Origin of the sequence: Rheinheimera soli, from assembly GCF_031457405.1 — a bacterium.
Classification (GTDB): domain Bacteria; phylum Pseudomonadota; class Gammaproteobacteria; order Enterobacterales; family Alteromonadaceae; genus Pararheinheimera; species Pararheinheimera soli_A.
The window spans coordinates 57,672-173,014 of the sequence record NZ_JAVDWR010000002.1 but is presented as its reverse complement, the minus strand read 5'-3'; the positions used below and the strand labels follow the sequence as shown (position 1 = coordinate 173,014).

Annotated in this window: 100 protein-coding genes and 2 tRNA genes (2 of these 102 cut by a window edge); 53 read left to right on the top strand and 49 right to left on the bottom strand. The window is 46.9% G+C overall.

Annotated features, from left to right (window positions below):
* Positions 1-586: the 5' portion of a GNAT family N-acetyltransferase gene (locus J2W69_RS05510; RefSeq protein WP_310275398.1), read on the bottom strand. 581 nt of this gene lie to the left of the window's left edge; 586 of the gene's 1,167 nt are visible here — the first part of the coding sequence; it begins with the start codon at positions 584-586; its stop codon lies off the left edge, out of view.
* Between the two features lie 37 nt (positions 587-623).
* Positions 624-1,736 carry a response regulator gene (locus J2W69_RS05505; protein WP_310275396.1) on the bottom strand — a complete coding sequence of 371 codons (1,113 nt, stop codon included), beginning with the start codon at positions 1,734-1,736 and terminating at the stop codon, positions 624-626.
* Between the two features lie 195 nt (positions 1,737-1,931).
* On the opposite strand from J2W69_RS05505, the gene J2W69_RS05500 reads away from it, so the two are divergent.
* Complete coding sequence (locus J2W69_RS05500; RefSeq protein WP_310275394.1) at positions 1,932-7,496, top strand: response regulator; 5,565 nt, start codon at positions 1,932-1,934, stop codon at positions 7,494-7,496.
* Here J2W69_RS05500 and J2W69_RS05495 read toward each other — a convergent pair.
* The 3 genes from J2W69_RS05495 to J2W69_RS05485 all read right to left on the bottom strand — a co-directional run bounded on the left by J2W69_RS05495 (position 7,493) and on the right by J2W69_RS05485 (position 10,345).
* A complete protein-coding gene (locus J2W69_RS05495; RefSeq protein ID WP_310275392.1) occupies positions 7,493-8,842 on the bottom strand; it encodes a ribonuclease J in 1,350 nt (449 codons plus the stop codon). The genes J2W69_RS05500 and J2W69_RS05495 overlap by 4 nt on opposite strands.
* A 109-nt stretch (positions 8,843-8,951) precedes the next feature.
* Entirely contained in the window at positions 8,952-9,443 is a 492-nt protein-coding gene (locus tag J2W69_RS05490) for an Mpo1 family 2-hydroxy fatty acid dioxygenase (RefSeq protein ID WP_310275390.1), read from the bottom strand.
* A 212-nt stretch (positions 9,444-9,655) separates the two neighbouring features.
* Positions 9,656-10,345, bottom strand: a complete 690-nt coding sequence (locus J2W69_RS05485; protein WP_310275388.1) for a Crp/Fnr family transcriptional regulator — start codon at positions 10,343-10,345, stop codon at positions 9,656-9,658.
* Positions 10,346-10,369: 24 nt separating this feature from the next.
* On the opposite strand from J2W69_RS05485, the gene J2W69_RS05480 reads away from it, so the two are divergent.
* The 3 genes from J2W69_RS05480 (at position 10,370) to J2W69_RS05470 (ending at position 14,972) form a co-directional block, all read left to right on the top strand.
* Positions 10,370-10,522 carry a hypothetical protein gene (locus J2W69_RS05480; protein WP_310275386.1) on the top strand — a complete coding sequence of 51 codons (153 nt, stop codon included), beginning with the start codon at positions 10,370-10,372 and terminating at the stop codon, positions 10,520-10,522.
* A 346-nt stretch (positions 10,523-10,868) separates the two neighbouring features.
* Complete coding sequence (locus J2W69_RS05475) at positions 10,869-13,325, top strand: TonB-dependent receptor (protein ID WP_310275384.1); 2,457 nt, start codon at positions 10,869-10,871, stop codon at positions 13,323-13,325.
* Between the two features lie 66 nt (positions 13,326-13,391).
* A complete protein-coding gene (locus J2W69_RS05470) occupies positions 13,392-14,972 on the top strand; it encodes a tetratricopeptide repeat-containing sulfotransferase family protein (RefSeq protein ID WP_310275382.1) in 1,581 nt (526 codons plus the stop codon).
* Positions 14,973-15,015: 43 nt separating this feature from the next.
* Here the strand turns inward: J2W69_RS05470 and J2W69_RS05465 are convergent, their stop codons facing one another.
* Complete coding sequence (locus tag J2W69_RS05465; protein ID WP_310275380.1) at positions 15,016-15,471, bottom strand: DUF4826 family protein; 456 nt, start codon at positions 15,469-15,471, stop codon at positions 15,016-15,018.
* Positions 15,472-15,577: 106 nt separating this feature from the next.
* Here J2W69_RS05465 and J2W69_RS05460 point away from each other — a divergent pair, with 106 nt between their 5' ends.
* Positions 15,578-16,246 (top strand): RluA family pseudouridine synthase, encoded by a 669-nt coding sequence (locus J2W69_RS05460; RefSeq protein WP_310275377.1) that lies wholly within the window; start codon positions 15,578-15,580, stop codon positions 16,244-16,246.
* A 66-nt stretch (positions 16,247-16,312) separates the two neighbouring features.
* Here the strand turns inward: J2W69_RS05460 and J2W69_RS05455 are convergent, their stop codons facing one another.
* Together J2W69_RS05455 and J2W69_RS05450 are read right to left on the bottom strand one after the other, a co-directional pair.
* Positions 16,313-16,618 (bottom strand): helix-turn-helix domain-containing protein, encoded by a 306-nt coding sequence (locus J2W69_RS05455; RefSeq protein ID WP_310275375.1) that lies wholly within the window; start codon positions 16,616-16,618, stop codon positions 16,313-16,315.
* A gap of 4 nt (positions 16,619-16,622) precedes the next feature.
* The gene (locus tag J2W69_RS05450; protein WP_310275371.1) at positions 16,623-17,030 is read right to left on the bottom strand and encodes a hypothetical protein; all 408 of its coding nucleotides are present in this window, start codon (positions 17,028-17,030) and stop codon (positions 16,623-16,625) included.
* Between the two features lie 273 nt (positions 17,031-17,303).
* Here J2W69_RS05450 and J2W69_RS05445 point away from each other — a divergent pair, with 273 nt between their 5' ends.
* Complete coding sequence (locus tag J2W69_RS05445) at positions 17,304-18,932, top strand: methyl-accepting chemotaxis protein (RefSeq protein ID WP_310275369.1); 1,629 nt, start codon at positions 17,304-17,306, stop codon at positions 18,930-18,932.
* A 75-nt stretch (positions 18,933-19,007) separates the two neighbouring features.
* On the opposite strand, the gene J2W69_RS05440 is transcribed toward J2W69_RS05445, so the two are convergent.
* Positions 19,008-19,595 carry a TetR/AcrR family transcriptional regulator gene (locus tag J2W69_RS05440; protein ID WP_310275367.1) on the bottom strand — a complete coding sequence of 196 codons (588 nt, stop codon included), beginning with the start codon at positions 19,593-19,595 and terminating at the stop codon, positions 19,008-19,010.
* A gap of 144 nt (positions 19,596-19,739) precedes the next feature.
* On the opposite strand from J2W69_RS05440, the gene J2W69_RS05435 reads away from it, so the two are divergent.
* Positions 19,740-20,132, top strand: a complete 393-nt coding sequence (locus J2W69_RS05435; protein WP_310275365.1) for a RidA family protein — start codon at positions 19,740-19,742, stop codon at positions 20,130-20,132.
* A 29-nt stretch (positions 20,133-20,161) separates the two neighbouring features.
* Here J2W69_RS05435 and J2W69_RS05430 read toward each other — a convergent pair whose 3' ends face one another.
* The 3 genes from J2W69_RS05430 to J2W69_RS05420 all read right to left on the bottom strand — a co-directional run bounded on the left by J2W69_RS05430 (position 20,162) and on the right by J2W69_RS05420 (position 22,547).
* A complete protein-coding gene (locus tag J2W69_RS05430) occupies positions 20,162-21,142 on the bottom strand; it encodes a PA2778 family cysteine peptidase (RefSeq protein ID WP_310275362.1) in 981 nt (326 codons plus the stop codon).
* Positions 21,143-21,147: 5 nt separating this feature from the next.
* The gene (locus tag J2W69_RS05425; RefSeq protein WP_310275360.1) at positions 21,148-21,525 is read right to left on the bottom strand and encodes a PA2779 family protein; all 378 of its coding nucleotides are present in this window, start codon (positions 21,523-21,525) and stop codon (positions 21,148-21,150) included.
* Positions 21,526-21,701: 176 nt separating this feature from the next.
* Positions 21,702-22,547 carry a restriction endonuclease gene (locus J2W69_RS05420; RefSeq protein ID WP_310275358.1) on the bottom strand — a complete coding sequence of 282 codons (846 nt, stop codon included), beginning with the start codon at positions 22,545-22,547 and terminating at the stop codon, positions 21,702-21,704.
* Between the two features lie 254 nt (positions 22,548-22,801).
* Between J2W69_RS05420 and J2W69_RS05415 the strand changes: the two genes are divergently transcribed.
* Positions 22,802-24,286: a serine hydrolase domain-containing protein gene (locus tag J2W69_RS05415; protein WP_310275355.1), complete on the top strand. Its 1,485-nt coding sequence runs from the start codon at positions 22,802-22,804 to the stop codon at positions 24,284-24,286.
* A gap of 127 nt (positions 24,287-24,413) precedes the next feature.
* On the opposite strand, the gene J2W69_RS05410 is transcribed toward J2W69_RS05415, so the two are convergent.
* The 3 genes from J2W69_RS05410 to J2W69_RS05400 form a co-directional block, all read right to left on the bottom strand.
* Entirely contained in the window at positions 24,414-24,677 is a 264-nt protein-coding gene (locus J2W69_RS05410) for a DnaJ domain-containing protein (RefSeq protein WP_310275353.1), read from the bottom strand.
* 388 nt (positions 24,678-25,065) lie between these two features.
* Positions 25,066-25,611, bottom strand: a complete 546-nt coding sequence (locus tag J2W69_RS05405) for a DUF4411 family protein (RefSeq protein WP_310275351.1) — start codon at positions 25,609-25,611, stop codon at positions 25,066-25,068.
* Positions 25,551-26,654: an XRE family transcriptional regulator gene (locus J2W69_RS05400; RefSeq protein WP_310275349.1), complete on the bottom strand. Its 1,104-nt coding sequence runs from the start codon at positions 26,652-26,654 to the stop codon at positions 25,551-25,553. Before J2W69_RS05400 ends, J2W69_RS05405 begins: the two co-directional genes overlap by 61 nt.
* A gap of 517 nt (positions 26,655-27,171) precedes the next feature.
* Here J2W69_RS05400 and J2W69_RS05395 point away from each other — a divergent pair.
* From J2W69_RS05395 to J2W69_RS05375, 5 genes are read left to right on the top strand one after another with little or no spacing between them, the layout of a single operon-like run.
* Positions 27,172-29,970 (top strand): type I restriction endonuclease subunit R, encoded by a 2,799-nt coding sequence (locus tag J2W69_RS05395; RefSeq protein WP_310275347.1) that lies wholly within the window; start codon positions 27,172-27,174, stop codon positions 29,968-29,970.
* Positions 29,971-29,983: 13 nt separating this feature from the next.
* Complete coding sequence (locus J2W69_RS05390; protein WP_310275345.1) at positions 29,984-31,648, top strand: type I restriction-modification system subunit M; 1,665 nt, start codon at positions 29,984-29,986, stop codon at positions 31,646-31,648.
* Complete coding sequence (locus J2W69_RS05385; RefSeq protein WP_310275343.1) at positions 31,645-33,582, top strand: restriction endonuclease subunit S; 1,938 nt, start codon at positions 31,645-31,647, stop codon at positions 33,580-33,582. Before J2W69_RS05390 ends, J2W69_RS05385 begins: the two co-directional genes overlap by 4 nt.
* Positions 33,579-35,363 carry a restriction system-associated AAA family ATPase gene (locus tag J2W69_RS05380; protein ID WP_310275341.1) on the top strand — a complete coding sequence of 595 codons (1,785 nt, stop codon included), beginning with the start codon at positions 33,579-33,581 and terminating at the stop codon, positions 35,361-35,363. Before J2W69_RS05385 ends, J2W69_RS05380 begins: the two co-directional genes overlap by 4 nt.
* Before the next feature lie 41 nt (positions 35,364-35,404).
* A complete protein-coding gene (locus J2W69_RS05375) occupies positions 35,405-36,442 on the top strand; it encodes an HNH endonuclease (RefSeq protein ID WP_310275339.1) in 1,038 nt (345 codons plus the stop codon).
* A gap of 163 nt (positions 36,443-36,605) precedes the next feature.
* Here J2W69_RS05375 and J2W69_RS05370 read toward each other — a convergent pair.
* Positions 36,606-36,692, bottom strand: a tRNA-Leu gene (locus J2W69_RS05370).
* A 331-nt stretch (positions 36,693-37,023) separates the two neighbouring features.
* On the opposite strand from J2W69_RS05370, the gene J2W69_RS05365 reads away from it, so the two are divergent.
* On the top strand, positions 37,024-37,521 hold the full coding sequence (locus tag J2W69_RS05365) for an RDD family protein (protein ID WP_310275337.1): 498 nt from the start codon (positions 37,024-37,026) through the stop codon (positions 37,519-37,521).
* Between the two features lie 71 nt (positions 37,522-37,592).
* Here J2W69_RS05365 and lptG read toward each other — a convergent pair whose 3' ends face one another.
* Positions 37,593-38,657: an LPS export ABC transporter permease LptG gene (lptG, locus tag J2W69_RS05360; RefSeq protein WP_310275335.1), complete on the bottom strand. Its 1,065-nt coding sequence runs from the start codon at positions 38,655-38,657 to the stop codon at positions 37,593-37,595.
* Positions 38,650-39,759 (bottom strand): LPS export ABC transporter permease LptF, encoded by a 1,110-nt coding sequence (lptF, locus tag J2W69_RS05355; protein ID WP_310275332.1) that lies wholly within the window; start codon positions 39,757-39,759, stop codon positions 38,650-38,652. The genes lptG and lptF overlap by 8 nt, the downstream gene beginning before the upstream one ends.
* 203 nt (positions 39,760-39,962) lie before the next feature.
* Here lptF and pepA point away from each other — a divergent pair, with 203 nt between their 5' ends.
* From pepA to J2W69_RS05340, 3 genes are read left to right on the top strand one after another with little or no spacing between them, the layout of a single operon-like run.
* Positions 39,963-41,468 (top strand): leucyl aminopeptidase, encoded by a 1,506-nt coding sequence (gene pepA, locus J2W69_RS05350; protein ID WP_008897651.1) that lies wholly within the window; start codon positions 39,963-39,965, stop codon positions 41,466-41,468.
* A gap of 2 nt (positions 41,469-41,470) precedes the next feature.
* Entirely contained in the window at positions 41,471-41,920 is a 450-nt protein-coding gene (locus J2W69_RS05345; RefSeq protein ID WP_310275329.1) for a DNA polymerase III subunit chi, read from the top strand.
* Positions 41,921-41,961: 41 nt separating this feature from the next.
* Positions 41,962-44,826: a valine--tRNA ligase gene (locus tag J2W69_RS05340; protein ID WP_310275328.1), complete on the top strand. Its 2,865-nt coding sequence runs from the start codon at positions 41,962-41,964 to the stop codon at positions 44,824-44,826.
* A 53-nt stretch (positions 44,827-44,879) separates the two neighbouring features.
* Here J2W69_RS05340 and J2W69_RS05335 read toward each other — a convergent pair whose 3' ends face one another.
* The 3 genes from J2W69_RS05335 to J2W69_RS05325 form a co-directional block, all read right to left on the bottom strand.
* Positions 44,880-46,130, bottom strand: a complete 1,251-nt coding sequence (locus tag J2W69_RS05335; RefSeq protein ID WP_310275326.1) for a serine hydrolase domain-containing protein — start codon at positions 46,128-46,130, stop codon at positions 44,880-44,882.
* Positions 46,131-46,254: 124 nt separating this feature from the next.
* Complete coding sequence (locus tag J2W69_RS05330; RefSeq protein ID WP_310275324.1) at positions 46,255-47,805, bottom strand: M56 family metallopeptidase; 1,551 nt, start codon at positions 47,803-47,805, stop codon at positions 46,255-46,257.
* Between the two features lie 2 nt (positions 47,806-47,807).
* Positions 47,808-48,206, bottom strand: coding sequence for a BlaI/MecI/CopY family transcriptional regulator (locus J2W69_RS05325; RefSeq protein WP_310275322.1), 399 nt, complete (start codon positions 48,204-48,206; stop codon positions 47,808-47,810).
* 255 nt (positions 48,207-48,461) lie between these two features.
* Here J2W69_RS05325 and J2W69_RS05320 point away from each other — a divergent pair, with 255 nt between their 5' ends.
* From J2W69_RS05320 to cysW, 8 genes are all read left to right on the top strand, one after another.
* Positions 48,462-48,863 (top strand): hypothetical protein, encoded by a 402-nt coding sequence (locus J2W69_RS05320; protein ID WP_310275320.1) that lies wholly within the window; start codon positions 48,462-48,464, stop codon positions 48,861-48,863.
* A 322-nt stretch (positions 48,864-49,185) separates the two neighbouring features.
* Positions 49,186-50,616: a Na+/H+ antiporter NhaC family protein gene (locus J2W69_RS05315; protein WP_310275318.1), complete on the top strand. Its 1,431-nt coding sequence runs from the start codon at positions 49,186-49,188 to the stop codon at positions 50,614-50,616.
* A gap of 695 nt (positions 50,617-51,311) precedes the next feature.
* Positions 51,312-52,373 (top strand): isopenicillin N synthase family dioxygenase, encoded by a 1,062-nt coding sequence (locus J2W69_RS05310; protein ID WP_310275316.1) that lies wholly within the window; start codon positions 51,312-51,314, stop codon positions 52,371-52,373.
* A 43-nt stretch (positions 52,374-52,416) separates the two neighbouring features.
* On the top strand, positions 52,417-53,580 hold the full coding sequence (locus J2W69_RS05305) for a trans-sulfuration enzyme family protein (protein WP_310275314.1): 1,164 nt from the start codon (positions 52,417-52,419) through the stop codon (positions 53,578-53,580).
* Positions 53,581-53,896: 316 nt separating this feature from the next.
* Positions 53,897-56,305, top strand: a complete 2,409-nt coding sequence (locus J2W69_RS05300; RefSeq protein ID WP_310275312.1) for a TonB-dependent receptor — start codon at positions 53,897-53,899, stop codon at positions 56,303-56,305.
* Positions 56,306-56,401: 96 nt separating this feature from the next.
* Positions 56,402-57,400, top strand: a complete 999-nt coding sequence (locus J2W69_RS05295; protein ID WP_310275310.1) for a sulfate ABC transporter substrate-binding protein — start codon at positions 56,402-56,404, stop codon at positions 57,398-57,400.
* A 204-nt stretch (positions 57,401-57,604) separates the two neighbouring features.
* The gene (cysT, locus tag J2W69_RS05290) at positions 57,605-58,447 is read left to right on the top strand and encodes a sulfate ABC transporter permease subunit CysT (protein ID WP_233080919.1); all 843 of its coding nucleotides are present in this window, start codon (positions 57,605-57,607) and stop codon (positions 58,445-58,447) included.
* A complete protein-coding gene (gene cysW, locus J2W69_RS05285) occupies positions 58,444-59,331 on the top strand; it encodes a sulfate ABC transporter permease subunit CysW (RefSeq protein WP_310275307.1) in 888 nt (295 codons plus the stop codon). Before cysT ends, cysW begins: the two co-directional genes overlap by 4 nt.
* A gap of 88 nt (positions 59,332-59,419) precedes the next feature.
* Here the strand turns inward: cysW and J2W69_RS05280 are convergent, their stop codons facing one another.
* Together J2W69_RS05280 and relB are read right to left on the bottom strand one after the other, a co-directional pair.
* On the bottom strand, positions 59,420-59,707 hold the full coding sequence (locus tag J2W69_RS05280) for a type II toxin-antitoxin system RelE family toxin (protein ID WP_310275305.1): 288 nt from the start codon (positions 59,705-59,707) through the stop codon (positions 59,420-59,422).
* Positions 59,707-59,946, bottom strand: coding sequence for a type II toxin-antitoxin system antitoxin RelB (relB, locus tag J2W69_RS05275; protein ID WP_310275302.1), 240 nt, complete (start codon positions 59,944-59,946; stop codon positions 59,707-59,709). Before relB ends, J2W69_RS05280 begins: the two co-directional genes overlap by 1 nt.
* A gap of 182 nt (positions 59,947-60,128) precedes the next feature.
* Here relB and J2W69_RS05270 point away from each other — a divergent pair, with 182 nt between their 5' ends.
* Positions 60,129-60,287, top strand: coding sequence for a hypothetical protein (locus J2W69_RS05270; protein WP_310275300.1), 159 nt, complete (start codon positions 60,129-60,131; stop codon positions 60,285-60,287).
* A gap of 18 nt (positions 60,288-60,305) precedes the next feature.
* Here J2W69_RS05270 and J2W69_RS05265 read toward each other — a convergent pair whose 3' ends face one another.
* Positions 60,306-61,595 carry a dicarboxylate/amino acid:cation symporter gene (locus J2W69_RS05265; protein WP_310275299.1) on the bottom strand — a complete coding sequence of 430 codons (1,290 nt, stop codon included), beginning with the start codon at positions 61,593-61,595 and terminating at the stop codon, positions 60,306-60,308.
* A 214-nt stretch (positions 61,596-61,809) separates the two neighbouring features.
* Here J2W69_RS05265 and J2W69_RS05260 point away from each other — a divergent pair, with 214 nt between their 5' ends.
* From J2W69_RS05260 to J2W69_RS05250, 3 genes are all read left to right on the top strand, one after another.
* A complete protein-coding gene (locus J2W69_RS05260; protein ID WP_310275297.1) occupies positions 61,810-64,212 on the top strand; it encodes a TonB-dependent receptor plug domain-containing protein in 2,403 nt (800 codons plus the stop codon).
* Between the two features lie 160 nt (positions 64,213-64,372).
* Positions 64,373-64,498, top strand: coding sequence for a hypothetical protein (locus J2W69_RS05255; RefSeq protein WP_310275295.1), 126 nt, complete (start codon positions 64,373-64,375; stop codon positions 64,496-64,498).
* Positions 64,499-64,525: 27 nt separating this feature from the next.
* Positions 64,526-65,302, top strand: coding sequence for an isocitrate lyase/PEP mutase family protein (locus tag J2W69_RS05250; protein ID WP_310275293.1), 777 nt, complete (start codon positions 64,526-64,528; stop codon positions 65,300-65,302).
* On the opposite strand, the gene J2W69_RS05245 is transcribed toward J2W69_RS05250, so the two are convergent.
* From J2W69_RS05245 to nudF, 11 genes are all read right to left on the bottom strand, one after another.
* The gene (locus J2W69_RS05245; protein ID WP_310275291.1) at positions 65,299-66,363 is read right to left on the bottom strand and encodes a sulfate/molybdate ABC transporter ATP-binding protein; all 1,065 of its coding nucleotides are present in this window, start codon (positions 66,361-66,363) and stop codon (positions 65,299-65,301) included. The genes J2W69_RS05250 and J2W69_RS05245 overlap by 4 nt on opposite strands.
* Positions 66,364-66,635: 272 nt before the next feature.
* A complete protein-coding gene (locus J2W69_RS05240; protein WP_082335728.1) occupies positions 66,636-66,797 on the bottom strand; it encodes a YezD family protein in 162 nt (53 codons plus the stop codon).
* A gap of 197 nt (positions 66,798-66,994) precedes the next feature.
* Positions 66,995-67,399 (bottom strand): ribonuclease E inhibitor RraB, encoded by a 405-nt coding sequence (rraB, locus tag J2W69_RS05235; RefSeq protein WP_310275285.1) that lies wholly within the window; start codon positions 67,397-67,399, stop codon positions 66,995-66,997.
* Positions 67,400-67,403: 4 nt separating this feature from the next.
* Positions 67,404-68,144 carry a 1-acylglycerol-3-phosphate O-acyltransferase gene (locus J2W69_RS05230; RefSeq protein ID WP_310275283.1) on the bottom strand — a complete coding sequence of 247 codons (741 nt, stop codon included), beginning with the start codon at positions 68,142-68,144 and terminating at the stop codon, positions 67,404-67,406.
* Between the two features lie 74 nt (positions 68,145-68,218).
* Positions 68,219-70,489, bottom strand: coding sequence for a DNA topoisomerase IV subunit A (gene parC / locus J2W69_RS05225; protein ID WP_310275281.1), 2,271 nt, complete (start codon positions 70,487-70,489; stop codon positions 68,219-68,221).
* 12 nt (positions 70,490-70,501) lie between these two features.
* Entirely contained in the window at positions 70,502-71,953 is a 1,452-nt protein-coding gene (locus tag J2W69_RS05220; protein ID WP_310275277.1) for a tetratricopeptide repeat protein, read from the bottom strand.
* 28 nt (positions 71,954-71,981) lie between these two features.
* On the bottom strand, positions 71,982-73,877 hold the full coding sequence (gene parE, locus J2W69_RS05215) for a DNA topoisomerase IV subunit B (RefSeq protein ID WP_008897669.1): 1,896 nt from the start codon (positions 73,875-73,877) through the stop codon (positions 71,982-71,984).
* Between the two features lie 114 nt (positions 73,878-73,991).
* Entirely contained in the window at positions 73,992-74,561 is a 570-nt protein-coding gene (locus J2W69_RS05210) for a YqiA/YcfP family alpha/beta fold hydrolase (RefSeq protein ID WP_310275273.1), read from the bottom strand.
* A complete protein-coding gene (locus J2W69_RS05205) occupies positions 74,562-75,338 on the bottom strand; it encodes a metallophosphoesterase (protein ID WP_310275271.1) in 777 nt (258 codons plus the stop codon).
* A complete protein-coding gene (locus J2W69_RS05200; RefSeq protein WP_310275269.1) occupies positions 75,338-75,781 on the bottom strand; it encodes a DUF1249 domain-containing protein in 444 nt (147 codons plus the stop codon). The genes J2W69_RS05205 and J2W69_RS05200 overlap by 1 nt, the downstream gene beginning before the upstream one ends.
* Before the next feature lie 34 nt (positions 75,782-75,815).
* Positions 75,816-76,457: an ADP-ribose diphosphatase gene (gene nudF, locus J2W69_RS05195; protein WP_310275763.1), complete on the bottom strand. Its 642-nt coding sequence runs from the start codon at positions 76,455-76,457 to the stop codon at positions 75,816-75,818.
* A gap of 116 nt (positions 76,458-76,573) precedes the next feature.
* On the opposite strand from nudF, the gene tolC reads away from it, so the two are divergent.
* From tolC to J2W69_RS05180, 3 genes are all read left to right on the top strand, one after another.
* Positions 76,574-77,920 carry an outer membrane channel protein TolC gene (gene tolC, locus J2W69_RS05190; RefSeq protein WP_310275266.1) on the top strand — a complete coding sequence of 449 codons (1,347 nt, stop codon included), beginning with the start codon at positions 76,574-76,576 and terminating at the stop codon, positions 77,918-77,920.
* Positions 77,921-78,028: 108 nt separating this feature from the next.
* The gene (gene lpxL, locus J2W69_RS05185; RefSeq protein WP_310275263.1) at positions 78,029-78,952 is read left to right on the top strand and encodes an LpxL/LpxP family Kdo(2)-lipid IV(A) lauroyl/palmitoleoyl acyltransferase; all 924 of its coding nucleotides are present in this window, start codon (positions 78,029-78,031) and stop codon (positions 78,950-78,952) included.
* A 91-nt stretch (positions 78,953-79,043) separates the two neighbouring features.
* A complete protein-coding gene (locus tag J2W69_RS05180) occupies positions 79,044-79,652 on the top strand; it encodes a TcpQ domain-containing protein (protein WP_310275261.1) in 609 nt (202 codons plus the stop codon).
* A gap of 52 nt (positions 79,653-79,704) precedes the next feature.
* Here J2W69_RS05180 and glnE read toward each other — a convergent pair whose 3' ends face one another.
* Both glnE and J2W69_RS05170 read right to left on the bottom strand, forming a co-directional pair.
* Positions 79,705-82,530 (bottom strand): bifunctional [glutamate--ammonia ligase]-adenylyl-L-tyrosine phosphorylase/[glutamate--ammonia-ligase] adenylyltransferase, encoded by a 2,826-nt coding sequence (gene glnE, locus J2W69_RS05175; protein WP_310275259.1) that lies wholly within the window; start codon positions 82,528-82,530, stop codon positions 79,705-79,707.
* A 7-nt stretch (positions 82,531-82,537) separates the two neighbouring features.
* The gene (locus J2W69_RS05170; protein WP_310275257.1) at positions 82,538-83,413 is read right to left on the bottom strand and encodes a CYTH domain-containing protein; all 876 of its coding nucleotides are present in this window, start codon (positions 83,411-83,413) and stop codon (positions 82,538-82,540) included.
* A 125-nt stretch (positions 83,414-83,538) separates the two neighbouring features.
* On the opposite strand from J2W69_RS05170, the gene J2W69_RS05165 reads away from it, so the two are divergent.
* From J2W69_RS05165 to brnA, 5 genes are all read left to right on the top strand, one after another.
* A complete protein-coding gene (locus tag J2W69_RS05165) occupies positions 83,539-84,162 on the top strand; it encodes a TIGR04211 family SH3 domain-containing protein (protein ID WP_310275255.1) in 624 nt (207 codons plus the stop codon).
* Between the two features lie 343 nt (positions 84,163-84,505).
* Complete coding sequence (locus J2W69_RS05160) at positions 84,506-85,549, top strand: hypothetical protein (RefSeq protein WP_310275253.1); 1,044 nt, start codon at positions 84,506-84,508, stop codon at positions 85,547-85,549.
* A 718-nt stretch (positions 85,550-86,267) separates the two neighbouring features.
* A complete protein-coding gene (parS, locus tag J2W69_RS05155) occupies positions 86,268-86,726 on the top strand; it encodes a type II RES/Xre toxin-antitoxin system antitoxin (RefSeq protein WP_310275250.1) in 459 nt (152 codons plus the stop codon).
* Positions 86,726-87,205, top strand: a complete 480-nt coding sequence (locus J2W69_RS05150; RefSeq protein ID WP_310275248.1) for an RES family NAD+ phosphorylase — start codon at positions 86,726-86,728, stop codon at positions 87,203-87,205. The genes parS and J2W69_RS05150 overlap by 1 nt, the downstream gene beginning before the upstream one ends.
* A 137-nt stretch (positions 87,206-87,342) precedes the next feature.
* Positions 87,343-87,585, top strand: coding sequence for a type II toxin-antitoxin system BrnA family antitoxin (gene brnA, locus J2W69_RS05145; protein WP_310275247.1), 243 nt, complete (start codon positions 87,343-87,345; stop codon positions 87,583-87,585).
* A gap of 101 nt (positions 87,586-87,686) precedes the next feature.
* Here the strand turns inward: brnA and J2W69_RS05140 are convergent, their stop codons facing one another.
* Complete coding sequence (locus J2W69_RS05140) at positions 87,687-88,196, bottom strand: winged helix-turn-helix transcriptional regulator (RefSeq protein ID WP_008899786.1); 510 nt, start codon at positions 88,194-88,196, stop codon at positions 87,687-87,689.
* A gap of 134 nt (positions 88,197-88,330) precedes the next feature.
* On the opposite strand from J2W69_RS05140, the gene putA reads away from it, so the two are divergent.
* On the top strand, positions 88,331-92,104 hold the full coding sequence (putA, locus tag J2W69_RS05135) for a bifunctional proline dehydrogenase/L-glutamate gamma-semialdehyde dehydrogenase PutA (protein ID WP_310275242.1): 3,774 nt from the start codon (positions 88,331-88,333) through the stop codon (positions 92,102-92,104).
* Positions 92,105-92,242: 138 nt separating this feature from the next.
* Complete coding sequence (locus J2W69_RS05130; protein ID WP_310275239.1) at positions 92,243-93,454, top strand: cyclic di-GMP phosphodiesterase; 1,212 nt, start codon at positions 92,243-92,245, stop codon at positions 93,452-93,454.
* Positions 93,455-93,465: 11 nt separating this feature from the next.
* Here J2W69_RS05130 and J2W69_RS05125 read toward each other — a convergent pair whose 3' ends face one another.
* Together J2W69_RS05125 and J2W69_RS05120 are read right to left on the bottom strand one after the other, a co-directional pair.
* Positions 93,466-94,284 carry a general secretion pathway protein GspB gene (locus J2W69_RS05125; RefSeq protein WP_310275237.1) on the bottom strand — a complete coding sequence of 273 codons (819 nt, stop codon included), beginning with the start codon at positions 94,282-94,284 and terminating at the stop codon, positions 93,466-93,468.
* A gap of 22 nt (positions 94,285-94,306) precedes the next feature.
* Positions 94,307-95,215, bottom strand: coding sequence for an ExeA family protein (locus J2W69_RS05120; RefSeq protein WP_008899782.1), 909 nt, complete (start codon positions 95,213-95,215; stop codon positions 94,307-94,309).
* A gap of 113 nt (positions 95,216-95,328) precedes the next feature.
* Between J2W69_RS05120 and J2W69_RS05115 the strand changes: the two genes are divergently transcribed.
* Positions 95,329-96,573 carry a multifunctional CCA addition/repair protein gene (locus tag J2W69_RS05115; RefSeq protein ID WP_310275235.1) on the top strand — a complete coding sequence of 415 codons (1,245 nt, stop codon included), beginning with the start codon at positions 95,329-95,331 and terminating at the stop codon, positions 96,571-96,573.
* Here the strand turns inward: J2W69_RS05115 and folK are convergent.
* The gene (gene folK, locus J2W69_RS05110; protein WP_310275233.1) at positions 96,536-97,045 is read right to left on the bottom strand and encodes a 2-amino-4-hydroxy-6-hydroxymethyldihydropteridine diphosphokinase; all 510 of its coding nucleotides are present in this window, start codon (positions 97,043-97,045) and stop codon (positions 96,536-96,538) included. The genes J2W69_RS05115 and folK overlap by 38 nt on opposite strands.
* Positions 97,045-97,398, bottom strand: a complete 354-nt coding sequence (gene folB / locus J2W69_RS05105; protein WP_310275231.1) for a dihydroneopterin aldolase — start codon at positions 97,396-97,398, stop codon at positions 97,045-97,047. Before folB ends, folK begins: the two co-directional genes overlap by 1 nt.
* Positions 97,399-97,534: 136 nt before the next feature.
* Between folB and plsY the strand changes: the two genes are divergently transcribed.
* Entirely contained in the window at positions 97,535-98,158 is a 624-nt protein-coding gene (plsY, locus tag J2W69_RS05100; RefSeq protein ID WP_310275229.1) for a glycerol-3-phosphate 1-O-acyltransferase PlsY, read from the top strand.
* A 17-nt stretch (positions 98,159-98,175) separates the two neighbouring features.
* On the opposite strand, the gene tsaD is transcribed toward plsY, so the two are convergent.
* Complete coding sequence (gene tsaD, locus J2W69_RS05095; protein ID WP_310275227.1) at positions 98,176-99,189, bottom strand: tRNA (adenosine(37)-N6)-threonylcarbamoyltransferase complex transferase subunit TsaD; 1,014 nt, start codon at positions 99,187-99,189, stop codon at positions 98,176-98,178.
* Positions 99,190-99,358: 169 nt separating this feature from the next.
* On the opposite strand from tsaD, the gene rpsU reads away from it, so the two are divergent.
* The 4 genes from rpsU to rpoD all read left to right on the top strand — a co-directional run bounded on the left by rpsU (position 99,359) and on the right by rpoD (position 103,789).
* Positions 99,359-99,574 (top strand): 30S ribosomal protein S21, encoded by a 216-nt coding sequence (gene rpsU, locus J2W69_RS05090; RefSeq protein ID WP_008899776.1) that lies wholly within the window; start codon positions 99,359-99,361, stop codon positions 99,572-99,574.
* A 16-nt stretch (positions 99,575-99,590) separates the two neighbouring features.
* Positions 99,591-100,034: a GatB/YqeY domain-containing protein gene (locus tag J2W69_RS05085; RefSeq protein WP_008899775.1), complete on the top strand. Its 444-nt coding sequence runs from the start codon at positions 99,591-99,593 to the stop codon at positions 100,032-100,034.
* A gap of 76 nt (positions 100,035-100,110) precedes the next feature.
* Entirely contained in the window at positions 100,111-101,835 is a 1,725-nt protein-coding gene (gene dnaG, locus J2W69_RS05080) for a DNA primase (protein ID WP_310275222.1), read from the top strand.
* A gap of 103 nt (positions 101,836-101,938) precedes the next feature.
* The gene (gene rpoD / locus J2W69_RS05075; protein ID WP_310275220.1) at positions 101,939-103,789 is read left to right on the top strand and encodes an RNA polymerase sigma factor RpoD; all 1,851 of its coding nucleotides are present in this window, start codon (positions 101,939-101,941) and stop codon (positions 103,787-103,789) included.
* A gap of 223 nt (positions 103,790-104,012) precedes the next feature.
* Here the strand turns inward: rpoD and J2W69_RS05070 are convergent, their stop codons facing one another.
* Positions 104,013-104,348 (bottom strand): hypothetical protein, encoded by a 336-nt coding sequence (locus J2W69_RS05070; RefSeq protein ID WP_310275219.1) that lies wholly within the window; start codon positions 104,346-104,348, stop codon positions 104,013-104,015.
* A 377-nt stretch (positions 104,349-104,725) separates the two neighbouring features.
* Here J2W69_RS05070 and J2W69_RS05065 point away from each other — a divergent pair.
* Positions 104,726-104,802, top strand: a tRNA-Ile gene (locus tag J2W69_RS05065).
* A gap of 276 nt (positions 104,803-105,078) precedes the next feature.
* Here J2W69_RS05065 and J2W69_RS05060 read toward each other — a convergent pair.
* Together J2W69_RS05060 and J2W69_RS05055 are read right to left on the bottom strand one after the other, a co-directional pair.
* The gene (locus tag J2W69_RS05060) at positions 105,079-106,404 is read right to left on the bottom strand and encodes a 5-methyltetrahydrofolate--homocysteine methyltransferase (protein ID WP_310275217.1); all 1,326 of its coding nucleotides are present in this window, start codon (positions 106,402-106,404) and stop codon (positions 105,079-105,081) included.
* Between the two features lie 73 nt (positions 106,405-106,477).
* Positions 106,478-108,898 carry a TonB-dependent receptor gene (locus J2W69_RS05055; protein ID WP_310275215.1) on the bottom strand — a complete coding sequence of 807 codons (2,421 nt, stop codon included), beginning with the start codon at positions 108,896-108,898 and terminating at the stop codon, positions 106,478-106,480.
* 118 nt (positions 108,899-109,016) lie between these two features.
* Here J2W69_RS05055 and J2W69_RS05050 point away from each other — a divergent pair, with 118 nt between their 5' ends.
* Genes J2W69_RS05050 through J2W69_RS05025 form a run of 6 tightly spaced genes read left to right on the top strand, consistent with a single transcriptional unit; the run spans position 109,017 to position 113,248 of the window.
* Positions 109,017-109,388 carry a MerC domain-containing protein gene (locus J2W69_RS05050; protein ID WP_310275212.1) on the top strand — a complete coding sequence of 124 codons (372 nt, stop codon included), beginning with the start codon at positions 109,017-109,019 and terminating at the stop codon, positions 109,386-109,388.
* A gap of 2 nt (positions 109,389-109,390) precedes the next feature.
* Positions 109,391-110,599, top strand: a complete 1,209-nt coding sequence (gene zigA / locus J2W69_RS05045) for a zinc metallochaperone GTPase ZigA (RefSeq protein ID WP_310275209.1) — start codon at positions 109,391-109,393, stop codon at positions 110,597-110,599.
* Entirely contained in the window at positions 110,599-111,183 is a 585-nt protein-coding gene (locus J2W69_RS05040) for a DUF1826 domain-containing protein (RefSeq protein WP_310275207.1), read from the top strand. Before zigA ends, J2W69_RS05040 begins: the two co-directional genes overlap by 1 nt.
* Positions 111,184-111,203: 20 nt before the next feature.
* Positions 111,204-111,758 carry a ZrgA family zinc uptake protein gene (locus J2W69_RS05035; protein ID WP_310275205.1) on the top strand — a complete coding sequence of 185 codons (555 nt, stop codon included), beginning with the start codon at positions 111,204-111,206 and terminating at the stop codon, positions 111,756-111,758.
* A 3-nt stretch (positions 111,759-111,761) separates the two neighbouring features.
* Positions 111,762-112,190, top strand: coding sequence for a Fur family transcriptional regulator (locus J2W69_RS05030; RefSeq protein ID WP_310275203.1), 429 nt, complete (start codon positions 111,762-111,764; stop codon positions 112,188-112,190).
* A complete protein-coding gene (locus J2W69_RS05025) occupies positions 112,187-113,248 on the top strand; it encodes a CobW family GTP-binding protein (protein ID WP_310275201.1) in 1,062 nt (353 codons plus the stop codon). The genes J2W69_RS05030 and J2W69_RS05025 overlap by 4 nt, the downstream gene beginning before the upstream one ends.
* A 75-nt stretch (positions 113,249-113,323) precedes the next feature.
* Here the strand turns inward: J2W69_RS05025 and J2W69_RS05020 are convergent, their stop codons facing one another.
* The 3 genes from J2W69_RS05020 to J2W69_RS05010 are packed head-to-tail and all read right to left on the bottom strand — an operon-like array spanning position 113,324 to position 115,007.
* Entirely contained in the window at positions 113,324-113,812 is a 489-nt protein-coding gene (locus J2W69_RS05020) for a CC0125/CC1285 family lipoprotein (protein WP_310275199.1), read from the bottom strand.
* 2 nt (positions 113,813-113,814) lie between these two features.
* The gene (locus tag J2W69_RS05015; protein WP_310275197.1) at positions 113,815-114,522 is read right to left on the bottom strand and encodes a hypothetical protein; all 708 of its coding nucleotides are present in this window, start codon (positions 114,520-114,522) and stop codon (positions 113,815-113,817) included.
* Positions 114,519-115,007, bottom strand: a complete 489-nt coding sequence (locus J2W69_RS05010; protein ID WP_310275195.1) for an RNA polymerase sigma factor — start codon at positions 115,005-115,007, stop codon at positions 114,519-114,521. Before J2W69_RS05010 ends, J2W69_RS05015 begins: the two co-directional genes overlap by 4 nt.
* 126 nt (positions 115,008-115,133) lie before the next feature.
* Here J2W69_RS05010 and J2W69_RS05005 point away from each other — a divergent pair, with 126 nt between their 5' ends.
* Positions 115,134-115,343 carry the 5' end (the start) of a S8 family serine peptidase gene (locus J2W69_RS05005; protein WP_310275193.1) on the top strand. It continues 1,134 nt past the right edge of the window, so 210 of the gene's 1,344 nt are visible here — the first part of the coding sequence; its start codon is at positions 115,134-115,136; the stop codon falls past the right edge of the window.

The window sequence follows — 115,343 nt, the reverse complement described above, 5'->3', positions numbered from 1 at the left end:
TACGTTTGCGGGCTGTCAGTACAGCCAGAAAATCGTCAAAGCATGAGTAGTTTTTATTGCTCCATAAAAACTGCACATCAAAACGTTCGATAAAACCGGCGTCCCGAAAAGCCTGTTGATCCTCTGTTTCGGCATAAAGGCATTGCAAATGACTGAGTGGCAAAACCTGCTGCAGTTCTGTCACTCCTTGTGCCAGCCACTGCAACAGCTCTGCTTTATCAATACCAGCAGCTACCCCCAAACGGGGTCCTTCGGCAGGAGTAAAGGGAATAGCCAGCAGCAACTTGGGGTAATAATCCAGACCGTAGTTCTGATAAGCTTCGGCAAAAGACCAGTCAAACAGGTATTCGCCATAAGAATGCAACTTAATATAAGCAGGCACTGCAGCTATTAATTGATCGTTTTGCCAGACTACAAAATGCCGCACCAGCCAGCCGGTGTTTTTGCCTGCATTGCTGCCCACACTGCCACCTTGCTCCAGCGCCAGTAAAAACTCATAACGGCAAAACGGATAATCAGCAGGAAATAAGCCATTCCAGTCTGCTGCTGTCACTTCAGCCAGTGAAGACAGCCATTCAAAACGCATAAAACTCCACAGCAATAAAGCTCATGATCAGGTTCATTTAATCTTGTTTCGTCAGTACCAACAACTGCTCAACCTGCTGGGTTAAATCTGAGCAGGACACACGAATGGATGAAGTATTAATACGTACTGTGGCTGGGTCATCAGCACCTTGCTCCAAAGCCTTCAATGTCATCTGCAGATCCGACAAGGCCCCTTTAACTTTGTGCTGCAAAATTTGCTCGACATCATTTTTTAAGCGGAAACTGTCCTGCAGCGTATCAATCTGGTTGCGCATTTCTTTGGCACTTTGGATCAAAGCCGCATGAGTTTTGACTCTGGCTTTTACCACGGGCGGATTCACGGGTTTGGTAATGTAATCCACAGCCCCTAATTCAAAACCCCGTACTATATCCATGGTTTGATCCAAAGCTGTTAAAAAAATCACCGTAATATGCTGAGTTTGTGGATCGGCTTTTAAACGTTTACAGACCTCAAAACCATTCATTTCCGGCATCATCACATCCAGTAAGACCAGATCAGGCTGAGGTTCTGCCGCACAAATTTTTAATGCTTTTTCACCACTGGTGGCAGCCCCAACTTTGTAGTCTTTGCGCAAAATGTCGCTGATCACCTGAATATTATCCACCACATCATCCACCACCAAAATACGCAGCGGTTGTTGTTGCAGTGGTTCTTCTTTGGAGGACCCGGCAGCTTTTTTCTGGGCAGCAGAACGGGCAGGCCCTTCAATGGCACGCAACACCCTTTCACTCAAGATCTTGGCTGAAAAAGGCTTGACCACATACTCAGACACACCAGACTTAATGGCCTGGATCACCGCAGCTTGTTCGATGATGGACGAGAGCATAATAAAAGGGGTGCGGCTGTGCTTTTTATCCGCACGCATTTTGGCCAGCAACTCCATGCCATCCATTTTTGGCATTTGCCACTCAGATAACACTAAATCAACCTGCTTGAGCAGCATCATACTCAAGGCATGTTCGCCATTGCCTGCCTGCAACACCTGACCAAAGCCCATGTCCCGCAGCATAGTAACCACGGTTTCACGCACAATGTCTGTGGCGTCAACCACCAGTACTGTCATTTCAGAGTATGGTTTGCGCACAGCTTCTGCTGCTTCTGTCGTTGTATCCATAGCTTTGACTGTCATAGTGTTGCACTCCGGCTTCATCTGCTGTTTTTCAGGTTACTTTCTTTTTTAATGAATGGGAATCATTCTGTCCGACAAAAGCGCAGCTATATACTTGGGTATAAACTCAGCTGCCCAACTTGACGAATAGTTGCGGATGGCTGACAGTTGAGCCAGAGCCAGTATCCACATAAATTGTTTATCCGGAGAGTCTGATTGAATCCATTGTATCTGCTGGGCATAAGGCTGCTGGCATCTGTTATCCCTGCGCTGCTGATGTTCACAGTAGCAGCCACACAACAAAAAATTGAAAAACTGTCGGTGTACAGCAGGCTGGCCAATCCACAAATTTACAGTGTGGCTAACGATCATCAGGGCTTCTTATGGTTTGGCACAACAGACGGACTGAAACGTTATGATGGTTATCAGTTTGTTTCCTTTCAGCATGAGCCAGACCAGCCAGGTTCTCTGTCGAATAATAATGTAGGGGTGATGCTGCACGATTCGAAAAGCCGGCTTTGGGTGGGCACCTGGGGTGGCGGGCTGAATTTATACCTGCCTGAAAGTCAGACCTTCCGCCATTTCCGCCATGACCCGGAGTCGCCAAATTCATTAGGCGCAGACAGAGTGCAGTCCCTGTTTGAAACTAAATCCGGCGATATATGGGTGGGCACCAATGGCGGTGGTTTAAATTTATATCAGCCACAAAGCGACACTTTTAAAAGTTACACCCATGATCCTGCTAATCCGCAGAGTATTGGCAACAACAGGATCTGGGGCTTAGCAGAAGACAGTAAACAGAATTTATGGGTTGCCACTACCGATGGTTTGTATCGATTTGACGCTGAGCAACAGCAATTCCATAAATATGGCGTAGCCGAAGGCTCTTTGGATCACCCTGAAGTACGCTCTATTTTTATCGACCCCCAGGATCAGCTCTGGGTCTCTACCCGTTTGAGTTTTGGCCGCTTTGAGCCAGACAATAACAGCTATCAGCGGTATGCATTACCGGATGGCGAGCTGCCCAGCGTCAACAGTATGACAGCTCAGGGTGACTTACTTATTCTGGCCACTCTGGCCGGGGTCTATCATTTTAATACCAAAGAAAAAAGCTTTTATCCGGCCGCATTAAATGGCGATTGGTCTTTGCTCGGCAGCCATGACGTGCGCCAGGTGCTGCTCGATTCCACAGGACTGTTATGGGCAGCCACCCGTTATGCTGGTGTGGTGAAAGTATTTCCACGTCTGCCCGCTTTTGAAGGCTGGAACAACTACTTAAGCCACAGGCCGCTGTCCGGTTTGTATTCTCAGGTGCAAAGTATGATCGCAAAGCCTGATGGTGGTTTATGGCTGGGCACAGGCAAAGGTTTGGTTGCTTTTGATGGTCAACAGCAATTCAGCCCTTTAACTTCAGACAGCTTTCCAGGTCAGTTCACCCGCTTTCGCATCAAAACTATGGCCTATGACAGTAAAGACCAGCTTTATATCAATACAGATTCAGGCCTGTATAAACTGGAGCCGCAACAACTGCAAATCCAACAGCTGTCTATGGACTGGATGAAATTAGCCGGGGATGGCATAGAATCCCTGGCAGTGGATAAAGACGATCAACTCTGGCTGGTGTTGTCTTCCACTCATCATCTGGTGCGCTGGGATCCCAAAACCAATAGCACAGACTACTTTTTAAAAGACGTAGACCCTGTGTTTAGTTTTGTTGATCAGCAAAATGAAATCTGGGTTGCCACGCTGGGAGACGGCACTTATCGCATTTCGGCCGATCGTACACAGATTTCCCATTTTTTACCTGCCACCAGCCAGAGTCTGAGCAATACCAATCTGAGTACAGCCAGCGTGTTAGCCATAGTGCAAGCCGATGCCGACAGCTTGTGGTTTGCTACCAGTCAGGGGGTAGACCTCTATTCGAAAAAAACCGGTAAAGTCACTCACTTTAAACATGTGATCGAAGGTGAAGTCATTTCAGTGCAATCCATGGCGCTGGACACCAATGGTATGTTGTGGCTGGCGACCTCTCATGGCGTGTCCCGGCTGGATCCGGACACTGGCATATTTAATTATTTCACCACCAATGATGGCCTGAACAGCAATGGCTTTTTACCTCGATCAGCCACTCAAACCCCGGATGGCCGGATCTTTTTTGGCAGCGTTGAAGGCATTACAGCAGTGCACCCATCGCAAGTTCTGGTTAATGAAGTTCCACCTCCCGTAGTGATTACGTCAGTCAGAATTGATGGGAAACAACAGCCTTTTCCGTTGCCTGAATTACTGGAAGTTGCAGCTGATTTTAAAAATTTAAGCATTGATTTTGCAGCTCTGGATTTTCAGGCCACGGAAGACAACAGGTATCAAACCCGATTAATGGGGTATGACGATCAGTGGAGCAACAGAACGCCCGAACATAAGGTTAACTATGGCCGCCTGCCGCCTGGTGACTATCAATTTGAAGTGGTCGGCAGTAATAACCACGGTGTCTGGAACCCAAGTCCACAACGACTGAAATTGAAGATATTACCGCCCTGGTATCAAACCACTGTGTTTTTAGTAGCAGCCCCGCTGACACTGGCTTTATTGATCTTTTTTTGGCTCAGAGCCAGAACCCAGGCCCAGCAAAAACGCGAGCAACATTTAACCGAACAAGTCAGTAGACGCACTCAGGATATTTTATTACTGGGTGAGCTGGGCAAAGACATAGCCGCCACTTTTGAGCTGGAGCAAGTAGCACAAAAAATTTATAACCACCTGACCACAGTACTCAACACCGACACTGTGGCTTTGGCTTTGTACGATCAGCAGCGCTCGGAGCTGAATTATCTGTTTGCCATGCGAAAAGGCGAACGACTTGACCCTGTCTCAGTGCAGTTGAATAATCCACGCCGCCCCAGTTGCTACTGCATTGAACAGCGCCAGGAGTTTATTATCTCTACCCCATCGGACTGGGCGCGTTATGGCCTGTCTCCCCAGCATTGCCTGAATGGTCCACAAACCCAGACAGTGATTTGTGAACCCTTGATAGCAGGCGATCAACTGCTGGGAATTCTGAGCATTCAAAGTGATCAAAACGACGCTTTTAGTGAAGCACAAATTAATATGCTGCGTATTATTGCCAGCCATGCAGCAGTGTCTGTGTCCAACGCTTTATCCTTCCAGCAACTGTCTGAAACCCGCCAACGTTTTGAGATGGCAATGATAGGAGCCAATGCTGGTTCATGGGAGCTGAATAACCAAACCGGAGAGCTTATTACCAATGAAATCTGGGCCACTATGCTGGGTTATACCCCGGACGAACTGCTGGCCTTGTATGGCAACACTATAGATCAGCTTAGCCAGTTGGTGCATCCGGATGATTTAGCCAGAACCCAGGCTGCCTTTGTACACCATATCAAAGGCTTCAGTGATGTGTACCGGGTGCAGATGCGGATGAAAAGCCGCAGCGGTCAGTGGAAATGGATGCTGAGTGTGGGGAAAGCTATTCAACACAAGGTATTTGGTATTTTATTGGATGTCAGCGAATCCAAGGCGATGGAAAGTGCGTTGCTGGAAGCCAAAGAAAAAGCCGAACAGGCGACCAAAGCCAAGTCCGACTTTTTATCCAATATGTCGCATGAAATCCGTACTCCTATGAATGCCATTATTGGCATGAGTCATCTGGCACTGGACACAGAATTAGCGCCCAAACAGCGCAATTACATCGAAAAAGTACACCGCAGTGCTGAAGTCTTGCTCGGTATTATTAATGACATTCTGGACTTCAGCAAAATTGAAGCAGGTAAACTGGATATAGAACAAACCGAGTTTCAGCTCGATGCCGTGCTGGAACAACTGGTGGATATGGTTGGGCTGAAAGCGGCTGAAAAACACATAGAATTGCATTTTTCCATAGCCCCTGATGTACCCACTGTATTGCGTGGCGACCCACTGCGTTTAGGCCAAATTTTGACAAATCTGGGCAATAACGCGGTGAAGTTTACCGAACAGGCCGGTGAAATCACGGTTTCAGTGCATTGTGAACAACAAGAAGCCAACGAAGTGCTGCTGCATTTTGCCGTCAAAGACAGCGGTATTGGTATGACTGCAGAACAACAAGCCAAATTATTTCAGTCATTCAGCCAGGCCGACAGTTCCACCACCCGCAAATACGGCGGCACAGGCTTAGGTTTAGCTATTTGTAAAACCTTAACCGAACTGATGCAGGGTGAGATTTGGGTTGAAAGCACTGAAGGTAAGGGCAGCACTTTTCATTTTACCGCACGCTTAGGCGTAGTCACGCAACCACAGACTGAAACCGGGTTACCAGCCACACTGGCAGGGCTGAAAGTTGTTGTGGCCGACGACAACGACACAGCTCGGGATATTTTAGCCGGGCTGCTGCGCCATCAGGGTTTTGAGGTCACCACCACAGACAGCGGCGAACAAGCGCTGCTTTTAGTGCGCGAAGCCGACCAGTTGCAGCCTTTCCAGTTACTTTGTATCGACTGGAATATGCCGGGTTTAGATGGTTTAGCCACTATTGCGAAGCTGCAGCAACTGCCTTTGCTTTCTCCGCCGCACGTTATGCTGGTGACAGCCTATGGTACTGATGAAGCCAGACAAGCAGCTGCTCATCTGAGCATTGACAGTTATCTGGCGAAACCTTTTAGTCGTGACAGCCTGCTGCAGGCTGTGTTGCATTCTTTTGGTCACAGCAGTCAGATCAGCAACAAAGCAACTGGGGTAATAGCTAAAGTTCAGGCCGCTATCAGGCAGTTGCAGGGGGCGCGTATTTTACTGGCTGAAGACAATGCACTGAATCAGGAGCTCGCTATGGAGCTACTGACAAGCAATGGGCTTGTTGTCACCCTGGCTGAAAACGGCCAACAGGCATTGGATTTATTACAGCAGCAACACTTTGATGCAGTGCTGATGGATTGTCAGATGCCAGTGATGGATGGTTATGCTGCCACAGCTGTGATTCGCCAGCTCGGGCAATTCAGCCAGTTGCCTATTATCGCCATGACCGCCAATGTGATGACCGCAGATATTGAAAAATCGCTGGATGCTGGTATGAATGCTCATATTGCCAAACCTATTAACGTCAATGAGATGTTTTTGGTGATGGCAAAATGGATCAAGGTTGCTGATCCGCAGCCTGAAGTGATGCCCACGTCTGAAGATGCAGACCAACTTCAACTGCCTGAATTAGCAGGTATAGACACAGAAGCCGGGCTTGCAGTCAGCCAGCACAAGCAGGCTTTGTATCTGAAGTTATTAAAACGTTTTGCCGATTCAAATCAGGATTTCAGCCAGCAGTTTCAACAAGCCCTGCAGGACACAGACCCGGAAGCCGCCAGCCGCTGTGCTCATAGCTTAAGAGGTTCAGCCGGAAATATAGGTGCTAAGGCAGTGCAGTTTGCGGCACAAGCTTTAGAGATGGCCTGCCGTGAGCATGCCGATATTGCAGCGCCTTTACTGCGGCTTGAGCAGGAACTGGCAGTGGTATTAACTGCGTTGAAACAACTCAACACAGACCTAAACCAAAACGTCACAGCAGAACAAGCTGCAGATCCTGCAGAAGTCCAAAACTTAGTACAGCAGTTGACGGCTTTAATAGCAGACAATGACACTGAAGCCGTGGACAAAGCTGAGCAACTGCAGCAGTTACTCAGCAGCACAGAATATAAAACAGTGGTTGCTGCTTTACTCAAGCATATCAATAACTACGATTTTGATGAAGCAGCAGCCAGCTTAAGCCTGTTAAGCCAGCAGATGGAGGCCAAACTATCTTAGCGCAGCAAAGCAATACGGCCGGTTTTGACCACTTGTTTATAGACACGAGGCTCTGGTGAGAGCACATACAAGTCGCCATTCAAACCAGTGAGTTGGATTGGCACTCCGGCTTGATGTGCGACCTGAGCATTAGCTTCTATATGAGCGGCTTCGCCATGCACAGGCACGGCGATTTGCGGTTTTACCCAGCTGTACAATAACTCCAGCTCGCCACGGCACGGGTGACCTGAAACGTGGATGGGTAAATCTGTGTCGTGGCTTTGCAGGGTTTGGATGTCACGTTGCCGGAATTGCTGCACCAGCTTTTCGATAAAGGCTTCATTGCCCGGAATAATAATGGAGCTGAAGATGACTAAATCACCGGCTTCCAGTGTTAGTTCGCGCTGCATATCTGCGGCTAAACGGCTTAAGGTCGCTTTAGGTTCACCCTGACTGCCGGTGGCGACCACTAATACTTCTTCTTTGGGTAAATAACCTAAATCATTGGCGTCTATCAAATGAATGTCGTCTGGCCAATGCCCTGTAGCTCGTGCAGCACCCACCATATTTTGTAAAGAACGGCCCAAAAGCGCCATATAACGACCGGTTTTATTGGCTACCCGGCCAAGAGCTATTAAGCGCCCGACATTGCTGCTAAAACCACTGACCACCACCCTGCCCGCAGCCTGACTTATCACCTGCAACAAAGCCTCATAACAGTCGCTTTCCGACACTGAAAAACCATCACGCAATGCATTAGTGGAATCACAGACCATAGCTGTGACATTTTCTTGTGCTAAACGCTGAAAGACGCGGGGTTTAAAGGCTTTGCCTGTCATAGGTGTTGCATCTATTTTCCAGTCTGCTGTGTGAAACACAGAACCAGCTGGCGTGCGGATCATCAGACAATGGGGTTCAGGGATGGAATGGGTAATAGCCAAAAACTGTACGGCAAAAGGCCCTATATGTTTGGTGTCGCCGGTTTTCACTTCAATGATAGGTACTTTATCCAAAAGCCCAACTTCACCAAGTTTACGGCGCAGAATTTCTGCCGTAAAAGCTGTGGCATACACAGGGCATTTAAAACGAGGCCAGAGTGCAGGCAAAGCCCCTATATGATCTTCATGAGCATGGGTGATAATAATGCCAGCCAGCTTTTCCGGTTGCCTGGCAATAAAAGCCGGATCGGCAGCCACTACATCTGCTTTGCTTAAACTGTTGGGCTGCAACGGACTATTAAAAGTGACACCACAATCCACCATCAGCCACACACCGGCATGACCATATAAATTCAGGTTCATGCCAATTTCGCCTGTGCCACCTAAAGGTAAAAACCACAAATCAGCACGGCCCGGTATTAAATCCACAATTACAACTTCCTGCGCTTTGCACAACCACTATTCACAATACCTTTAGTGTAAGCCTATTGGTCAAGGCGTCCTAGCAATAATGCCGTTCTGCTCCGGATCGCCGGATTTAATGCACAGGCCCTGCTTTTTGATCAATTTGCTGCTGCAGTGATTTGGCAAACCCAAGCAAAAACAGCACTTCCGCCATCACAAATAAAGGCCCTATCAATAAACCCACCATATCATCGACAAAAGCCGGTTTTTTGCCCTCGAAATAATGCCCGATAAATTGCAGCACCCAGCCAAAGACAAACACAGCCACAGAAGCACCCAGCCAGGCCGTTGTGCTGTCCATTGCCACCAGTTGCAACGCTATCAGATAACAGCCCGCACTAAAGCCCAGCATCACCAGCCCCATACTGAGACTTAAGCGAAAATAAAATAACAAAGAGCCAACAAGTAACAGATGAGTGGCGGTAATGCCGGCAAACAACTCAAAAGACAATAAGCTAAATAAGGCGATCACAATCAGCGGTATACCGGCAAAGTGGGTGTAAATATTACGTTGATCTCTGTGGTAATGGGCGTACTGAATTAAATGCTCAGACAATGTTTTCATCCGGTTCTCCTTAGCAAAAAGACACTCTAAAGGAGAACCTTAACTAAGCTCTGTCAGATAACCGACAATCAGGCCACTTTAATTCGATGGCATCTCTGCGGCTTGTTTTAACAACGTCAAATCCAGTATTTCAACTTGAGCATAGTTAATGATTCGGGAGCTCCGCCGCTTGTTTTAATAGCTTCAAATCTAATACTTCAATTTGAGCATAGTTAATGATTCGGGAGCTCCGCCGCTTGTTTTAATAGCTTCAAATCTAATACTTCAATTTGAGCATAACTGGTACGGATCACTCCAGTCGCCACCAGCTGTTGCAATAGCTGATTAATAGTCTGGCGTGATAACGACAATAATTGGCCCAGTTGCTCCTGCTGAACCGGGATCAGGTACCTTTCGTCCTGCTGATGCAAACGGCACAACATCAATAAACGTCGGGCCAGCCGGACTGAAGCAGGTAACAAACTTATATCTTCCAGCGCCTGAAACACCAGCCGCACTTTTTCAGTCAGTAACTGACCAAAGCGTTGCCACCAAAGCGGATCCTGCAGCACCAACTGCTGCAAAGCGGCACTATTCAGCTGCAACACCTGACAAGGTACGCTGGCGGTAGCATCATGGGTGCGGGCTTTACGATCAAACAAGGCAATTTCACCTATCCAGTCACCGGCTTCCACTATGGTCAGCAATGCTTCGCGGCCTGATTGATGTACGCCAGCAATCAGCAAAGCGCCGGATAACAGCACATAAATGCCGTCAAACTCATCACCGCGACTAAATAAACGCTGGTCAGCCTCAAGTTGCACCAGTCTGGCCTGAGCTAACAACTGCTGCTGTTGGCTGGCTGACAAAGCCGCAAACCAGTGGCTGTGCTGTCGAAGCGGTATCGCAAAATGGTCGGACATAAATTAACCTGAACCAATCAAACTGTGCACAAGGTAGGAGATCCGGATAAAATCAGCAAGTACAGCAGCGCCAGATCCAGGAAAGCAGATGAACAGAATGTGCTTAATCAGCAGGATTATCAGGCCGCTCATGTGATGCATCTTCGTCAGCATTTGCAGCAAATTCAAAGTTTATAAATCACTCAGCACGCTGTGTTGTAGCGATAAAAACAACAAAAAGACAGGTTCTGTTGATGAACAAAAATACTTCACTTATCGGATAAAAATAAATCATCCATACAGATTTTGCATAAATATGATTTTAATGCAGTTCAAATTTTATAGCCCATTCAGCCAAATCTCAGCAACACCATAAGAATAAAGAGCTACAGCAAAAGTTAAGCAAAAACAGACAAATGAATTTAATTTGTTAATTGTTGAATATAAATTCAGCATGCGGTTTAAAGGCCTATTGTTTTCTGATTTTTTATGTGTTTCTATCGGATGAAACGCCAAAAAAATACGACCAATAGAGGTAATTTCCATGCAGTTTAAGCCCAGCCTGTTATCGCTGACCATTGCATCTGTTTTAGCAGCACCCACCCTCGCTGTAAAAGCTGAAGCATTGGCAGTAGAAGAGCAACAAATTGAGGTGATTAATGTCACCGCAACCCGCCGTAGCGGAACAGTGCAGGACGCACCTCTGAATATTACCGCTCTGGATAATGATGTGATTGCCCAGCAAAACATTAGTGAGCTGGCAGATATCGCCCGCTGGGTGCCGGGTTTAACCATTACCGATCAGGGCGGCCGTGAAGCGTCCCCTATTATTGTGCGTGGTTTAAATACCAACTCTTCAGGCCCGGGTTCTGACGGTGGCACAGTCTCTACTTATATTGGTGAACTGCCTGCAGCTGTGGATCTGAAACTGGTTGATGTAGAACGGGTTGAAGTATTAATTGGCCCCCAGGGGACTCTGTATGGCGCTGGTACTTTGGGTGGTGCTATACGTTACATTCTGAATAAACCAGAAACTGACGTAGCCAGCGCCAGCGTTTTTGGTGATTTATCCTCCACAAACGAAAGTGACAGCTTAGGTAAACAAGGTGGCTTTATTGTCAATTTTCCACTGATTAACGACACCTTAGCTTTACGTGCTTCACTGAACTATCTGAACGATCCGGGTTATATAGATTACAACTATATGGTGCGTGAACCAGGGGTATCACTGACCGATCCGGATTGGAGTAACAGTGCTGAAGTCGCAGCAAACACCTACCGTAAAGCCGATGCCAACGGAGAACAAACCACCACTGGCCGTATAGCTCTACGCTGGACGCCAAACGACTGGTTAGACAGCACATTAAATTACTACTTCCAGAACGAAAAAATTGAAGGCCGTGGTATTACCCACTACGACGCCTTAGGTGAAGCAAACCCGTTAAAACCTTTGATTGGCAAATACGAATCAGCTTACCGTTACGAAGAACCAAACGACATTGATAACTCGCTGTTAAGTCTGGAAGTGACTGCCGATTTAGGTTTTGCTGAGCTGGTTTCTGCCACAGGTTTAGCCAAAACTGAAGAGCATGGTCAACGTGATCAAACCGACTTATTAATCCGCCTGAATTATGGTTATGAAGAGTTTCCTGCCTTCTCCGCTTTTACCCGCGAAGATCAGGAAAAAGAAGTCTTCACTCAGGAACTGCGCTTAGTCTCCACAGGTGACAGCGACTGGAACTGGATTGTTGGCGCATTTTATAACCAGTCCGACTTTGAAGGCTACAGCAGAGAATTCACCCCCGGTTTTGATCAATATGCACTGACCGAGTGGGAAACCGGCGGTAACCCACGTCCTGACGCTTTGGAATATATTTCTGTCGACGACACCACTGTCACTGAAAAAGCAATTTTTGGTGAACTGGGTTATCAGATGACAGAACAACTGGCTTTTACTATAGGTGCTCGTTTTTATGACTACGATGTGAAATCCAGATCCGCCATCGACTTGCCTCTGTACAATTCAGTGTTCGACGGCGCTCCCTCTGATGCTATTACGCTGGACTTTAAAGACGCCAACGCGGAAGACAGCGGTAACCTGCTGAAATTTAATACCAACTATAAATTCACTCCGGATGTGATGGGTTATTTTACCGTCAGTGAAGGGTTCCGTATTGGCGGCTCGAACGGCGTAGCGCCATGTCCGGTGCCGCTGCCAGAAGATCGCCAGATTGTCTGTGCCCTGCCGGATGAACGTATTTTTACTCCGGATATGACCACCAACTACGAGCTGGGTTTTAAAACCACCTGGTTTAAAAACAAACTGCACTTTAATGCAGCTGTATTTAATGTCGATTGGGAAGATGCTCAGGTTTCAGGTGCGACCGTCAATGGCCAGCAGCCTATTATCACCAACGCGGCGTCCGCCAACGCTAAAGGGGTGGAAATTTCAGCACGGGCCATTTTACCCAATGGTATCAGTACCTATGCCACTTATGCTTACACCAGAGCAGAGCTGACCAGCGATGCGCCTTTCCTGTTTGCGGTTGTGGACGATCAGGGTACGGACATACAAAACTTTTATGATGGTAAAGACGGTGACAGACTGCCGGGCTCACCTGAAAATCAGTTCTCTTTGGGCCTGAACTACGAAACTGAAGTTTTGAACGGAAAACAGCTGGATCTGACCTACGGTTTAACCTACCAAAGTGATGTGATTTCCAAAGTGGGTTTAAGAGCTGATGGTGAAACCTTACCAGGCTACGCTTTGAGTAACATAGCAGCCAAACTGGCAGACGACCGTTGGTCAGTGACTTTCTATGTCGACAATCTGTTTGATAAATATGCCTTCACTTCAGTACGCCGTGATAAAGGCGATACCGGCCTGGCAACCTTTCCGGACAGGAACGTGAACGACCCGGCACTGCAACGCAACTACGGTCATTTCATTCTGACGCCAATGACAGTGGGCATGAAGTTTAACTATCAGTTTGAGATTTAAGCTCAGTTGAGGTAAAACTGTTTTTTCTGAAGGGCACTGACAGTGCCCTTATTTTTCCGGACCAGTATGACTCAACAACTCGCTCCAGCCTTAGCTAAACATCACCAGCACGCCCTGCAGTTAATCCAGCAACGCCGCTTTAAAGAGGCCCATGCCTGCTTAGCCCAGTTACTCGAACATCAGCCAGATCATGCAGATAGCTACTTTTTATTGGGCGTGATTAATCTGGAATATGGCCAGGTGCAGAAGTCTGTGCTTTTAATGGAAAAAGCCGTCAGCCTGCATGCAAAAGATGAGTATCTGGCCCATTTGGCCAAAGGCTACAGCCTGACAGGCGCCTTAGAAAAAGCCAAAGCCATAGCTGAAGCTTTACCTGCAGAGCAGATTAAGCAGGCTTTAACTTTGGATACCTTAGGCGTGGCGTTAAGCCGGGTAGGTTTGCATCAACTGGCCCTGAGTTATTTTCAACGTGCTGTCACTGTGCAACAAAACAAAGCCAGCTATTTTTACAACCTTGGCGTGTCATTGAAGTTTATGGGTGACTTTCCTGCTGCCAGGGCAGCTTTTGAGCAGGCTTTACAACTCGAACCCAACTATTATCAGGCTCATTACGCCATGAGTGATTTGGCCATGACCCCGGACCCCGAGGCCCGGATCACTGAATTACAAAAGGTCAAAACCAGACTGGAGTCGCCCGACGCTTTATTGCATATAGGCCATGCTTTGGCCAAAGAATATGAGGCGATACACAACTACCAGGCCGCCATGGCGGAGCTGGGTCAGGCCAAACAATACAAATCTCAGACTCTGAACTATCAGGTGGAGCAGGATTTAGCTTTGTTTGCCGCAGCCACACAACATTCGGCCAGCCCTGTGCTCAGTACCTCAGGCTGTCCAAGCTCAGAGCCGATTTTTATTCTTGGCATGCCCCGTTCAGGCACCACCTTAGTGGAACGTATTTTAAGCAGCCACAGCGACGTATTATCCGCAGGTGAATTACAGGATTTTGGTATAGCGGTCAAAGAACTGACAGCAACAACCAGCGCTAAAGTAGTGGATGTAGAGACTTTAAACGCCGCTTATGTCCTGGATTTTAACGCTTTAGGCGAACGTTATCTCAAGCGCAGCAGAGTGGTGACAGGCAGCAAACCACGTTTTATCGACAAACTGCCGTTTAACTTCTTTTATATCGATTTAATACGCCGTGCCCTGCCCAATGCCAAAATCATCTGCATGATGCGTCACCCGATGGACACTTGCCTTGGCAACTACAGAGCGCTGTTTTCCCTTGGCAGCCCCTATTACCGTTATGCTTTTGATTTAAAAAACACCGCACGTTTTTATGCCGCTTTCCACCAACTGGCTTTGTTCTGGCAACAGCAAAATCTGCCGAATTTCCGACTGCAAAGTTATGAACAACTGGTGCAAAACCCAGAGCAACAGATAGCTGAATTACTTAAGTTTTGTGATCTGGATTGGCAACCAGCATGTTTACAGAGTGAACTGAATCAGGCGCCTGTATCTACGGCCTCTAAAGTTCAGGTGCGTGAGCCGGTCAATACAAAATCAGTAGGACGCTGGCACAAGTATCAGCCTATGCTGGAGCCTTTGCTGCAGCAACTGAAAGCGGCGGGTATAGAACTGTAGGGCCTGTTGTCTTAACCTGTCAATTCGGCCCACAGCTTAATGCTTAATCCTGCTCCCACATATCCTCATCACTGGCCCAGAGTTTTAACAGCTCTGCTTGTCTTGCTAACTGAGCTGCTTGCTGGGATAAATCACCACTTAGCGCAGGGCTGCCAGTCCAGGCTGTGCCTTTGGCGGCAGCAGCGGCCAAAGCGGCCCATTTCTTAGCAAAAGCGGCTAAGGCTTCACGAGGTTCGGCGCACTCTTCTGCAGCTATAAAATCAAAAGCCACAGGCTGTGGTTGCTTGCCAGTGCTGTCACCCGCCAGAATCCAATGGCCCACAAAACCTGGATCTGCTGGATCTTCTACAGCCCATAAACCTACATAAGGTGCGGCATACCATTCGGGCCAATCGCAAATCACACCATGCGGAATATGTTGTGTTTTGACATAAGCTTCAATAGCGGCAAACTGCGCGTCACACCAGGCCCAATCTTCTGCTTCATCTAAATCCATCATCAAAGGCCCTTGCTGGCTGAAAACGGCTATTTTCCCCAAGTTAAAGCAAGGCAGCAAGCTTTGATTTCAAGTACACTTTGCGTCTTATTTAATTTTGGCACTGAAGATGACGGTCATAGATCACTTTGTAGCCCCTGTCTGTCATCAGCAGATTGAAGTGTTGTATCAGGACGAACATATTCTGCTGATTAACAAACCCAGCGGCTTGTTAAGTTTGTCCGGCAAAAACCCGCTGAATCTGGATTCTGTGCATCACCGTTTAGCTAACATATACCCGCAGATCACGCTGATCCACCGCTTAGATTTGGGGACTTCGGGCATTATGCTGCTGGCGCTTGATAAAACCAGCAACGCGCATTTAAGCCAGCAGTTTCAGTCCCGCACTGTGGTAAAGCGTTATCAAAGCATGCTGGCTGGTCATATCGAACAAGACACTGGTGTGATTGAAGCGCCGATCAGCAAAGACAAAGCTTTGTTTCCACGATTGAAGTTATGTTTTGAACAAGGCCAACACGCCATCAGCCATTATCAGGTGCTGGAACGTCTGACCCATCCAAACCGCAGCCTGGTGTTGTTTACGCCGGAAACAGGCCGTACTCATCAATTGCGTATCCATAGCCAGTTTATCGGCCACCCTATTTTGGGTTGTGATTTGTACGGTACAGAGCAAACGCAAGACATGGCACCACGTTTATTACTACATGCCTCTGAACTGGAATTTGAGCATCCCGCTACAGGACAACGCATGAAAGTAACCTGCCCTTGTCCGTTTTGAGTAAAAACCAACAATAAAGGCATAGCAGCCAAAGCAACTATGCCTTTTTGCAGCCATAAGCACTGATTAACGCAGCAAACTCAGCAAAAATGCACCACAAAGCACTCCAGCCAGAAAAGTCACAGCCAGCAACCAAAGTGGCACAGGTTTTTTGCTGGCATCAATCACTGTAAGTTCTTGCTCTGCCAACAGTGACTCTCTGTTCACCTCAAAGGCAGCAGCCAAAGCTTTACTGGTTTCCAGCGATGCGATGCCGTGTACTTCTACCCGCTGAATAGTGCGTAAGCTTACAGCGCAAATGTCTGCTAAGTGCTGCTGGGTCCAGCCTTTTTCTGTTCGCAGTTGACGAATAAAAACGAAGTTAAGCTGCATACCATCATCCTTTAAACAGTGACGCCAGGCTATAACCTACAGCAGCACCCGCCATACCAAACACAAAGATGGTCAACAACATCTTCCACCAGGACTGCTGAGCTCGTAGCTGTTTCCCCTGCTGCATAATACGCTTCAGATCCCACAGATCACTGTCTTTCATTTCGCCATTGACCCAAAATTCAATCACCACAGAGCTCAATAAAATACCGCTAACACGGAGCCTGATTTCAATGTTCTGTCCTTTCAGTTCAAAGGCATGCACTGACTTAAAACGCCAGCTTAGCTTTTTCGAGATCAGCTCATCATTGACAAAAACCTGTTCCTGCCCGGTCAAAAAAGACGACTCTACACGTATACAATCTTCGCCAAGATCAAAAAAACTTACCGCACGATCAGCTTGAATATTCATAGGAGTTCTCCGCTCATAAAGTTCAGGCTCAGTACAACATAAGAGCCCAACAGCTCAGACGACCTTGCTATGACAGTCCTGCTTTTGTCAGCTGACATTAATATGACAGTTATTAAAAATCAATGAGTTAAAGCTGATTATTTAAAACAGGGGCCGCCGGCATAAACAGATTATTGATAAATTCTGCATGTTGTGAACTAAAGCCACAGTTCTTCGTATATAGATCGCTACTGTCAATAAACCAGAACAGTAATAATAAATAAGGTGTGACAGATGAATGTTATAAATCGCTTGTATTCAGGTTTCGCTGCGCTGTTGTTGATCATGCTTGGCGTTACACTTTTTGGTCTTTTCAAAATCAGCATAGCTGACCAGAATTTAACTCAGTTGTCCGAGCAAACCGCTGTAGAGCAACGTCAGGCCATTAACTTTCGCGGTAGTGTGCATGACAGAGCCATTTCAATTCGTGACGCAGTTTTAGTAAACGATGTCAACGCATCCCTGAGCCACCAAAATGACATAGTCCGCTTAAATGAGTTTTACCAACAATCAGCCGCTACCTTGGACAGCATGTATGCCAAGGTAAAACACAGCCCTGAGGAAGAAAACTTATTACGCCAAATCAAGGATATTGAAAGCTCAACTTTAGGCGTTACCAAAAATATTCTGGATATGATTAACAGCGGGCGCCAGCAAGAAGCCACAGACTACTTACTAACCACAGTGTCTCCTGCTTACAGCGAGTGGCTGAAACGTATTAATAATCTAATCGACTTTCAGGAGGACGCCATACAACATCAGGTTGCTTCAGCTCGTGAACAAACCAACAGCTTTCAATGGATTATGCTTTTAGTGACCGCCATCGCCATAGTGATTGGCTGTGTCGTAGCTGTCAGTACAGTGAACAGGTTAAAAAGAATGGTGGGCGGTGAACCTGAATATGCTGCTTTTGTCATTAAGGAAATAGCCTCCGGCGATCTGACAGTTCAAGTGAGGTTCCACACCCCTGAGAGTATATTAAGTGCGGTGAAAGATTTAACAGAGCATATGTCAGGCATTACCAAAAACTCGATAGGGGCAGCCAACGAACTACTTTCTGCTTCCAAAGATTTGTTGCTGACAGCGCAATACAACGAGGATTTGATCAGCCAGCAAAAACTTGCCACCGAACAAGGGGCGACTGCGATCAATCAAATGTCATCCACTGTGGCTGAAGTAGCCAACCATACCAGTGATGCAGCAGGTCTGGCCCAAACTGCCATCAATGAATTCAAAGCAGGTCAGGCTGAAGTCAGTAAAACCCAGTCCAGTATCAATGCGCTGGCGGATAAGGTCAGTGAAGCATCAGAGGTGATCAATCATCTGTCCGAAGATAGTCGTCAGATAGGTTCTGTACTGGAAGTGATACAGGGCATAGCTGAGCAAACCAATTTACTGGCATTAAACGCAGCTATTGAAGCAGCACGAGCCGGCGAACAAGGCCGTGGTTTTGCTGTGGTTGCAGATGAGGTGCGGAATCTGGCAGGCCGGACTCAGCAGTCCACCCGTCAAATTCAGGCTGTTATTGAAAAAATGCAGAGCAGCTCTTTAAAAGCAGTAGCGGTGATGAATGAAGGTAAAGCTCAGGCAGAAACCAGCGTTGAACAGGCCCAATGTGCGGGCGATTCGCTAAATGCTATTAATTTGTCGGTGACAAAAATAAGCGACATGAACACTCAAATTGCAACTGCGGCAGAAGAGCAATCTGTGGTGGCATCCGAAATCAACCGCAACTTTAGCCAAATTACTCATTCAGCTGTGCTGGCTGAGGAGCAGGCCAGTAAAATCACTATTGCAAGTCAGCAGCTTGAGAAGCTGGCTAAAACTTTAGAACAAAACGTAAAGCAGTTTAAAACGGCTTAATTCCGCTGTATTTGTATGCTGACACTGGTCAACAGCCAGCACTGCGATCCATTCAGAGGAGGGTTTCCTCCTCTGTCAGTTCTTCACCAGGAAACCTGAAGCCAATAAATTAAATGCTTCCAGCGTTTTGGGCAGCATGGCCTGAGGGTCAGAGCTTGACGCTAGCCAAAGCGCTGCATTTAAAGCTGCACCATTTAGCAACATAGCAGCAGCTTCAGGATCTACCGGCTTTACAGTGCCATTTTTAATCAGTTGCTCAATGGTGTTTCTGGTCGATTGCAGGCATTTATTCTGGCTCGGCCATTGCGACGGGTCGCCCAGCACAGAAGGGCCATCCAGCAATACAATACGCTGCACTTCTGGGTCCAATGCCTTTTCTATATAGGCAGCGCCTTCAGCCAACAAACCTTGCCAGGCATCCCCTGCTTTGGCGCCGACAGACTTCGCATAGTCAGCCATTTCAGAGTCTATCTGATCGACAACAGCAGCAAGCAAACCACGTTTATCGCCAAAGTTATGATAAAGCGCACCCCGGGTTAAACCCGCCTCAGCCGTTAAAGTATCCATAGAAGCCGCAGCATAACCATGTTCAGCAAAGGCCCGCCGTGCAGCTGCAATCAGCTTATCGCGGTTTTCAGCCATCTTTGTTAATCGGGTACTCATTCCTTACTCCTTTCACATACGCGCCGTATTTCAATTGACATACGAGGCGTATGCCAGATATTCTACATACGCCTCGTATGTTAAACCAATTCAACATGCAGGACCACTCAAACCAATCTTCCCTTTTGCAAAGAGAGTTATAACATGACAAAAAGAGAACCTGTTTTCCCCGCCAACAGACACGCACTTTATGAAGAGCATGGTTATTCCGCAGCTATTCGTTCAGGCGATTTGCTGTTTGTCTCAGGCCAGGTTGGCAGCCATGCTGACGGCAGCCCTGAAGCTGATTTTGAACTTCAGGTGGAGTTAGCTTTTGAGAATCTCAAAGCAACTCTGGCTGCTGCAGGTTGCACCTTTGACGATATAGTCGATGTCACCACCTTTCATACCGATCCTGAACATCAGTTCGGCACCATTATGAAAGTGAAACAAAAGATCTTTGGCGCCCCACCTTATCCAAACTGGACAGCAGTGGGAGTCACCTGGTTAGCAGGCTTTGACTTTGAGATTAAAGTAATAGCACGAATTCCAGGCTGATAAAGCTTAGGAGTTCAAACAGCCAGCAACTAGCTGGCTGTTTGCAGCTGGCATTGGGAGATAGTATTTGAACCCGAAGCGCCAGACGCGCGGATTTGTTTTTGGCTATCCAGCAGATTGCTGTCATTCGGAGAGATGTTCAATGCGGCTTCAATTAGTGTGGTTGCTTTAGCATGGCAACCTTGTTCACTCAGCAGCACCGCATAATTGTTCAGATAAGATATTTCCTGCTCCGCATAAGGCAGTCCTTTTTCAAACCACTGGGCAGCAACTAAAGGCTCGGATGAGAAATAATGATTACCCAGTAAAAAGTAAGGTAACCAATAGTCAGGCCATTGGGCTGTCGCCGTTTTAAGCGCAGTTATGCCGCCGTTCATTTGCTGAGTATTAAGTAAATCCTGACTGGCTTTGGTGTAAATAAAGGGCTCAAGCTGTGGACTGCTTTTGTCCGCAGGTAACATAGCTAACAGCCAGTAGTTGCCCCGTGCCCAGGTGCGCTCAAAGGTAGAAAAGTTCAGGCGGTGTGATTCGGTCACACCGGTATGCAAAATCACTTCTTTGCTTTGCAGGTCGTACCCTATCACCACGGCGTAATGCCACTGTGGCAGCCATGCCAGAGAGTTGTTTTGCAGCACTATGACCGGAATATTTTCAGCCACCAGACTTAACAGCTGAGCCATGCTACCGCGCTGCGCGTAGGCGAGCAGACCCAATTGCCGTGTTGCAGAGGTCATTTCAATTTGCAGAGTGCCTTGCAAACCCGGAATAAAAGTAGTTGGCGCTATAGTGGCAGGATCTTTTTCAAGCCCATAAAAACCAGCAACTTCAGATAAAGTAGTTGGGCCGCAAAAATACTCTTGCTGTGGATAAAATGGCACGTGCGGGATCAGATGCTGAGAAGCGATAGCAGGAGGCTCTGCCAGTAGCAGCTTGGTTTGTGGCGGCATTTGACAGCCGGTCAGTAAAATCAACAAGCCCGCCACAAGGCAGGCCTGTCGCATTAAATACATAAAACTCAAGAATTGATTGGGCGTATAAAAGGGTAAACGTCTGTTACACCCAATAAATCCAACAGCGCTATCACTACTAATACAGTCACGATAGCACCCACAACACCACCTGCTGGCATTTCATTCATCTGACTATTCAGCGCATTAAGCTCTTCATGAGTCATGTGGGCGATACGTAACTTTGCATCAGCAGGACTTACGCCCAGCTCGATGAGTTTATTCTGCACTTCGGCACTGTCGACGTAAGACAATACCTGTTGCTTGTTGAAGTTGAACTGTTGATTAGCCATGACCTGCTCTGAGCTGAATACAGCAGCCGTTGCCTGACTCATACCCAAGATCAGAATAGAGCTTACGATGCTGGCTTTTAAAAATTTATTCATCTTTATTTATCCTTAATCTGTTGTTTTTATAGGAAAAACCGTTTTAGATAAATCTCAGAGAGCTAACCATTTAACATTCATCTAGCTTGCAGAGTAAAGCATACATCAGGGATGCGCAACAAAGCGTTTGGCAGTGCTATAGATGGTAGAAAAGATATGCGCCCAGGGTTTGCATTTTAAGCCCGGATTTGTGCATTAAACTGCGTTTCTGCTGCGGTATCTCTTACTCCTTTACAACCAGGATAACGACTACAGCCATAAAAGAAATTGCCGGTATTCGGGCCTTTTCTGGCTTTTCGCAGCAGCATATCGTTGCCGCATAAAGGACAGCGGATATCAGCTTTCAGCTCAGAGCAGGGTTCTTTATTGCGAATGGAGTTGACCAATAAGCGGCCATCCACCAACACAATAGATTTGCCTTCTGCAAAACGTTTGGCATCTGGGGTAAATTCACCGCTGGTGACCACTATGGCGCCGGATGCCCCTTCGGCCATCATGACACCGTACAGCTCACGCACCACAGTGACAGGAACCTTGCTGGCTTTCCATAATTTGCACTGCACCAGATAGGTTTCAGCACCGTCTTTAACCCGTAAATCCACGCCACCATCTGCGCCAAAGCTGGTTTCGGCCACGCTATAGCCCAATTCCCTGAAGTACTGACCTACCAGCAACTCAAAGTCGTGCCAGGACAAGGTACTGAATGGATCGGACGATTCCGTGTTTCTTGCGCTCGCTAAAAGTTTGACTCTTTTGCGCCTTGCAAAAAATGATGCAACGGAGCCTGCAAGTAAAAAGAACGGAAAAACAAAGCGGCCATAAAAGCCAAAGGTCTGCAGAGCCTGATACTTCACGCCTGACAGTAACTGTTCTGCATTCGTTGCAACAGGAATAGGCTGCGCCGCAAGCGAATCGAGGTACCAGAACACAACGGCAGCCAGAGTGACACCTACCCACCAGGGCAAAGCAGCGGTCATATTAAATAAGTCTTCCAGCAAGCTGGTTTTCTTTCTGCGGGCCATCAGCACTCCATGCTTAGCAATTACAACATCACTGTTCGCTCACTTCAACTTAAGCGACTAAAAAGAAAAATACGGGTACAGACTAAAGCCATAGGTCACTAAGTGCAAGTGGACAGATCATCTTTGGGTATACCTGTTTGTGAAACTATTGGTAACAGCTTCGTCATTGCAACTGCAGCTGCTTTTCAATAATCTGAGGTAAATTAATTTGTTAGAGCCACCTTCCTGGCAGCTAACTCAAGGACGACCACTTCATGCCTGGACCACAGTTACTACATAAAACCCTGATGTTAGTTGCAGCATGCAGTGTCTATACAGCTGCAGCCTTTGCAGCCAGTTCAGACTCAACTGCGCTAAATGAGAAAATTTCCCGAGTTGAACAAGGGCTTTCCACTTCAGTGGTTGTTAAAGGTGCATCAGCTCAAAAAATGCGGCTTGCAGATCGGATGCACTATCACCAGGTGCCTGCGGTAAGCATTGCGGTGGTGAACAATGGCCAAATTGAGTGGGCGCGCGCTTATGGGGTTAATGTTACAGGAAACACTGAGCACACCACGCCAAGCACCTTATTTCAAACCGCGTCCATCAGCAAAGCCGTCAGCGCCATGGCAGCATTACATCTGGTGGAACAAGGAAAACTTCAGCTGGATGGCGATGTAAATAACCAACTGAAAAGCTGGAAGCTGCCCGACAATGAATTCACCAAAGAGCGCAAAGTGAGCCTGCGGCAGTTGCTGAACCACAGTGGTGGCGTCAATGTGCATGGTTTTCATGGCTATGAGATGACACAAACTGTACCCAGCCTGTTGGCAGTGCTAAAGGGGGAAACCCCTGCCAATACGGAGCCAGTGCGGGTTGAAGCCATACCAGGCACAAAGTGGAGCTATTCTGGTGGTGGTTACAGCATCATCCAGTTGATGATGATGGAAGCAAGCCAACAGGATTTCCCGCAGCTATTACAAGATATCGTATTCACCCCTTTAAATATGCAGCACAGTCGCTTCGCACCAAGCCTGCCAAAGCAAGAGCGTAACAATGCGGCCGCAGGACATAACGGCAGCGGTGCAACCATTTCAGGCTTGTGGCATCAAAACCCTGAGCTGGCAGCTGCTGGCCTGTGGAGCACGTCTTCGGATTTAGCAAAAATCATTATTGAAGTGCAAAAGTCGGAGGCTGGTACTTCAGACAAAATACTCTCCAGCCCAATGACCAAAACCATGTTAACCCGCGGCTTAGGTGAAACCGGCCTTGGTTTTTTTGTTGAACAACAGCCAGACAGAACCAGCTTTAGCCACAGTGGCGGCAATGACGGTTTCCGCACCTTGTTATTCGGATATACCAAAACCGGCCAGGGCGCGGTAGTACTGACCAACAGCGACAATGGCACAGCGTTAATTCAAGAGATATTTGCCAGTATTGCCACCGAATACAATTGGCCCGATTTTAAGGTGATAGAAAAATCAACCATAGCGCCGGATGCCACACTAAACCAAAAGTTAGCAGGCGAGTACCTGCTGTTAGATAAACCCGCTTCTATCATCGCCGAAGGCAACAGCCTGTATCTGCAAAGCAATTTACTCAGCAGCAATCGCCTCGAACTGCACCGCGAAGCGAACTCAAGCTTCTTCCTGACAGTCTCAGATGCCACAGTCCGTTTTGAAACTGATGCTAAAAATCAGCTGATTGGTTTTTCTCTGATTAAGGGGGTGAATACTTATCCGGCGACAAAAGTCCGATAACGCCAGATCAGCCTAGTCAACAGGTGCCAGCTTGGAGCTGGTACCTTAACCACAGACCTCAAGCACAGCTTAGTCAGAATACGATATAGTTTAGACACCAAGCGACATTGGATGAACGCAGTCAACATTAACGCCCGCTCGTGTTTGCCCGGACTAACCGTATAAAACCATGGCGGCGCGCCGCACAATATGCATCATATTTGGCTCGTTTCTCAGTGCTGTGTAAGACAGCATAGGCTTCAGCTACACGTTTAAACATCTCTGCGGTATTTGGCAGTTTACTGACATCAGGGTGATACTTTCGCCCAAGTTTGCGATAGGCCGTTTTAATAGCTTTGGCGTCCGTTGTTGGCACAACGCCAAGCACACTGTAATAATCAATAAATTCCATTGCGTGATCCATCCTATCGGAAAATTTCCAGCAATGACCCTAGCAGCACCCTATAGTGCCTCTCTGTGCGCTGACGAGCTAAGTGGGGAATAGCAAAAGAAAAATTGCAGATTACTGCTAGCAGTTGCAAATCAGAGAAGCTAAAAGCTGCAGTAAAAAGACAGGCCGAGGTCTTTTTAACTGACATACGCCTCATTACCCGCCGAAAAAGGCAAAAATAGGTATAACTTGAGTCGGCGATAGCGGTAATGAACAAACAGGATCAGATAAATTTAAACAGATAAACACATCTGGCAGATATTATTTGCAGGAAAAAATTTGGTGCCTGGGGTCGGACTCAATACACATGGCATTACTTGAACTGAAAAAAGGACCTAGATTGACAAACTCAGATGAGTCCAAACCTCGCCTTTGTAAGGCGCAAAAACTCAAACGTATTAATACATTTAACCCCAAACTGCTTGCAGATGTTTGGAACTTTTACTTTCTTCGTCGCTTCACTGACCAAGCTTTCGTGGGTTACCACAACAGCCCCGGTAGACATAGCTTTGGCTATTAACCACGGGTCCGCTTTGGCCAGAAAGTTATCCCGGTTTGCAGGGTTGAAATTCTGAGTCATCACATAGTCGATGATTTGAACAAATGCAGTTTGGGTTGCATCATCATCGTTGGCAATAAACTGGCCATTCCTGGCCTTAACCCATGTTGCCAATTCGTCATTGCCGTCTTTCAGCTCACGACCAATCATATCAATACTGCCAGCTACGCCAGCCGCAAACTGTTGGTCAAGCCAGGACCAATAGGCAGGGCAAAAATCCATGCTGTAGTACGTGTTTTTGGCTTCGATATAAGTGTTAGCGTCCAGCAGATAAATTACAACCCAAGCTCCTGTGCGAACTTTGTGATACTGGCAGGTTTCATTCCTAACATCCAACCCGCATCACGCAACAACAACTTGCCATTCAATGCTTCACTGACCACAGCTTTAGAAAACAACTGGCTAATTTGTGCTTTTTTGGTTTTAAAGTAGCCTGAACCACTGCCGCTCGCTTCACGCTCTTTAAAAGCGTCAATTTGCGCCTTAATAAAAGCTCCGTATTCCCCTTGGCTGATCAGCCCAAGAGTTAGTGCTTTTCGTGCCAACGCCCAGGGACTGACATGGAAATGAGCTTCAAGAGCAGGCAGGTTTTGCTGCCAGTTATCAAAGTCACTGTGCCACAGCGCCTGGAATTCATCTGTAGGTCCTAATAACTCTGCCGCCACTGCATTACAGAAGCGTTCTTCTGCCCGATGATTGTTCGCATCACCATCAGAGATCCCGGTTTGGCCTATCCAGATATGGCATAACTCGTGGATTAAGGTAAAGAGTCTGGCGCCAGGTGCATCAGCATGATTAACGAAGATAATGGGCGCAAACTCATCGCACATTGCAAAACCACGAAATTCTTCGACACTAAATGGTCTGCTGTGGTGGCCAAGGCTGGACTGTCTCATGACCAAAATGCCTAGTGCTTCAATGCGCTGTACCAGATCACGATAATAATCTGTCCAGTTACCCCGTTTTGGGTGAGGCGGAATATTCAGCTTAGTGCGCATATCCGCCACTACGGCAGCCACGCCCTGTTCAAGGCGAAAACTACCTACAACATCTATGGGTTGCAACAACTGATTGCGTGCATAGTCACGGTACCAGTCCTGACATTCCAGCATGTTCTTGAGTAAATCAATTAGCTCAGCACTCGGACGCTTTAGCTCTGCAGAATCAACAGTTCGTAAATCCGGGATAGGCAGGTTTTCAACTGGCGGTTGGCTCAGAAACAGAAAACCAAAAGGCACATGGGCTTTATCTGCAAAGGCCATGGCCTGAACGAAGGTTATTTCCCGCTCTCCAGCTTCCCATTCACTGACTTTCTGTTCAGTCACGTTGAGCTTGCGCGCCCATGTCAGCATAGCTTTGTTGATTTTTGCGTTACTCATAGGTTATTTCTACTGTCCTGTAAGACTCTCGGTAAAGGCGAATCGGGCTCTGGCATTCGTTCACATCATACGATAAACATAGTGTGCATGACACTTGCTTTAATTCCCAGCGGTAAACGAGAGAATATCGTCTAATAGGACTAAATCATCAACATCTATCAGAATGTGGGAGGAGAGCGTTGTCAGTTATTGGCAACTACTTCGCAATCTTTGAGTTCCAAATCAAACTAGACTGAGTTGGATTTTCATCGTCAACCTAGTATTAATTCGGTAGACTTAAAGCTCTTTAAATTAAGTTCCAAATTTGGCTAACTAAAAAGCAACTCAGCTCGAGATAGCTTGATATTTTCGTTTGCTTGATTTTTTAAATATCAGAATATCGAAATTTAGCTTTCTGAGTTCAGAAAACAAACTCATATTAAAATAGCTAACTTTAGTTAATCACGACTGTATAAAAGTAGGTCGAAGTAAGCTTTCAGTGCGGATAAAGATGATTTGAAACGGAGTGCTGCATCTAATGACTAAAACCGAGGCAAAAACCAGGTCTGAACTTATAGATTTGCAACTCGCCTTAGCGGGTTGGAACGTCAAAGATCACACTCAGGTTGTGGAAGAGTTTGATATCATTACTGCACTACCAAACGGTATAGATGAACCGAGAACCCCATACGAAGGTCATCAATTTAGTGACTATGTTTTATTAGGCAAAGACGGGAAGCCGTTGGCTGTAGTCGAAGCTAAACGAACAAGCAAAGATGCTGCTCTTGGTCGGGAACAAGCAAAGCAATATTGTTACAACATTCAAAAACAGATTGGCGGTGAATTGCCATTTTGTTTTTACACCAATGGCCATCAGCTTTACTTCTGGGATTTGGAAAACGCACCGCCGCGCAAGATTGTTGGTTTTCCAACGCGCGATGATTTAGAACGTTTTACCTATATCCGCCGCAACCGCAAACCATTAACGCAGGAGTTAATCAACACCGCTATTGCCGGGCGTGATTACCAAATCCGCGCCATTCGCTCAGTCTTGGAAGGAATTGAAAAAAAGCAACGGGAATTCTTATTGGTTATGGCCACCGGTACTGGCAAAACCCGTACCTGTATCGCCCTAGCAGATGCGCTAATGCGCGCCGGTCATGCTGAAAAAGTTTTGTTTCTGGTAGATCGTATAGCGCTGCGTGAACAAGCCTTGGCGGCTTTTAAAGAGCACATGCCAAATGAGCCTCGTTGGCCGAATGTGGGTGAGAAGCTGATTGCTAAAGACAGACGGATCTATGTCGCTACCTATCCAACCATGCTAAATATTATTCGTGACGATACTCAGCACCTTTCGCCGCATTTTTTTGATTTTATCGTGGTCGATGAAAGCCACCGCTCCATCTACAACACCTTTGGTGAGGTGCTCGCTTACTTCAAAACCATCACTATGGGTTTAACAGCAACACCCACGGATATCATCGATCACAACACCTTTGAACTGTTTCATTGTGAAGATGGCATTCCCACCTTCGCTTACACCTACGAAGAAGCAGTAAACAATGTTCCACCTTATCTGTGTAATTTTCAGGTAATGAAAATTCAAACCAAATTCCAGATGGAAGGCATTAGCAAGCGTACTATTTCGCTGGAAGACCAGAAAAAGCTGATATTGCAAGGCAAGGAAGTTGAAGATATCAACTTCGAAGGTACTCAGCTGGAAAAGCAAGTGGTCAACAAGGGAACCAATACCCTGATCGTACGCGAGTTTATGGAAGAAGCCATAAAGGATGGCAACGGTGTACTGCCCGGTAAAACTATTTTCTTTTGCGCCACCAAAGCCCACGCTCGTCGTATTGAAGAAATTTTTGACAAACTGTACCCGCAGTACCACGGTGAACTGGCCAAAGTACTGGTATCTGACGATCCGCGCGTTTACGGCAAAGGCGGCCTGCTCGACCAGTTTACTAATAACGACATGCCCCGTATTGCTATTAGCGTGGATATGCTTGACACCGGCATCGACGTGCGCGAAATCGTCAATCTCGTATTTGCAAAACCGGTTTATTCCTACACCAAATTCTGGCAGATGGTTGGCCGCGGCACGCGTTTACTGGAAACCAATAAACCCAAACCCTGGTGCTTGGAAAAAGACGTCTTCCTGATTATCGACTGCTGGGATAACTTTGAATACTTCAAGCTCAATCCCAAAGGCAAAGAACTAAAACCCCAGTTAGCGCTGCCGGTTAAGTTAGTTGGTTTGCGACTGGACAAAATAGAAGCTGCAAATGATACCGGCCATGCCGATATCGCTGCGAGTGAAGTGGCCAAGCTGCACCTCCAAATTGTCGCCCTGCCACAAAATTCTGTGGTCATTAAAGAGGCGGCAGCCTTACTTGCCCGCCTTGAAGATAACAACTTTTGGCTTACGCTCAACCACGACAAACTGGAATTTCTGCGGGCAGAAATTAAACCGTTATTTCGTACAGTGTCTGAAGCTGATTTTAAAGCCATGCGGTTTGAGCGCGATGTGCTGGAATACTCACTAGCAATATTGCGGGAAGAAAAGCCACAAGCCGAAATCCTGAAAGAAGGCATCGTTGAACAAATCAGTGAACTGCCGCTGTCCGTGCCCTTTGTAAAACTCGAAGAAGAACTCATTCGCGCTGCACAAACAACCACATTTTGGAACAAAGCAAATGAAGGCAGCTTTGATGAGCTAATCAATAAGATCGGCCCATTAATGAAATTTCGGGACAAAAATCCCGGGCAAGAGCAAACGTATCTCGATTTAATGGACGAGCTGCATAAAAAGGAATGGGTAGAGTTTGGCCCGCAAAATGAGGCGGTAAGTGTTACGCGCTACCGTGAGATGGTCGAAAATTTAATTACTGAACTGACAGAACACAACCCGGTACTTAAAAAGATAAAAAATGGTCAGATGGTTAGTGCAGAAGAGGCCAATGAGTTAGCCGAACTGCTACACGAAGAACATCCTAATATCACGGAAGATCTGCTTCGTCAGGTTTATAAAAATCGCAAAGCGCGTTTTATTCAGTTTATGCGGCACATTCTTGGTATTGAGGTGCTAAAAAGCTTTCCCGATGAAGTCAGTAGTGCCTTTGAACAATTCATTCGCAGCCATACCACGCTAAATAGCCGGCAATTGGAGTTTTTAAACCTGCTGAAAAACTTCATTATCGAACGTGAAAAGCTGGAAAAGAAAGACTTAATCAACGCACCTTTTACTGTGCTTCATCCACAGGGCATTCGCGGCGTATTCAACCCGACAGAAATAAACGAAATTCTACAGCTGGCCCAAGCGCTGGCTGCCTAACCTAGGTAAAACCATGTTACAGAACAATCCTGAATTAAAAAGTAAGATTGATCAGCTATGGAATAAATTTTGGAGCGGTGGTATCAGCAACCCGCTCACGGCTATTGAGCAGATCACTTACCTGTTATTTATGAAGCGGCTGGACGAGCTGGACTTAAAACGCCAGGCCGATGCCGAATGGACAGAAGAAAAATATACATCAAAATTTGAGGGTAATTGGATTCCACCTGAAGAGCGTAACCGGCCGGAAGGCGAACAACGTCCAATACCAAAATCTGAGCTGCGTTGGAGTTTTTTCAAGCGAATGAATGCAACAGATCGATTGCCTCATGTTGCAAATAAGGTTTTTCCGTTTCTAAAAGATTTAAATGGAGCAGAATCCAACTTTACGCATCATATGCGTAACGCAGTGTTCATCATTCCCAAAGAGTCTTTGCTAGTAGAAGCGATGGGGACGATTGACGAAATCTTTGATGTGATGGAAAAAGACTCGAAAGAAAAAGGCCAGGCTTTTCAGGATATTCAGGGCGATGTCTATGAATACTTACTTTCAGAAATCGCCACCGCCGGCAAAAACGGTCAGTTCCGCACTCCGCGCCATATCATCAAACTGGTAGCAGATTTAGTGCAACCACAGCTTGGTCATAAAATTTCTGACCCAGCTTGTGGCTCCGGCGGCTTTTTGCTTGGTGCCTATCAATACATTGTGACTGAATTAGCCAAAAAAGCGGGAACCACTGATATCAAACCCGATGAAGACGGTTTTATCCGCACTTCAGTTGCCGCAACGCTTACCGACAAAGCCCAGGCTATTTTAAGTGCGTCGCTGTGGGGTTACGACATCGACAGCACCATGGTGCGCTTAGGGCTGATGAACCTGATGATGCATGGCATCGACGAGCCTAATATCGATTACAAAGATACGCTAAGCAAAAGCTACAACCAGGAAGCCGAATACGACATCATCATGGCCAACCCACCTTTTACTGGCAGTATCGACAAAGGTGACGTCAATGAAAACTTGCAGCTTGCCACTACAAAAACGGAATTACTCTTTGTTGAAAACATCTATCGCTTATTAAAAAAAGGTGGTACAGCTGCTGTGATTGTGCCGCAAGGCGTGTTGTTTGGTGCCGGCAAGGCTTTTAAGGATTTGCGCAAACTACTGGTAGAACGTTGCGATTTAAAAGCCGTGGTCACCTTGCCCACTGGCGTATTTAAACCCTATGCCGGAGTTAGCACCGCCATTTTGCTATTTACTAAAGTCTGGGGGCCGAAAGATAAGGTCGATAAACCGGCCACAGAACACGTTTGGTTTTACGAAATGGCTGCAGATGGCTATTCGTTGGATGATAGGCGTAGCAAGCAAGAGGGCTATGGCGATCTGCAAGATATCATTGCCAAATATCACTCTCGTAATGCCGAGAAAGACACTGACCGCACGGCTAAATCTTTTATGGTGCCATACAGCGAGATAGTGAATGAAAAGAATGACTCTGACCTGTCACTAAGTCGCTACAAAAAAGATGTATTTGAAGAGGTACATTACGACGCACCGAGCGTAATTCTAGAGCGGCTGATTCAAGCTGAAATAGGCGATGTGGATTATGCGGAGCTGGCGAAAGTGCAGAGTGGCATTGTGCGGGAGTTGCTGGAATTGAAGGGTATGATGGTATGAAGTTCACCAACCTTGGTAGCATTACAGATATTCGAACCGGCAAGCTTGATGTAAATGCTGGTTCCGAAGATGGCCAGTATCCATTTTTTACTTGTGCCGCAAAACCATACAAAATTAATGACTTCGCTTTTGACACAGAAGCTGTTCTCATCGCCGGGAATGGTGACTTAAATGTTAAGTACTACCAGGGTAAATTTAACGCCTATCAACGCACCTATGTAATTCAAAACAAAGACAAAACCGTTTTATCGATGAAATATCTTTATTATTTTATCGAAACGTATATGGAACGACTTAGAAGAGGCGCCATAGGTGGAATTATCAAGTACATCAAATTGGGGCATTTAACAGAGGCTGAAATCCCCCTCCCGCCTCTCAACGACCAAATCCGTATTGCCCATTTGCTCGGCAAAGTTGAATGGCTGATCGCCCAGCGCAAACAACACCTGCAACAACTCGACGACCTGCTCAAAAGCGTGTTTTTGGAGATGTTTGGTGATCCGATCATAAACCCGCATAAATTCCCTGTTAGAAAGTTGTCAGAGTTCTATATCAACCCTAAAGATGGAACAAAATGTGGTCCATTCGGGAGTGCGTTAAAGAAAGACGAATTTGTAGATTCAGGTATTCCGGTGTGGAACATGGATAACATTGCTCCTAGTGCCTTTATGGTATTGCCGTTCCGAATGTGGATAACAAAAGAAAAATTCAAAGAGCTTGCCTCGTATTCGGTAGAGAATGGAGACATCATTATTTCTCGCGCGGGTACGGTTGGCAAAATGTGTGTGGCGCGAACGGAGGGTAAGCCAGCGATCATCAGCACTAACCTTATTAGGTTGCGACTCGGTAGTGAGCTACGACCGCTGCATTTTGTATCGCTGATGACATACTGCAAAGGCCGCGTAGGCCGCTTAAAAACAGGTCCAGATGGTTCGTTCACCCATATGAATACAGGCATTTTGGACAAACTTGAGTTTCCATATCCCCCAACTGAACTTCAAGATCAATTCGCCATCATCGCGCAAAAAGTCGAAGTGCTTAAATCCCGCTACCAGCAAAGCCTGGATGATCTGAAATCACTCTACGGTACACTGAGCCAAAAAGCCTTTAAAGGTGAGCTAGATTTATCGAGGCTCCCTCTGCCAGAGAGTAAAGATCGAACTAATAAAGTTGCTGACATTTCTGCTGATTCAATGCAGGCACTCAAATCCAGTGAGCGGGTAATCAGCAAACTCAATAAGTTTAATAGCCAGCATACCGTGTTTCTGAAAGCGCTCAATAATATGCCTGCGCTAAAAATAGCTAACTCACCTGTGTTTAAGGCAGCAAGAGAATTGTCTGAGCAGGCAGCCCTTTGGCGCACGCCTCTGGATCAATTCAGAAATATGAGTGCTGTGGCCAGGGCGGCGACGACTATTGCGACGGCAAGCAATACACCCGAAGTAAAAAATGCTGCTTTAATAGCTCAACAGATTGCCAACACAATCCCTACGATGGACATTGCTTGGCTGAAAGACCAACAAGCCATAATAAATGCCGCGGTGGGCCCATTCTCTGAAATGCGACACGCAATAGCGGCACTGCAGCTACCTGATCCAGAGAGGCGATTGACGGAATCTGAAAGTGTAGTGTCAGCTATGCAAGCTGCTGTGCCCCCAGTCAACGCTTCTCTTCTGGCTTTAGCTATTCAACAAGACGATAGCGAAAATGAGCCCAGATACATCTTCACTCGTGACGACATTTTACAAGCATTGTTTGGGGACCAACCACTTCCTGTTATCGACTTAATGAGCAAACTCGCTGAGCAAGAAGTGGTAACGCCAGAAGGATATAGCCGTATAAAAACGCTGTTATTCTCTTTACTGGCCGAGGAGCAAATACAGCAACAATTCAATGATGAAGCAAATACCATCGAATTCAGGACGCGTGCATGAAGCTTATTCGCCTGAAAATCACTGATCCGGCCGGCTTTCGTAGTTTGCCCTGTGGTTTTGAGCATCACTTTCGTACTAAACGGACACTACAAGAGGAACTGACGAGCGCAGAAAGTTTTGCGCCATTCGTCTGTGCAGGGCCAAACGGTAGTGGCAAATCAAACCTGTTGGAAGTGTTAAGCGCAATTTTTTATCAATTGGAAATTTGGCGTGTAAGGCGCAGTTTTTTACCGGAAATACTGCAGAACATCGGCGAACATTTATCACCAGCATCTTTTGAACTTGATTATCTAATCCGTGTACCTAAGGAATACAGCCTTTCGGATAGCCCCAGATGGGCAAAGGTAAGCGTTTGGAAAAACGAAGGTGAGACGGTTCGATTTTTGTGGGAGAACCAGGGCGATTTTAATACCGATATTAATGAAGTATTTGGCAGTGGCTACGCCGATATAATTCTCCCCCAATACGTTCTTGGCTATTCCTCCGGCGAAAATGAAATATTAAGCCTACCGTTTTTTAAAATGCGCTTTATCCAGTTTGATGAATACTGGAAATCCCTTACACAGCAGCTGCCTTACCCAGGTTACCCAGAAACTCGCATGGCATATCTGGATAACAGTTTTAGCCAAGCAATTTTGCTGTGTAATTTATTATTTCAACCTGACGAAATCTTAAAACCGTTCCGTGAGGATGTTGGCATTGAGGCACTGAAAGAGTTTCGTATCATTTTGCGGCGCAGTATTACCATTGATGCTAACCAGCTCGCAGCATTTGCCAGTGAAAACGAAAGTGAACAAGAAACACTTGAAGGTATTCTAAAAAATAATCCTGCGCTCAGCGCCTACGAGGATGAACAAGGGACGACCGGTTACCGTTTAAATATTTTGCAGCTGTTAGAGGGGGATAGCGCTTCATCAAAAATAGTCAGTGCGCTCAAACGCTGTGCCACTCTGTGCTACGAAGATGACAAAAACGACACGCTGCTCTTAGATTACTGGGTAAATGAGGCAACCAAACAGGCGTTCCGTGAAAACTTTAGCAACGACCCACTTACATTGTTTCAAGCGTTTCAGGTGTTATTAATCCTTAACCTATACACGGTTACCGAGTTACTTAAAACAGATTTGTACCAGAGCAATAGCCATTATGTAAGTGAAACTATTCCTGTATTGGCGTCAGATAAGCGCATTATGCGTTTTAAAAATTTTTACTTTACAAAACAGGGTGCAAATAAGCCGATGTTGCTAAAAGAGCTATCGGATGGTGAACACCAATTACTCCATAGCCTCGGCTTGTGCCTGCTATTTCGCAATACCAACAGTCTGTTTTTGTTGGACGAGCCGGAAACCCACTTTAACCCTGACTGGCGCGCCAACTTTATCAGCCGGTTGCGACAGTGTTTCCCGAAAGATGGCGACACCAGCCAGGAGATGCTGTTAACCACCCATACGCCGTTTTTAATTTCTGATAGTAAGAAAGACAAAGTATTGGTGTTCGAAAAACAAGGCGGTAACGTCACAATTGAAACACCTAAATACAATACGTTGGGTGCTTCGATAAATCTGATCACAATGGAAACTTTCAAAAAAAACGAAACCATTGGTGAATATGCAAAAAGTATCCTGCAAGATTTACTGTCTAGCGAATTTCCTGAAAAAGATCCACGTCAGCTGGCGCAGAAAATTATTGATACTTTAGGGGATTCCATTGAGCGTTCGCTTGCTATTCAAGAAGTTTTAGCTCGCAGGGATAAAGCTCATATCGAAAGTAAGAACGACTGATGCTATTTCCCTACACTCGAATACCTCACAAGATGCGCCATATGCATGGTTTTGTTGCATACATTTTTGCCAAGGTGTGGTGTAAGGCTGCTTCTGCTGAATACAGCTTGGAGCTTTTCAAAGGCATGCCAAAACTGTATTTAATTATGGAAGAGCTAGACCGGCAAGACAAAGCAGGCAAAGAGGATGGTGCAGGCGCAATTTTCTACAAATACGTGAATGCTATTTTTAACGATTTCAAAGCGCTTCAACCCCCTGAACTAAAAGCGCTAAAAAAGCAGTTTATGGCAAATAATAATATACAAGCGTTATGTGAAGGGCACGTCAGCCCTGCGCGTTATTCTTCTTTGGCTCAAACAGAGCTAAATGAAAAAATTAGGGGCTTTTTTTCCAAATTATATAGTGGCGGCTTTTTCAACTTGAAGATTGTAAAGGATACGATTGGGACGGACTTAGAGGGACATTACAAAGATTTTGCAAGAAAAAATGACCTGCCCTGTTGCCCATTCTGCGGGTTACAACCGATGGATAACGAGTATGATCCTACTCGGGAAGCATACGATCACTATTTGCCAGCAAGCGTTTACCCATTTAACTCTGTAAACTTAAAAAACCTCGCTCCAGCTTGCCACAAGTGCAACTCACAAAATAAAGGCGCAAAAGACCCGTTAATAGATGAAGCCGGCAATCCTCGAAGAGCATTTTTTCCATATTCTAAAAGCAGTTACAACATAGAAATCTCACTTCAGTTTATATCGTACTCACAACTGCCAAAGGAAACATCCGAAGTTAATGTTGATCTAAAGTGTCAAGGCTATGAGCAAGAACTTGATACTTGGAACCACCTTTACAGAATAAAAGAGCGATTATCAGCTAAGTGCTGTTCAACAGCTATTAGCAAGGCTTGGATGAATCGAATAAAAATCGAATGTCGAAATTACGGTCGTCTGCCTAGCGAAGCCTTAGCAGCAGAACTTGCAACATGTGCAGAGTCTCCTTGGACAGAAGCTGCGTTTTTAAAATCGGCATTTCTTATGGAGGCAGATAGAAAAGGTCTGTTAGGTGTTGAAGTTACATAAACAAGCATGCACACCAACGAAAGTGTTATGAGAAAAAACAGAGAATTTACGAGGTCAGCTTAATCTAGCGGTACTGCATTCGAAGAAGTAAAACTGGTGAATTCATAACATCATTCAGTATTTGAAAACACCATAATGTAATACTATGAAAATTAAGAAATATTGGTGCCTAGGGTCGGACTCGAACCGACACGGAGTTTCCCCCGGCGGATTTTGAATCCGCTGCGTCTACCGATTTCGCCACCCAGGCATATAGAAGGGGCATTTCTAAAACTTTACAAGACTTTACAAGCTCGGTTTACTTATACAATCTTTTTATCTACTTACTAATCAACCACTTAAGCCTAAATTCTTCGTTGACGCCTTGCGTTTTGAATCCGCTGCGTCTACCGATTTCGCCACCCAGGCATTGAGGGTCGTACTGAAGTAAACGCTTGCATTATACAAAGCGAATGGCGCGGCGCAAGCAAAAGTTTCAGTTGGCTGTCTGGTTGCGTGTTTTTGCAGCAGTTTCGGAAAAACTAAGCTGCGTGATACACTTAGCGCAATTCTTAAGGACCGACAAAAATCAGGACACACTGATGTATCACGAATCTCCAAAGGCGGGTTTGTTCCGCCGTTTAGCGGCCATTGTTTATGACGTGCTGATTTTAGCGGCGCTTTGGATGCTGGCTATGGGTCTGGCGCTGTTGCTTGTAACTATTCTGGATAAGCTGGGTCTGGTTTCGCTGGCGGCTTATCAGGATCAGGCTGATTTTATTCAGAAACATTCCATTTGGTTCCAGCTGTATTCGCTGTTGGTGTTTGTCTGGTTTTATGTTTATTTCTGGGTGAAAGCTGGTCAAACCCTCGGCATGCGGGCCTGGCGTATTTTGCTGATACAACCCGATGGCTCTCCTATTACGCTAAAACAAGGGCTGCTGCGTTTAGTGGTGTCTTTGTTGGGTGTGGGGAATTTCTGGTTGTGGATCCGCTGGGGCAAGGGTTTGGCGCTGCAGGATCAAATCACTGACACCATAGTGGTGAAGCTGACCAAAGATGAAAGCAAAGAGCTGAATGTGCATCGTAAAGCAGCCTAAAGCTGCAGATAGCAAAAAAGGCAGAAATCAATTCTGCCTTTTTTATTGCTGCCACTGTAGCAACGGCGTCGCTATTTCTTCTGCAATAAATACATCGCCAGCCCGATAAACAGCAGCGACGGCAAGACTGCACCTAAAACGGGGGGAAGCTGATACACCAAAGCCACAGGCCCAAACACCTGATCGCTCATATAGAAGACAAAACCTGTCAGAATACCCATCAGAATACGGGCCGCCATGGTGACGCTGCGCAGAGGTCCAAAAATAAAGGATAAAGCCACCAGCAACATAGCAATAATGGTTAAAGGCTGAGTGGCCTTGCGCCAGAACGCCAATTCAAACTTGCTGCTGTCTTGCTGGTTGCTGTCCAGATAGTCGATGTAATCTGTTAAGCCTTTGAGCGATAACAGCTCAGGTTTAATAGACACCACGCCCAACTTATCCGGCGTTAAGGTTGAACGCCAACGCTGTTCCTGCCATTGATGTTTCTCTACTCTGTCGTCACGAAAATTTAATCGGCTCACGTCAGATAAACGCCAGGCATTGCTGATAAAAACTGCGGTTTTGGCGCTGACTATAGCCTTTAATTTTAAATCGGTGTCAAACTCGTAAATGGTTAAATCAGTTAAATTACCAAAGTCGTCTACCTGCTTGATATTGATAAAATGATCGCCATCTTTGGCCCAGACGCCCTGCCTTGCCGAAATTAAATCACCGCCTGAAATCGCTTTAGTCCGCAGTTCACGGGCAGTTTTTTCCGCCACTGGTGCGCCAAACTCAGCCACCAGCATCACAATTAGCATCATCAGTAACGAGGTTTTCATCACTGAACCTATGATATTAAGCCGCGACAAACCCGCAGCCTGCATTACCACTAATTCGCTGTTGCTGGCCAGCATACCAAGCCCAACTAAACCGCCTATTAAAGCAGCCATAGGGAAAAACAAAATCAAATCGCCAGGTACGCTGAACAAGGTAAATAAACCAGCGGATAACATGTCGTAATCACCACGGCCAACTAAACGTAACTGATCAATAAACCTGAACATGCCGGATAAAATCATCAGTACAGTCACAGTCATCAGCACTGTGGTTAATATGGTGCGCCCAATATACAGGTCGAGGATCTTAAACATGAGAGGCGCGCCCTGTCAGTAATGCTTTCAGTTTTTGACCCGCAGCACGGTGTTTCACCAACAGCACAATACCGAAGGTCAGGCCCAGCGCATGGATCCACCACATACCCAATTGTTCAGGAATTTTGCCGTCCTCTATAGCTGAGCGGCTGGCAATCAGCAAAATGTAATACAGCAGGTATAAAGCCAAGGCTGGTAATAAGCGGCCAAACTTGCCCTGCCGTGGGTTTACTTTACTCAGCGGCACTGCAATCAACATTAAAATAGGAATAGAAAGTGGTATAGCAATACGCCAGTGCCATTCAGCAGCTGCCTCAGGCCCTGTTTGGTTGCGAAGTTCGGCCGTAGGTAAACTGGATAACTTACGGCGTTTTTGTTCCACTTGTTGTTCGCGAATTTGAATTTGATATTGACCAAATTCCACCACTTCATAACCAGGAGAACGGGTTTCACCTGCATAACGGCGGCCATTGTTTAACTCCAGCAACTGAGCGCCGCTGGCATCTTCTTTCACGTAACCAGACTGAGCATACACAATAGAGGTTTGACCGCCTGGCTCTGAAGAGGTCTGGGCTAAGAACACCCTTTCCAGCTCTCCACCGTCACGGCTGATGTCATGCACAAAAACCACGGCTTTTTCATTGGAGGTTTGCTGGAAACGTCCTGGAATTAAACTGCTAAGGCCTGAATCGGCTTCGGCCTGTTCTAAAATCTGGTATTCACGTTCTGTCGACCAGGGGCTTAAATACAAAGTGACAAAACCTGCCCCCAACGCCACCACTACAGATAACATCAGGGTTAAGCGGGTGACATACCATTCGCTGATGCCAGTGGCATGTAATACCGTCATTTCGCTGTCAGCGTAAATGCGGCCATAAGCTATTAACACGCCCAAAAATGCGCTTAAAGGAATAATGATCACCGCCAGTTGTGGCAGTTTTAATGCCAGAACAGTCAGCACCAACTGACCCGGAATATCACCGTCTGATGCGTCTGCCAGAATTTTCACAAAGCGCTGGCTCATGATAATAGTGATCAGGATCAGGAAGACCGCTAATTGGGATTTAAACACTTCACCAATCAGATAACGAAAAACAATCAAAAATGCCCCCTAAAACCTGTCTTTTTGCTGGAACCCTGACGATTTTTAAGTAAACTGGATGTTTACAGCAATTATTATTGACTAAAGTGGCGATAAATCCGAGCTTTTTTGTAAAGCCGGACAAAATATCATCACACAGAAGACCACTGTACCACCGAACTAACTTGGTATAGTGGCCGAAAGTCTTAGAATCAGGAGTGAGCATGGAGTTCAGCGTAAAAAGCGGTAGTCCGGAAAAACAACGAAGTGCATGTATCGTTGTCGGCGTTTATGAGCCGCGCCGCTTGTCAGCGGTTGCCGAACAGCTGGATAAAATCAGCGAAGGCTACATCAGCAATTTATTACGCCGGGGCGATTTAGAAGGCAAACCCGGCCAGATGTTGTTATTGCACCATGTACCGAACGTACTGAGTGAACGTGTCCTGTTGGTGGGTTGTGGTAAAGAGCGTGAACTGGACGAACGTCAGTACCGCCAAATCATCTCCAAAACCATCAGCACTTTAAATGAAACCGGCTCAATGGAAGCTGTGTGTTTCTTATCTGAGCTGCATGTAAAAGGCCGCGACACCTACTGGAAAGTACGCCATGCGGTGGAAACCACCCAGGATTGTTTGTACGTATTCGACAAGCTGAAAAGCCGTAAAGACGAGACCCGTCGCCCGCTGCGTAAAATTGTTTTTAACGTACCAACCCGTCGCGATTTAACCATAGGCGAAAAAGCCGTTGAACATGGTTTGGCTGTAGCTGCTGGTATCAAGGTGTGTAAAGACGTGTCGAATATGCCGCCCAACATCTGTACTCCGGCTTATCTGGCCGATCAGGCAGTGGCTTTGGCGCAACACGATAAAGTATCAGTGGAAGTGCTGGGCATAGCTGAAATGACGGCTTTGGGTATGCACTCTTATGTGGCTGTGGGCCGTGGCTCGGAAAATGAAGCCAAGATGGCAGTGATTAAATACAACGGCGCTATGGATAACAGCGCGCCTGTGGTGCTGGTCGGCAAAGGGTTAACCTTTGATACAGGCGGTATCAGCATCAAGCCAAGCGATGCGATGGACGAAATGAAATACGACATGTGTGGCGCAGCTTCAGTGCTGGGAACTATGCATGCTGTGGTCAGTTTAGGTTTGCCTATTAATATGGTGGCTGTGCTGGCCGGCGCAGAAAACATGCCGGATGGCCGCGCTTATCGCCCAGGTGATATTTTAACTACTATGTCGGGCCAGACGGTTGAAGTGTTAAACACAGACGCTGAAGGCCGTTTAGTGCTCTGTGACGCTTTGACTTATGTTGAGCGTTTTGACCCGGATGTGGTGATTGACGTCGCGACATTAACAGGTGCTTGTGTCATTGCTTTGGGTAAGCACGCTTCAGGTTTATTAAGTAACCATAACCCGCTGGCGCATGAAATTTTAAATGCCTCGGATCAAAGTGGTGACAGAGCATGGCGTTTACCTTTGTGGGATGACTATCAGGATCAACTGGAAAGCCCCTTTGCGGATTTCAGTAACTTAGGTGGCCGTGCCGCCGGTACTATCACCGCAGCTTGTTTTCTGTCGCGCTTCACCCGTAAATACAACTGGGCGCATTTGGATATTGCCGGTACTGCATGGCGCAGTGGTGGCAAAGACAAAGGTGCAACAGGCCGTCCTGTGGCTATGTTGACCCAGTTTTTAATTAACCGTGTCGGAACCGACATCGAGGGATAACAGTGCCTCAGGTCAGTTTTTATCTGCTGCCGGAAACGGTAGCAGACACTGGATCTCAGCTGGCGTCGGAGCCAGCTTTTTTTCATGTTGCTGCAAAACTCTGCGCCGATTTTTATCAGGCCGGACAGCGGGTTTTTGTGTTCTGCCAAAATCAGGCGGACGCCGAACTGCTGGATGAGGTAATATGGCGCTTTGATCCAGAGCGATTTGTGCCACACAATCTGGCGGGCGAAGGCCCTGCACGAGGCGCTCCGGTGGAAATCAGCTGGCTGCCTCCAGGCAACGCGAGGCCGGTTTTAATTAACCTGTCGGCAACAGTGCCGCCTTTTAGTCAGCGTTTTCAACACATTATCGAATTTGTTCCAGCCGAAGAACAGCTTAAGGTTCAGGCGCGGGAACGATTTAAATTTTATCGCCAGTCGGGGTTAACCCCGCAAACAGTGCAGCTCTGATGGCCGGCCTGCGTTTTTAGTGAGAGTTTCAGGTAACGAAGATGGAAAAGACATTTAACCCGAGTCAAGTTGAACAAGCCATGTATCAGGCATGGGAAAGCAAAGGCTATTTCAAGCCAAGTGGTGATAACAGCAATGGTGCGTATTGCATCATGATCCCACCACCAAACGTGACCGGTAGCCTGCATATGGGCCATGCCTTCCAGCAAACGATAATGGATGCCTTAACCCGATACAAACGTATGCTGGGCAAAAACACCTTATGGCAAGTAGGTACTGACCACGCTGGTATAGCGACGCAAATGGTAGTGGAGCGTAAACTGGCAGCCGAAGGCAAACCAGATCGCCACGCCATGGGCCGCGAAGCTTTTATTGAAAAAGTGTGGGAATGGAAAGCCGAATCAGGTGGCACCATCACCGAACAAATGCGCCGTTTAGGCAACTCAGTCGACTGGGACAAAGAGCGTTTCACTATGGACGCCGGCCTGTCGAATGCAGTGCAGGAAGTGTTTGTGCGCCTGTATCAGGACGATTTGATTTACCGTGGCAAACGCCTGGTGAACTGGGATCCGAAGCTGCATACGGCTATTTCTGATTTAGAAGTAGAAAACAAAGAACAAAAAGGCCACCTGTGGAACTTACGTTACCCTCTGGCAGATGGTGTCACTACGGCTGATGGAAAAAACTACATAGTGGTTGCCACCACCCGTCCTGAAACTATGTTGGGCGATACTGGTGTTGCAGTGAACCCGGACGATGAGCGCTACCAATCCCTGATTGGTAAAGAAGTGCTTCTGCCGCTGGTGAACCGCCGTATTCCAATTCTGGCCGACGAGCATGCCGATAAAGACAAAGGCACAGGCTGCGTAAAAATCACGCCAGCTCATGACTTTAACGACTACGAAGTAGGTAAACGTCATCAGTTGCCCATGATCAACGTGATGACAGCGGATGCCACTATCCGCACTGAAGGCGAATGTTTCTTTACCAATGGTGAAGCAAACCCGGCGCACAACTCTGAAATTCCTGCTGAATTCCAGGGGTTGGATCGTTATGTGGCCCGTAAAGCCATAGTGGCGGCTTTTGATGCAGCAGGCCTTTTAGACAAAGTGGAAGATCACAATAACACCCTGCCGTACGGCGACCGTTCTGGTGTGGTGATTGAGCCTTTATTAACTGACCAGTGGTATGTGCGTGTCGCGCCTATGGCCAAAACCGCCATTGAAGCTGTGGAAAACGGCGACATTCAGTTTGTGCCTAAGCAGTATGAAAACATGTACTACAGCTGGATGCGTGACATTCAGGACTGGTGTATCAGCCGTCAGCTGTGGTGGGGTCACCGTATTCCAGCCTGGTACGACGAAGCAGGTAAAGTGTATGTCGGCCGTGATGAAGCTGAAGTGCGTGCTAAACACGCTTTAGCCGATGATGTGAAATTACGTCAGGACAACGATGTACTGGACACCTGGTTCAGCTCAGCGCTGTGGACTTTCTCTACTTTAGGCTGGCCGGATAATACGGAAGAGTTAAAAACCTTCCACCCGACCGACGTATTAGTTACTGGTTTTGACATTATATTCTTCTGGGTTGCCCGGATGATTATGATGACGATGCATTTTGTTAAAGACGAAAATGGCAAGCCTCAGGTGCCGTTTAAGACTGTGTATGTGACTGGTCTTATTCGTGATGAAAACGGCGACAAGATGTCAAAATCCAAGGGCAACGTGATTGACCCGTTGGATATGATTGACGGCATCAGTCTGGACGACCTGTTGGTGAAACGCACCAGCAATATGATGCAACCACAGCTGGCCGAAAAAATTGGCAACCAGACCAAAAAGCAATTCCCTGAAGGTATTGAAGCCAGCGGTACAGATGCTCTACGTTTCACTTTAGCTGCTTTGGCTTCAACAGGCCGTGATATCAGCTGGGATATGAAACGTTTAGACGGTTACCGTAACTTCTGTAACAAGCTGTGGAACGCCAGCCGTTACGTTACCATGATGACCGAAGAAAAAGATTGCGGTCTTGCTGGTGGCGAGATGGAGCTGTCATTAGCCGATCACTGGATCATCAGCCAATATCAGCAAACTATTACTCAATTCCGTGGTTATTTAGACAGCTACCGTTTTGATATGGCGGCCAATACGCTGTATGAATTCACCTGGAACCAGTTCTGTGACTGGTACTTAGAGCTGACCAAACCTGTATTGTTTAAAGGCACCGAAGCCCAGCAACGTGGTACCCGTCATACCTTACTGACAGTGCTGGAATCTTTGCTGCGTTTAATGCACCCCATCATGCCATTTATCACTGAAGAAATTTGGCAGCTGGTGGCTCCTATGGTGCGTAAAGATCTGAACCCTGACGACAGCATTATGCTGCAGGCTTACCCGGACTTTAATCAGGCGCTGGTGAATGAAACAGCTACTGCCGATCTGGAATGGGTGAAGAGCTTTATAGTTGCTATCCGTAATGTACGGGGTGAAATGGATATAGCACCAAGCAAGCCATTGTCTGTATTAGTGCGTAACCTGACCACAGACGACAGCCGTCGCTTACAAAGCAATATGGCCTTCCTGCAGAATATGGCGAAGTTAGAAGCCATTACTGTACTGGCCGATGGCGAAACAGCACCAGCTTGCGCCGCTCAGTTGCTGGGCAAGATGGATATTCTGATCCCTATGGCAGGTTTGATCGACAAAGAAGCCGAACTGGCCCGTATTGCCAGGCAAATGGAAAAAGCGCAGCAGGAACATGACCGCGTGGCCGGCAAACTGGCGAACCAAGGTTTTGTGGCGAAAGCGCCTGAAGCAGTACTGGCGAAAGAGCGTGAAAAACTAGCTGAAGCTTTAGAAGCTATTACCAAGTTAAAAGCCCAGCAGGAACAAATCGCTGCGATTTAACTGTCTGTTCTATTGAACGTCGAAAGGCGACCTGCGGGTCGCCTTTTTATTGCTTAAAGTGCCGGTGTTTCGTTTAACCATTCCGGTGCTATCTGCTGTAAAAAAGGGCGGGTGATTAAAGCAGCCTGTTTAGCAAAATCGCAGTAGTTTTCTTTGACTGTATTGGTATTCATCGCCACCACCAGCTGTAGCTCCGGATAAATAACTAACCAGCTTTGGGCGCCGCTGGACACACCACCATGATGCACAAAACTGACGCTACGGCTCAGCGGATTCTCTTTGTCACAAAACAAATGTTTTTGCGAAAAATTGCGCCAACCCAAGGCATAAGACTGCTCGTTTACTTCGCCATTGATTAACTTTTGTGGTGTCCAGAACTGCTGCTGTACTGCCGCCGGAATAAAGTCAGGGTTAAACCAGGCTGAGCCTAAAACGGCTAAATCGACTGAACTGGCTGCCAGGCCACCTCCGGCCCACTTCTGGCTTAAATTCACCTCTCTGTGTTTTTTGGCATACCCATCGCGGGTCAGATAAAAACTAACCTGATGGGGCGATGGCAGTTCAGCAGCAGCCAGAGAGGACAAGCCCAATGGCTGACTGACTTGCGCATCCAGATACTGTAAAAACGGTGTTTTGGCTGCACTTTGCAGCACAGCACTGGCCAGATTGACGTCAAAGGAGCTGTAATGAAAATTGGTGCCTGCCGGATACAGCAGTTTGCTTTCGTCAAACAAGCTCAAAGCGTCATGCACATCATGAAACTCAGCTTGCTTTACTAAAGTTTGTACCGCACCAATCCAGTCGGTGTTTTCTTTATAGCCAGGCAAACCCGCTGTGTGTGACATCAATTGCCGTACAGTTAAATCCTGCCACTGCGAATTGGGCAGATCGGTTTTATAGCGGCTGATTGGCGCATCCAACTCTATAACGCCGGCTGCCATGGCTCTGGCCAAGGCTGTGGCGGTCACCGCCTTTGATGTACTGCCAATACGAAACTGACTTTCGATGCTGACTGGCTTTTGGCTTTCCAGATCGGCATAACCCGCAGCTCCGGCCCATAACAACTGACCACGCCAGGCCACTGCCGCTGTTAAAGCCGGAAACTGACCTTGCTGCTGACTTTGCTTCAGTGCTGCCATGGCTTGCGCTGCAGAGACCTCAAATTCAGCCTGGTAGACTTTGCTTTGCGCAGGTTTCTCTGCGGGTAACCCAGCCGATAAATCAGTCCAGCCAGACAACTGATCCCATGCCACCACAGCCCCAGCCAGCAGCACCACTACCGTAGTTATTAGTCTTTTTTTCATTGGTTTTGTCCTTTTCATGTTGTTGTTTTCCATGGTTTTTTGGCAAAGCTTCGCCCGCAGGCTGAAAAGCCCGAACCCGAAGTTCACAAAATGTTAAATTCTAAACAGGAGAAGCAGTTTTGCTTTAGGGTGTAGCCCCCTGCTGTAACAGATAAGCCCTGACTTCGGCAGTAGAGGCCCTGCTGAGTGGCGACCGTAGTTCACTGCCATCCATGACCGTAGCTTCCACTTTCAGATTAACCCTGGCACCTTGCTGAACCAAATACTGCACCATCGCCAAATCGCCGATATAACTGGCATTAATCAGTGGTGTTTCATCCGCCAGCACTATGGCATTCACATTAGCCCCGGCCTGAACCAGCCTTTGAGCTAACTCCAGATTTCCAAGTTGGGCAGCAATAATCAGCGGGTTGCCATCCCGCCTGCTGCTCAAATTCACATCAGCACCAGCAGCAAGTAGCAATTCCACCATAGCTTTGTCACCTGCTCGCACGGCCAACATTAAAGCAGTGCCCTCACCCGGCATAGCTGCGTTTAACGGATAACCCAAAGTAAGCAATTGACGCACTTCGGCTAAATCCCGCTGCCGCACTTTTTGTAGTAATTGTTGCAGTTGCGTCAGTTCAGTCAGGCTAACCTGAGCATATTCCGCAGGCAATTGTGCAACCTGAACGCGCTGGGCCAGAACTAAGCTAGCGGCTACAGACAAAAACAATGCAATCACCAAAGCACAACACTGCGGGGTGATTTTTCCTGCAGAGCCTTGCAACACACAACGGATCCGCTGTGCTAACAAAGGTTGTTGCTGCCATGGCATGGCCAGTATTGCTGGCTGACCTCTGCTGCTGTTCGTTTTACTGCAATCCGCTTTGCTGCAATCCAACAAGGTTTGGGCATAACGATGTGGCTGCGTTAATTGCGCCGTTACAGCAGCATCACAACTTAATTCACGGTATTTATTAAGTTGCCGACAGATTAAGCCCCAGACCGGGCTCCACCAGCACAACACTGCACATAATTGTTGCAGATAAAAAGCCACCAGATCGCCTCGATGCCAATGCATACGCTCATGTGCAATCACATACTGCAATTGCTCTGCCGATAAATGCTGCAGCCATAAAGCAGGAAGAATAATACGGGGTTGACGCAGCCCCACCAGCATAGCGCTATCAATAGCAGAGTGCTGATACAGTGCTGGCTTATGGTGAGCTGATTCTGGCAAGCTCAGGGGCTGAGCCTCTAACCATAACTTGCGGCTCGCTCTGTAACTTTGGCTGAATCGCCCTATTTGCCAGCAACAGCCCAAAGGCACAAGCAATAACCACCAGGCTGGAGGGACAAATAAATAAAACAGCTGTGGCGCCAAAGCCCAGCGTTGAGTTAAAGCCGGTTGTGTCTCAGCAAGGGTTGTGGCTTCAGCTACATGAAGCTGTTGCTGTAAAACAGAGAGCTCAGCGTTAAACCATTGCTGCGGTGCAATCTGTTCAGCGCCGTCACTTAATACAACAACAGGTAATACAAACAACAGCACCGCCAATGCAGTCCACAAGCGCAACATCCAGTGCGGCGCAGGCCGCCATGAGCTTCGGCCAAGCCAATACAGCCATGGCACTGTCACCAGGGCCAACAGCAGATGTAAAACCAGATAAAACAACAACCAGCTAAATTCCAGCATGATCAGTCTCCCTGTGTAGCCTTGACTGAGTGAGCATTAATTTGCGCCTGCAACTCATCAGCAAGCTCTGGCGTTAAATCTTGCTGCTCTATCAGATGTTGTGCCAGCAAAGCCGGAGAGCCGCCAAAGAAACGCTGCAGCAGTGTACTCAAAGCCTGACTGCGGGCTTCCTGCTGCACTGTAGTCGCCTGATAAATAAAAGCTTTGCCCTGTTTTTCACAATCGACATGGCCTTTATCAAACAGAATGCGACACAAGGTTTGTACCGTGGTGTAAGCCACAGCAGAATCTTTGTTTAGCTCTGCTGTTATGTCTTTGACTGAACTCGGGCCATGTTGCCACAACACCTGCATGATTTTTTGCTCTGCGCTTGTAAGCTCGACGGATTTTGTTCTGGCCATGTTTGCTACCCAATAAAAAACAATCTACTAAAGAATTAGTTTTAATCTAGCCGAGCAGCTTTCATACTGCAACTAATTCTTTAGTTTTTGTAGTTCTCTTTACAAATGGCGGCCGTTTAATCTTCAGTCCATCGCAAAATTATGTAAAGTTCTGGTAAAAAACTTGGACTAGAGCTCAATCTGCTATACCATCCGCGCCGCCTGCAGCAACGAGGTTGCAGGTTCCCTGATTAATTCTCAAATGGAAGAGACAAGATGAAATTAAAGTTAAGCGCCTTATTCGTTGCCTTAGTAGTGACTGCAGTTCCAGCCCATGCTGATTGGTTAAACGCCGTGAAAGATGGTGTAGGCAGCACGCTGAAAGAAACCAAAGAAAGCGCCAAAACTGCAGCTTTAAATACTTCAGTGCGTACGGCTTTAGGTTTAACTGAAGGTAAATCAACTCAGGCCGCTATTGCTGAAAAACTGGGTGAGCCAGCCAGCAAAACGGAAAAAGACGGTAAAACCTTGTGGTTATACGACGTGACTGCGCTGTCTGCCAGCTACCCTACTTTAACGGAGTTAGTAAAAACTCAGGATGCTGCACAAAAGTCTGTGCAATTAAGCTTTAACGCGGATCTGTTAAATAAGTTAGAACTGATCACTCAGGCTAAATAATTTTCTGAGCACTGTCACCAAAGCTGGCAGTGCTTTTTAATTTCAATTCAAAGCCTTACATCAAACTCATATCTGTTTTTCATCTTTATACAAATATTGTACAAAACATTTTTTTTGTTATTATTGCGCGCCTGAATTTAACCCGTGTAAATTCATTCTGTTGTTTACCCTGATCTGATGAAATTGCGCCATAAGCAATCACTTTCAGTCCCGGGCTCTGGCAGCTCAACCCCAAACACTCCGTACGTAAGCAAATAAGCTATGCTACTGCGGTTGGCTTTTATTTTTCTGGCATTGCCAGGCTTTGTGAAGGAACCCTTTAATGGATTCACCAAGTGCCATTAGTTTGATCCCACCAGTTGTTGTGATGGCTGTTGCCATCTGGCTGAAACGACCCATTCTGTCGTTAGTTGTGGGTGCTGTTGCAGGTTTGCTGATGCTGTTCCCAACTCAACCTCTTGAGTTACTGAATACCTTCGCTGAAATATCTCAAAGTGTGATGCAGGATGAAACCATTGGCTGGTTGATTCTGGTTTGTGGTGGTTTTGGCTCCTTGATTGGATTATTGATCCACACAGGTGGTGCTGTGGCTTTTGGTCATTCAGCCTCTAAACTGGCCACAGGCCCTAAATCCTCTATGTTTATGACCTTTGTTTTAGGCTGCATTATTTTTATCGACGATTACCTGAACGCGTTAAGCGTGGGTGAAGCGATGAAAAGAGTCACAGACAAATACAAAATCTCCCGCCAAATGCTGGCTTATATAGTCGACTCTACTGCTGCACCTATTTGCGTCATTATTCCTATTTCCACCTGGGCCATCTTTTTTGGTGGTTTGCTGGAAAACAACAAAGTGGCTGAAGCCGGCCAAGGGGTGGAAGTTTATATGCAAGCCATCCCTTACATGCTTTACCCATGGTTAGCTGTGACTATTGTATTGCTGGTGACTTTGAAAATTATGCCAGCCATAGGCCCCATGAAAAAAGCAGAACTGGCAGCGCAAAATGGTACCCCTGTGGATGCTTTGCCAGAGGTGAGTGTTGAAGCTTCAGCCAGCCATTATCATGTGCAAGGCCAGAATGTACCAGCAGGCGATCAGTATGCTGTGCACGCGATGGAGCAGGAATTTGAAGAAAGCAATAAGCAAGGCAAGTTGCGCAACTTTATAGTGCCAATGCTGATGCTGATTGGTTTTACCATTTACTTTGATATAGACGTACTTAAAGGCTTGTTGGTTACTTTAGTCCTGACTATTGTGTTTTACAGCTATCAGCGCCTGATGTCTTTAGGCGATATGATGGAAGTCATGATGAATGGTTTTAAAACCATGCTGCCAGCTATCTGTACCGTGATTGCCGCTTTTATCTTTAAAGATGTCTGCGACAAGTTATTGCTGCCTCAGTACGTGATTGAAAACCTGACGCCTTATATGACAGCACAGATGCTACCCGCTATTGTGTTTTTAGCTATGGCGATTCTGTCTTTTGCTACAGGTTCTTCCTGGGGTATTTTTGCGGTGTCTATTCCTATTGTGATGCCTTTGGCTTATGCAGTAGAAGCTGATATTCCGTTAGTGATAGGCGCATTGTTATCAGCCAGCTCTTTTGGCAGCCAGGCTTGTTTCTACAGCGACTCCACTGTATTAGCAGCTCAGGGCTCAGGCTGTAATCTGGTGTCGCACGCTGTCACTCAGTTGCCTTATGCGTTAATAGCGGCCACTCTGGCTTTTATAGGTTTTATTCTGATCGCTTAACTGACAGCAACTTCATCGTCGCAACAACGTTCCCGACAGTTGCGACATACCGTCCTTCCATGGACATCGTCGAAAATATGCTTCCGGCCTGCGCCAGAGGCGAAGGCGTGATAACGGCGAAATGCCAAACTGTTGGCATTTCGAAAGACCGTTATCACCCTACATTTTCGACATACCGTCCTTCCATGGACATCGTCGAAAATATGCTCCTGCATTTTCGACATACCGTCCTTCCATGGACATCGTCGAAAATATGCTCCTGCATTTTCGACATACCGTCCTTCCATGGACATAAAGAAAGGTACCTGATGGTGCCTTCCTTGTATCTGGCTACAGGCCAAATTTGTCTTGGTTATAACTTTTGGTGATATAGAAAATCTTAAGCTATTAATTCAAAAAAACACACAGAACCAAACTTTGTATTCGATTCTCACGAAATACATTGATAAATAAGCCAGTTAGCTACACCTTTCTCTCAAAAGCATAAGTTACCGATCCTTTATTCCATAAAGTTTTAGATAGTAAGACTTTTATACCTAAAGGCTGCTAACTATCCAGACATCCGGTTATTTCTAATTCATCTATACAAGACCAATCCATTAGTTATTGAACTGCAGGCTCCAGCCTAGAATGCGCTCACTTTCTGTCAGGGCCACTGCTCTGTGATACAGAACCCTAAGCACAACGAGGTTTTTATGCTTCATTCAACACAAGAGTTTTTATCCGGCAACGCCACACAAGAGGCCAGCAGGGCTTTACCTGTGCTGGATTTAAGCCTGATGGATGGCGGTGCAGCTGAACAACAGTCTTTTATTCAGCAACTGCGTGTGGCGGCCCGTGATGTGGGTTTCTTTTATCTGACAGGTCATGGCCAGAGCGAGCAAAAGCAACAACAGATTTTAGCGCTGGCAAAACAGTTTTTTGCGCTGCCACTGGCTGACAAACAACAAGTACAGATGATCCACTCACCGCATTTTCGTGGTTACACGGGTTTAGGTGGTGAATTAACCCGTGGTCAGCCAGATATCCGCGAACAGTTTGATATGATGCGTGAAGAAGCTGCACCAGCACTGACGGATATAAGCCCGGCCTGGCAAGGTTTAATTGGCCCTAACCAATGGCCAACAGCTTTACCGCAGATGAAAACTGAATTGCTGAACTGGCAACAGTCGTTATCAGACATCACGGTAAAACTGATGCGTGCTTTAATGTTAGCTTTGCAACAACCTGCAGATGCTTTAGATGACAGCATCAAAGCCGGCCCTTATCAGCATATGAAGCTTATTCGTTATCCTGGCGTGGATGCCAAAGCATCCAACAGCAAACAAGGTGTAGGAGCTCATAAAGATCCGGGTTATCTGACCTTAGTAGTGCAGGATGATCAATCCGGTTTAGAAGTGGAAACCGAACAAGGCTGGGTCAGTGTTTCCCCTTTGCCTGGCGCTTTTGTAGTCAATATTGGTGAGCTGCTGGAACTGGCGTCCAACGGTTATTTAAAAGCCACCTTACACCGTGTAGTCAGCCCAAATTCAGGCATTGAACGTTATTCCTGTGCCTTTTTTATGGCAGCTCAGCTGGATGCGACAGTGCCTTTATTGCAGTTGCCGTCTCATTTAGCTGACGAAGCTAAGGGTCCGGCCAGCGATCCAAATAACCCATTGTTTTATCAGGTGGGTCAGAATGTGCTAAAAGGACGCTTACGTTCACACCGTGATGTGGCAGCGGCCCATTATGCGGAACTGGTAAAAGTTGTCTAAGCTCAGCCCAATCAAACATAAATAAAAAGAACACAGGTTAACTATGAAATTTCGTACTTTAAGTATTCATGCCGGGCAACAACCCGACCCAAGCACCGGCGCTTTAGCTACGCCGGTGTATTTCACCAGCACCTTTAGTTACGGCACAGCCGAAGAAGGTCAGGCCCGTTTTGCGGGGCAGAATCCGGGTTATATCTACAGCCGTTTTGCCAATCCAACCACTGCAGCCTTAGAGCAAAAATTAGCAGCTTTGGAAGGGGCAGACGAAGCTTTAGTAGTAGCCAGCGGTATGGCTGCTGTCAGCGCCATTATGTATGCGCTAACCAATGCCGGTGATGAAGTGGCTTTTATCGACCCGGTCTACGGCGGTACTGATGCCTTTTTACGCAACACCTTAACCCGCGCTGGTGTCACCTTAAGCCGTTACAGCAGCGATCAGGATTTTGCCGAACGGGTGAAAGCCAACACCAAAGTGGTGTTATTTGAACCTATCACCAACCCCACTTTAAAAGTGATAGATACCCGCATTGTGGTGGAAGCAGCCCGTAAAGTCGGTGCATTAGTGATTTGTGACAATACCTTTTTAACCCCTTATTTATTCCGCCCGTTGGAAATTGGGGCTGATATTGTGATGCACAGCGGCACTAAGTACCTGTCTGGTCATGGCGATATTATTGCCGGCATAGTGGCAGGACGCAGCGAACTGATGCAAAAAATACGTACTGTGGCGCTAAAACATATAGGTTCGCCTATAGGCCCGCAGGAGGCTTATTTGCTGCAACGTGGCGTAAAAACCCTAACCTTGCGGATGGATGCTCATATTGACAACGCCCGCAAAGTGGCTGACTTTTTAGCCGCTCAGCCGAAAGTGGCCAAGGTTTATTACCCGGGTCATGCCAGTCATCCAGGGCATCAGGCTATAGCAGACACAGCCACTGGTTTTGGTGGCATGGTGGCTATTGATATCGAAGGTGGTTTTGCCAAAGCTGCAGTGTTTTTAAATAACCTGCACTTATTCGCGCAGGCCGTAAGCCTTGGTGATGTCGAAAGCCTGGCTTGTCACCCAGCCAGCACTACTCATGCAGCTATGACAGCAGAAGACAGACAAAGAGCCGGTGTCAGCGACAATCTGGTTCGCTTAAGTATAGGCGTCGAAGATGCCGATGATTTAATTGCCGACTTAGCTCAGGCTTTGGCTAAGCTGTAAGCTGGGTCAGAGGCTTGGCTTTGACCCAGATATCTGATCACAGCACTACACCTATTACCGATTTTTAATTAAAGGCTCAGAGCTAACAACTCTGAGCCTTATTCCTTTATAAACTATCAAATACGAATTTCGTTCTTTTTAAGAATATAAATATCATCTACATTCATCTCAAGCGTCCAGACGGCTAAAACCAAAATGGGAAAGCCACCAGGAACGGAGCCACTACAACTCAAGCTCTGAATACAAAAACCAGGAAAATAAAAAATGAAAACTGACCGGAGCGCCGGAAGTTTATAAAAAACTTTTGGAGAACTTTATGTCAGGTCAGTACTACGGTGTGATCAGTAAGTCACGCTTGCATCCAACCAATAAATTTAAAAGCTTAAAGCCTTTAGCTACTGCAGCAGGTATCACTGCTTTATTAACTCTGAGTTTTTCAGCCTCGTTGCAAGCCGATGAAGCGGCTGCCGATTTAGGTGCAGACAAAGAAGTGGAAGTGATCAAAGTGACAGCGCGTCGCCGTGAAGAAAACGTGCAAGACGTGCCTATTTCAATTTCTGTAGTTACAGCAAAAGATTTAGAACAAACCGGTACTTACTCCACAGAACAACTTACCCGTTTACAACCCAGCTTGCAGTTAATCTCTTCAAACCCTCGAAATACAGCTTTAACTATTCGTGGCTTAGGTAGCGTGATCGGTTTAACCAACGATGGCCTGGAATCTGGTGTTGGTATTTATGTTGACGAAGTGTATTACGCCCGCCCGGGTTCTGCTGTTGTCGACTTACTGGATATTGAACGGGTTGAGGTATTACGTGGCCCTCAGGGAACCTTGTTTGGTAAAAACACGACGGCAGGTGCTGTAAGCTTAACTACTGGAGCGCCAACCTTTACGCCTGAAGGTCGTGCTGAATTGTCTTTGGGTGGAGATGGTTTTCTGCAGGGCAAAACCACTGTCTCCGGGGCTTTGGTGGATGGCAAAGTTGCGGGCCGTTTTAGCGCTTCCAGCACTCAACGTGACGGTACTTTATACAATGTGACTTTGGGCACAAAGCAAAACGATACCAATAGTCAGGCAGTTCGTGGTCAGTTACTGTTTACCCCTTCAGACGATGTCGATGTGCGTGTTTCTGCCGACTATGCTTATCAGAATCCAAATGCCAATACGCAGGTTTTTGTCAGATATGGCCCTACAGGCCGCTCAGCTGCATCCCAGTTTCCGGCTTTAGCTGAATTATTTGATTATGCACCACCAAGCCAAAACCCTTTTGACCGGTTAGTAGATGTGAACTCTCCGATCCAGGCTCGTCAGATCATCAGAGGCACCTCAGCTACGGTCAACTGGGATCTGGGGGACATAGCCTTTACCTCCATCAGCGCCCTGAGATCCTGGGACTGGACACCACAAAATGACCGCGACTATACAGCTCTGGCGGTTCGTACTAAGTCGAACAACCCTTCTGTGCAGGATCAATGGAGCCAGGAATTCCGTCTGACCTCCACAGGGCAAAACGATCTGGATTGGGTGGTAGGTTTATATGGTTTTGGTCAGGACGTTGAAACCACAGGCACTGAGCAGTGGGGTTCAGATGGTGCGAAGTGGCTGATCCGAACAGCAGTACCGGAAAATCTGCTGGATGGTTATACCTCCAATACTAAAGTGTATTCAGACACAGACTCATACGCTATTTTTGCTCAGGCCACTTACCATCTGAGCGATGACTTACGCATTACTCCGGGTGTGCGTTATACCAAAGAACAGAAATCAGGTGATTTTACTCAAATAGTCAGTGGTGGTTTAGAAACTACCGATCCGGCATTAATCAGCGCAAAAAACGGTATTGCCCGTAATCAGGCTTACCAGGCCGATTTTAAAGACTCAAGCCCTACGGGCCAGTTGAATATTGCTTATGACTTAACAGAGGATCATCTGACTTACCTGAATATTGCCCGAGGTTATAAATCTGGTGGCATTAACGCAGCAGGGATCCCAACAGATTCCACAGGAGCTCCTTCCTTAGTCAGCGCTGTGATAGAACCTGAAAAATCTACCACAGTAGAAGTGGGTTTAAAATCTCAGTTCCTTGAGCGCCATGTCACGTTAAACCTGGCAGTTTATGACACCAAAGTAACAGACTATCAAGCCAACGTTGTGGATTCAGGCCCTGGATCATTAAGGGGTTATCTGGCCAACATTGAAGAAGTATCAGTGCGTGGTATTGAGATTGACAGCCGCATTCTGGTGAACGAATTCTTAAGTGCCTACTTCACTTACGCTTACACAGATGGCCAATATGACTCCTTCAAAAATGGTCCTCCACCATTAGAGTTTTTAACAGGAACTACTGCGGCTTTTGACTTAAGTGGTCGTGATTTACCAGGTGTTTCAAAAAATACAGGCTCTTTGGGCGGTGAATATGTTCATCCGGCCACTATAAGCTCTGTGTCTGGTGAGTTGTACTTTGCCGCGGATCTGAGCTACCGCTCAAAATGGAACTCGGATTCATCGGTGTCTAAATATCTTGAAATTGATGGCTCTACCCTGACCAATCTGCGTTTAGGTTTCCGTACTGATGGCGGCACTGATGTGTCCTTGTATGCACGTAATGCTTTTGACGAAGACTATCTGAGCTTTTTAAGTATTCAGGCGGGTAACTCAGGTGCCATTTATGGCCATCCTGGCGACCCACGCAACATAGGCCTGAGAGTCAAAACAGAGTTTTAATTGGATCTGAAGCCACGCCTCCCCTTTACAAGAAGCTGTGGCTTTTTTCTCTCTGGTGAGAACAAAAAATCAACGGGTAAGAATAGAGGTGAAACTATGAGTTCTTTACAAAAATCCAAAGCCTTAGTCTTAGGCGTATTGCTGGCACTCAGTGGACAAGTCACAGCCAAGGAAGTGACTTTACTCAACGTGTCTTACGACCCAACCCGCGAGTTGTACCGTGATTACAACAAAGCCTTTTCAGCTTACTGGCAGCAAAAAACCGGCGATACAGTCAAAGTTGAACAATCACATGGTGGTTCAGGCAGCCAGTCGCGTTCTGTGATTGATGGCTTAAGAGCGGATGTGGTGACTTTAGCTTTATCCGGTGACATAGACCCGCTGGCGAAAATTGGTAAGTTATTACCGGAAAACTGGGAAAGCCGCCTGGCCGACAGCAGTGCGCCTTACACCTCTACTATTGTATTTTTGGTGCGCAAAGGCAATCCAAAAAATATCAAAGACTGGGACGATTTAGTCAAAGAAGGGGTGGAAGTGATCACTCCCAATCCTAAAACCTCAGGTGGTGCGCGCTGGAACTACCTGGCAGCCTGGGCTTATGCCGAACAAAAATATGGCTCCGATCAAGCCGCCAAAGACTTCGTGGCCAAGCTGTTTAAAAACGTGCCGGTACTGGATTCCGGTGCCCGTGGTTCAACCACTACTTTTGTGCAGCGTGGCATAGGTGATGTATTACTGACATGGGAAAACGAAGCCTTTTTAGCCGTCAATGAACTGGGTGCTGACAAAATTGAAATCGTAGTGCCTTCTTTATCCATTCTGGCAGAGCCTTCAGTGGCTGTGGTCGATAAATACGCAGAAGCCAAAGGTAACTCTGAAGTTGCCACAGCTTATCTGCAGTACTTATACAGCAAAGAAGGCCAGCAACTGGCAGCCAAACATTATTACAGACCGCGTGACAAAGAGGTGGCAGCAGAATACAGCAAACAGTTTCCACAACTGAAGCTGGTAACAATTCAGGACTTTGGTGGCTGGCAAAAAGCCCAACCAGAACACTTTGGCGAAGGTGGTCTGTTTGACCAGATTTACAACTAACCAGCACAACTGACAAATAAGCGACGCTATGCGGCTGTCGCTTTTTCTTATCATCCTCAAAATAATTGGAGCTGCAGTGCGGCATTGTAGGGGCAGGGTTTATCCCTGCCCGCCAGGTGTCAGAATCAAGGCACCAGAGGCTCAATGCCAGCATAGTTGCGGTTTCATTTACGAAAAGGATAACCACGAAGGAGGATCCTTATAGTGAAAAAGTCCTATTGGCTGAAGCCGACTGTATTACCCGGCTTTGGTTTGTCTTTAGGTTTTGCCACCTTTTATTTAAGTTTAATAGTACTGTTGCCCTTAGCCGCCCTGCTGGGCCAGACCCTGACATTAAGCTGGAGTGAATTCTGGAAAGTGATAGCCAGCGACAGAGCAATAGCCAGTTATCAGCTTACTTTTGGTGCATCTTTTATTGCAGCTGCAGTCAATCTGGTGTTTGGTTTGATCGTCGCCTGGGTGTTAGTGCGTTATAACTTCTTTGGTAAAAAGGTCATTGATGCCTTAGTCGATTTGCCTTTTGCCTTGCCTACAGCAGTAGCAGGTATTGCTTTAACAGCCATTTATGCCCCCAATGGCTGGATTGGCCAGCATTTAACTGCTTTAGGCATTAAAGCGGCCTACAGCCCTTTAGGTGTGACTTTAGCGCTGATTTTTATCGGTTTACCTTTTGTAGTTCGCACAGTACAGCCTGTGCTGGAAGATCTGGAAAAAGAAATTGAAGAAGCTGCCGCCAGCTTAGGTGCAAACCGTTTGCAAACCTTTTGCCGTATTTTATTCCCAGCCCTGTTGCCCTCTTTGCTGACAGGTTTTGCTTTGGCGTTTGCCCGCGCAGTAGGCGAATACGGCTCAGTGGTCTTTATCAGCGGCAATATGCCGATGAAAACTGAAATTACGCCCCTGTTGATCATGACCCGCTTAGAGCAATTTGATTACGCCGGAGCCGCCGCTCTTGGCACTGTGATGTTATTTATTTCCTTTATCTTATTGCTGCTGATTAACCTGCTTCAACACTGGAGCAATAACAGACATGGAGCCAAAGCATGAGCAGTATCCCTCTGAATCATCCTCATCCGGCGGCTGCGGCTTTACGCAAAGCCACCACTGAACCTTTATGGGTTCGTGTGTTACTGACCAGCATTGCTTTGCTGTTTTTAAGCCTGTTTCTGTTATTGCCGTTAGTTATTGTCTTCAGTGAAGCTTTTGCCCGTGGCACTGAAGTCTATCTGGCGTCCATCACCGAACCCGCAGCTTTGCATGCGATTAAACTAACGCTGATAGCTGCTGCTGTTGCAGTACCTTGCAACGTGATTTTTGGTCTGGCAGCCAGTTGGGCCATCGCCAAGTTTCAGTTTAAAGGCCGCCAGTTACTGATCACCCTCATCGACTTACCTATAGCCGTCTCGCCTGTGATTGTAGGTTTAAGCCTGATGCTGATTTTTGGCGCACGGGGTTATTTGGGCGACTGGCTGATGGATCACGATGTACGTATTATGTTTGCCGTGCCCGGCATAGTGCTCGCGACTATTTTTATTACCTTTCCTTTTGTCGCCCGTGAGCTGATTCCGCTGATGCAGGAGCAAGGCCGGGAGCAGGAAGAAGCCGCTTTAACTTTGGGCGCCAACGGCTGGCAAACCTTTTTCCGGGTTACTTTACCTTCGGTGAAATGGGCTTTGCTTTATGGCATTATTCTGGCGAACGCCAGAGCAATGGGTGAGTTTGGTGCTGTCAGTGTAGTGTCTGGAAAAATCCGTGAGCAAACCAATACCATGCCTTTGCATATTGAAATTTTGTACAACGAATATCAGTTTGCCGCCGCTTTTGCAGTATCGTCTTTATTGGCCTTGTTGGCTTTAGTCACACTTCTGCTGAAATCTTTGCTGGAATACAAAGCGGCCAAAGATTTGGCCAGTGCACAACAAGCCCATTAATAAACTTCAGTCAGCAGCCTTTCGGGCTGCTGTGCTGGCTCTGACAAAACAGCAGCAGTGGCACTAAGGCTGCGTCCTTTACTATAAGTTACAGAATACGTTTAACCGCTTCGGAATATACCTCTGAGCGATCTCGCTTACCCACAGTAACTACAAACACAACCACCTTCTCATCAATCACTTGATACACAAGTCGGTAACCAGATGATCTGAGTTTTATCTTGTAACAATCAGGCATTCCACTTAGCTTATTTGCCTCGATACGGGGAGAGTCCAGTATCTCTGCCAGTTTCTTTTTTAGCTGTTCGCGGACTGTCGAGCCCAGCTTTCGCCATTCCTTTAACGCCCGTTCGTCAAAGTCCAGCAAATACGCCATTACAGATCATCCAGCGTCACACGTACAGGCTTCGGATTACGAAGACGCTCTCTGACTACTTCAACGAGTTCGGCATCCTCATCACTCAACAAAGTCTGCTTAAAAGGAAGCCGTTCATTATCAGCAACATACTCGAGCATCAGGCGAAGCGCCTCAGAAGGAGTGACTCCCATTTTTTCCAGCGCAGCATAAGAACGAGCTTTAAGTTCGTCGTCGATACGCAAGTTGATACTACCCATATTGCGGCCCTTGCATTTACAAATGTCATTACAATTATTGCAGCAGTTTACGGATAAGGCAACACAAGGGCTGTGATAACACTAGAGTGAAATAATCTTTGTTGTAGGTATAATTTTAGCCAGGGCTATGGGCGAATTTGGTGCTGTCAGTGTGGTGTCTGGAAAAATCCGCGAGCAAACCAATGCCTTTGCATATTGAAATTTTGTACAACGAATATCAGTTTGCTGCCGCTTTTGCGGTCTCGTCCCTGCTGGCCTTGCTGGCTTTAGTCACCCTATTGCTGAAATCTTTGCTGGAATACAAAGCGGCCAAAGATTTAGCTCAGGGCCAGTCGCACTAAAGATGGAATATATCCCGATTAGCTGCGGATTTCGCAGCTAACTGGTGTATCTGCCAGAGCTTTTGCAAACACGCTGTCATCTTCCAAGGTGTCCTGGGCCACAGATCCTGTCAGTAAACCTTCCTGCTCTGCGATCACTAAAGCCACCATGGTATCGCCTGTAACATTAGTAGTAGTGCGGGCCATATCGATAATACGGTCTATGGCAGCAATAAAGGCAATACCTTCCAGCGGTAAACCTACTACTGATAAAGTGACTGTCAGCATCACCAGCGCTGTACCTGGTACACCAGCAGTGCCTAAAGAAGCCAAAGTAGCAGTGCCAACAATCAGCAAATAATCAATAAACTGCAATTCAATGCCATATAAGCTGGCAATAAAAATAGCGGCTATGGCCGGATAAATACCACCACAACCATCCATATTAATGGTTGAACCTAAAGGCAACACAAAACCAGCGTAGTCTTTGGAGACTTTCAGATCTTCGGTGACAGCTTTGTAACTGGCAGGCAAAGAGGCATAACTGGAGCAGGTACTAAAGGCAACCAGTTGCACAGGGAAGATAGCTTTGAAGTAGTCTGTTACTTTCATTGAACTGAAAAAGTGCACCAAACCGCCATAAGTCAGACTGATATGCAGCAAACAACCGACATAAATAGCCAGAATAAACTTAGCCAGAGGCAGCAGCATTTCTAAGCCATAAGTGCCAACCACCCAGGCCATCAAACCAAACACACCCACAGGGGTAAATAGCAACACCAGGCGGGTGACTTCAAACATCATATCAGCGCCAGAGCGCACCACAGCAAGCATAGCAGCGCCCTTCTCACCAATATTACGCAGCGCCAGCCCCAACAAAATAGCAAATAACATCACAGGTAAAACCTGGCCCTGAGCCATAGCAGCTACAGGATTCGCCGGTATTAAATCCACCAGCACCTGGCTGACAGGAGGTATGACTTTTTCAGTCACTTGTGCCGCCACTAAATTCTGCCCGGTTTCAAATTGAAAAGCAGTGCCAACACCAAGGCCGATCAGACTGGCAATCAAGGCTGTCAGTAAAAACAAACCCACAGTTTTACTGGCAATACGGCCTAAGCCTTTGCCTTTCCCCAGTGAGGTGATACTTAAAGTCAGACTGAAAAACACCAGCGGGATCACCAGCATTCGAATGGCATTGATATAGGCAGTACCCAGCGGTTTTAATACCAAAGCTTCGCCGCCTAAGACTAAACCTGCGATCACACCCAATACCAGAGCAAGTAGCACCTGCTGCCAAAGGACTAAGTTTAAACTGATGTTTTTCATAAATAATTCCGCGCTGTAAAGGCCGGCAGTATAGGGGCTGTCTGCATTCAGACCTATTCAGTTCAGTTCTAAGCCAGAACCAAAAGGAACAAGGCATTTACCTAATAAAGTGAAACACTTATATCTATTTGAAATATTCAATCACAATTTATTGAAATATTTACATAGAAGATTGGGTATGATCCCGAAACAGCAGATCAAAAAAGGATTTAACATGACAATAAAAACTCCACTGGCCTCCGCTATCACTTTGGCACTGATCAGCAGTACTTATAGCGGCAGCACACTGGCGCAACAGGCACAGGCCGAGGTCGAAAAAATTTCTGTCATTGGCAGCCGCTTATCTGTGCGCTCAGCCACTGAAACCAGCTCACCAGTCGATATTATTGATGAAGCTCAACTGGCGGGTACAGGGGCACTGGAAACCGCAAAAGCGCTGCAAATGTTGGTTCCAAGCTTTAACTTCCCTACATCTTCTATTACTGATGGTTCAGATGCAGTAAAACCAGCCAGCTTACGTGGTTTGTCACCTGACCATACGCTGGTATTGGTCAATGGTAAAAGACGGCACGGCACGGCTTTAGTTCACCTGAACGGCACTATGGGCCGTGGCAGTTCAAACGTGGATCTGAATACTATCCCTGTCTCAGCTATTAAGCGTATTGAAGTATTACGTGACGGCGCCGCAGCTCAATATGGTTCAGATGCTATTGCAGGTGTCATTAACATAGTACTGAAAGATCAGGCAGGTTCAGGTGAAGTCGCAGCCAGCGCTGGCCAGACCTATGAAGGCGACGGCGAATACTACAAAGCATCGCTGAATTCAGGCTTTCGTTTTGCCGACACAGGCTTTGTGAACCTGAGTGTTGAACAGCAACACAAAAATGGCACCAACAGAGCGGGCTTAGATCCCCGTGAACAATACAACCCGATCAACGGCGCACCAGACCCACGTGAAGCCAGCTTTAATCGCTTAAGCCATAAAGTGGGTGATGCCGCCTTTAAGCAGCAGTCTGTATTTATCAACGCTGGTTACGAACATGGCACTACAGAATGGTATGCCTTTGGTGGTGCCAGCCACAGAGAATCAGCTTCAGGCGCTTTTTATCGTATTGCCAAAGACGCCCGTAATATCCCGGAGATTTATCCTGACGGTTATCTGCCGGAAATAGCTCCGAAATCAGGCGATTACTCTCTCACTGCTGGGGTTAAATTTGACGTCGCCGACTGGCGGTTAGATTTATCTGCAGGTACAGGTCAAAGCAGTTTCCAATATTATGTCAATAACTCGCTGAACGCGTCTTTTGGCCCAAACAGCCCAACCAGTGCTTATGCTGGCGAGCTGGTGAATGCCGAGCAAAACTTCAATATAGATGCCAGCAAAAGATACAGCTTTATCAACGACTCAGAATTGGTGGTGTCCACAGGACTTAGTCGCCGTCATAACAGCTACCAGATCAATGCGGGTGAAGAGCTGTCATGGCGCAATTATGGGTATCAGAATAAAGCCGGTGGTATTCAGGGTTTTGGTGGTTTTACGCCAGCATCAGAAGTGGATGAATCGCGCCACAATACCGCGCTTTATCTGGAGCTGGAAAACGCTCTGACTGATGATTTCACCTGGGGTGCAGCACTGCGGCAGGAAGACTATTCCGACTTTGGCAGCGACACCAGTTGGAAACTGTCTGGCCGTTATCAACTGACGGAACAATGGGCAGTGCGCGCCACAGCAAACGATGCATTCCGTGCCCCTGGTGTGCAGCAATTGTATTTCTCCAACCTGTCGACGCTTTTTGTCGCCGATCCACAAACTGGTGTGCTGACTCCAACTGAATCCGGTACTTTTAACAATATTTCAGCCGTGACCCGCGCTATAGGTCAGGGTGATTTGCAAGCTGAGTCGGCCTTAAGTTTCAGTGCAGGCATTACCTTTCAGGGCGACGATGGCTTTAGCTTTACGCTGGATGCTTACCGTATTGAACTGGACGACCGCGTGATACTGACAGGCAGTGTTGGCCGTGCCGACAGTGCTGCCTTAGCGGAGATTCTGGGCGACTCGGGAGCAAACTCTGTGCGCTTCTTTACCAACGCAGTGGATACCACCACTCAGGGTCTGGAAGCTGTGGCCGCCTATCAGTGGGATGCCGGTTTATGGGGCGAATGGAAAACCTCTTTCAGCGCCCAATACAACGACACCAACATAGATGCAATTCGGGTTCCTGCCTTGCTGGATGGCCTGGAAACCAAACTTTTTGACCGGGTTGAACAGGTACGCTTAACCAAAGCCAACCCAAACAAAGGGGCAGTCTGGAGCCTGACACAGGATTATAAACAGCTGCAAACCAACCTCAGACTAAACTATTTTGGTCCTTACACTATTGGTTACGCCACAGGAGATAAAACCTACAGCGGCAAAACCACTGTAGATTTAACCTTCCACTATGAGCTGACGGATCAATTACGTTTTGGTTTTGGTGCCAACAATCTGTTTGATACCTATCCGGATAAACAACCGACCATCAACAGCTTCAACGGCATCTTTATTTACCCGAACACTAATGCTCCTTTTGGCTTTAATGGCGGCTCTTATTACGCCGATCTGAGTTATCGTTTCTAAAGAAACGCAGCATCATCAAGGCAGCTTCGGCTGCCTTTTTTATGTCCATGGAAGGACGGTATGTCGAAAATGCAGGAGCATATTTTCGACGATGTCCATGGAAGGACGGTATGTCGAAAATGCAGGAGCATATTTTCGACGATGTCCATGGAAGGACTGTATGTCACAACCGTTATCACGCCTTCGCCTCTGGCGCAGGCCGGAAGCCTGTTGCGACTATATCCGCAGGATTTGCTGTTCAGTGCCGGAACTGGCCAGACAAAACCTCAACGGCGCTTTAGTATGAGCTTCCTCTTTTAACAGGATAAGCATCATGCCCTCATACTTTCACCAGCTTCACCAACAAGTCTTCCCTTTACTCCTTGCAAACATCTGGGACCCGGCCAGTGCCGTTTTAGCGCAACAGCAAGGAGCAAAAGCCCTTGGCACATCCAGTGCGGCTTTAGCCTGGTCTTTGGGCTATGCTGATGGTCAGCAGTTACCAGTTGCAGAACTGCTTGCTGCAGTACGTCGTATCCTGCGGGTTACTCAATTGCCTGTGACTGTGGATATAGAACAAGGTTATAGCGAACAACCAGCACAAGTTGCAGAGCTGGTGTTGCAATTGGCTGAGCTCGGAGTATCGGGAATTAACATTGAAGATGGTTTGTCAGAACCTGTCTTGTTGTGTGACAAAATTCGCGCTTGCCGCACGCTACTCGCTGGACTGCCTTTGTATATTAACGCCAGAACTGACGTGTATCTGGCGCAACTGGCCAGCGGATCAGAAGCTATAGCCGAGTGCACCAGACGACTGGCCTTGTATGCAGCTGCAGGAGCAGATGGTGTTTTTGTACCTTGTTTAACGGATTTAGCTGTGGCGAAACAGCTGAGTCAACACTGCAATTTGCCGCTGAATTTAATGGGCTGGCCAGAAGGTGCAAGCCTGCAGGATTTAACTGAAGCAGGTGTGCAGCGTTTAAGTGCAGGCCCAGCTTTATTTGTGCAAAGTTATCAGGCCTTCCAGCAGGCAGTGTTTAGCTTTTTGCATCCGGGCCTGCCAGCAGATCAACCTGTACAGTATGCCAATTTCAATACGCTGTTTAGTTAAATCCCCTCACCAAGGAAGACTTTGCTATAACGCGGTTTAATCCAGGCTTGTTGCCCTTGCGATAAACCCAATTGTTTAAAACGATCCCGAGCCAGTTCAACATGGATCAGTTGCTGGCTGTCTTTGGCTAACAGTTCCAACCGGACATTGGGCCCTACTATGGTAATCATATCCACTTTGGCTTCCAGCGCTTCGTCAGCAGGATTTAACAACAGCTCAATTTCATGGGGTCGCACATAAGCAAAACCATTTTCTTCCTGTTCATTGGTAAATTCTGGCGAAGCTACAGACAACTGTCCAATTTCGGCTTTACCTTGTTTAATCCGGGCGTGAAACAGATTCACATTACCTAAAAACTCATAAACAAAAGGATTGGCCGGATTGTCGTACACTTGCTCTGGCGAGCCTTGCTGTTCAATACGGCCTTTGTTCATCACTACTATTTTGTCCGCCACTTCCAGCGCTTCTTCCTGATCGTGGGTCACAAAAACGCTGGTGACATGAATTTCATCGTGCAGCCGGCGTAGCCAGCGACGTAACTCAGCTCTGACCTTGGCATCCAAAGCACCAAAGGGCTCATCCAGCAGCAGTACTTTTGGTTCTACTGCCAAAGCCCGGGCTAAAGCAATACGCTGACGCTGACCACCGGATAACTGCGACGGATAACGGTCTGCTGTCCAGTCCAGTTGCACCAGTTCCAGTAAATGCTGCACTTTCTTGCGAATAAGCTCTGGCGAAGGACGATGCTTTTTGGGTTTGACTGTTAAACCAAAAGCGACGTTTTCATAGACGGTCATATGTTTAAACAGCGCATAGTGCTGAAACACAAAACCTACACCACGTTCTGACACATGGCGTCCGCTGATATCCAGATCATCAAAATGGATGCTGCCACTGTCGGCTTGTTCCAGCCCTGCGATAATACGCAATAAGCTGGTTTTACCCGAACCTGAAGGGCCAAGCAAAGCTGTTAATTCGCCGGTTCGAATGGACAAACTGACATTATCGACGGCAACAAAGTCGCCAAATTTTTTATTGATCTGGTCTATACGGATGCTCATAGTAGCGCTCTGAATTCAGGTTGCAGCCAGTCCACAGGTTCTTTTAATGGCAGGGTGGCGCAACATCACTTCAGATCCGGTGGTCCGGTGCGCTGAAGCTGGTGAAAAATTGATCCCCTAAGTAATTGGAGTTGCGGCAAGGCGACCAGTGAAAGAATCCCCATGAACATAGTGGCCTATGTGATTGGGGTGATAGAACATGGTCAACACAGCAACAGCTTCAAGTACGACGGGCAGGTTCACTGAGGGAGACAGTCTGAACCAGTTTATAGCTAGGGTTTATCCAGACGTAGTTTTTCGTTTTTTTCCAGTTGCACTAATTTGCCCTGATGAAACACCAGCTCAATAGAACCAAACTCGACCCGGCCAACCAGTTTTTCCAGTTTATCGAGCAGCTGGTTCAGCAAATCTGCAGATAGTTCTTTTGCCGCCATTTCTGTTCTCCTTAAGGACATCTGTATGTCTTTAAGCATTAAAGCAGAGCCAACTAATAACTTAAAATACTTTAAAGTAGCAAGGTTAGACGAAAAAGAAATATAAGATCACCATGTAAAAAGGCCAGAGCTTTCGCTTTGGCCTTTTTTTGATCTGTTTAAACAACACAGTCTTAATTTTTAGCGCATGATTTGATTTAGTGACGTGGAGCTTCTTCGCCGTCGTCTTCGTCTTCATCATCGAAGTCTTCGTCGTCGCCCTCTTCGCCACCTTCAAAATAGGTGCCCCAGCCGTCGTATTCCACACCAAACTTCTGCGCTAAGGCTTCCAGTTTGATGGCGTCTGCTGTAATACTGGCGCCGTCCAGAGATTGTTCACGAATAGCGTCGAATACCCAGGCAGTGCCGCCTTCTTCAAATTCAACTTCTTCGGCGTCTGTCACTTCGTAACCTAATTTAAAGACTTCAACAGCCAGTTTTTCTAAGCGGGCAAAATCTTCATGGTAAAAATGGTGTTCGATGGTGTATTCCGCATCCGGATCGCTGCCATCTTCCATCAGTGCAGCTATGGTGTCTTCAGTAAATTCTTGCCAGTTTTCCATGATATTACCCCGTGACAGTCAATGAGTCGGCAGTGTAGTCGGTTGCCACTTCGCTATCAAGCAGCTTAATCTTATCGGCCATCTGTTGCCGTATTGTTTCAGCCAGTTCACGGGCCGGAGTTCCGGCTTCAGGGTATACAGGCGGCATGATTTCAATAATGACTCTACCGTTATTCCATTTGTTTAAACGTACTTTGCTGGTGTTGCTCATGCAGATAGGCACCAACGGCACCTTAGCCTGATGTGCGATGTGAAAAGCACCAGTTTTAAAAGGCAATAAACCACGGCCATAACTGCGGGTGCCTTCAGGAAAGACCCACACAGAGACCTTGTCCTGCACTATACGGTCTACTGCGCCTTGCATAGTTCCTACAGCTTTGGATTTGTTGGCTCTGTCGATCAGAATATTGCCACTGAGCCAATACAGCTGACCAAAAAACGGGATCCACTTCAGGCTTTTTTTACCTATGGTCACAGTGCCAGGCAACAAGGCTTTGCTGATGGTAAATAAATCGTAGTTATTCTGATGGTTGGCTAAAAACACGCAAGGCATAGCAGCAGTGACTTCAGGAGCCTGACGCACTTCCACTTTTAAACCAAAGATCCAGGCAGCCCAGCCATACCAGCTGGCAAACAAAGCAGCGTTGGGAACATAAAAAGGACGAACCAGACAGATCAGCAAACCCACTAAGGCACTGCATACAATAAAAATGGCGACCAGCACCAGACGTAGAATAGCTAACACAAAAAAAAGCCCCTGTATTTTACAAGGGCCTGAGTATAACGGTTTTGAATAGAAAGTCTGGTTTGATCAGCTTACTATTCCGTAGTATCGCCAGCGACTTCGCCGGTCAGCAGCTCATCTATACGCTGCAAACCACGAGGTAACTTGTTACCACGACGACCACGTTCGCCTATGTAATGCGCTAAATCATCTACTTTGATGGTCATTTTGCGTTTACCCGCCACTAAAGTCACAGCTGTGGCAGCAGGCACTACGGTTAAGAGTTTCAGATACTCTTCACGGCTGGCGGCGCGGGCTGATGGAATAGACAAAATCTTATTGCCTTTACCTTTGCTCAGTTGTGGTAAATCGGCCACCGGGAATACCAGCATGCGGCCTTCGGTACTGATAGCCACCACTAAATCCGTTTCCGGATTTTTAATCGGAATTGGAGCCAATACCTTAGCGCCAGTTGGTAAAGTTAACACAGCTTTACCGGCTTTATTGCGGCTGACTAAATCGGCGAAGGTGCCCACAAAACCATAACCTGCATCACTTGCCAGCAATAACTTCTGACTGTCTTCCGCCATCAGTACATGCTCAAAATTTTCCCCTGCAACTAAGGTAAAGCGGCCTGTTAACGGCTCGCCCTGACCACGGGCTGAAGGTAAATCATGAGCTTCAGCGGCAAAGCTGCGACCGGATGAGTCGATAAAGGCGGCATATCTGTTACTTCGTCCGGAAGCTGCCGCCTTAAAGCCATCTCCGGCTTTGTATTGCAAACTGTTGCCATCGACATCATGGCCTTTGGCGCAGCGCACCCAACCTTTCTCCGACAGTACGACGGTAACAGGCTCACTTGGCAGTAATTCTTTTTCGCTTAAGGCTTTGGCTTCTTCGCGCATCACTATTGGGCTTCTGCGGTTGTCGCCATATTTTTCCGCGTCAGCCAGAAGTTCTTCACGAATAAGTTTGGTCAGCTTTTTCTCTGAACCTAAAATACCTTCTAAGTAGTCACGTTCTTTTTCCAGCTCGGCTTGTTCGCCGCGGATTTTCATCTCTTCAAGCTTAGCTAAGTGACGTAACTTTAATTCCAGTATGGCTTCAGCCTGACGTTCAGTAATACCAAAATGCGCCATTAACACCGGCTTGGGCTGATCGTTTTCGCGGATAATTTTAATCACTTCGTCGATATTTAAAAACGCAATCAACAAAGCTTCTAATACATGCAAACGATCCAGCACTTTATCCAAGCGGAACTGCAGACGACGACGCACTGTGTCGCGGCGGAACACCAGCCATTCAGATAAAATTTCCAATAAGTTTTTCACCCGTGGCCGCTGATCCAGGCCCAGAATGTTTAAATTCACGCGATAGCTTTTTTCCAGATCCGTAGTGGCAAATAAATGTGCCATCAACTGCTCAACGTCTATGCGGTTTGAGCGCGGCACTATCACAATACGGGTTGGGTTTTCATGATCAGATTCATCACGTAAGTCACTGACCATAGGCAGTTTTTTCGCGTTCATCTGAGCTGCTATCTGTTCCAGCACTTTCGAGCCAGAGGTTTGATGCGGCAATGCAGTGATAATAATGTCGCCATCTTCCAACTGATACAAACCACGCATTTTAATACTGCCACGGCCTGTTTCATAAATGGCCTGCAACTCGTGCGCCGGGCTGATGATTTCAGCATCCGTCGGATAATCCGGGCCCTGAATATACTGCATCAGATCCGGTATAGTCGCTTTTGGGTTATCCAGCAAAAAGGCGGTGGCATTGGCCACTTCACGGGCGTTATGCGGCGGAATATCTGTTGCCATACCAACGGCTATACCTGTCACACCATTCAGCAGAATATGGGGTAAACGTGCAGGTAAAGTGCGTGGCTCGTCCAGAGTGCCATCGAAGTTTGGCACCCAGTCCACTGTGCCCTGCCCAAGTTCGTTGAGTAATACTTCGCTAAAACGGGATAACTTGGCTTCGGTATAACGCATGGCGGCAAATGATTTTGGATCATCAGGCGCCCCCCAGTTGCCCTGACCATCGACTAGCGGGTAACGATAAGAAAAAGGCTGAGCCATCAGCACCATAGCTTCGTAACAGGCACTATCACCATGAGGGTGAAATTTACCTAACACGTCACCCACAGTACGGGCTGATTTTTTGTATTTCGCCAGATGCGATAAACCCAGCTCTGACATCGCATAAATAATACGGCGCTGTACTGGTTTTAAACCGTCCCCAATAAATGGCAAAGCCCGGTCCATAATGACGTACATCGAATAATTCAGGTAGGCTTCTTCAGTAAAACGGCGCAGTGGCAGCTGCTCCGTCCCTTCATTGGATATCATAATATCTGTCATTTTTAGCTTCCGTTAACCAGCCTGATTCTGTTGTTTTTCAAGCGATTTTGCTTGTAGCTGAGCTTGGGCCTGGGCTTGCAACTGGGCCTGGCGGCGAGCCAGTTGCCACAGCAATAACACCAGCAAGACTAAACTGGTGCAACCAAACAGCCCTATCCATAACCACTGAATTTGTCTTTTACGTTCAGCTTCCTGCAAGCGCAGCGCTTGTAATTCATTGTCTTTGGCCAGCAGTTCATTTTGCGCTTGCTGGCGCTCTGTATCAAAACCTAAGCGCAGTTTTTCTACCGACAGCTCATGTTCTTTATTACGTAACTTGTGATAACCCTTAAAAAACTGGTCCAGATGTTCATAAGCTTTTTGATAACGCCCTGAATCAGCTTCCAGCCTGGCTTTTAGATTCAAAATCCACAGCACACTGGACTGATTGGCATTGTTTTCTTCTTTATTTAAGCTTTGTTCTGCCTGAGCCAATTGCTGACTGGCCAAAGAAATCTGGCCTAACTCGCGGTAAATCAGCGCTTTTTCATAATGATGCATCGAGTTTTGATAAGTTGACTGCAGATCGGGTAAATACTGTTCGGCTTTGGCTATGTAAGCCAAAGCGACATCCAATTTGCCATTGTCTTTACTGGTGGATGCCAGCCCCAGATAAGCAAAATATAAATTGGCATGGTCCTGCTGCGCTATGGCCAGTTGCAGCAACTGATCATAACGCAACATGGCTTTGTCGTATTGTTCTGTGTAGCTGTAACTTCTGGCTAAATTAAACAACACGTCCATTTTGTCTTTTTGCCAGCCTAAAGCTTCATACCCAATAAGCGCATTTTCCATAAACTGAATGGCTTCTTTATCAAAACCCAGGCCAACATAAAGCAGGCCAAGCTCAGCATTTACATAAGCCAGGCTTTCCGGGTCGTTCAGCAGTACAGCTCTGTCATAACAGCTTTTCAGCAGCGCCAGCGCTTCCTGAGTTTTATCCTGAATACTGTATATGGCCGCGATATTAATATCGGCTTCAATATGCAATTTATCGGCTTTTAATTGGGCAGCGAGCGCTGAAGCCTGCAAATAATAATGCAGGGCCTGCTGATACTGACTTTGCATTTCATGGGCAAAACCCAGGTTATTCCAGAACTCTATAGTGGTTAAATCCCGGCGGTCACCGAGCAAAGCCAGACCACGTTCAGCCACTTCATACTGCTGTTGGTGTTTGCCTAAACTTTCATAGACATCAGAGAGCTGCAATAAAAATTGCACCTGCAACTCATTGTCCCACTCACCGTAAGCCGCCTGATGTTGTTGTAATAACACCAACATTTGCTCAGGTTGTTGAGCTTTTTGTTGTTTAACCTGTTCCAGCCAAGCTGGCAACACAGCGTCGTTGGCCTGCAACCCAAAGGCCAGGCACAAGCAGAGGCCCAACAGTGTTCCCCATGATCTGAGGTATTGTTTTTGTTTCATCTGTAGTCCTTCAGGCGCACAGCAAAAGCTACACCGCCACTATAGCGCGGTCACCTTTCATCTCCAGCCAATCTTTTCTGTCCGTTGCCCGCTTTTTCGCCAGCAACATATCCATCATTTCCATGGTTTGCACCAAATCATCAATGGTCAGTTGCACCAGACGTCTGGTGTTTGGATCTATAGTGGTTTCACGCAGCTGCAATGGGTTCATTTCGCCCAAACCTTTAAAACGTTGCACGTTGATTTTGCTACGTTTTTTCTCAGCTTCCAGCCGATCAAGAATACCTTTTTTCTCGTCTTCATCCAGCGCATAAAATACTTCTTTGCCGCAATCGATACGGTACAAAGGCGGCATGGCCACATAAATATGGCCAGCTTCAACCAAAGGACGGAAATGGCGCATAAACAAAGCACACAACAAAGTGGCAATGTGTAAACCATCTGAGTCGGCGTCGGCCAGAATACAAATTTTGCCATAGCGCAGTTGACTTAAATCGGCTGAGTTTGGATCCATGCCTATGGCCACAGAAATATCATGAACTTCCTGTGAACCTAAAATTTGCTCAGATTCGACTTCCCAGGTATTCAGAATTTTACCGCGCAGTGGCATCACCGCCTGAAATTCACGGTCGCGCGCCTGTTTAGCCGAGCCCCCTGCTGAATCCCCTTCGACAAAAAACAGCTCAGTGCGGTTTAAATCCTGGGATGAACAGTCAGACAACTTGCCAGGTAAAGCAGGGCCAGCTGTGACTTTTTTACGAATAATTTTTTTCGCAGCACGCAGACGTTTTTGAGCGTTATTGATACAAAACTCAGCCAGCTGTTCGGCGATATCTGTGTGTTCATTCAACCACAAACTAAAAGCGTCTTTCACCACACCACTGATAAAAGCTACAGCCTGACGTGATGACAGTTTTTCTTTGGTCTGTCCGGCAAACTGAGGTTCCTGCATTTTTAACGACAAGATATAGCTACAGCGATCCCAGACGTCCTCTGGTGTCAGCTTAATGCCCCTTGGCAATAAATTACGGAACTCACAAAAATCGCGCAGTGCTTCTAACAAGCCCTGACGTAAACCATTGACGTGTGTACCACCCTGAGCTGTGGGGATCAGGTTGACATAACTTTCAGTCACCAGCTCACCACCTTCAGGTAACCAGAGTACAGCCCACTCCACTGCTTCGTGGCTGGCACTTAAACTGCCTACAAAAGGCTGGTCCGGCAAAGCCACCATATCTTTGACCGCATCCATTAAATAATCACGGATACCGGCCTGATAACACCACTGATAACTTTGATTATTGACCTTGTCATCAAACTTGATAGTAAGGCCAGGGCACAATACGGCTTTGGCTTTGAGTACATGCAGCATGCGGCTGACGGAAAACTTTGGTGAATCAAAATAATCAGGTGCTGGCCAGAAACGCACGCGAGTACCTGTATTACGTTTACCCACAGTGCCGGTAATCGCCAGTTCACTGACTTTATTGCCATGTTCAAAGGCTATTTCATAGACATTGCCATCACGGCGTACAGCCACATCCACCCGGCTCGACAGGGCGTTGACCACAGAAATACCTACACCGTGCAAACCACCGGAGAACTGGTAGTTTTTATTGGAGAATTTACCACCTGCATGTAAACGACAAAGGATCAGTTCAACACCGGACACCCCTTCTTCAGGGTGAATATCCACCGGCATACCCCGGCCGTTGTCTGTCACTTCCAGCGACTGGTCTTCGTGCAAAATCACATGCACTAAATCGGCATGACCAGCCAAAGCTTCATCGACACTGTTATCTATGACTTCCTGACCTAAATGGTTAGGACGGGTGGTATCTGTATACATACCTGGACGGCGCTGCACTGGCTCAAGGCCGGTCAGCACCTCAATGGAATCGGCGTTGTATTGCTGGTCTGTCATAGGGCAAACATCACTTCTTTAATCACTCGTTTTAGTGTACCTCTGGACCCTGAAGCTGCAGTTTGGCAGTTGTTCTGAGTACTCAGGGTATAACTGTATTAACAACCAGTTGTTTTACGCTATTTGGCAAAACTTGACAATAGCAGGCAGGCAATCGCTATACCCCTGATAACTATGATCACCTCCTGGTTGCACATCCAGTGTACAACCTGCATAAAACTGCAGCGCTTTACGATAATCCAGCACTTCATCCCCTTCTTGCAGCAATACCAGATAACGATCTAAGGCTGTAGGTTTACACTCAAGCTCTGCCAGCAGCGGCATATGCTGTGGTTCCACACTAAAATCCTGCTTCAGTACCGGGTGATGGTAAGTGCCAAAATGTCGGCTTAACAGATCATAAGGCGCCACCGCAGGGTTGATCAGCGCGGCATAACAACCGGCTTGCTCGGCCAGGTAAGTGCCCAAAAAGCCGCCCAAAGAACTGCCTATGACAGCATCAGGACGACGGCCATTCAACGCCTGCTCTATTGCAGTGATAGCTTCTGCCGGAGTGTAGGGTAAATCCGGCATCAACAGTTCTACATCTGGTAGCTGCTGCTGGAAAAAAGCTTTAGTGATCATGGCTTTCTCGGATTGCGATGAACTGGCAAAGCCATGTAAATAAACCACAAGTTTCGACATTTATCCTTCCAGAAATTGCCAGCGCACTGCTGTATCAATATCAGCATTGGCGCTGGCATCAAAAAACCATTCAATATATCCAGGACGACCTGCCACGCTCTGATAGTCTGGCGTCAGTAAAAACTGCACTGAACTGGCAGGACAACCCACCAGTTGAATACCTTGCTGTAGTTTGGCATAGGCATAGTGGCAATGACCATGGGCCAGACCTTTGATCCTTGGGTCTGAGGCCAAAATTTGCCATAAAGCAGCGGCATCCAGCTGAATATGTTCGTCAATAAAACTGCCCATAGGGCTGATATGATGATGACAAAACAGCCAAACAGCCGCATCCGGCGGATAAGACAACAACTGCTGTTGTAACTGCTGTTGCCGTCTCTGATCAAAATAACCTGCAGGGGTTGGCCCTTTGCTATTGAGCAAACAGAATCGCCAGTTGCCGGCACTGAGTTCGGTATCTGAGCAAAAAGGAGGTGATGCAAAAGCCTGCTGCATCAACTCTATGTCATCGTGATTGCCAGGCAAATAAAACACAGGACAAGACCAGTCACTAAACAGCTCTGAGATTAACTGATAAGAAGACAAGCTATGATCCTGAGTTAAATCTCCGGTCAGGATCACGGCATCAGGTTGATTCGACTGAAGTTGGGTTAACAGCAGTTCCAACTGACGATAAGGCTGAACGCCACAAAACCAGCCGTCAGCTTCTGCCACTAAATGACAATCAGAAATTTGCAGCAGACGATAAGAGTCTTGTTGTGCAAACACAAATGCCATCAGGCCAATAACCCTGTGTTCTGATAACCACGGCGTGAGCACAGGTTCAGCCAGTCGCGCAGTAGCAAATTAATCTGGCGTTTTTCATCAGGCAATAACATGTCGACATTAGGGTAACTGTACACAGCTTTAAACTGACGTACTTGTTGACAAGCCAGCACTTCAGCCAGCCGCGCATCATGGTACAACCGCACTTCAAATCGCGGCTTTACCCAGCCACTCATCGACTGACTAATGAGTTCAATACTGATGGTTGTAGTGTATTTACATAGCTCAAGCAGCTCGACCTGATAACTTTCGCTGGCATTGATATGAATAAGGCAACGTTGCCCCGGACGCTGGTGGCGGGGCAGAAAAAAACGCAGCTGTGCGTAATTGCGCTCACATAAACTGAGAAAATCAGGCAAGTAAGGCACATAACGTTTTCGGGCCAAATTTGGCATAACAGCGACTCTCTTTATTCCCATACTTTGAACATTAAACTGATCCAGTCCAACCTTGTTTTACCTCAGCCAGATTCAAGGCTAACCATTGCAAGGCAATGACAGTGGCAGCATTATCAATTTTTCCGGCCTGTAGAAGTTGCATTGCCACCTGACGCGGCAGGCTGTGAACTTTAATATCTTCCTGCTCTGATGCCAAGCCATAGACACCGGTTTCTACCTTCTGTTCCAGCCGCGCCAATACTAAGTAGACCCGCTCTGTGCAACCACCAGGGCTGCTTTGATAGCTAAGCATAGGCCAGAATTCTGTCAGCTTCAGACCGGCTTCTTCTTCAGCTTCACGCATCGCAACCTGCTCTGTCGATTCACCCGGCTCAATCATGCCAGCTATAGCTTCGAGTAACCAAGGGCCGTTTGGATTTTGCAGGGCACCAATACGGAATTGTTCAATGAGTACCAAGCTGTCGTTCTTCACATCATAAGGCAGCACTATGACCGCATGACCTCGTTCAAATAATTCGCGCTTTACTTCTGTACTCCAGCCGCCGTTAAATAACTTATGCGCTACTTTGTAGCTGTCGATCCGGAAAAAACCCTGAAAAACTGTGTTCTGGTCGAGTATTTTTACATCAGATGAATGAAAAGAAGGATAATTTTCTGGCTTGAAATCAGGCATTTGAATACTCACATTCTGTTACACTTGAACCTATGCTGTTTACGCTTTAGTCATTACTTAGTTAATACCAACAAGGTATTATTGGACCACTTTTGCACAATTATGGACTTTCGGTTATGAAAAAAACCTTGTTAGGCACGTTGATTGGCTCGGCACTGGCTCTTCTGAGTGTGCAGGCAAATGCCGAAAACTTGCAAACCATTTATCAGTTAGCAACCAAAAAAGACCCGCAAGTATTAAAAGCGGCCGCTACCCGCGATGCAGCCAAAGCGCGCATTGATGTGTCCAAAGCCAGCTTATTACCACAAGTTAATTTTACTGCAGGCGCCACTCATGCTTTTGGCGACAGCATGAACAATAATACTGGCGCCCTGTTCGATTCAGAAAGCAATACAGTAAGAGCAGGTATCAATTTAACCCAGTCTTTATTTGACTGGGCGCGCTATGAAAACCTGTCTATTGCTGAAAAAGCCGCATTACAAGGCCAGACTGCTTATGATGCTGCAGTGCAAACCTTGATAGTTCGTGTTTCTCAGACTTATTTTGATGTATTAACGGCTGACGACAACTTAAGTTTTGTAATCGCAGAAAAACGCGCTATTGAGCGTCAGTTGGAACAAACCAAACAACGTTTTGCGGTAGGTTTAACAGCTATTACCGACGTACATGAAGCTCAGGCACAGTTTGACAGTGCAGTTGCCCGGGAAATCAGCGCCCAGAATAACCTGGAAACAGCCCGTGAATTTTTACGTGAAATTACCGGCCAGTATCATCCTCAGCTCGACTCGTTAAATACTGGCAGATTCAGCACCAGTCAGCCGACACCAAATAATGCACAGGATTGGGTGCAAACAGCACAGGACAATAACCTGGAACTGAAAATCCGTAAGCTGTCATTAGATATCGCCGAAAACAATATTCAGATTGCCAAATCGGGTCATTACCCTACGTTGGATTTGCAGGCATCTACTGGTCTGGATAACAGTAATAGCAGAGATAAAGATACAGGTGCAGGTTTTAACTCACCTCGCAGAGACAGCAGCTCTGTTGGCATTAATTTAGTGCTACCTATTTATTCTGGTGGCGGTACTGTTGCTAACGAAGAAGTAGTGCGTGCTAACTATGTGGAAGCAGCCGAAGATTTAGAACTGAGCCACCGCAGCGTAATTCGCCAGGTTCGCAGCAACTACAACAACGTAGGCGCTTTGATCTCCAGTACCAAAGCTTTGGAACAAGCCGTTATTTCTGCGGAAAGTGCGTTAAAAGCTACTGAAGCAGGTTTTGAAGTTGGTACCCGTACTATTGTTGACGTACTGCAAAGCACCCGCAACCTGTTTGATGCCCGCCGTAATTTGTCAAAAGCCCGTTACGACTACATCTTGTCTGTTTTAGCCTTAAAACAAGCAGCAGGTACTTTAACGGAAGACGATTTATTCACTGTAAACAGAGCTTTAGGTAACTAAACTCCTCCAGGGGTGGCAAAAACGCCGCCCCTGTTCCTACCAGTTAAGACTTTTTTCCCCGTTTTTTTTCGTTACAATAGCCACACTTTTTTTACCCGAGGATCTGCTGTGGTTCATGTTCCACGTTTTACCATTAGTTTTTTACACCCAAAACACTGGCCTTTATGGTGTGGTTTGGGCTTGATGTGGATCCTGCTGTGGCTGCCTTATCCTGTATTAATGAAGATGGGCGAAGGTTTGGGCTGGTTGCTGATGAAAGCCATGAAATCGCGCGTGAAAGTGACACGCCGTAATCTGGAGCTGTGTTTCCCGGATATGCCTGAAGCCGAACGCGAAGCCCTGGTTAAACAAAACTTTAAAGAAACAGGCAAAGCTGCTTTTGAAACCTTTATCGGCTGGTGGTGGCCTGACTGGCGTGCACGCCCGTTATGCCAGTTCACAGGCAAAGAACATATTCAGGCCATACTGGACCAGGGCAAAGGCGTATTGCTGCTTAGCGGGCATTTTTTGTCATTGGAAATGATAGCGCGCACTTTTGGTTTTCATTGCCCTGCCGTCGGTTTTTACCGTCCGAACGACAATGAAATTATGGAGTATTTTCAATACCATGGCCGGGTACGTTCGAACCGTTACCTGATTGGTAAACGTGATGTCCGCACCATGATCAAAGCCTTAAACGAAAAAGAAGTCTGTTTTTACCTGCCCGATCAGGATTATGGCCGCAACAAAGCTGAGTTTGTGCCATTTTTTGCCGTCAAAGAAACAGCGACCACTACTGGTACTTTATTGTTTGCTGGCAGCGCGAACTGCGAAACCGTGCCTATTCATTGTTACCGCTTGCCTGGTTATCAGGGTTACAGAGTGGATGCTTTGCCCGCTTTTGAGAATTTCCCCAGTGGCGATAACAAAGCCGATGTAACAAGGGTGAATCAATGGCTGGAACAAGGTGTGCTGGCTCACCCTGAACAGTATATGTGGTTGCATCGCCGCTTTAAAACCAGACCAAATCCGGATGACCCGGGTTTGTATTAAAACAGCCCGCTACTTTTTCGCAATCAACTGAAGTTGCAGCACTGCGTGAAGGCAGGCTATTATGCAGTGACGCTGACCAGGGATAAAAGCTATGTGGTTTTGGATCAAGCACTTATTGCTTGCAGCTTTATTACTCATACTTGCTGCTATTGTGATGTTTAAACCGGAATTGCTGTATTTCAAGCCGGAAAAACTGTCAGAAAGAAGCTCAGACGCAGTCAAGGGCTTCACTGATTTTTATAGCAATATTCGTAGTTCTTTAGCATCCAAAGACGATGGCTCGACCGATTTTGTGATTGAATTAACGGAAGATCACAGTAACCTGATCCCTATGTTACGCGACAGAGCAAACCGCATGGTGGCTTTGCCTGAAAACTGGAAAGGCAACGAAACAGACAGACGTTTCCGGGTCGGCGATACCTTAAAAACTGTGCTGACAATGCAAGGCCGCAAAGAAGGGGTTGAGCTGTTTTGGGTGCTCTCGAAAGACTATAAAGTAAAACATTATTTCCAGACTGATTTCAGCTACATCAGCGCTATTCAGGAAGCGTCACAAGCTATTTCGTCAGACTTTGAACAGCCGGTTCAGGCCTATTTCTGTAATGTGTCCAGAGCTGTGGTACTGACAGATAAAATCATTCCATTTTTGCAGCAAAACTGCATTAATATCAATGCGCCACGCCGCCGGGTCACAGGTTAACTGACAACAGCATCCTTGCTGTTGTCATTCCACGCCACTTAGCTAAAGCACCTTAACTAAACAACTGGTCCCAGACCTGCCGCACCTGCTCCATCGCATCATCTAACTGCTGTGCAGTTTCAGTGGCCGGGGCTAAGGTTTGCCTGTGACTAACGCCCCTTAACTGCTGATAAGCCTGCTGCAATGCTTCTGTTTGCTCATGTTGCAATAAACCCACTGCCGCTGCCGCATCCAGAATACGAATATTGTCGCTGTAGAAATACAAATCCGCATGCTGATGGCCATAACCTAATACCAGATACTGACTGATAAACTCCAGATCCACTATGCCACCAGACGCATGTTTAACTTCTTTTGACTGCTCGCCATGGTGTTGCCGCAGCTTTTGCCGCATGTCAGTCACTTCAGTTTTCAGCTCAGCTAAATCCCGTGGCTTAGCTAAAACTTCACTACGTATTTGATTAAAACGTTGGGCAATTTTGTTATCCCCATAAACCAGACGGCTGCGCACCAGCGCCTGATGCTCCCAGGTCCAGGCTTCTTTTTCCAGGTACTCGGCATAAGTATCAATATGCACAGCCAATAAGCCTGCATTACCAGCCGGACGTAAACGGGTGTCTATGTCATACAAAACCCCACTTGGAGTTCTGGTGGTAAACATATGCACTATACGTTGCACCATCTTGATATAAAACTGACGGGAATCAATGGCTTTGTCGCCTTGTGTCGGGGCCAGATTATCGCACTGGTGCACAAATACTAAATCTAAATCTGAGCCATAACCCAGCTCCAGTCCGCCCAGTTTGCCATAAGCAAGCACAGCAAAAGCTTTGGCATCTTCTGGTTTTAAGCCTGCAGGTAAACCGTATTTTTCCGCCATTTGTTGCCAGGACAACTCAACCACAGCGGCAATAATGGCTTCAGCCAAAAAGGTGAGATGGTCGCTGACTTTCATCAGCGGCAAAATACCAGTGATATCGGCCGCTGCAATGCGTAGTTGCTGTGCCTGTTTAAACTGGCGCAACACCTCCATTTGCAGCTCTAAATCATCCACAGGCACCCGCAGCATGCTTTGACGTAATTTATCCTGGTAATCGGTAGAGTCCGGTACCTGATACAGCTGGGATGGGTCTATCAGTTCGTCCAGCAATAAGGGATAACGCGCCAGATGTTCGGCCAGCCAGCCGCTTTTATGGCATAACATCACCAGTTGCTGCAGCGCAGGCGGGTTTTCTGATAAGAGTTCCAGATAGGCTGTGCGGCTGACAATCTGGCGGAACACACCAAGCACCCGCTGTAACACCAAAGCTGAACCTTGTTGTTTGGCTAATTGATGCAATAAAAACGGGATCAGTTTTTCCAAAAGCTCACGCCCACGAGGGCCTACACTGCGTTTTTGGCAATCCTGTTTGAATTGTTTTAAATGATCCAGCAGTTGTTTGGCTTCGTCCTGGGCCAACCAATGCAAATGTTCAGCTAAATCCTCTGACGGCAAGTCGCTGTCCCAGCATAAGCGGCCTAATACCATTTCTTCCGGCTCAGGGTTGTCGCCTTGATCGATCACCAGTTTAAAATGCTGGTGAATACGGCCCATGGCCTGTTGTGTGGTGTCAGTCAGTTGCAGCCAGTCGTCAAAACCTAAACCCAGCACCAGCCGCTGCCGGTTCAGTTCATCAGCAGGTAAGGTTTGAGTTTGTTGATCGTCCAGCCCTTGCAACAGCTGTTCAACTTTTCGTAACCACAGATAATCCTGCCGCAGTTGTTGCTGCTGATCGGGCTCTAATAACTGCTGGTTTTGCAGCGCATCCAGCGCTTTAAAAATAGAGACTTGCTGCAACTCTGGAATACGGCCCCCACGGATCAGCTGCAGGGTTTGCACCACAAACTCCACTTCCCGAATACCACCGGCCCCCAGCTTGATGTTATCAATACGGTTGCGACGGCGATTTTCCTGCTCTATCAGCTGTTTCATCCGGCGCAAAGATTCCAGCGCTGAGAAGTCGATATAACGCCTATATACAAAAGGTTTCAGCAGCTGATTTAATTCCACTGCATGCACAGGATCCGGGTTCAGAATACGGGCCTTGAGCATGGCATATCGTTCCCACTCTCTGCCTTGTGCCTGATAATAATCTTCCATAGCGGCAAAACTCAGCACCAGCGGACCTGAATCGCCAAAAGGCCGCAAACGCATATCAACCCGGAATACGAAACCGTCTGCTGTAACCTGATGTAAAGCCGAAATGAGCTTCTGACCTAACTTGGTAAAAAACTGCTGATTTTCTACAGCCCTGCGCCCGCCGCTGGTTTCACCATTATGCGGATAGGTAAAAATCAGGTCTATGTCGGACGAAAAGTTCAGCTCACCGCCACCCAGTTTGCCCATACCTAAGATCAGCAAAGGCATAGGCTGACCTTGCTGATCCAAGGGTTGACCCCACTGAGTGGCAATATCCTGATAAGCCCACTGATAAGCGCTGTTAATCAGGTTATCTGCCATGGCGGATATATCCAGCAAGCATTGTTCTGTGGATTTTACTGCGAGAATATCGGCAGCCAGAATGTGGGCAAGTTGGGCATTACGACAACGGCGCAGGGCTTTAAAAATTGTAGCTTCAGTTTGATCCGATAAGTGGAGCAGAGGGTTCTGATGATCCAAAGGCAAAGCCAATTGCTGTTTATTAAGCAGCACAGGGATCAGCTCTGGTTGTTGCTGCATCACCCGGCTTAAAAAAGGACTGACCGCCAGCAATACGTTCAGATGGAGTTGTTGCTCTGCAGTCAAATCCGGGATCAATAAAGTAGGCAACACCAGATCCACTTCATGCTGCAATTCACTGGGTAATTCGGAATTTACTCGGGCGGTCAATGGGCTCATCAGTACCTCAGGCAGAAAACAAAGATTCAGAACAATTCAGCAAAGCACAGTTATAAGCTGCACTGCTAAAGAAACTCAAGGCCTGTTTAGCATCGCGCGGCGGCAAAGCGGCGAAGTCTGCAGATACAACAGACAAAGCCTTTAGACATTGAGCTATCACCTGCCATGACTCTGAGTCCTGACTGCGTAAAAAGTAACTTTCGTGATACTGCAAAGACTTTAACAAAGCTGCTGTGCTGCTGTTGTCCGGTGCGGTAAAGACCAAAGGTTGCTGCTGAGCCAGACGATAACCCCGTTCAGCTTTAGACTGCCAGCCCAAACGCAGTGGCAGCAACTGCACTAACTGACGTGACAACTCAAACAAGGCTTTGACCTCGCCTTGTTGCAGCTCCAGTTCCAGCTCAAATATTGCTTCTTTTTGCTCCCCTGAAACCACTTCGCCCTGATCCAACACAGCTTCGACTGTACTGCCGTCAGCTAATGTTAACAACCAGCTCTGGCGGATAAAATCGGTGCGAAACAGCTGTTTTAATTGACTTTGCAACTGTGCTAAATCTGTTTGTTGTGGCCATATTTCAGCAGGAAAGGCATTGAGTTCAGGCCAAACCGAAGCACAAGGCAAATTGTATTCAGGCCGAAAATGCAAACCGCCATGCTGCTGCCCTGCTAACTTGATGGTTTGTTCAAACTGACCTTTTTTCAGCCGGGTTCTCAGTCCTGCGTCAAAACGGCGAAACCACAGATCGTCAGTTTCATAATAAGCATTGAGTAATTGCACACTTTCATGCTTCTGTACTGTGACTGCCAGTTGTTGCCATACCGGCTCTAAAGCAGGCACAGTGCTTTGGGTGAGTAAAAATTTAAGTTCAGCTTCCATCGCCATAGCGGCTTATTTCCTGTTCTGTAACAAGGGCTTATTTTAGCTCTTGTCAATTGATAACTATCTGGCCTATGATCGGCTCAATTCTCCATTTTGGCCAGATGTTGGTCGGTTTTTTTAGGATTTATATGTTGATCACCTCAAGACCCTGGCAAGCAGGCATGCTACTGGCCACAGTGTTGCTAAGTACAAGCCTCACTGCACAACAAGAAACAACAGGTACTCCGGTAAGCCCACAAAATGCCTACATCAGCGACAAGCTGATCACTTACCTTTACAGCGGTCCGGGCAGAGACTTCAGAATTATTGGCAGCATTGCCGCTGGCGAAGAAATTAAATTGGTAGCAGAAGACAGCACCTCGGAATACTGGCAACTGACAGACAGCAAAGGCCGCACCGGCTGGATCTTAAAGCAATACGTCAGCTTAACCCCAGTCTTTGGCGGTGAAGCCGGTGACCTGCAACAACAATTGCAGCAACAACAAACTTTAGTTGCCCAGTTACAGCAGGAAAAAGAGCAGTTACAACAACAACTGAATGAAACCGACGCTGCAGTGCAACAAGCAGAAAAAGCCACAGCCACAGCACAACAAACTATTGCGCTGCTGACAGAGCAACTACAAGAAAAACCAGCCGCCTTCTGGCAAGACAAAATGGTATTAGGCTCCATCCTGGGTTTCGCAGGTTTACTGTTCGGCTTAGTGGTGCCATCCCTAATCCCAGGCCGCCGCCGCAAAGAACGCTGGATGTGATTTAAGGCGTTTGGTTTTATCTTCTGAAATATCTCTGTTTATTTGTTTAAAATCAGGTGCTGAGTTGGCTATAAAGGCTCAGTATCTGGTTTGACTCCCGCTTGCTTCCGCTTTTCACTTTTATTGGTCAGAAACAATGGCTGAAGCTACAGCTGCGTTAACCTAGTAAAAATCTGCCCCTGTACTAACTACATAAATTTTGCCCATATTCATTTTACTGTTTTCAGAAAAATCTATTGAAATAGAGGTACATCAGCATTAGCTTGGTATGAGTAGAAATCATAAAAGAAGGCAGAACTATGCTCGACTTACGGGTCAGGCTGACTTCTGAAAAAGGATTGTTATGCAGTCAGATAGCATCATGGACGTTATACCTCAATATTCTGGAAAGCCTACATTGTACCTAGACCAAAATATTCTCGATCTATTCGTTGAACATGGAATCGGGAGCTTAGGGCAACAATTATTGGATAATTTTCAAGTTGTGTATTCAGACGAAACATTAAAAGAGATAAAACGCTCCGTAGGCTACGAAACAAAATTCCTTAATGTGCTCAAAGAGCTTGATGCATATCACCTTAAAGTCATGGTAGAGCAACCTGGATTTATAATTACCGACAAATCAACGATTGCGAATCGAGATGTGTTTGAAGCCTTTAACGAGTACTGCAGTAATGATGGCGAACATGGAAACATTGAGAACGCCATGAATCAGTGGTTGTTCAAATTCTCTGGTGGCAGACCCGGTGACAGCATTTCAGATATTCACTCTGAACAAATAGATGCATTCTCACAGCTTATTAATGTAATGCTCGATAGCTCAAAAGAACTACCAATTGAGATGAGAAAACAAATTGAGGACTGTGCCGTATTGATGATGGAGCAATTCAAATCAGCCCTTAAAGAGATAGAGCATACTATGGAAAAAGATGTTCCTGACACCAAAAATTGGAACGGAATAAAGTCCTTTAGGGAGTCCGTGCAAGTTGGACCAAAGGAACTCAACAATATAAAACCACCCAAAGTTATCGAGAAAATCTGGGATATCTACAAGGTAACGCTACCTGACAACAATCCGATCAACGAAATAGACGACTTTTTTAAGATTCGTTTCAATCCAATCTATCCTGCTAGACCTTATCATTTGCACCAAAAAATAACCGCAATGTACAACATGCTTAATACTCTGGGCTATTTTCCTGACTCTAAGGTACATAAAGAAGAACGGTTTGTTGCAGCCATGAGTGACAACAGCCATGCTTCAATGGCTTCTTTCTGTGCTCTATTACTCTCTAGAGACAAGAATTTTGTAAAAAAAGTACAAGCAGTGTATGAGTATCTAGATGTGCCAACAGAAGTGAAATTGATTACAGTAAATTATACGTAGGTTACTAAAACTTAAATGTAAGGTGTTTTTTTCACACTACAAATTTTCAGCAATACATTGATATATCTACGCAATTCCCCCTTCCTCGCAAACAATAGAAAACCATACCAACTACTGGCACCAAATCCCCATTGGGGCGCGAGCCGGACAAAATTGGGTGGCCAAGGTTTTAAGGCTGGGAGTGTCTGAGTGAGGAGCGGTAGCGACGAGGGCCAGTGGGGTCAAGTCTTGCGGTGTGCGTCATTTTCGCTTTTCATAGTTTATAAGTAACGAACCATACCAACTACTGGCACCAAATCCCCATTGGGGCGCGAGCCGGACAAAATTGGGTGGCCAAGGTTTTAAGGCTGGGAGTGTTTGAGTGAGGAGCGGTAGCGACGAGCGAGTTACCCAGCCGCCTTGGACGCACGATTTTGGGCCGGGCTTTCGCTGCGACCTGGGGTCGCCTTTTCTTTGGATACTTGTCTTTTGGCGAAGCAAAAGAAAGTATCTCGCCAGCGGCGAAAGCTTTAAAGCAAAAAAATGTAGCCATCAAAAACAGTTACAGCTACACAGTGACGCAATCAGTTGTAAACGAACTTCGTTTACCTCCCTGACAGCGGGGCAAGTATAAAACCAGCCCCAACCGTCTCAACAGAGACATCGTAAGTTGCAAGTGAAACCAGTCCCCACTACACTACTCACATGAAACAAATTCCTGTTGCAAGTGAGACAAAACATGACTATTGGCACAGCATACAAACCTAAAGCAAATACCACAAAGCCTGCCGGCTTGCTTGCCGCCTTGTCTTTACCTAAGCAACCTATTGATGCACATCTGAAAATACTGGCTGGATTCTCGTCCGACATAGTGACCAGACTATCCAAAGAAACCCAGATTGATGAGATGACGATTTGCCAATGGGTTGGTATTAGCCGCGCCACATACCACAGGAAAAACAAAGAGGATAAAAAAAGTTTCTCGGTTGAACAAAGTGGGAAACTTTATATGTTCGCCAAAGCGCTGGATTCAGCCCTGCAGCTTTTTAACGGCGATATGCCAGCGGCAGTGCAATGGCTTAAATCACCCGCCAGAGCCTTGGGGGGGGAGCGCCCATTAAATATGTTGAGTACTCCGACAGGAGCTGAGGCTGTGATTGATCTGATAGGTCGGATTGAGCATGGTGTTATCTCCTGATGAAGTCGATAGACCTGTTTCGACTGACAAAGACCGGCTTTGTTTCGGCATGTTTTGATGGTGAAGGCGCGCGCTTATATGGTGGGCGATGGAATTCTAAAGGCTCGCCTTGCGTCTATCTGGGCACAAGCCGTGCTATCTGTGTACTGGAAACACTGGTTCATCTGAACAATGAACAAAAATTACCATTATTTTCGATGCTCCAACTGACGGTGCCGGAGCAACTGGTCTCGACTCTTGATCCATCAGACTGGCCAAAGGATTGGGCACAGGATCCTGCACCGTCATCTACCAAAGAGATGGGTGATAGCTGGTTGTCAGGATGCAGCAGTCTGGTTTTATTAGTCCCAAGTTCGGTGGTTTCAGGTGAATGGAATGCCTTGTTTAATCCCGCACATCCGACTGCAAAAAGTATTGTTTCAACTGCCAAAGCAATAGAATTCAATCTGGATCCAAGGCTGATAAAAAAAGGGGGATAGCTATAGACGGACCTCTGAGGTGCGTCTTGAATGTCAATACTGAGCTAAACTTTGCAATAGGTGATAAGCAACATTCAAACCCTGACCATGAAGTGCAATTTCTGTCAGACGTTCGCGAAAATCCGAGGTAGAGCTGTATGAAAGCGCATGAATTCGATGCCAAATTTGAAGCAGATGAAGATGTAACAGAGGATCTTGATCTGACTCGAATGAAAAAACCAATGCTAAAACAAAAACGTGTCAATGTAGATTTTCCGGCCTGGATGCTCGAATCTTTAGATCGCGAAGCACACAGAATAGGGGTGACTCGTCAGTCCATCATTAAAATCTGGCTTGCGGAAAGGCTGGAAGCTATACCTCAGCACAATACTGGCTCGTGACTGCAATTTTAGACGGGCGGGTGCAAGACCCGCACCTACAATTTACCCGCGGATCTGATTAACAGATCTGGCCCAATCCTCACCTTGCCGGATAACAACAATTAGTCAGTTTTAACCTCAGGCGCCGTAGCCAACTTTAAAGGCAAACCTGCATCCTGTTTCACCTGCTCAATCACCACATAAGTATGAGTCTGCAATACCCCAGGCAAATCCACAATCAAACCCAATACACCGCGATACGCTTCCATACTGGATAGCCGTAGTTTTAACAGATAATCAAAACCACCGGCCACCATATGGCATTCTGCCACTTGCGGAATTTTCACCACCGCATCACGAAACTGATCAAAGACAGCGCCTGTAGTTCTGTCCAGGGTCACCTGGATAAAAGCTGCAGTGCCAAAACCCAGCTTGCTGGCGTTTAAACGGGCACCATAACCTTCGATAAAACCATCCTGTTCCAGCTTGCGAACCCTGTCTATGCAAGGGCTGGGGCTTAAATTGACCTTTTTCGCTAATTCGACATTAGAAATACGGCCATCTTTTTGTAGCGTGTCTAGAATTGTCATGTCGATACGGTCAGGTAACCGGCCTTTGGCACTTTGAGTCATGGCAGTATTTTTTCTGGTTTTATGATTTATAAACCGAATTATATAAGGTTAGTTTGAAAAAGAAACCACCAAATAGGGCTGCGCTTTCACTAAAATGCAGCATAATTTTTTTCACTTCACTGGATTAAAACCCTATGTTATTCCAAGGCCAATTGACCACCAGTCATGCTATTCGTCAAACCATGCGCGACCACTACCGTGCTGATGAAGATCAGGTACTCAACAACTTATTACCTATTGCGGATATTGGCCCTGCAGCGCGCAGCCGTGCCTGGGAAAAAGCCCGTCAGTTGGTGGTAAATATCCGTGAAGCTCAGGTCGGTAAAGGCGGTGTAGATGCGCTGCTGAACGAGTTTTCTTTGTCGACCGAAGAAGGTTTAGTGCTGATGTGTTTAGCCGAAGCCTTATTACGTGTGCCAGATAAGCACACAGCCGACCTGCTTATTCGCGACAAGTTATCCAACGGTGACTGGAGCTCGCACTTGGGCAACAGCGAATCTTTGTTTGTAAACATCTCTGCCTGGGGTTTATTGCTGACCGGCAAGCTGGTGAATTACAGCGATGACCAGAAAAAAGCTCAGTTTGGTTTATTAAAACGTACTTGTGGCCGTATGGGCGAGCCAGTGATCCGTCAGGCCGTGCGTTACGCCATGCAAATTATGGGCACCCAGTTTGTGATGGGGACCAGTATTGAAAAAGCCGTAGAACGTGCAGTAGAGCTGGAAAGCAAAGGTTTTACTTATTCTTACGATATGCTGGGTGAAGGCGCCCGCACTATGGACGACGCCAACCGTTATTTCGACAGCTACATGATGGCGATTAAAGTCATAGGCACTGCAGCGAAAAAACGTGGTCCGTTAAAAAGCCCTGGCATCTCTGTAAAATTATCGGCCATTCACCCACGTTACGAATTTACTCATCGCGACAGAGTGATCAACGAATTAGTACCTCGTTTAAAACAACTGGCGTTGGCCGCCAAAGCCTACGACATCAGTTTTACTGTGGATGCTGAAGAGGCCGATCGTTTAGATCTGTCTTTGGATCTGATTGAAGCTGTGTTTTCCGATCCTGAATTAGACGGCTGGGAAGGTTTTGGTTTAGCAGTACAGGCCTACTCTAAACGTGGCTTGTTTGTGATTGAATGGCTGCGTGAGCTGACGGTGAAAGTTGGCCGTAAAATGATGGTACGTCTGGTCAAAGGCGCTTACTGGGATACTGAAGTAAAAGTCAGCCAGGCCGAAGGTTTAAGTGACTTCCCGGTGTTTAGCCGTAAACCCTCTACCGATGTGTCTTATCAGGCTTGTGCTAAAAAGATGCTGGAATACCGCGACAGTATGTACCCTATGTTTGCTACTCACAATGCTTACACTGTCGCCACTATTTTAGAAATGGCGCCGGACCGTTCTGGTTATGAGTTCCAGCGTTTACACGGTATGGGTGATGCGCTTTATGATCAGGTTGTAGCTGATGACAAAGTACCTTGCCGTATTTACGCCCCGGTCGGTGAACACTCAGACCTGCTGGCTTATTTAGTGCGTCGTTTATTAGAAAACGGTGCCAACAGCTCTTTTGTAAACAACATTGTTGATGAAAATATTCCGGTTGAGTCTTTGCTCAAAGATCCGGTAGAAACAGTGCGTGCCTGGAGCAAAAAACGTAATAACTCTATTCCGTTACCTGACCAGCTGTACGGTGCTGCCCGCCTGAACTCTAAAGGGCAAGACTTTACTGATATCGATCAGATGACGGCTATGCGTGCAGCTATGGACACATGGCTTGCTTCTGTCAGCCAGATTGAAGTACCGGCAGGCGCTGCTGCAGTGACCAACCCGGCCAATACCAAAGAAGTGATAGGTTTCCACTATCACAGCACGCCAGAGCAAATGCAGCAAATCGTTGCTTTAGCTGAAGCCGCTTTTCCGGCCTGGTCAGCCACTGCTGTGACTGAACGAGCTGCACTTCTGCTTAAGCTGGCCGATCAGTTGGAACTACATCGCGATGAATTGCTGGCTTTATGTATTAAAGAAGCGGGGAAAACCGTAGGCGACAGCATGGCTGAAGTACGTGAAGCTGTGGATTTCTGCCGTTATTATGCTGCTGAAGCCACAAAGAACCTGCAATCTGCAGAGGCTCGTGGTGTCGTGCTTTGTATCAGCCCGTGGAACTTCCCATTAGCTATTTTCTTAGGTCAGGTCAGCGCAGCCTTAGTGGCTGGTAATACAGTAGTAGCTAAGCCTGCCGAACAAACCAGCTTAATTGCAGTGCGTACTGTAGAACTGATGAAAGCTGTTGGTTTCCCTGAATATGTGGTGCAGTTGGTCATAGCGCCTGGCCGTCAGGTCGGTGAGCATATAGTGCCTGACACCCGTATTCAGGCCGTGATGTTCACAGGTTCTACTGAAACTGGTGCCTGGATTGCCCGTAAACTGGCCGAACGTGGTGGCGAGCCAGTGCCACTAATTGCCGAAACCGGTGGCCAGAACTGTATGATTGTGGATTCTACCGCCCTGCCTGAGCAAGTAGTTGATGATGTGATCTCTTCTGGTTTCCAAAGTGCTGGTCAACGTTGTTCTGCCCTTCGTGTGCTGTTCCTGCAGGAAGATGTGGCCGATAAGATCATCACTATGATCAAAGGCGCCATGAAAGAGCTGCATGTAGGCGATCCGGCCTGGTTAAGCACTGATTTAGGTCCTGTGATTGATACCAAAGCATTAGAGCGCTTAAACCAGCATGTGCAGTATCTGGAAGGCAAAGCCACTTTGCATTATGTCTGTGATGCGCCAGCTGCTGGCGATCATTATTTCTTTGCGCCACGTTTGTATGAAATCAGCAGCCTGAATCTGCTGGAGCGCGAAGTTTTTGGCCCTGTGGTGCATATTATCCGCTTTAAAGCCGAAGAGCTGGATAAAGTGATACAGCAAATCAATGCTACTGGTTATGGCCTGACTATGGGTATCCATAGCCGTATTGCACAAACGACTATGAAAGTCGCCAGCGAAATCAAAGCAGGTAATATCTACGTCAACCGCAATATGATTGGTGCCGTAGTGGGTGTGCAGCCTTTTGGTGGTCGTGGTTTATCAGGTACTGGCCCTAAAGCTGGTGGCCCTTTCTACTTAAGCCGTCTGGTGAAAGAACATGAATTGCAGGCTCCGGCTTTAGATGCAACTGTGCAACAGCAGTTAGAAGCGGCCAGCGGTTTTGACGCACAGCTCAATACCCAACTGCAGCAAATGGTTGTCGCTCAGGTGCCGTGGCTGAATCAAAATGTGACAAATCGGGGTTCTGTGTTACGTCGTTTTATCGCTCAGCTGGCAGGTAACAAACTGGTATCAGAGCAAGAACACGACTTAAACGACGTGATCACCGCAGCCCGTGAACAGCTGCATTTGCTGGAAAAAGATCTGGCTCAACCTATCACCTTGCCAGGACCTACAGGTGAATCGAATCAGTTGCATCTGGAAGCCAAAGGTGTAGTAGCGCTTATTCGCAGCGAACACAGCAGCTTCCAGCACTGGATGCTGGCTTTGATTACTGCTCTGGTGTCAGGGAATGCGGTGGTCAGCACAGCAGGTGAAGCTCAGCAGGCCGAAATGGATACCTGCCGTAAATTGTTATTGCAAGCCGGTTTACCAGCGAACTTGTTCCACTGGGTGAAGTTACAGAGCTTAAAGGCACTGTTAGCACATCCTGTAGTGGCAACAGCTGTGATTGAAGGCACTAACCCGTTAAAAGCCTTGTCAGGACAGTGGATAGCTGCCCGTGATGGTGCCATTACAGCTTTGGTGACCAGCCCCGCTGATCACCAGTTGTTGCACCGTTTAGTGACAGAAAAAACCGTCACTATCAATACCACTGCAGCAGGTGGTAATGCATCTTTGATGACGATGACTGATAACCTGGGTTAAAACTTAAGCAAAAGCTAATTAAATAAGGGCCCGCGATGTTGCGGGCTTTTTTTTCACTGCATAATGAGCTATCATTTTTATCGTATTTTCACTTATCAATAGATTTCCGGATCACGGAAATTTATTCAGAGTCCGCCTATGACAGCTCCAGCTCAGCTTAAAGTTCTTAGCATTGCCGAATTACAGCCCGGCATGTATGTGGTATCTGTGCATAAGCAAAAAGGCAACGTAGAAATTAAGACTCAGGGCTGGGCCAGAACTGAGGCTGTGATTGAGCAACTGAAGAAAAAAGGTGTGCTGGAACTGGTCGTCGACCTGAGTAAAACTCTGGGACAAGCCAAAGTTGAAGTTGCACCGCCAGCAGAGCCTGTGGCAACTGCAAGCGGAAAAACACGCGAAAAAGTCAGTTTTGAGCAAGAGCTTGGGCAAGCCAATACCTTGTATCAGCAAGCCAAAGGTTTACAGAAAAAAGCTTTTGCCGATATTCAGGCTGGGCGTGAGTTAAACCTGCAGCCCTTTCAGGACTGCGCTACAGGTTTTATCGACTCGGTATTTCGTAATCAGGATGCTTTGCTCTGTATCAGCCGTATTCGGGAAAAAGATGCTTATCTGCTGGAACACTCGGTCAATGTCTCTATTCTGATGACCATTTTTGCCAAACAAATGAAGTTTGATGAAGAGCTGATCCAGCAACTGGCCACAGGTGCTTTATTGCACGATATAGGCAAAATTCTGGTGCCGGACAGCATACTGAATAAACCCGGTAAACTGACTGCAGAAGAATTTGGCGAAATGCGCCGCCATGTGGTGTACAGCAAAGAAATTCTGCAGAAAATACCAGGCTTAAGCCCCATCAGTATTGATGTGGCTGCAGTGCATCATGAACGGCTGGATGGCAAAGGTTATCCCTATGGTTTAGCTGATCAGCAAATTTCTTTATATGGCCGGATGATTTCGATAGTCGACACATACGACGCCATTACCGCACAACGTTGCTACAAAGAAGGCCAAACCGGTATTTCGGCGCTGAAAATTTTAAAACGTGAATCACCACAAAGTTTTGATCCAGCGCTTGTGGCTCAGTTTATTAAAGCCATAGGCATACATCCGGTTGGAACCCTGGTCAAACTGAGCAATCAGAAGCTGGCCATAGTACTCAAAGCCAATGAGCAGGACCCGTTACGCCCCGTACTTAAAGTGTTTTATAACTGTAAATTCAAGCGTTATATCGAAGTGTCTATTGTCGATCTGGCCAGCAGCAAAACAGATATTGAGATTGAAGGTGCTGTTATGCCGGAAGATTTTGGCATTGATATCATTCGCTTTTTCCGCCAGTCAGTGCTGGAGTAAGGTAAAAAACTTTACCTGTAACTCCAGTCTGCTAAAGCTGCAACACTAAACTGAGTCTGGTTAAATTGCAGCACCACATACTGTGGCAATATCTCTTTGACCTGAATATCTGCCGTTACCCACTGACCTTGTTGCAAGTCTTTGCCATTCACTTTAATCCAGCGCTGTTTAGCATCAGTTGCGTAGACATGAGCTTCAAAACGCAGGGAAGGTAACTGGCGCTGCAACAGATCATCCAACTGATTAATATCCTGTGCCGGAGCATCGTGGTAATTAATTTGTTGTTGACGTAGCTGCGAGCCATCAGCAGCTGCCAAAGCTGATTCAAATTTTCCACGCAGCTCTGCCGACACCTCTGATTGTTCCAGCTCTGCTGCAGGTAAAAGCTCATCCACAGGGGTTAAGTCATCGTGCAGATCTGCTTCCTGCATTTGTTCAAAATCAACAAAGTCTTCGTCTGTGGAACGTCCCAACACTCTCTCGCCTCGTCTGGCAGAAACCACTAATTGAGGTTCTGCTTGTGGGACTTCCTTCAGTTGCACTGCCTCTGCTGGTTTTAACAAATCTGCCGCCAGTTGCAATTCCATCGCAATATCTGCCGCGTTAGCAATAACAGGTGCTGCCTGAACCACAGGAGCAGCCACAGATTCAACAAGGGCCGCTGGCTCTTTTTTGTTGAATTGATACTGCCCAACAAAAAAGCCCAAAACTAAACCTAAAACCACTAATAAAATTAAAGCAACAATACGCCAGCCATGGCCTGATGCAGTCTGTTCTGCTGCCACCGGAACTTGCTGTTGTTGCTTTAACGCATCCATTAATAACGACATGACGGGTCCCCTGCTCTGTCTTTTACCACAATAATGCAGACAGCCCTGCACCAGCCCCTAACGCCACCAGAGTTAACAAAGGCCATAACCAAACAGGCCAGGCCGCTTTCACTGGTTGAGGTTTAATCGCCAGCACTTCTGAAGCAGCCTGACTGATCAGGCCAGCATCAATTAATGCCTTTTGCTGACTATAACCCCCTAACATAGCGCGGTCGCAGATTAAATTGAGTAGGCGCGGAATACCACCAGATAATAAAAATAATTTTTTCACCGCAGAAGCGGTAAACACAGGCCGACTGCAACCAGCCACCTGCAAACGGTAACTGATGTATTGCTGCACTTCCTGTTCAGTCAAAGGCATTAAGTGATAACGGGCCGTGATCCGCTGGGCCAACTGACGTAAATCCTGACGCTGCAATAACTGCTGTAGCTCTGGCTGACCTATTAAAATCACCTGCAACAGCTTTTTGGTATTGGTTTCTAAATTGGTTAACAAGCGCAGCTGTTCGAGCACAGCGGGTTGTAAATGCTGAGCTTCGTCAATAATCAAAATGGTGTTTTTACCTGCCTGATGGTTTTTGGTCAGACGGTTGGTAATTTTGTCGGTCAGCATTTTTAAGCTGGCGTCGGACTTTTTGTAGCGGATTTTTAGCTGATCACAAATAGCGGCCAGCAGTTCCAGTTCGTTTAAGGTCGGGTTTAAGATAAAAGCCACTTCAGTTTTATCTGTCAGTTCCTGCAATAAACAACGTGATACTGTAGTTTTGCCAGTACCCACTTCGCCGGTCAGTAGCACAAAACCACCGGCCTCACCTAAGCCATAACGCAAATGCGCTAAAGCTTCAGCGTGACGAGGACTTAAAAATAGAAAGTCAGGGTTCGGCGCTATAGAAAAAGGCTGACTGGTTAAACCGAAAAATCCGGTGTACATAAAGTTCCCGCTGCTGAGTTAGGGCGACAATTGTAAGCAAGGCGTTATAATGGCAAAAAAAGAGGGAGCAGGAAAGCATTGAAAACTTATCTTGTAGCTGGAGCAGGAATACATTGAAAATTTATCTTGTAGGCGGAGCTGTTCGCGACGAGTTGCTGGGTTACCCGGCATTAGATCAGGACTGGCTGGTAACAGGCGCTACACCGGAGCAATTGCTGGCTTTGGGCTATCAGGCTGTGGGCAAAGACTTCCCGGTATTTTTACATCCCAAAACCAAACAAGAATATGCTTTGGCCCGCATCGAACGTAAGCAAGGCCAGGGCTACACAGGTTTTGCCTGTTATTTTGCAGAGGATGTCACCTTAGAGCAGGATTTACAGCGCCGTGATTTAACCATTAATGCCATCGCCAAAGATGAGTCAGGTGAATTACACGACCCTTATGGCGGTGTGGCCGATATCAAAGCCAAAATCCTGCGCCATGTCTCCCCCGCTTTTAGTGAAGACCCGCTACGGGTATTACGCGTGGCGCGTTTTTACGCCCGCTATTTTCATTTAGGTTTTAGGGTAGCTGCTGAAACTTTAGCTTTGATGCAACAACTAAGTGCCAGTGGAGAGCTGGAACATTTAACCGCAGAGCGGGTATGGCAGGAAACCGCCCGGGCTTTAACAGAACAAGACCCTCAGGCTTATTTTGAGTTATTGCACAGCTGCGGCGCGTTAAAAGTATTGATGCCAGAACTGGATCAGCTGTGGGGAGTGCCAAATCCAGAAAAGTGGCATCCTGAAATAGACTCCGGCATCCATTGTATGCTGGTGCTGAAACAAGCGGCTTTATTGTCTGACCGGCTGGACGTGCGTTTTGCTGCACTTTGCCATGATGTGGGTAAAGGCATCACAGACCCGGCTTTATGGCCTAAACATCATGGGCATGAACATACAGGTTTGCCTCTGGTACATGAGCTTTGCAGCCGTATTCGGGTGCCCAACGACTGCCGTGATTTGGCGTTATTGGCTTGTGAGTACCATCAGTTGCTGCACAAAGCTTTTGAACTTCGCCCTGCCACAGTACAAAAGTTATTTGATGACATCGATTTATGGCGAAAACCTGAACGTCTGGATTTATTGCTGCAGTGCGCGATAGCCGATTTACGCGGTCGTACCGGCTTTGAACAGAACCCTTACCCACAAGCTGACTACTTAAAGCAGTTAGCAACAGCGGCGAAAGCTATTGATGTGAAAGCCATAGTGGCGTTGGGTTTAAAAGGTGAAGCCATTAAACTGGAAGTCGCCAAAGCGCGACTTGAGGCTATTAGCGCAGCTAAACACCAGTGGCAGGAGCAGCATCCGGCCAGTTGAATGCCACTTGCCACAGCTTTTGTGGCACTTGGTAGTTTTGCCACATCTGCTGATAGCTTTGGCCTGTCAGCGGATGAGTTTGCTCCGGTGCCAGTTCAGATAATGGCAATAATACAAAAGCGTTTTTAGTAATTTCATCGCGCGGCAATTCAACGGGCGCCTTGCACACCAGTTGATCGTAAGTCAGCAAATCCAGGTCCAGTCGTTTGCCACAAAATTTAGGTGACTTAGCTGGCCGGCCATATTTTTGCTCTATGGCTTTAAAAGCGGCGATACATTCAGCCACAGATAAATCGGTGTTGGCTTGTGCCACCAGATTATAAAAAGCATCGCCGTCAAAACCCACAGCTTCACTTTCATACACAGCAGAGCAGCGAATTTTACCAAACAAAGCAGATAGTTCCAGATAGGCGGCGCTGATATGCAGCTCCCGCTCTATGTTGCTGCCAATACTGATATAAATCAGTGCCATTACCAGTTTCCACGCGATATAGATACGCCGACACTAGCAGCCGCCGGCACCGCTGCTGGCTTGGCGATAGTCACTTTCACGGCTTTAGTTGGAAATTTTTCCAGCACCATAGCTGCCACTTTTTCTGCCACAGTTTCAATCAGTTCGTGCGGTTGCTGACAAAGCTCTGCTATGGCAGTACAAACGGCGCTGTAATCGAGAGTGTATTGCAAATCGTCTGTGGCAGCGGCCTGGCGGATATCTGTTGCCAGCTCTAAATCAAATTCCAGTGTCTGCTGTATGGCTTTTTCCCACTCATATACACCTATCACCGTCTGGACTTTAAATTGCCTGATAAAAACTATATCCGTCATAGATTTCCGCTTTTGTTAAAGACTTGTTTCAGGTAGGCTGGTCGGATAGGCAAAGATTAAAAAAGCCTATATTCTGAACGCCTTGTAGACAGAGGCCGATTTTAGCCTACTTTGCCGGACTGAGGAACCTTAATCCATGACAGTGACCATAGCGATTTTGATGCTGCTCGCTTATCTAAGCGGCTCAATCTCGTCTGCCATTCTGGTCAGTCAACTATTCAGGCTGCCCGATCCACGCACTCATGGTTCATGTAATCCGGGCGCCACCAACGTATTACGTTTAGGCGGCGCAGTTCCGGCATCTATGGTTCTGGCCTTTGATGTGCTCAAAGGCACTATTCCGGTCTGGGGTTCTTATTTTTTAGGTGTCGAAGCTTTTTACCTGGGCATGATTGCGGTCTGTGCCTGCTTAGGTCATATATTCCCGGTGTTTTTTGGTTTTAAAGGCGGTAAAGCAGTAGCCACAGCTTTTGGCAGTATGATGCCTATAGGTCTGGATTTAGCAGGTTTACTGATTTCTACCTGGATGATGCTGATAGGGGCTACAGGTTATTCGTCACTGGCCGCTATTGTCACTGTGGCCCTGGCGCCTATTTTCACCTGGTTTATCAAACCTTTGTATACCATTCCTGTGTCTATGCTGAGCCTGCTGATTATTATCCGTCACAAAGACAATATCATCCGGCTCTGGAACAATCAGGAAACTAAGGTTTGGCATAAAAACCGCAAAACCAAACCTCAGGATCCCGACCAGGAATAATTAAAGACCCCAATTAATTACAAGGCAGGCAGTTGTTCCATAGGCCAACGTGGTGTAACGCCTATAGTTAAATCCTGCTGCTGCCCTGCTCTTAAACGCTGAAATCCTGCAAAAGCAATCATGGCGCCGTTGTCGGTGCAAAATTCTTTGCGTGGATAATAGACTTCGCCTTTTAAGCTTTTCAGTAACACTTCCAGCTGTTCACGTAATGAGGTATTGGCGCTGACGCCACCTGCCACCACTAAACGTTTTAAGCGCTGCTCTTTTAAAGCACGACGACACTTTAAAACCAAAGTATCGACCACAGCCTGCTGGAATGACGCTGCGATATTTGCCTGCACTTCAGGGCTTTTGCCTTCAGCTGCAATCACATTCGCAGCCGCAGTTTTGAGGCCGCTGAAACTGAAATTCAAACCAGGCCTGTCTGTCATAGGGCGTGGAAAGGCATATTTATCGGCCTGGCCTTGTGTGGCTAATTTCGCAAGCAAAGGCCCGCCCGGATACTCCAGCCCCATTAATTTGGCTGTTTTATCAAAAGATTCGCCTGCAGCATCATCGACAGATTCACCCAATAACTGATACTGGCCTATACCATCCACCCGTACTAACTGGGTATGACCGCCTGACACCAATAACGCAATAAAAGGAAACTCCGGTGGATTCTCTTCCAGCATAGGCGCCAATAAATGGCCTTCCATATGATGTACAGCCAAAGCTGGTTTGCCCCAGGCAAAAGCTAAACTGCGGCCTATCGAAGCCCCTACTAACAAAGCGCCTGCTAAACCTGGGCCTGCTGTATAAGCAACGCCGTCTATGTCGGACGCCTTGCAACCCGCTTCCTTTAACGCTTGTTGTATAAGCGGCAAGGTTTTACGGATATGATCACGCGAGGCCAGCTCAGGCACTACGCCACCATAATCTGCATGCAAAGGGATCTGGCTGTATAACACATGACTTAACAGACCCCGCTCTTCATCGTACACAGCGATGCCTGTTTCATCACAAGATGTTTCTATGCCAAGTACTCGCATTTTACTCCCCTTACCTATATGCTACGCGGCGAATTGTACTGAGATCTGAGCATCATCACCAGTACAACACTTATTGCTTTACATTGGGGCTGGCTTTTGAGTAAAATGCCGCACCATTTTTAATCGTATTGGTTAGACACTAACCAGAGTTGACCGAGGTGAGAATTTAATGCCTGTTGTTAAAGTAAAAGAAAACGAACCATTTGACGTAGCTTTACGTCGTTTCAAGCGCTCTTGTGAAAAAGCTGGCGTATTAGCTGATGTACGCTCTAAAGAGTTTTTCGAGAAGCCAACTTGGGTTCGTAAGCGTAAGAAAGCTGCCGCTGTTAAGCGTCACATGAAAAAGCTTTCTCGCGAAAACGCTCGTCGCATCAAGCTTTACTAAGATTATTGCCTGACCTATGGCATTGTTAGAACAGCTGCAAGAAGCCCAAAAAGACGCAATGCGTGCCAAAGACAAATTGCGTCTCGGCACTATTCGTTTAGCTTTAGCTGAAATCAAACAACGTCAAATTGACTTGCAGATGGTGCCTGATGACACCAATATTCTTCCTGTGCTTACCAAAATGGTAAAACAGCGTAAAGAATCTGCCAGTCAGTACAGTGCAGCAGGTCGGCAAGATTTAGCTGATATTGAATTAGCAGAAATCGTAATCGTAGAACAGTTTTTGCCACAAGCCTTATCTCAGGCTGAGCTGGATGATTTAGTGCAACACGCTATTACTGCTGTTGCAGCCTCTGGAATGCAGGACATGGCGAAAGTTATGGCCCACTTAAAGCCACAGGTTCAAGGCCGTACTGATATGGCCGTTTTAAGTCAGGTTATTAAAGCTCGTTTGAGTTAAGCTTCTAGCTGAACTACTGCACGCCGTGCCCTTAGCACGGCTTGTCTTTTTCTGAATACAAGTAAAAAGGAAAAAGGTGGCAGGACAAATCCCCAGACACTTTATCGACGACTTATTAGCTCGTACAGATATAGTGGAACTGATCGATCACAGAGTTCCGTTAAAAAAGGCCGGTAAGAATTACCAGGCTTGTTGCCCTTTCCATAACGAAAAATCCCCTTCCTTTACCGTAAGTAGCGACAAACAGTTTTATCATTGCTTTGGTTGTGGCGCTCACGGCAATGCCATTAGTTTTATGATGGCGTACGAACAGCTTGAATTTGTAGAAGCCATTGAAGAACTGGCTAAACAGCATCATTTAGAGATACCACGCGAACAAGGCAGTGGTAAGCAGTATCCGCAGGCTCAGGCCGACGACTACAGCCAGATGCAAAAAGCGGCAGATTTGTATCAGCAACAGCTGAAACAACAGCTTCATGCTGCAGCTTATTTACAGAAACGTGGTATTTCAGAGGCCACAGCAACAAAATACGGCATAGGCTACGCACCTGACAGCTGGGATTTTGTCTTAAAGCAGTTAGGCGCTTCACGTTCAGCGCGCGATCAGCTATTCGAAATTAAGCTGATTAGTCGTAATGAACAGGGCCGTGAATACGACTTTTTCCGCGACCGGCTGATGTTTCCGATCCGGGATAAACGCGGCAGAGTGATAGGTTTTGGCGGCAGGGTGATAGGTGAAGGTACGCCTAAGTATCTAAACTCACCTGAGACCCGGCTTTTCCATAAAGGCCGTGAACTTTATGGCCTATATGAAGCCAGACAAAGCCAGGATCGACTGAATCGTGTGCTGATTGTTGAAGGTTATATGGATGTGGTTGGTCTGGCCGAGCAAGGAATATCTTTTGCAGTGGCTTGTTTAGGCACCGCCACGACCCCAGATCACATGCATACGTTATTTCGTCTGACCAGTACTGTGACTTGCTGTTATGACGGCGACAGAGCTGGCCGCGACGCCGCATGGCGTGCCTTACAGAGTGCCTTACCGCATTTAAAAGATGGCGTTGAACTGAATTTTGTATTTTTACCGGACGGCGAAGACCCGGATTCGCTGGTGCAAAAAGAAGGCAAAGAAGCCTTTTTAAACCGTCTGGAACAGGCCATGCCTTTAGGTCAGTATTTATTTGACCATCTGGCCAAAGAGTTAGATTTAAACAGCGATGCCGGAAAATCCGCCTTATGGGTTAAAGGTAATGAGCTGATTAAACAAATTCCAAGTGAGTTTTACCGCGATGCCTTGTTTGAAACATTAGGATCTTTGGTTGGTAAATCGTCGCAGCAAAATACGGCGGCAAGACACCAGACTAAGGTGCAAAGCAAAGCTCCTGTGAGCACAAAAATTACGCCGATGCGACGGGCTATAGCATTGTTATTACAATACCCTGCGCTCGCCAAAGTGATGCCACTGGCTCCTGAACTGGCGCAAGCGAATTTACCTGGTATTCAGTTATTGCTGACCATACAGGACACTTTATTAGCTCAGCCTGAACTGACCACAGCTCAATTGCTGGAGCATTGGCGCGATACGCCCGAATACAACATACTGGTAAAACTGGCTTTATGGGACCATCAGGTTGCCGAAGAGCAGTTAACCAAAGAATTTCTGGATACATTCAGGTCTATTGAAGATCAGTATCTGGGCCAACGTCTGGAAGAATTGCAACGCAAAGATACATTGCAGCAACTGACCACGGCGGAGAAACACGAATTTGTGTTGCTGTTAAAAGCTTTTAAAAGCAAATAACCGTGAGTAAGCCGTCATTGCGCGGTGGCTAGAAAAGCCGCGCTTTGTTATAATCGCTAATTCGCATTTTTGAACTAACTATTTGGGTGGAAGAACAGCCTCTATGGAGCATAATCCTCAGTCGCAACTAAAACTCCTGATCTTAAAGGGTAAAGAGCAAGGTTATTTGACCTTTGCTGAAGTTAATGATCATCTTCCACAAGATATTATTGACTCCGATCAGATCGAAGACATTATCCGTATGATCAATGACATGGGTATTCAGGTGTTTGAAACAGCACCAGATGCCGATGACCTGATCATGTCTGACGCTGCGCCGGATGAAGACGCCGCAGAAGAAGCCGCTCAGGCTTTAGTCAGTGTGGATAAAGAGTTAGGTCGCACTACAGATCCGGTCCGCATGTATATGCGCGAAATGGGCACTGTAGAGCTGTTAACCCGTGAAGGCGAAATCGACATCGCCAAGCGGATTGAAGATGGTATAAATCAGGTTCAGACCTCTGTGGCTGAATACCCTGAAGCCATCACCTACCTGTTAGAACAGTGGGATAAATTCGAAGCCGAAGAAATTCGCTTAAGTGACATTGTCACCGCTTTTATCGATCCAAACGAAGTGGATGATATGGCCCCAACGGCCACTCATATCGGTTCTGATGTGCCGGAAGAAGAACTGGCCGATGAAGACGCTGATATCACAAGTGACGATGAAGAGTCTGAAGACTCGGACGAAGAAGCAGACACTGGCCCGGATCCGGAAATGGCCCGCGAGAAGTTTGGTGAACTCCGTACTCAGTACGAAGTAACCCGTGCCTCGATCGTCAAAAATGGCCGTGAGCATCCGACCACCAAAGAAGAAATTGAAAAACTCAGCGAAGTTTTCCGTTGCTTCCGTTTAGTGCCAAAACAGTTCGACCGTCTGGTCAAAAACATGCGTGAAATGATGGACCGCGTGCGCGTCCAGGAACGTATTGTGATGAAGAACTGCGTTGAGTACGCAAAAATGCCAAAGAAAAACTTTATGAAGTCTTTCAGCGGCAACGAAAACTCAACGGCATGGATCGACGCCGAAATTGCTGCAGGCAAACCTTATTCAGCCAAGCTGGGTGAGATGCGTGACGATTTGTTCCGCAGCGTTGAGAAGCTGAAAAAAATTGAAGAAGAGACCGGCCTTTCGATCTTTAAAATTAAAGATATCAACCGTCGCATGTCGATTGGTGAAGCCAAGGCCCGTCGTGCGAAAAAAGAAATGGTTGAGGCGAACTTACGTCTGGTTATTTCTATAGCGAAAAAGTACACCAACCGTGGCTTACAATTCCTTGATTTGATTCAGGAAGGTAACATCGGCTTGATGAAAGCTGTCGACAAGTTCGAATACCGTCGTGGTTATAAGTTTTCAACTTATGCTACATGGTGGATCCGTCAGGCCATTACCCGTTCAATCGCTGACCAGGCCCGTACTATCCGGATCCCTGTGCATATGATTGAAACCATCAACAAACTGAACCGTATTTCACGTCAGATGTTGCAGGAAATGGGTCGTGAGCCGTCTCCGGAAGAATTGTCCGAACGTATGGGCATGCCGGAAGACAAGATCCGTAAAGTGCTGAAAATAGCCAAAGAGCCAATCTCCATGGAAACACCAATAGGTGACGATGAAGATTCGCATTTAGGTGATTTTATCGAAGACAGCACTTCAGAATCGCCGCTGGACTCAGCCACCATGGAAAGCTTAAAAGCCGCCACCAACGAAGTGTTGGCCGGTTTAACAGCCCGTGAAGCAAAAGTACTGCGTATGCGTTTTGGTATCGATATGAATACCGATCATACCCTTGAAGAAGTGGGCAAACAGTTTGACGTAACACGGGAACGTATCCGTCAAATCGAAGCCAAAGCGCTGCGTAAACTGCGCCACCCTTCCCGTTCAGAAGTATTAAAAAGCTTCCTCGACGAGTAGATTTGTTTCGCGTCGAAAATGTGCTTCTGCATTTACGACGTATCAATAAGAAGGCACCGCAAGGTGCCTTCTTATTTTTGATCTACCAGAGTCAGCATGCTTAAAGATTTATAGCCTATCCGCAGCTTCAAACCAGAAGAGCATGTTGTATTTCCAGATTATTCCGGTTTACCTGCTAAATTTGCTCCAGCTGTCGTACCTATATCAATCCTTTGACCAGAGCTCAACCAAGCCCCCATAAGCCCCAGCCAAAACATAAGAAAGCGGACAGATACAAAAAACCTGTTGGCGATTTCCAGCGTAGAGGCTGTCGAATAAACTCAGCAAAACGCAAGTTGGCCAGATGTAATTCAAACAGCAAAGCAAGCATCAGCAATGCAAATGCAAACAGGTAATAGCGCTGAGGATCTGCACTGCTATAAAGCCAGGGTGAATACAACGCATACAGAAGAAGCAGAAAGATAAACAGCATTTTTAGGCTTTTATAGGAAAAATGAGAAAACGTCTTAATATCCATGATTTTTCTCCTGTCTAGGAAAATAGCTGGCAACAGCAGCACTATTGCCAGCCAGGTTCTTTAGTATAGCGCTTCACTAATCCAGCGCTGAATGGGCGTATTCCGGTTCAGCCATTGCCTTGCGGCATATCCAGCCTGGAAAGATCCTGCTAAAAAATCTGATTATGAATCACGGTTCTGTCACAGCAGAAACAGTAAGTAGCAGGACATTATTATCGGGGAAAACGCCGCTTAGACTTGCATCTTCCCTGTCAATATCCTGTTTAGCGCAGGGGATTGATAGAGAAGCGGATAAAAAACAAGCAATCAGTACAAAGAGCATGTCACGAAGCGGTGACAACAGCAGAAAAACTTCTTATACTGCCTGCGCTTTAAAGAGTTCAGCCTTTGGACTTGTTTACTTAAAGCCTTTTTTAAATGGCCCTATAGCTCAGTTGGTTAGAGCATCCGACTCATAATCGGCAGGTCCCTGGTTCAAGTCCAGGTGGGGCCACCATTTTATCTATGTTTCTGTTATTAACTCAGCGCCAGTTGATCCTTATCCTGCCTAAATTCCCAGTATCGCTGTATGCCGCTTAGATTTGTTTATTTATTTGCAATAAGGTTTTTAAGCCTGCATGGGCTTAGCTTTGGGCAAATTTTAAATCTTTAGGCAGGCGAAACCTTTGAACTAAAGTGATTACGGCAAGTGTTTTAGCAGCTTACTCTGTTAGATCAAAAAAGGCAGTCATCACCGACTGCCTTTGCTATTGAGCTTGAATAAAGCTAAAGATTAATGCTCTTTATGCCCTGCCGGAATACCCAGCCACACCAGTTTATGTGGCACAAAACCAAGCTCTTGTTTCTCAGTCACTTCAGCTTCTTCCAGATCAATAGTGCTAACGGTTTTGCTCAGTGGATCCGCCACATAAACCTTGTCGTCTGCTGCAGATATAGCCAGCTGTAACTGACTGCCTGTTGGCATAGTAGTTAAATCAGCGCTGGTGACCTGAACTTTGTCTGCCAGTTCAAAAGCTGCACCAGTTGTAGCCTCTGCATTGTAATTAAGAATACTCAGAGCGCCAGTGGAGTCCAGCAGCACAAACTTTTCGCCGTGATCAGCAAAGCCATAACCTATGATGCTGGCCCCTGTAGCGGCCTGCCAATCCACTTTGCTCAGGCTGCCTGCTTCAGGGTTGACTGAAAACACAGTGGCGCCGGCAAAGCCGATAAAATGCCGGGCGTCTTCAGCACCTTCCAGCGTGCCAATACGCATAGTGCCCGTGAAATCAGTGGTATGAGCCACTTTGCTGGCAATGAAACGTTCACCGTCCTGCTTTAACAGCATCACGCCATCAGTACAACCAAAGCTGACGTAATCTTTGTTTTGTGCACTGCCATGTAAGCCAGGGCAACGCAGGTCAAATTCCTGCTCCAGATGGAAGTGATCCCCATGCACATGATAAATACCCACCTGATCCGGCAAAGTACTGGCTGTTGCGGCATCACGGATAGTTGAAACTAACATCTCACCCCGGGCCTGAGCTGCGCCGTGCATATGAGTGCTGTAAGTTAAAACCGGATAGTCGTTGCGGCCTGTATTAATTTGATCATCATTCAGCACTGCTACTTTTGCCACACTGGAAGTAGCCACGTTACCGTCAAAAAAGATGGCAATTTGCTTGTCTGTTGTAGTGACATGAGTAGGACGGCTTTCGCTTAACTGCAGGCTCATCAAGCGTGGATCTTCTTCATAAGGGTGCAGGTGATCGCCATGATCTTCCTGATACAAACCACCGTCGATAAACTCCACTTTATCCGTATCACGTTGCACTACCATGGCAAAACGCTGACTGGCTGAAGCATACAAAGCAGAAGCTTTGCTGATTGAGCTGAATTGGCCCAACAAGTCGCCATCTTCAAGGTTGTAAACCCTGAGCATAGTGCTGTCTTTATCAGAAATAACCAGACGACCAGCACCGGTTTCGTGGTCGTGATCATGATCGTCTTCAATAGGAATAGGATCCTTTTCGACTATGTTGGTAGTACTGTCACCACAGGCGGCCAGTAATGAAGCACTGATCAGTAACGCCAGCACATTTAGTTTTGATTTCAACATACAAACTCCATAAAAAAATAAAAAGATCGCGACTCAGCAGGCACACCAGGAACAGTTCAGCCGCGATAAAAACTTAAAATTGACCACGAATACCTAAACCCAAAGAACGGCCAGGCAAGGGGGTTTTGTCTTTCAAAAAAGAGGTGTGAACACGGGCTTCTTCGTCCGTCAGGTTTTCGCCTTTGACGTAAAGCACTATGTCTTGTAAGGCACCACTGAAGTGGTAACTGACTGAGGCATCCAGCAGGTTGTAGCCCGCAGTTGCACTTTCCAGCTCTGAAACTCTGTCTTGCTTGAAATAACGGGTCAGGCGCAGATCGGCGGAGATTTGATCGCCTTCATAGGCCAGTTCACTGGATAAACGCAGTGGTGGAGTGCGGGGTAAATCTCCCCCTCTGTCCAGTCGGGCACGGATATAATCGGCCTGAACTGTGAAGCGATAAGGCTGAGCAATTTGCCATACCAGCTGTGATTCAAAACCATGCAAAATCACATCTTCTGCGACAAAAAGGTAAACCGGCAACTCAGCACTGTGGTCATGCCCTTCTTCGTCGCCATGATCATGGTTATGGCCGTCTTCAGCGAATAAGCCAGTGTTTTGCTGGTAGTAGTAGTTATCTACTTTGTTGTAGAAGGCATTCAATACCAGACCAATATCACCGCTGATTTTACGGAAGGTCAGGTCCAGGTTATTCGCTACTTCCATTTCGATTAGCTGACGATTCAGCACTATGGCTTGTTCTGCGTGCGGGTCGTCATTGAGGCTGAATAAAGCACCTATTTCATAAGAAGCGGTGCCAATATGAGGGCCGAATGACAATAACTCAGAAGCTGAAGGGGCGCGTTCTGAACGGGACACTGACACACCTAAGTTGTAACCTTCAGTAAAATCCCAGACAGCACCGGCGGACAAGCTGTAGGGCTTAAACTTATGCTCTACATCAAAGACCCGGATAAATTCTGCGGCATGACCATGATCGTGATCATGGCCGTGATCATGCGCATCGTCGTCGTGCGAATGTGCCGCCAATGGTGGTAACAATACATCAGCTGCATTGATAGTCACCTGCTCAGTACGGGCACCCAGTTGCAATAACACAGAACCAAAATGCCGTTCTTCCATCAGGGCCACTGCCAGCATTTCAGTACTGGATGGTGGGGTAAAAGCTTCAGCTCCAACTGCAGAAAAATCGCTGTGTTTATAGTGCAGGCTGACCCCACCACGCCAATCGGCAATGACCGGATGCAGCAATTCAAAACGGGCTTCTTCGCTCCGGTTTTTGAAAGTGGTGCCTACTAAACCCTCTTCAATTTCCATATGTTGATAGTCTGTGTAAGCAATGCGGCTGTTCAGCTTCTGCAGCCAGGGCAAATCCAGATCCAGTTCACTTAAAAACTGCACTCTGTCTTGTTTCAGATCGGCATACACAGACTCTTCGGCATGTTCTTCGCCTTCGTGTGCATGACCACCATGGCTATGACCAGGAATACCGTATTCACGTTTTAACTGACCAAAAGAGACACCGACAAAACCATTCTCCAGCAGGTAACTGCTGCCTAAGCTAAAACCTTTGGCTGTTGCAGCTGTATTGGCGACTTTGCCTGAAGCGCCTGCTTCGTGATCATGATCTTCGTCGTCGTGATGCACTTCTGCTTCACCCGGAATGCTGTAATCATCGTTATCACGCCAGAATACGTCGGCATATAAACCGGTTTGGCCAATAAAAGTCTGAGCAGAACCTGAAGCCAGTTTTTCGTTATTCACCGACTCACGCTGAAGCATCCACTCGCCTTTAGTGACTTGCTCAGTGGGAATTCTGTTATCCACCACGTTGACCACACCACCAATAGCGCCACTGCCGTAAAACAAAGTGGCCGGGCCACGTAATACTTCAATCTGACTGGCGGTGCTGGCTTCAGCCGACACGCTATGATCAGGCCCAACGCGAGAGGCATCACCAGCATCCAAACCATTTTGCGTGATCAAAACCCGTGGGCCATCTAAACCACGAATAATAGGGCTACTGGCCACAGAGCCATAAAAGTTACTGTGCACCCCAACTTCGTTTTTCAGCGTATCGCCCAACGTAGACTGTTGATTCATTTTCAGTCGCTCACCAGCCAGCACACTGACAGGCAAAGCAGATTCTGTACTGGAAGCATGAAATGGACTGGCTTTGACATCAATAATTTCAAGCGCTGTAGGGCTTAACGCAAATTGCATGCCCTGTGCTGGTAACTCCAGCTGAAAATTCCGGTGCGCAAAACTGTTTGCTTCAATATGTAATTCAGTGTGATGACCTTGCAACGCCTGAAATTCAAAGCGGCCAGCAGCGTCAGTTTTCACCTTTTTATTCTGCCCAACTACTGTGACCCAGGCTTCAGCTACAGGCTGCCCTTGCTCATCCACTACAGTACCCTGCACTGATTGAGCCCATACCTGACCACTCAGACTAGCGGCGATCAGACTGGCCAATAAAGTTTTTCTACCCATGCACTTCCCCAAAAAACAAAATCAGTTTCAGTTGCTTTCACGAATTGTGATAATATAACATATCACGAAATCACTGTAAGTTGGCAAGTCCCTGTTACATCAAATAAGGCAAAAAACCATGAAAGATTTGTTAGGAGTGTGTTTATCAGGGCTTTGTATCCTGCATTGTTTGTTTACGCCTGTGTTGTTGGCGCTGGGTGGTGTAGGTCTGATTGGCGTCTGGTTTGAATCTGAATGGGTGCATTATTTATTGCTGGCGCCTATCAGTCTGATCCTGGCCTGGAGCCTGCCGCTGTCATGGGTGAAGCATCGCAATATGAAGCCTTTACTGATTGGTGGTCTGGGTTTTAGCTTGTTGCTGATCTCTCTTTTTGTGCCTGAATCTGCAGAGCCTGTGCTGGCGGTTTTAGGTGGATTTATTCTGATTGCAGCGCATCTGTTGAACAGACGCCTGCTGAATACCCATATTCCTGCTGCATTGGTGAATTAACTATGAATAACTCTGTAGATAAAAGATTACCCGTCACTGTGCTCTCCGGCTTTTTAGGCGCAGGCAAAACCACTCTACTGAATCAAATTCTCAATAACAGAGCTGGCCGCAAAGTGGCGGTGATCGTCAATGATATGAGCGAGTTAAATATTGATGCCGCCACAGTGAAAAACGAAGTCAGTCTGAACCGTGCTGAAGAAAAACTGGTGGAAATGAGCAACGGCTGCATTTGCTGTACCTTGCGTGAAGACTTATTACTGGAAGTGGGTCGCTTAGCCCACGAAGGCCGTTTTGATTATTTAGTCATTGAATCAACAGGCATTTCAGAGCCCCTGCCTATAGCTGAAACCTTTACTTTTGCCGATGAAGAGGGCCAGAGTTTATCCGATATAGCCCGGCTCGATACCATGGTGACAGTGGTGGATGCAGTGAACTTTTTAAAAGACTATCGCGAAGCCAGTTCGTTGCAGGAGAAAGGCGAAAGTCTGGGTGAAGAAGACGAACGCAGTGTGGCGGATCTTCTGATCGAACAAGTGGAGTTTTGTGATCTGTTAGTGATCAGCAAAGCAGATTTGGTCAGTGAGCACGATTTGCAGGAACTCAAAGCCATACTGCGCAAACTTAATAGTACAGCGCAAATCCATCAGGCCTGTCAGGGAAAAATTGATATCGACAAAGTGCTCGGAACAGGCTTATTTGATTTTGAAAAAGCCCAGCAAGCACCAGGCTGGCTAAAAGAGTTACGGGGCGAACATCAGAGCGAATCAGAAGAATATGGCATCAGCAGTTTTGCTTTTCAGGCCCGTGTCCCTTTTCATCCAGAACGTTTTTATGACTTCCTGCATCAGGAATGGCCTCAGGGTAAACTTTTGAGATCCAAAGGTTATTTCTGGCTGGCCAGTGAACCTGACTATGCATGGCAATGGCATCAGGCTGGCGGTATAGCCCGTTATGGTATGGCAGGTTTGTTCTGGCATGCAGTGCCACAAGAGGAATGGCCGGATGACGCTGAAGCAGTACACAGCATTCAAAGCAGCTTTGTCGGGCCTTTTGGCGATTGCCGGCAAGAACTGGTGTTTATTGGCCAGCAGTTGGATCAGGTACAGATGCTGAAACAATTAGAACAATGCCTGCTGACCGAACAAGAACTGGCGCTGTCGATCAACGAATGGAAAGCTATCACCAGTCCATTTCAGGCGGAATTTGCCTGATGCTGGCGGCCTTTCAACTTCTGCCGCAGATGAGACAGCTGCAAAGCAGTTCCAGCGACATACTGACTGAGCTGTTTCAGCCTGATGTTAATCTGGTGATTTGGCAACGCGAACTCAGCCAGCGCACCCGGACTTATGCTGGTGCTCTTAGCAAATTTGTTGATCTGCAACTGGTCGCTGAACCTGAAGAGCTGACAAGATTGCTACAGAATCGCTTGCCGGACGCAGAAGGGAAAGCCGAGTTTATCGCCGATCTGGAACTGCTAAGTCAAATCTTGACCTGCCTGATGGATTGCTCTGCAGTAGGAGTCCGGCTAAAACGACTGGAAAAAGCCATGTGCCCCCGTTTTCATACCGACCATGTAGCAGCACGTTTACTGGTCACTTATTCAGGTCCTGCCACAGAGTGGCATGCCGGAACCACAGCACAAAGCCAACAACCTTATCAGCAGATCCTAACCGGTGAGGTTGCGTTACTTAAAGGCTCTGGCTGGAACGGCAATAAAGACGGAGCCATCTGGCATCGTTCCCCTCATACCGATCAACCCCGCTTGCTGCTGAGCCTGGATCCAGTAGGCGAATAATCAATATCCGGAGAATGTCTATGCGCTTATCTTATATTTTTGCCAGCTGTTGCACCCTGCTTAGTGTCTGCACTCTGGCAGAACAGCCTGACACCAGAGCCCACCAACATGGAGTAGCCCGGCTTGAGCTGTTTCAACTGGCGACAGATTTACAGATCAGCTTTTATGCCACAGCTTCAGATATTCTGGGTTTTGAGCATCAGCCAGAAACACAGGCTGAACTTGATGCCGTCAAAAAAGCCAAAACGCTGCTGGCTGAACCTGATAAGTTGTTTAGCATTGCAGGGGCAGACTGTCACCTGAAGCACCATCAATCGAATTTGGCCGAACTGCAACAGCATGCAGAGGCCGAACACAAAGATTCACATTACCATGACCACAAGCATACAGGTCATTCCGATATAGAAAGCAGTTATCAGTTCAGCTGTACATCGGTTACAGAGCCCGTCACGGTAAGAGTGAACTTGTTTAGTCTGTTCCCGGACCTGCAGCAGATCCAGAGCAGTTGGATCACACAAAAGGGTCAGTCTGCAGCCACTTTGACGCCGGCTGACCACCAGCTATCGCTGAACTAACCTATGCAGACAGCCACACCAGAGCAAGCACCAACAGAGCTGAAGCTCAGCGGCAACCGCAAGGCCGTGTTTAAGTTGATGCAACAGCAACAACGTGCTTTGTCTGCTTATGAAATTATCGACCTGTTGCGCCCACAAATAGGCCGGATCATCCACCCTATGCTGGTATATCGCTGTCTGGATTTTTTACTGGCAAAGCAGTTGATCGTGAAGCTGGTATCGGTCAATAAATTTGTCGCTTTGCCCAGTGGCCTGACGGAACCTGGTCAGTGCCTGATCTGTGAAATTTGCCAGGCCGTGATGTTTTCGGCCAGCTCAAATCCACTGCAACAACAAAAACGCAAAATAGCAGCCACAGGTTTTAAGTTACATCAACAGCCTGTTGAATTTCATGGCATATGTGCATCTTGCCAAAAGGATCATACAACATGACCATAAGCTCACAGCGTATTCCGCTTTATCTGTTGACCGGCTTTTTAGGCAGCGGCAAAACAACCTTATTGAACCAGTGGATAAAAGATCCAGCCTTCAGTAAAGCCCTGGTGATTATCAATGAATTTGGCGAAACCAGCCTGGATCACCTGTTAGTCAGCCGCAGCACTGAAGAGCAAATTGTTGAACTGTCCAATGGCTGCATTTGCTGCACGACACGAGGCGATCTGGTGAAAACCCTGACTGACATTAGTTGGCGCTTCAGCCGCAACGGCATCAAAAGTTTTGACCGGGTTATTATCGAAACTACGGGTCTGGCAGACCCAAGCCCTATACTCAGTACGCTGATTTCCAATCAGAAAATTTTTCAGCAATACAAATTGCAGGGCACTGTGACTACAGTAGATGCAGTGAATGCGCTGCATACCTTAAGTCAGTACCGGGAAGCTAAACGTCAGGTTGCGGTAGCCGATTTGATCCTGTTAACCAAACAGGACCTGGCTGATGAGGACACTCTAACCCAGGTGCAGCAGCACATTCGCCAACTCAACCCAACTGCCCCTGTGCAAATCTCTGATCAGGGCGTCACAGCTCTTTCTGCTTTACTGGAGTTGGATCATGTAGAACCTGTTCAATCTGTCACACCATTGACCAACTGGCTGAATTTTGGTTCCGCGCAGTTTGAACCTTTGAACTCCAGCCCGGTGACATCATCTCCAGCTTCAACTGGCAATGAAATAAGCGCACACCAGGATACGATCAACACCTACTGCTATCAGATAACCCGCCCTGTAACTTTGTTTGCTATCCAACTCTGGCTGGACGCCTTATTACCAGAGATGGGCCATCAGTTACTGCGTGTAAAAGCAATTTTAAACGTGGAAGGATTTCCCGGCCCTATAGTGATCCATGGGGTACAGCAGCTATTGCACCCAACAGCTGTGCTGACACATTGGCCCAATGACGACAGGCAAAGCAAACTGGTGTTTATTACCGACCAGTTATCCAGAGAACAGCTGGAAAAAAGCCTGCGACCTTTACTCGGCTTGAAGATCTAGAGGGGTCAGAAGTGCCTGTGTCACTAAGCAACTTCTGACCTTGACCAGCACGATCTTTCTATAGATGACCACAGCTCAATGCTGTTGCTTTAACCTTTGCACTACTTCAGCAGCCTGAAATACGCTGTCCCCTTGTGGGCTAACTCCTTTCCCCAACCGAATATCGATGCGCACCTCAGTGAAGTCCACCGCTGTTTCTGGCTCTGGCGCTAATTCCGTCTGCTGGTAGCTGGTGCAACTCAATAAACCACAGGATTTCTGTTGATGAGTGACAGTGTGGTGTCTGGCGCTCACTGTATAATTTCTCCGATCAACCAAAGTTTCTTTTGCTACCAAGTCAAACCAGTCGTAACCCTGACTCAAGGTTAGTTCGGCCGCTCTTTGCAGGGCATAATCCATCGCCTTCACTTTGTTTTTACCCCTGAGCTTAAATTGCACTCTGTGATAGTTAGGGCCAAGTTCAGTATCGCTGTAGCCATAACCAGCAGCCGATGCGCTGCGATAATCAGGCGTGCTGCTGCATGCGGTCAGAGTTAATAGTAAAACAGCAAAAAGTAGCTTCATGGTTATTCTCCTTTGTGCTTTGTTGACCAACCTTGCTTGATCAGCAGTTCTTCACCTGAAAGGCTTAACACCTGGCCTGAAATCATCTGGTCAATCATCGGATCCAGCACCACAGCGCCGCTGGCAGTCTGGTACAACGGACTCTCTGTAGCTGCAGTCTTGATCATAGCCTCCAACTGCCAGCCATCTGCAGAACGGCAGGCCAGTTGCTGACTGAGTTCAGTAGTGCTGCTAACCTGATACTGTCGGCAGTAGCGGCTTTGTTTGTCCATAAAGGTCAAATGGGGTGTCAGACTGCTGTCCGCTGTTAACTGATAACTGACTCCTGCAGGCTGAGTCTCCAGCGCCAGGCTGATCTCAGTCCATGGGTCCTGCTGTTGCCACAGCACTAAGGCATAACCAGCAGCAAAAGCCATACAAGCTGCAGCTGCACTGTGCCACTGCCGTGGCTGTGCCAACCGACGCCACAAGGGAAACCGGATCACTGAACCTTGTTCAGGTTCGTCCAGCAGCGCCAGCAGCTGATCAGGTACCGGAGTCTGGTCTATCAGACTTGCCTGCTGTTTGAGCAATACATCCACTTCAGCCAAAGCCGCCAGACGTTCAGATAATTGCTCGTCCTGTTGCAGCAACAAACGAATATGCTGCATCTGAGCTTCAGGTAATTCTGCATCAAGAAATGCAGATAACAGTTCATCTGTGATCTTCATAAAGTGTAACTCCCCTCTGCAATCAGAACGCTTTGCACTAAAGCACTGCGTGCTCTGGCAAGACGACTCATAATGGTCCCTGCCGGTAAGGCCAGTATCTGTGCGGCTTCAGCATAACTGCAGCCTTGCACAGCAACCAGACTCAGCACTTCTTTTTGTTCTTCAGGTAACAGGCTTATGGCTTTTTGCACCTGCGTTAACTGAATTTGTGCCAGCATAGTGGCTTCACCATCTGTACTGGCTTCCTGCAGCTCTGGTTCATTGGCCCCGGCTTGCCGTACTTTGCGGCTGCGGTATTCATCTATCCAGACATTGCGACATACCCGGAAACACCAATGCAATAAGGTCACATGGGGTTCTGGCGGGTTATTCAGCAACCGCTCTACGGTGTTTTGCACCAGATCGTCGGCGTCCTGAACTGAACCGGTCAGCGAAAACGCAAAACGTCGCAGCTGAGGTAATAAAGTTTTTAATTCAGTTTTCATCGTCAGTAATACTCCCTGTTAGAAAGGAGACGGATCGGCCATTAGATTTATTCCATAAATACCGGAATTTTTTTTCAGCTCAGACGTTTTTATGGTACATAGTTTTAAGCCACCCAAGAGACTAAGATGAAAAAGAAACTGACTTTTGTGCTGCTGTCCATGCTGACACTGGAATCGCAAGCCCAGCTTTTACCTTCAACTCCCTTGACCGACAGGCTGGAACAGCCTCTTGGTGTGCCCGTAACAGACCGCCTGACAACTTTGGAGCGGCAGGTCTTGTACCAAAGCAGACAACAGCTTCTCAAGGATAAGCTTGCTACCGAAGAGTTACGTCAG

Coding starts and splice junctions, on each gene's coding strand:
- lptG (WP_310275335.1), bottom strand. CDS start 38,657: ATGTTTAAGATCCTCGACCTGTATATTGGGCGCACCATATTAACCACA.
- J2W69_RS05390 (WP_310275345.1), top strand. CDS start 29,984: ATGTTACAGAACAATCCTGAATTAAAAAGTAAGATTGATCAGCTATGG.
- cysW (WP_310275307.1), top strand. CDS start 58,444: ATGAGCAGTATCCCTCTGAATCATCCTCATCCGGCGGCTGCGGCTTTA.
- J2W69_RS05475 (WP_310275384.1), top strand. CDS start 10,869: ATGCAGTTTAAGCCCAGCCTGTTATCGCTGACCATTGCATCTGTTTTA.
- J2W69_RS05420 (WP_310275358.1), bottom strand. CDS start 22,547: ATGGCCCGCAGAAAGAAAACCAGCTTGCTGGAAGACTTATTTAATATG.
- rpsU (WP_008899776.1), top strand. CDS start 99,359: ATGCCTGTTGTTAAAGTAAAAGAAAACGAACCATTTGACGTAGCTTTA.
- J2W69_RS05200 (WP_310275269.1), bottom strand. CDS start 75,781: ATGCCAAATTTGGCCCGAAAACGTTATGTGCCTTACTTGCCTGATTTT.
- folB (WP_310275231.1), bottom strand. CDS start 97,398: ATGACGGATATAGTTTTTATCAGGCAATTTAAAGTCCAGACGGTGATA.
- J2W69_RS05220 (WP_310275277.1), bottom strand. CDS start 71,953: ATGAAACAAAAACAATACCTCAGATCATGGGGAACACTGTTGGGCCTC.
- J2W69_RS05040 (WP_310275207.1), top strand. CDS start 110,599: ATGCTGGCGGCCTTTCAACTTCTGCCGCAGATGAGACAGCTGCAAAGC.
- J2W69_RS05315 (WP_310275318.1), top strand. CDS start 49,186: ATGGATTCACCAAGTGCCATTAGTTTGATCCCACCAGTTGTTGTGATG.
- J2W69_RS05180 (WP_310275261.1), top strand. CDS start 79,044: ATGTGGTTTTGGATCAAGCACTTATTGCTTGCAGCTTTATTACTCATA.
- J2W69_RS05035 (WP_310275205.1), top strand. CDS start 111,204: ATGCGCTTATCTTATATTTTTGCCAGCTGTTGCACCCTGCTTAGTGTC.
- J2W69_RS05395 (WP_310275347.1), top strand. CDS start 27,172: ATGACTAAAACCGAGGCAAAAACCAGGTCTGAACTTATAGATTTGCAA.
- J2W69_RS05160 (WP_310275253.1), top strand. CDS start 84,506: ATGCAGTCAGATAGCATCATGGACGTTATACCTCAATATTCTGGAAAG.
- J2W69_RS05320 (WP_310275320.1), top strand. CDS start 48,462: ATGAAATTAAAGTTAAGCGCCTTATTCGTTGCCTTAGTAGTGACTGCA.
- J2W69_RS05025 (WP_310275201.1), top strand. CDS start 112,187: ATGACCATAAGCTCACAGCGTATTCCGCTTTATCTGTTGACCGGCTTT.
- J2W69_RS05250 (WP_310275293.1), top strand. CDS start 64,526: ATGCCCTCATACTTTCACCAGCTTCACCAACAAGTCTTCCCTTTACTC.
- J2W69_RS05470 (WP_310275382.1), top strand. CDS start 13,392: ATGACTCAACAACTCGCTCCAGCCTTAGCTAAACATCACCAGCACGCC.
- J2W69_RS05310 (WP_310275316.1), top strand. CDS start 51,312: ATGCTTCATTCAACACAAGAGTTTTTATCCGGCAACGCCACACAAGAG.
- J2W69_RS05325 (WP_310275322.1), bottom strand. CDS start 48,206: ATGGCCAGAACAAAATCCGTCGAGCTTACAAGCGCAGAGCAAAAAATC.
- J2W69_RS05140 (WP_008899786.1), bottom strand. CDS start 88,196: ATGACTCAAAGTGCCAAAGGCCGGTTACCTGACCGTATCGACATGACA.
- J2W69_RS05150 (WP_310275248.1), top strand. CDS start 86,726: ATGAAGTCGATAGACCTGTTTCGACTGACAAAGACCGGCTTTGTTTCG.
- parS (WP_310275250.1), top strand. CDS start 86,268: ATGACTATTGGCACAGCATACAAACCTAAAGCAAATACCACAAAGCCT.
- J2W69_RS05450 (WP_310275371.1), bottom strand. CDS start 17,030: ATGAATATTCAAGCTGATCGTGCGGTAAGTTTTTTTGATCTTGGCGAA.
- J2W69_RS05380 (WP_310275341.1), top strand. CDS start 33,579: ATGAAGCTTATTCGCCTGAAAATCACTGATCCGGCCGGCTTTCGTAGT.
- J2W69_RS05120 (WP_008899782.1), bottom strand. CDS start 95,215: ATGTACACCGGATTTTTCGGTTTAACCAGTCAGCCTTTTTCTATAGCG.
- J2W69_RS05085 (WP_008899775.1), top strand. CDS start 99,591: ATGGCATTGTTAGAACAGCTGCAAGAAGCCCAAAAAGACGCAATGCGT.
- J2W69_RS05280 (WP_310275305.1), bottom strand. CDS start 59,707: ATGGCGTATTTGCTGGACTTTGACGAACGGGCGTTAAAGGAATGGCGA.
- J2W69_RS05300 (WP_310275312.1), top strand. CDS start 53,897: ATGTCAGGTCAGTACTACGGTGTGATCAGTAAGTCACGCTTGCATCCA.
- J2W69_RS05055 (WP_310275215.1), bottom strand. CDS start 108,898: ATGGGTAGAAAAACTTTATTGGCCAGTCTGATCGCCGCTAGTCTGAGT.
- J2W69_RS05505 (WP_310275396.1), bottom strand. CDS start 1,736: ATGACAGTCAAAGCTATGGATACAACGACAGAAGCAGCAGAAGCTGTG.
- tolC (WP_310275266.1), top strand. CDS start 76,574: ATGAAAAAAACCTTGTTAGGCACGTTGATTGGCTCGGCACTGGCTCTT.
- J2W69_RS05430 (WP_310275362.1), bottom strand. CDS start 21,142: ATGTATTTAATGCGACAGGCCTGCCTTGTGGCGGGCTTGTTGATTTTA.
- J2W69_RS05365 (WP_310275337.1), top strand. CDS start 37,024: ATGTATCACGAATCTCCAAAGGCGGGTTTGTTCCGCCGTTTAGCGGCC.
- J2W69_RS05490 (WP_310275390.1), bottom strand. CDS start 9,443: ATGAAAACATTGTCTGAGCATTTAATTCAGTACGCCCATTACCACAGA.
- J2W69_RS05010 (WP_310275195.1), bottom strand. CDS start 115,007: ATGAAAACTGAATTAAAAACTTTATTACCTCAGCTGCGACGTTTTGCG.
- J2W69_RS05445 (WP_310275369.1), top strand. CDS start 17,304: ATGAATGTTATAAATCGCTTGTATTCAGGTTTCGCTGCGCTGTTGTTG.
- J2W69_RS05050 (WP_310275212.1), top strand. CDS start 109,017: ATGAAAGATTTGTTAGGAGTGTGTTTATCAGGGCTTTGTATCCTGCAT.
- J2W69_RS05295 (WP_310275310.1), top strand. CDS start 56,402: ATGAGTTCTTTACAAAAATCCAAAGCCTTAGTCTTAGGCGTATTGCTG.
- J2W69_RS05170 (WP_310275257.1), bottom strand. CDS start 83,413: ATGGCGATGGAAGCTGAACTTAAATTTTTACTCACCCAAAGCACTGTG.
- plsY (WP_310275229.1), top strand. CDS start 97,535: ATGACAGTGACCATAGCGATTTTGATGCTGCTCGCTTATCTAAGCGGC.
- J2W69_RS05205 (WP_310275271.1), bottom strand. CDS start 75,338: ATGGCATTTGTGTTTGCACAACAAGACTCTTATCGTCTGCTGCAAATT.
- J2W69_RS05255 (WP_310275295.1), top strand. CDS start 64,373: ATGTCACAACCGTTATCACGCCTTCGCCTCTGGCGCAGGCCGGAAGCC.
- J2W69_RS05165 (WP_310275255.1), top strand. CDS start 83,539: ATGTTGATCACCTCAAGACCCTGGCAAGCAGGCATGCTACTGGCCACA.
- J2W69_RS05385 (WP_310275343.1), top strand. CDS start 31,645: ATGAAGTTCACCAACCTTGGTAGCATTACAGATATTCGAACCGGCAAG.
- J2W69_RS05465 (WP_310275380.1), bottom strand. CDS start 15,471: ATGATGGATTTAGATGAAGCAGAAGATTGGGCCTGGTGTGACGCGCAG.
- J2W69_RS05260 (WP_310275297.1), top strand. CDS start 61,810: ATGACAATAAAAACTCCACTGGCCTCCGCTATCACTTTGGCACTGATC.
- J2W69_RS05265 (WP_310275299.1), bottom strand. CDS start 61,595: ATGAAAAACATCAGTTTAAACTTAGTCCTTTGGCAGCAGGTGCTACTT.
- J2W69_RS05410 (WP_310275353.1), bottom strand. CDS start 24,677: ATGGAATTTATTGATTATTACAGTGTGCTTGGCGTTGTGCCAACAACG.
- J2W69_RS05305 (WP_310275314.1), top strand. CDS start 52,417: ATGAAATTTCGTACTTTAAGTATTCATGCCGGGCAACAACCCGACCCA.
- J2W69_RS05400 (WP_310275349.1), bottom strand. CDS start 26,654: ATGAGTAACGCAAAAATCAACAAAGCTATGCTGACATGGGCGCGCAAG.
- J2W69_RS05130 (WP_310275239.1), top strand. CDS start 92,243: ATGACAGCTCCAGCTCAGCTTAAAGTTCTTAGCATTGCCGAATTACAG.
- J2W69_RS05460 (WP_310275377.1), top strand. CDS start 15,578: ATGACGGTCATAGATCACTTTGTAGCCCCTGTCTGTCATCAGCAGATT.
- J2W69_RS05060 (WP_310275217.1), bottom strand. CDS start 106,404: ATGTTGAAATCAAAACTAAATGTGCTGGCGTTACTGATCAGTGCTTCA.
- parC (WP_310275281.1), bottom strand. CDS start 70,489: ATGACAGATATTATGATATCCAATGAAGGGACGGAGCAGCTGCCACTG.
- J2W69_RS05425 (WP_310275360.1), bottom strand. CDS start 21,525: ATGAATAAATTTTTAAAAGCCAGCATCGTAAGCTCTATTCTGATCTTG.
- J2W69_RS05415 (WP_310275355.1), top strand. CDS start 22,802: ATGCCTGGACCACAGTTACTACATAAAACCCTGATGTTAGTTGCAGCA.
- putA (WP_310275242.1), top strand. CDS start 88,331: ATGTTATTCCAAGGCCAATTGACCACCAGTCATGCTATTCGTCAAACC.
- J2W69_RS05245 (WP_310275291.1), bottom strand. CDS start 66,363: ATGAGCATCCGTATAGACCAGATCAATAAAAAATTTGGCGACTTTGTT.
- J2W69_RS05340 (WP_310275328.1), top strand. CDS start 41,962: ATGGAAAAGACATTTAACCCGAGTCAAGTTGAACAAGCCATGTATCAG.
- J2W69_RS05330 (WP_310275324.1), bottom strand. CDS start 47,805: ATGCTGGAATTTAGCTGGTTGTTGTTTTATCTGGTTTTACATCTGCTG.
- J2W69_RS05335 (WP_310275326.1), bottom strand. CDS start 46,130: ATGAAAAAAAGACTAATAACTACGGTAGTGGTGCTGCTGGCTGGGGCT.
- J2W69_RS05270 (WP_310275300.1), top strand. CDS start 60,129: ATGCCTTTGCATATTGAAATTTTGTACAACGAATATCAGTTTGCTGCC.
- J2W69_RS05455 (WP_310275375.1), bottom strand. CDS start 16,618: ATGCAGCTTAACTTCGTTTTTATTCGTCAACTGCGAACAGAAAAAGGC.
- rpoD (WP_310275220.1), top strand. CDS start 101,939: ATGGAGCATAATCCTCAGTCGCAACTAAAACTCCTGATCTTAAAGGGT.
- J2W69_RS05020 (WP_310275199.1), bottom strand. CDS start 113,812: ATGAAGCTACTTTTTGCTGTTTTACTATTAACTCTGACCGCATGCAGC.
- rraB (WP_310275285.1), bottom strand. CDS start 67,399: ATGGAAAACTGGCAAGAATTTACTGAAGACACCATAGCTGCACTGATG.
- J2W69_RS05240 (WP_082335728.1), bottom strand. CDS start 66,797: ATGGCGGCAAAAGAACTATCTGCAGATTTGCTGAACCAGCTGCTCGAT.
- nudF (WP_310275763.1), bottom strand. CDS start 76,457: ATGCCTGATTTCAAGCCAGAAAATTATCCTTCTTTTCATTCATCTGAT.
- J2W69_RS05210 (WP_310275273.1), bottom strand. CDS start 74,561: ATGTCGAAACTTGTGGTTTATTTACATGGCTTTGCCAGTTCATCGCAA.
- J2W69_RS05485 (WP_310275388.1), bottom strand. CDS start 10,345: ATGTCCGACCATTTTGCGATACCGCTTCGACAGCACAGCCACTGGTTT.
- zigA (WP_310275209.1), top strand. CDS start 109,391: ATGAATAACTCTGTAGATAAAAGATTACCCGTCACTGTGCTCTCCGGC.
- J2W69_RS05375 (WP_310275339.1), top strand. CDS start 35,405: ATGCATGGTTTTGTTGCATACATTTTTGCCAAGGTGTGGTGTAAGGCT.
- tsaD (WP_310275227.1), bottom strand. CDS start 99,189: ATGCGAGTACTTGGCATAGAAACATCTTGTGATGAAACAGGCATCGCT.
- J2W69_RS05435 (WP_310275365.1), top strand. CDS start 19,740: ATGACAAAAAGAGAACCTGTTTTCCCCGCCAACAGACACGCACTTTAT.
- relB (WP_310275302.1), bottom strand. CDS start 59,946: ATGGGTAGTATCAACTTGCGTATCGACGACGAACTTAAAGCTCGTTCT.
- glnE (WP_310275259.1), bottom strand. CDS start 82,530: ATGAGCCCATTGACCGCCCGAGTAAATTCCGAATTACCCAGTGAATTG.
- folK (WP_310275233.1), bottom strand. CDS start 97,045: ATGGCACTGATTTATATCAGTATTGGCAGCAACATAGAGCGGGAGCTG.
- pepA (WP_008897651.1), top strand. CDS start 39,963: ATGGAGTTCAGCGTAAAAAGCGGTAGTCCGGAAAAACAACGAAGTGCA.
- J2W69_RS05440 (WP_310275367.1), bottom strand. CDS start 19,595: ATGAGTACCCGATTAACAAAGATGGCTGAAAACCGCGATAAGCTGATT.
- J2W69_RS05125 (WP_310275237.1), bottom strand. CDS start 94,284: ATGTCGTTATTAATGGATGCGTTAAAGCAACAACAGCAAGTTCCGGTG.
- brnA (WP_310275247.1), top strand. CDS start 87,343: ATGAAAGCGCATGAATTCGATGCCAAATTTGAAGCAGATGAAGATGTA.
- J2W69_RS05015 (WP_310275197.1), bottom strand. CDS start 114,522: ATGAAGATCACAGATGAACTGTTATCTGCATTTCTTGATGCAGAATTA.
- parE (WP_008897669.1), bottom strand. CDS start 73,877: ATGACAGACCAGCAATACAACGCCGATTCCATTGAGGTGCTGACCGGC.
- J2W69_RS05030 (WP_310275203.1), top strand. CDS start 111,762: ATGCAGACAGCCACACCAGAGCAAGCACCAACAGAGCTGAAGCTCAGC.